Origin of the sequence: Azospirillum sp. A23, from assembly GCF_042938965.1 — a bacterium.
Lineage (GTDB): Bacteria > Pseudomonadota > Alphaproteobacteria > Azospirillales > Azospirillaceae > Azospirillum > Azospirillum melinis.
Window position 1 is genome coordinate 847628 of sequence record NZ_CP170663.1, and the last position, 113058, is coordinate 960685.

Below are 113058 nucleotides of genomic sequence, written 5' to 3' on the forward strand. Positions count from 1 at the left end.
CGGTTGAAAGCTCGCCCACCCTTGCCGGTGCCCGCGCCGACCACCGTTTCGCGGTTCGTCCGGACGAGGTGGAGGCGGCGGTGCGCGCGCTGGCCGCCGAGCTTGGCGCCGGGCCGGCGGAGTGGCGGCAGGGTGCTCCCGGCTGGCTGGCTGCCGTCGCCCGCGACCTGTCCGCCAACCGCGGCGCGGCGCTGGTCCATGCCGGGCCGGCACAGCCGTCTGCCGTCCACGCGCTGGTGCATGCCATCAACGATGCCCTGGGCGCACCCGGACAGACAGTCAGCCGCATCGAGCCGGTTGAAGCCGATCCGGTCGACCATGCCCAATCGCTCGGAGAACTGGCCGCCGATATGGCGGCCGGCGGAGTCGACACGCTGCTGATCCTGGGCGCCAATCCGGCCTTCACCGCGCCCGCCGACCTCGACTTTGCCGGCGCGTTGGAAAAGGTGCCGCTGTCCATTCATCTCGGCGCCGCGGTGGACGAGACAGCCATGCTCTGCACTTGGCATGTGCCGGAGGCGCATGAACTGGAGCGCTGGGGCGATGCGCGGGCCTTCGACGGCACGGTCACCATCCAGCAGCCGCAGGTCCAGCCGCTGTGGGGCGGCTGGTCGCCACAGGAACTGCTGGCGGTCCTCGACGGAGAGACGCGGCCCGACGGTTACGCCATCGTCCGGCAGAGCTGGAGGGAACGCTTCCAAAGCAAGGGCGACGCGGAGGATCTGTGGGCAGAGGCCCTGCGCATGGGCGTGGTGCCGGACAGCGCCGCCGCACCGGTTTCCGTTTCGCTGTTGCCCGGCTTGGCGAACCGCCTGCCCCTGGCGTCGGCACAACCAGATGGCACGCTGACCGCCCTCTTCCGGCCGGATCCGTGGCTGCGCGACGGGCGCACCGCCAATCTCGGCTGGTTGCAGGAACTGCCGCGGCCCTTCACCACCCTGACCTGGGACAACGCCCTGCTGATCGCACCGGCGACCGCGGAGCGGCTGGACCTCAAGAACGAGGATGTGGTGGAGGTGAATACCGCAAACGGTCGGCTTCGGGCGCCGGTCTGGCTGCTTCCCGGCCATGCCCCGGACTGCGTCACCCTGCCCTTCGGCTTCGGGCGCCGGATCGTGGGCCGGGTCGGGCGCGATGTCGGATTCGACGCCTTCCGGCTGCGGACCCTGGGAAATCTGTGGCAATTGCCGGGAGTGGAGCTGCGCAAGACCGGGGAAAGCCACCGCTTGGCCGCCACCCAGCACCACCAGATGATCGACTCCCCCGACGTGGTCCGCCACGCCACGCTGGACGAGTTCCGCCGGGATCCGGGCTTCGCCAAGCGCAAGGAACCGGAACATTCGCTCTATCCGGATTACGAGTATCCGCGGAACGCCTGGGGCATGGCGATCAACCTGAATGCCTGCATCGGCTGCAACGCCTGCACTGCTGCCTGCCAGGGCGAGAACAACATCGCTGTGGTCGGCAAGGAGGAGGTGCTGCGGAACCGCCAGATGCACTGGATCCGCATCGACACCTGGTACGAGGGCGAGGCGGAGGCTCCGGAGCAGACCCTTTTCCAGCCGATGACCTGCATGCATTGCGAGAACGCGCCCTGCGAGGTGGTCTGCCCGGTCGCCGCCACCATGCATGACGCCGACGGGCTGAACGTGATGGTCTACAACCGCTGTGTCGGCACCCGCTTCTGCTCCAACAACTGCCCGTACAAGGTCCGGCGTTTCAACTACTTCAACTATTCCGGCGACGACAACCGGCTGTCGATGTCCTGGAACCCCGACGTCTCGGTCCGGGCCCGCGGCGTCATGGAGAAATGCACCTACTGCATCCAGCGCATCCGCAACGCCCGCATCATCGCAGACCGCGAAAACCGGCCGATCCGCGACGGAGAGGTGAAGACCGCCTGCCAGCAGGCCTGCCCGGCCGAGGCCATCGTCTTCGGCGACCTGAACGACCCCCACAGTGCGGTCAGCCGGCGCAAGGCGAGCCCGCTGGACTATGGCGTTCTGACCGAACTGAACACCCGGCCGCGCACGACCTACGAGGCGCGGCTGCGCAATCCGAATCCCGAGATTGGGGAGGTGTGAGCCGGTGAGCGCATCGCCCGAGACCGAACGGAACCTGACACGGGTGATCGAACCAGGGGTGACCGCCCCGGCGGTGACCGCGCATGTCAGCGACCTCGTGCTGGAGCGCCGCACGCCCCTGTGGTGGTGGGTCGGCTTCGGGGTGTCGTTCGGGCTGTTCGGGCTGTTCCTGGCGGCGATCGGCTGGCTGTTCATCCGCGGCGTCGGCATCTGGGGCATCGACTGGCCCATCGCCTGGGGCTTCGCCATCGGCAACTATGTCTGGTGGGTCGGAATGGCGAGCGGCGGGACGCTGATCTCCGCCCTGTTCTTCCTGACCCGGTCGGAATGGCGCAGCGCCACCAGCCGCATCGCCGAAACCATGACGGTGTTCTGCGTCGTCTGCGCCGGGATCATGCCGGTAATCCATCTCGGGCGCTGGTGGTATTTCTACTGGCTGTTCCCCTATCCCAACACGATGGCGCTGTGGCCGCAGTTCCGCAGCCCGCTGCATTGGGATTTCGTCGCCATCCTAGTCTATGTCGCCGGGTCGCTGCTGTTCTGGTATGTCGGGCTGCTCCCCGATTTCGCCACCCTGCGCGACCGCGCGCGGCGGCGCTGGCAACGGGTGCTGTACGGGTTGCTGGCGCTGGGCTGGCAGGGGTCGTCGGAGCACTGGCGCCAGTTCAGGATGCTGTACGGGCTGTTCGCTGCCTTGATGGCGCCGCTGGTCTGCTCCATCCACAGCATCGTCGGGTTGGATTTTGCCGGCGGTCTGACGCCGGGCTGGCACGAAACCCAGTTCCCGCCTTATTTCGTCTTCGGTGCGGCGCTGTCCGGCTTCGCCGTGGTGCTGATGCTGGTCATTCCGCTGCGCCGGGCGCTGGAACTGACCGGGGTCATCACACAGCGCCACATCGACGTGCTGGCACGGCTGATGCTGACCGCCAGCCTGCTGCTGTCCTACTGCTACCTGATCGAGATCTTCATGCCCTTCTACCGGGGGGAGGAGCGCGAGATCACCGTGGCGATGTCGCTGCTCGGCGGATATTACGCCCCCTGGTACTGGGCGAAGATCGTCCTGAACGGCATCGTCCCACAGATCCTGTGGGTCCAGGCGGTGCGGCTGAACCGGCAGGTGCTGTTCCTCGTGGCGCTGGGCGTGGTGATCGGCATGTGGATCGAGCGCTACGTCATCGTCGTCGGCAGCCTGCACCGGAACCACTCGGAATCGAGCTGGTTCGTCTTCATACCGACGGTCTGGGACTGGGCGACGCTGGCCGGCTCGGTGGGGCTGTTCCTGACCTGCTTCTTCCTGGCGCTGCGCTTCATCCCGATGGTGTCGATGTTCGAGCTACGCGAACTCTTTCGCAAAAAGCAGGCGGAGGGTGAGCGATGAGCGTGCAGCGCGGCACCGGCCACAGCCTGCGTGGCAGGATGGCCGCCTTCGACGACCCGGACGCGATGCTGGACGCCCTGCGCCGTCTGCGGCGGGCGGGGTTCTCCCGGCTGGAGGTCTACAGCCCCTATGCGGTGGAGGGGGTGGACGAGCTGCTGGACCGTAAGCCGCGGGCGCTGCCGCTGATCGTCGTGGCAGCCGGTCTGCTGGGGGCGGTCGGCGGGTTCTTCCTGCAATATTGGGGAATGGTGCTGAGCTATCCGCTGAACATCGGCGGACGGCCGCTGAACAGCTGGCCGGCCTTCGGCCCCAGCACCTTCGAACTGGCGGCGCTGGCCATCCTGCTGGCGGGCTTCCTGGCCTTCTGCAAATTCTGCCGGCTGCCGCGCCTCTACGATCCGATCTTCGATGCGCCGGGGTTCGAACTGGCCTCGCAGGACCGGTTCCTGATCTGGATCGCCGAACGGGAGGGGCGGGACGACAGCGAGCTTTTGCAACGGCTGCTACCAGAGGGCAAGGGCGTGCGGATCGACGTGGTGCCGGCATGAGACGGCTGTCTCCTCTCGTCCTCCTGCTGTTCGGCGTGTCGCTGCTGACGGCCTGCGACAACATGGCGAAGCAGCCGCGTGACAAGACCTGGACGCCGGCCAATGGCAATTCGGCCAACGCCGGACCGGACCGGAAGGTCTGGCCGCCGCAGCCGGCACCGAACGCCATCGCCCGCGAAGACCGCCCCCAGCCGCCGCCGGCGCTGACGGCGGCCCTGCTGGCCCGCGGCAAGGAGCGCTACGAGATCTATTGCACGCCCTGCCATGGCTATCTCGGCGACGGCGACGGCATGATTGTCCGGCGCGGCTTTCCGCAGCCGCCCTCCTTCCATGGCGACGCGCTGCGCAATGCCCCGACCCGGCATTTCTACGAGGTCGCCACCAATGGCTGGGGGGCGATGTATTCCTATGCCGACCGCGTCGGTTCGGACGACCGCTGGGCCATCGCCGCCTATATCCGGGCCTTGCAGACCAGTCAGAACACCGCCGCGGCCGAGTTGCCGGAAACGGTGCGGGGGAGGTTGCGATGAGCCGCCGTCCGCTCATCGCCGCCATGGTCGCGGCATTTATCGGGGCGGCGGTCTGCGCCGTTGGAGCGCTGACCGATCCGCAGGCGGTGTTGCGCGGCTGGCTGGCCTCCTTCGCCTTCTGGATCGGGCTGCCGCTGGGCGCCATGATGATGCTGTTCGCCCATGATCTGACCGGCGGGCGTTGGGGAACCGCTGCCGTGCCGGCGCTGCGGGCGATGGTGGCTTTCCTGCCGCCGATGCTCCTGCTGCTGGTGCCGGTGCTGGCCCTGCTGCCGGAGCTGTATCCCTGGGCGCGGGCGGCCGACGCCACGCATCTGAAGAACCGCTTCTACCTGAACGAACCCTTCTTCTACGGACGGACGGCGGTCTATGCCGTGGTCTGGCTGGGGCTGGCGCTTGTGGCCCAGCTGTGGTCGGGACGGAACCGCAACCAACTGGCGGCGCCCGGGCTGATCCTGCTGGGGCTGACCGTCACCTTTGCATCCTTCGACTGGTTCATGTCGATCGAGCCGGATTGGGGCTCCAGCATCTACGGGATGATGATCGTCGGCGGCCAGCTTCTGGGCGCCCTGGCGCTGGCGACGCTGGCCGCCGTGCTGGGAGGGCGGACGGATGCCGGGCAGCGCCACGACCTGGGCAGCCTGCTGACCGCCGCCATTCTGCTGTGGTTCTACCTGTCCTTCATGCAATTCCTGATCGTCTGGCAGGAGAACCTGCCGCAGGAGATCACGTGGTACGTCGCGCGCCTGTCCGGAGGCTGGGGCTGGGTCGCGACGCTGGGCGCACTGGCGCAAGGGGCTTTGCCCTTCGCAGCCCTGATCTGGTGGCCGGTGAAGCGCAGCCGGGGCGGGTTGGCCGCCGTCTGCCTGCTGCTGCTGGCGGCGCATCTGCTGGAATGCTGGTGGCTGATCCTGCCGGGGCTGGCCGGCGGCTTCACCTGGTATGCCCCTGCAGCTGCGCTGGCGATGGGCGGGGCCTGCATGGCGCTTTGCCTGTGGCGGCGCTCCACCGCTCACGCCGCGCAGCCGGCCGGCCGGTTGGTCGGGGAGGCCGGTCATGGCTAAGGCCACACGCATCGGCCGGTCCGGCATGGCAAGCGCCGCCGCGGCACTGCTGTTCGGATGGCTGCGGCAGGGACGCCGCCGGCCGCCGAAGCGGAAGCCGGAGCGGGACGGCAGCAATCCCGACACGACGTTCGAGACGCGGGACACCCCGCCCTGGCTGTTCCCGGTGCTGGGCGGGTTGGCGGCAGGCCTGATCGTGATGATCGTGGTGTCGCTGCTGCTGATCTTCCCCAACGCAACCAGGGACGAGAACCATGCGCTGACGACGCCGATGCTGGAGCCGCGCCTGCAAACCGATCCCGTCGCCGACCTCAAGCGCTACAAGGCGCAGGCGATGGAACGGCTGACCGGCTATGGCTGGGCCGACCGCGCGCATGGCATCGCCCACATCCCCATCGAGGAGGCCATGCGCCGTGTCGCCGAACGCGGCATCGCCGACTGGCCGGCCGATGCAAGGCGGGAGGCGCAGCGATGACAAGGTTCGCGATGGCTGCCCTGCTATTCCTGCTGTCGGGCCTGACCGCCGACGCGGAGGCCTCTCCCGCCACCCTGCTGCCAGGAAACTTCACCGAGTTCGCTTTCGATCAGCGACCGGGAGCACAACTGCCGCGTGACGTCAGGCTGCGTGACGAGGCTGGTTATGCGGTCACGACCGCCTCCCTGTTCGACAGGGGCAAGCCGCTGGTCCTGGTCTTCGATTATTTCCGCTGCACGACGCTGTGCGGGGTGGTGCTGGGCGATCTGGCGGCGGCGCTGGCGCAGGTGCCGCTGACGCCGGAAAAAGACTACACGGTGATGGCGGTCAGTTTCGATCCCGGCGACAGCCCGGCAGACGCCGCGGCGCTGAAGGCCGGGCATTTCGAACGCGATCCGGCACTGGCCGGCGCCATCCACGCGCTGGTGGGCGATTCCACTGATCGAGGGCGCGAGGTGCGCCGCCTCGCCGATGCCGCCGGCTTCCGCTACCGCCTCGACGAGACGACGGGGCAGTATGTCCACCCGGCGGGCGTCGTGCTGGTGTCGCCGGGAGGGAGGGTCTCCCGCTACATCCTGGGGGTGGGATACGACCCGACCGATCTGCGGCTGGGACTGGTCGATGCCTCCAGGGGAGCGGTCGGATCGGTGGCCGACCATCTGCTGCTGCTCTGCTACGGCTATGACGCTGCGCAGGGCCGCTACACCGCCGAGGTGGGCCGGCTGATCCAGGCGACCGGTGTGCTGTCGGTGCTGGCACTCGGGCTGCTGGTCTGGCGCGCCGCGCGCCGACCGGGACGGGGATGAGGGCGGCGATGGGAAGCCTGCAACTCCTCCCGCCCAGCGCGTCGGCCCATGCCGCGGACATGGACTGGCTGTTCGCCGCCCTGCTGGGGGTCAGCGCCTTCATCCTGCTGTTGGTCTTCGGGCTGATGATCCTGTTCTGCGTCCGCTACCGGAAGGGCAGCAGGGTGGAGCGCGGCAACCGGCTGGGCCGCACCTGGAGGGTCGAGGTCGCCTGGACCGGCCTGACCTTCGCCGCCTTCCTCGTCCTCTATTTCTGGGGAGCGAACCTCTATGTCCGCATCCACAGCCCGCCCAGTGACGCCACCGACATCTATGTCGTCGGCAAGCAGTGGATGTGGAAGATCGAGCATCCCGGCGGTCAGCGCGAGATCGACACACTGCATGTCCAAGTCGGCAGGCCGGTGCGGCTGGTGCTGACCTCCCAGGATGTGATCCACGACTTCGCCATCCCCGCCTTCCGCATCCGCCAGGACGCCGTCCCCGGCCGGTACGAGACGCTGTGGTTCACCCCGACGGAGGTCGGCGAATACCGGCTGTTCTGCGCGGAGTTCTGCGGCACCTGGCACGCGCGGATGGGCGGCACGGTCGTGGTGATGGAGCCGTCCGACTTCCAGCGCTGGCTGGACAGCCAGGATCCCGGACCCAGCCTGGCGCAGGAGGGGGAGGCGCTGTTCCGCAGCTACGGTTGCAGCGGCTGCCATGGCGGCGCCGGCACCGTCCACGCGCCGAAGCTGGAGGGACTGTTCGGCCGCCCGGTGCCGCTGGAGGGCGGGCGCACCGTCATCGCCGACGACCGCTATCTCCGCGATTCGATCCTGATGCCGAAGGCGGAGATCGCCGCCGGCTATCCCCCGGTCATGCCGTCCTTCGCCGGGCAGATCGGCGAGGACGATCTGTTGAAGCTCGTCGCCTACATCAAATCGCTTGCCGACAAAACGGCCGACAGCGCGGAAAGGCCTGCTCCATGACGACCGCAACCGTGACCGGCAAACCGGAAGAACCCGTCGTCGCGACAAAGAACTACCTGACGGAGGGCGGCGTCACGCTGCGCTCCTGGCTGCTGACCAGGGACCACAAGCGGATCGCCATCCTCTACACCCTGTCGATCACCTTCTTCTTCTTCGTCGGGGGGGCGGCGGCGACGCTGATCCGGCTCAATCTGGTGACGCCGCCGGGCATCTTCACGCCGGACATCTACAACCGGCTGTTTACGCTGCATGGCGTGATCATGGTCTGGTTCTTCCTGATCCCGTCGATCCCCAACACCATGGGCAATTTCCTGATCCCGCTGATGATCGGCGCCAAGGATTTGGCCTTTCCGCGCCTGAACCTGCTCAGCTGGTATCTGTATGTCGGTGCCGGTTTCCTGGCGCTGTTCGCCATCCTGATCGGCGGGGTCGATACCGGGTGGACCTTCTACACGCCGTTTTCTTCGCTCTATTCCAACGGCTATGTGGTGCTGGCGCTGGCCGCCGTGCTCGCGGTGGGATTCTCGTCGATCCTGACCGGGCTGAACTTCATCGTCACCACCCACCGCATGCGGGCACCGGGGATGACGTGGTACCGGTTGCCGGTGTTCGTCTGGTCGAACTACGCCACCTCCGTCATCATGGTGCTGGCGACGCCCGTGCTGGCGATCACGCTGATACTGGTGGCGGCGGAACGGCTGCTGAAAGTGGGCATCTTCGACCCGGCGCTGGGCGGCGACCCGCTGCTGTTCCAGCACTTGTTCTGGTTCTACTCCCACCCCGCGGTCTACATCATGATCCTGCCGGGCTTCGGCGTGATCAGCGAGATCGTGCCCTGTTTTGCCCGCAAGCCACTGTTCGGCTACAAGTTCGTGGTGTGGTCGAGCATCGCCATCTCGATCATCGGCTTCTTCGTTTGGGCGCACCACATGTTCGTCGCCGGCATCTCGCTCTATGCCGGGCTGGTCTTCTCTCTGCTCAGCTACGTCATCGCGGTGCCGTCGGCGATCAAGGTGTTCAACTGGACCGCCACGCTGCACAAAGGCTGGATCAGCTTCGACGCCCCCATGCTGTATGCCCTGGGCTTCATCGGGCTGTTCACCATCGGCGGGCTGACCGGGCTGTTCGTCGCCAACCTTGCCTTCGACGTGCATGTCACCGACACCTATTTCGTCGTGGCGCATTTCCACTACATCATGGTCGGCGGCATGGTCAGCGCTTACTTTGGCGGACTGCACTACTGGTGGCCGAAAGTGACCGGGCGGCTTTATCCCGAATGGTGGGCGCGCATCGCGGCATTGCTGATCTTCTTCGGCTTCAACCTGACCTTCTTCCCGCAGTTCATCCTGGGCTATCTGGGGATGGAGCGGCGTTACTATTCCTACCCGCCGGAATTCCAGGCCTGGAACATCTTCTCGTCGGCCGGGGCGTCGGTGCTGGCGGTCGGCTATGCCCTGCCCTTCTTCTATCTCGGCTGGTCGCTGTTCCGCGGCAAGCGGGCGGGCGCCAACCCCTGGGCGGCAACCGGGCTGGAGTGGCAGACTCCCTCCCCTCCCCCAACCAACAATTTCGACCGGACGCCGACCGTCACCCGACCGCCCTACCAGTACCGGCCGGAACCGGAGCCGCAGGATGTCTGACGCAGCGCCCGCTTCCCAAAGCGTTCCCCAGCCGGATCCGCAATACGCGACGGCGGAGCAGCAGGCGGAGGCCGCCAGCTTCGGCATGTGGGTGTTCCTGGCGACGGAGGTCCTGTTCTTCGGCGGCATGCTGCTGGCCTACACATGGCTGCGCGCCAGCCATCCGGACGGCGTGGCGGAAGCCGGACGCCATACCAAGGTCGTCATCGGATCGGTCAACACGCTGGTGTTGCTGACCAGCAGCTTCACCATGGCCTGGGCCGTCCATGCCGCGGAGCAGGGCCGGGGGAAGGCGTTGACCCGGCTGTTGGTTGCCACGGCGCTGCTGGGGCTGCTGTTCCTGGGGCTGAAGGGCTACGAGTACCACGGCGAATGGACCGAGCATCTGGTCCCGGGGCTGAATTTCCATCAGGACGGTCCGCATGCCCGGACCATCGAGCTGTTCTATTTCCTCTATTTCCTGATGACCGGGCTGCACGGCATCCATGTCACCATCGGCGTCGTCCTGATCGCACTGCTGGCAGTGCGGGCACGGCGCGGCGCCTTTTCGGCGCGTTACCACACGCCGGTGGAGGTGACGGGCCTGTACTGGCACTTCGTGGACATCGTCTGGATCTTCCTCTACCCGCTGATCTATCTGGTCGGGCGGAGCGGCCCATGACGACAAGGGCGATGGGACTTCCGCGCGCCTATCTGTTCACCTGGGCGGCGCTGGTGGGGCTGCTGGCGGCGACGCTGGCCCTTGCCTATGTGCCGATGCCGGGTCCGCTGAACCTCGTGCTGGCGCTGGGCATCTCGGCGGCGAAGGCGCTTCTGGTGCTGGCGCTGTTCATGAAGCTGTTCCGCGCCCCGGCGCTGACCCGTGCCGCAGCGGCGGCCGGACTGTTCTGGCTGACGGTCCTGTTCGCTCTGTCGGCCACCGATTATCTGACCCGCAAGGTTGAACCCGCTGGCGACCTGTCGGCACCGACCGGCCGGGAATACCAGCAGGGCGACCGCTGAACGCCTTGCGGGAACAGTCTTGCCGGAACGAGGAGTCAGACGCCATGCACTCGGACGCCACCAGCCGGCTTGTCGATGCCGTGGTCCGCACCCGCCGGATGCTGGAAGCCGCAAGGCGCAACACGGCCGGGCATTTCGGCGAGGGCGACCGCAATCGCCGCAAGCTCGCGGTGCTGACGGACATCCGCGACCTGCACAGCCGCATCATCCGGCCCATCGTCCTGTCCCGGCAGCAAATCGTCCACGATGCCGGCACCGTGTGGTTCCAGGAGGACATCGGTCTCGTCCACGAGATGCCGCGCGCCATCGTGCATTTCACCTCCCTCGACAGCGCCGAGGATGCACCCCGCGCGTACATGACCATCCATGTCGGAGAGGACGGCACGACCTCCGTTTCGGAAAACTTCCTGACGCCGGTGAAGACCACGGACGTGCGGAGCTGCCGGCTGGACGATCTCGACAGCGAAACGGTCGCGCTGATGATCGACCGGTTCCTCGCCAAGACAATGCAGGGGTAGGTGGGGGACCGCACCGGGACGATGGGCTGCCCCGCCTTGTTAAGGCAAAATTGGTTTTCCATAAGCCATGCTTGACTCCTGCACAGATTTTGTGTGCAGTGCAGCATAATTCCCGCTCATGAACCTGGACGGCCGCCCGCCGGATCGAGGCGCCCAACCGAGGTCGCTCCCCCACTCCATCACGGCTGGAGTTGTCATGATCGAGTTGATCTTCGTGGTTTGCCTTGTTTCCAGTCCGGACCGCTGCACCGTCGAACGCCCACAATTCCAGGAGCCGTTCGTCAACGCGATGGCCTGTTCGCGCACCGGCCTGTTCCGGGCCGCCGAATGGGCGGAGCAGCACCCGAAATACACCGTGCGCCGCTGGAAGTGCGAACCGCGCCAGATCTGACCTCACAGGATCCGGCGATACCATCGCATCTCCTCGAAAGAGGCCCACCTCTTTTGAGCCCCCCAAATCCATCCGTATCCATGATTGTTATATATGGCAATCATTGATGATCCATGGGCACAGACCCATGGACAGGGATGGAAGGGGTTTGGGCATGCCTGTTCGCATCGCGTTCATCCTTGCCGCGGCATTGCTGTCGGCTGCTCCGGCAGCCGCCAGCCCGGCCAACGACTACCCCACGGCGGCGCGGGCCGATTACGTGATCGCCTGCATGGCGTCGAACGGGCAGTCGCACATCGTCATGGAGAAATGCGCGTGCAGCATCGACGCCATCGCCGACCGCATCACCTATGACGACTACACCGCCATCGAGACGGTGAAGGTGATGGCCGACCAGCCGGGCGAGCGGGCCGGAATCTTCCGCAGCTCCGGATGGGCCAAGGACCTGATGGACCGTTTCCGCCAGGCCCAGGTTGCCGCTGACCGCCAGTGCTTCTGAGGGAAGGCTACAGCGCCGGATCGCCCTTGGCGGCAGTGGTCGTCAAAGGAACGCTGTGGGTGAAGGTGGCGCCCTTGGTGTCCTGCGCGACCACCTCCAGGCTGCCGCCCCCGGTGGGCAGGAAGCTGAATCTCAGGTTCGGATCCTCGCTGATGGAAATGTCGGTGTCCGCCTCCAGCACCGTCTGGCCGCCGGCGCGGATGACGATCGACTGGATGTAATGGGCGGGGATGTAGGTGCGGCTGACCTGATCGAACTGAAGCCCGCTGCTGTTGGGGTGGCTGACCATGACCTGGGCAGTGGCGGGACTGCCGGGGGACAGCGTTTCCGGAAGCTTCACCTTGATGCGGCCGAGACGCGCCATCGCCTCCTGCGGGTCCTTGACGGCCGGGGCGGAGCAGCCGCCGGCGGCCTTCACGTAGACCGCCGTCATCAGCAAACGGCCGTCCTGCGTCTCGCCCACAGCATGGAGGTTCGTGTATTCGTTGACGCGCACGCGGGTCTCGATTCCGCTGCCGGCACTGGCCGGGCCGAAGCGGAAGGTGGCGGCCAGCGGCACCGGGTTCTTGTCGACCAGAAGGGACAGCGACCTCAGGCGAAGCGACGGCTGCACCTCGATCCGCACCGGGACCAGGGCCGCGTCATGGGCGCGGGCCGGCGCGTCGATGCGAATGAGGGCGCCCGCCTCCTCGACCGGACGGTCCTTGAAATACATGTCGTGCAGAATGTCCCAGCGCGCGGCATCCTCCGCCGCATCGGTGGCGGCAAGACCCGGCGTGGACAGGACGATCAGGAGGCCGGCCAGCAGCCCCATCGGCGGATATCGCATCATCGCTCCCGCTCCTATTCCCATTCCAGTTCGGCGAAGGTCGCCGTGACGTTGCGCGGGTTGTATGCATCGAACAACAGCCAGCGCTCCCGTTCCTCCTCCGCCACATGGGCGACGGCATCCTGGATGCCGCCACCCGCCTTCAGCACCCGGCGCACACCCTCCACCAGCACCGTCAGGTAGCGCCGCTGGGCATCCAGCGCTCCCGGCCAAGCCACGCGGGCCGGCCCATGGCCGGGAACGGCACGCACCGCCGGCACCCGCTCCAGCCGGTCGATCACGCGAAGCCAGCCCATGGCATTGCCGTCGACCGCCGGGACATGGTCGACGAACAGCAGGTCGCCCGTGAACAGCGTTCCCGTCTTGCGGTCGAAGACGGTCAGGTCGTTGTTGGTGTGCGCGGTCGGATAGGCGGTCAACACAAGGATGCGGTTGCCCAGGTCGACCCGCACCTCTTCCGCCACCGGCCGATCCACCCGGACCGGGGCGATCCCGGCCGCCGCTCCGGCACCCAGCTCCTCTGTCAGCCGTTGACGGTAGACCTCCTGGCGGGCGGCCAGCGCGTCGCGCAGGTTGGCATGGCCGGCGATGGGCACGCCGGCGAAGGCGGTGTTGCCGAAGACATGGTCGGGGTGCATGTGGGTGTTGATGACGATGACCGGTTTCCTGTCGGTCCGCGCCGCAATGGCCTCGCGCAGACGCACCCCCAACTCCGGCGTGCCGCCGGTGTCGATGACCGCGGCGAAGCTGTCGCCGACGATGAAGCCCATGTTGGCCGTGTCTCCAGCGTTGTCCGGCGCTGGCTCGGCGATGGCCCCCTGGTGGACGAAGACCCCGGGCGCCACCTCCGTCATGACCAGCGGTTCCGCCGACGCAGGCAGAGCTGCCGTGAGGAGGCATAGCGCAGCGCCGCCGACGTTGAGGCCGATGGTGGTCCTCATGTCCGTGTGCCTTTGCGGTCAGCATCCCGGTCCTCCAGACGATGGGCGAAGAGGCTGGCGACGGTCAGGTCGGCGGAGGTGCCAGGGTTGATGCCCTGCCATTTCAGGCGCGCATCGAAGACGAACAGATGCTCCCGCCGGATGGCAGCCGAGGATACCGCAGCGACCTGCCGGCGTACCTCGCGGGCTTCGGACAGCACGGCCGTGGCGCGATCCTCCCCATGCTTGCGCAGGACATGGCTGTCGGGAAAGGCGGTCAGGAACTCCAGATAAATCGCTTCTGCGAGCGTGACGGCGTCGCTGTCCGGCATCGACCGGGCGCGGGCGACGCCGATGTCGAAGACATCCCGAAAGCCGTCGGCATATTGGGCGGCAATGCGGTCGCGCGACCGGGCCACCACCATGGCGGTGCGCAGATCCACGCTCACCGGGCCGGCGACGTCATGCTCCGCGGCACGACCCAGCCCGCCGGGCGATGCGAGGCGGATCGCCTCGAAGGCTGCCTCGGCATCCTCCACCGTCAGCGTTGCCAGCACGATGGGCAGCCCGTCGCGCAGTGGGCGTGCCCCCGAAACGCCAGCCGCCATTTCGGCAGCGCGGGCCAGCGGGGCGCACAGCAGCAGGATACCCAGGTTGGTGTTGCAGCCAACCACCGAGCGGGTGGCCTGGACCGCCCGCAGGATGCGTTCCCCGACCGGGGCGCCGGTGCGAGCGATCTCCGGTGCCGCGGCCTCCGCCGACAGAAGGAAGTCTTCTACCGTCATGCCATGGCCGGCGGCATGCACATGGACGTTGCCGGGCTTCAGCGCCATCACCTCGGCCCGGCAAACAGCCATGAACAGCTCCGCAGTCGCAGCGCTCATCCACCTGTTCCTGCAAAGGACCGGTCGAGCATGTCCGAAGCAAGATGCCCGCCGTGGAAGCTGCGGCCGCTGTCGAGTGCGGTGACCACCACGCGCGCCGGAGCGAACAGCAGCGGGTCGATGGCGTAGAAGTCCTTGTTCACCGCCGCGAACACCTCGGCGAAAGGGCGGCCGTAATCGCGGGACTCCGTGCTGGGCAGGCGTTTCGCCAGATCGGCGGCGGCATCGTCGGGTCCGGTGACGAACAGCTGGACGGTGCCGCCGAACAGGATGGCGTCGTTGGTCCGCCCCATCGCCTCGACGAAGCCCTTGCCGGGCGGCGGCAACGGGGCGACGCCGATGCCATCGGCGACATGCCCCAGCGGAAAGCCCAATGCGTGCACCTTGTGCATGGCGACTTCCAGCACGCGGGCGACGATCTGCACCGTGCCGGCGAGGCTGGCCGTCGGCGTCAGCACCAGCGTCAGCCGTTCCGCCGCCACCCCGCACCCGGCGGCAATCCGTTCGACCAGCGGCGCCGGCGGGACGGTGCCGCTTTCCAGCACCAGCACCGCATGGTCGCCGCTGTCCGTGTAGCCCAGCTCGTCGAACAGCGGTTCCTTGCCGGCGAGTGCACGGCCGGGACCGGAACCGAGCGCGAAGAAGGAACCCCCCTCGTCTTTGTGCGACAGGCTCCAGCCGGCATATTGGCTGCCAAGGCAGGCCAGCACCGGGTCGGTGCTGTGCACCGCCACCTGGAAGGGCCAGCGGTCCGACCGGGTATCAGCCTGGAGCGTCACCCGGCCGAGACCGCCCATGCACAGTTCGGCGATGCGGCGTCCGGCCTCCAGCCCGCCAGGATGGGCGATCCCGCCATCGACGATGGTGGCGCCGGCCACGCGGTCGATGCCGAGCCGCAACCGCACCGCATCGGCGATCAGAGCGGCGGCGAGCGGAGCGGACAGGGCCGACAGGCTGGGGCGCCCGATCATCGCACGTTGCGTCATCATTTGCCCTTTCCGGCGATGGTCCGCGCCGCGTCCATCGCATCCTGGAAATCGAAGGCGACGGCGGTGCCACCGGTCTGCATCCGCTCCAGCAGATGGTGCTGGACCTTGAACTTGACGTTGCCGATGGCGAGAGCGCCGATGCCGACCGCATTCGGTTGGGCAGGCAAGGGAGCACCGTCGTCCTGCACGCCGACACCGTCCACTCCGGCCGGCGGCACGGCGTTGATGTCGGCGACGACGCGCAGACACTTGGCCGCGCGCAAATCGTCGGCGCTCAGCACGGTCACCCCCGCCTTGCCGCAGGCCAGAACGACCTCCGCCCGCTCCATCAGCGCCGCCTTGCCGCCGGTCGATGTGTCGGCGCAAGACAGCGTGACGCCATAACGCCGGCCGAACTCCTCCGCCTTGCCCTGCACGGCCGACACGCCGCGGTGGCTGACCAGGGTGACGTTGCCGCCGGCCTGAGCGGCGATCAGTCCGGCGATGCCGCCGACGACGCCGGTGGCACCATAGACCTGGACATCCAGACCGGTCAGGCTCTCCACCCCCAGCCGACGCAGTGCGCGCTCGACCGCGGCGACCATGGCGGCGGCTGTGGTGAAGGCGCCCGACGGGTCGGCGAAGACCGAGATCCGGAAGGGCGGGAACATCGCCTTGCACGCCACGTCCAGCATGTCCAGCGCCAGCGCCGCATCGCGCCCGCCGATGAACAGGCCGGTACGCACCGCGTTCTTCGGATCGCGGGAGAACATGGCGTCCTGCGTCAGCGCCTCGACCTGCGCGGTCTCGATGCCGGTGTAGGGCACCACCGTGTCGATGCCGGCATCCACGGCCATGTTGACGTCGAACGGGCTGACATTCGCCAGCGGCGTGATCATGTGCAGCACATAAGGGGCGCCCATGCCTGTCTCCCTCCGGTCAGTCTCCCGGGTCAATCTTCCGGATCACTCTCCGGCTACCCGCCGTATCGCGGGCGTGAAGTCCGCCTCGGCGGACAGGTTCCGCACCGTCGCACCGACATTCCGCCCACGGCAGACCATCACCTCCAGCGGTGAACCGGTCCAGCACGTGCGCATCTCGCCGGCCAGCCGCTCCGCCTGTCGGGCATCGCCGATGACGGCGAATCCGGTCGGTCCCCAGCTGCTCTGGCCGACCCCGGCGATCCCCTGCGCCTCCAGCCAGGCCAGCGCCTCGGCCACCAGGGGGCTGGTGAAGCGGCCGCCCTGGGCGGGCGCGAAATGGTCGCCGACCGTGCGCTGAAGCTCGCCGATGGCCTGTCCGAACCGGTCGACATCGCCCTCGGCCAGCGCCGGCAGGGCGACCATCAGCATCAGCCGGCACAGATGCGCCGCAGCGTCGGGCGGAAAGGGCGGCAACCGGCGGAATGCCTCGGCCTCCGGCGCACCGTGCAGGCCGTGGCCGCCGCGATGGAGCAGGAGCAGGATGCGCCACTCCTCCGGAAACGGCGCCCGCGCGATCACCGGCGGCGCGGCGTCGAGCCCGCCCCGCCCGCCGTCCAGCAGCACCCCGCCCTGCTCGAAGGCCGCCAGCCCGATGCCGGACCGGGCCCCCCGCTCCAGCGCGCGGGCCAGATCGCGGGCAGCCGTGCCGCGCCCCTCCAAGCAAACCAGCGCCGCGGCGACGGCGAGGTCCGTCTGGGTGCCGGAGCCCAGCCCGACATGGGGCGGGATCGCCTCCTCCACCGTCACCGTGACGGCGTCGGGCAATCCGGCTTCGCGCCCAAGCCGTTCGATGCTGCGGCGGACACGCTCGGCCGATGGACCGCTGACGGTCAGCCGGTCGGCGGGCCGGACACGCAGGGCGATGGCCGGGCGGTCGATGGCGATGCCGAGACTGCCGAAGCGGCGCCCCAGCCCACCGTTCAGATCGACGAAGCCGGCATGCAGGCGCGCAGGCGCACGGACCCACACCTCCCCTATCCGATTGCGCTGGTGGCTCATCTGCATTCCCTTTGCGCGGGTCATCGCACAATGTTAGCGTTACGAACAAAATTGTCCGTAGCGCGAACGAGTATCCACGCGCGGTAGCCCGAACGGGGCAAGACATATCCAGGGAGGAAACCGGGCATGAAGCGGATGCTTTGCCTGTCGGGGACCGACCATGCCCAAGAATCGGACTCTCAACGTTGGGACCGATGCTTGGGCGGAACGTGGCGAAGATCGCCAGCGTCCTTGAATTCGGCTTGAATTCTTCGGTCTGACTTCGTTCTTCCCACTCAGGCGATTGGGGGGCCATGACCTTCCACCCCGACACTCTCTGTCCGTTCTGCGGGCTCGGCTGCGGCGACATCGGGATCGACCGGGACCAGTCCGGCATCGCTCCACGGCCGAGCGGCTGCCTGCAGGCCGACCGGCTGTTCCGACGCCCCATGGCGGTGCCGACGGATGCCCGTCTGGGCGGAGCCGCCATTTCCATGGACGATGCCATCGCCGAGGCGGTCCGGCTGCTGGAGGCCAGCCGCGCACCGCTGATCGCCGGACTGGCGGCCGATGTGGAGGGCGTGCTCGCCGCGCTCAGCCTCGCCGAACGCATCGGCGCGACCGTGGATCATGAGCGGTCGGATGCCCTGTTCCGCAATCTGGCGGTCCTGCGCCGCTTCGGCTGGTCGGTGACCACGCTGGCGGAGCTACGCAACCGCTGCGACCTCGTCCTGGTCGTGGGTCCGGACCCGGCCGCGGCCTTTCCACGCCTGTGGGAGCGCTGGGTGGTCCCGGAACCGGCCTTCGTTGCCGGCAATGGCCGGAGCGTCGTCTTCCTGGGCGGGGCACCGCTGCCGGAAACCGTGCGGTGCCTTGGCGCCAGGATCGAAACAAGTGGCCTGGATACCGGCGCTGAGACCGATCTGGCGATGCAGGTCGGCCGGCTGAGGACAGCATTGGCCGGACGTTTGGCGGCGGGCGATCCGATGGCGGCCTTGGCGACCCGGTTGCGTTCCGCCCGCTATGCGGTGGTGGTCTGGGCGGCGGGACTGTTCGAGGGGCCGCAGCCGGACCTGATCGTCGAGGGGCTGGTGCGGCTGATCCGTACGGTGGACGGCACCACCCGCTGCGCCGGCCTTCCCTTGTCCGGGGCCGACAACCTGATCGGCGCCAATCAGGCCTGCGGCTGGCGCACCGGCTTTCCCTTGCGCACCGGTTTCGATGGCGGCGGACCGCTGCACGATCCGGAACGCTTCGACTGGCGCACGCGCCTGCGCGACGCCGACGTGACGCTGTGGATATCCGCCTTCCGTCCGGATGCACCGCCCCTCGCCACCGGCGGCAAAGTCATCATGTTGGCGCCGCCGGAGACGATTGTTGCGCCGGAGCCGGCGCTGTTCATTCCGGTGGGCACCCCGGGCATCGACCATCCCGGCGACGTGTTCCGCGCTGACAGCGTTGTCGCTCTCCATGCCGGCTCCCTGATCGACAGGGGTCTGCCGAGCGTCGCCGGCGTGATCGGCCGGATGCTGGCGGCGCTCGGCCAAAACGCCAAAACCAGGGAGGCCGCCGGATGCTGACGAAGCTTGCCGGCGGGCGGGTGTTCGACCCTGCCAACGGGCGGCATGGCGAGGTCGCCGACCTATGGCTGCGCGACGACCGCATCGCCGCCGATCCGGGGCCGGGCGCCACGCCGGACGCGGTGCATGACGTGACCGGCAAGGTGGTGATGGCCGGGGCCATCGACATCCACAGCCACATCGCCGGCGGCAAGGTGAACCTCGCCCGCCTGCTGATGGGGGAGGAGCACGAAAGACACCGCTTCGCCGGTCATGCCTGCGGCTGCGACAGGATCGGGGGAGGCAGCGGCATCGCCACGCCGTCCACCCACACCACCGGCGCCCGCTATATCGAGATGGGATTCACCGCCGCCTTCGAGCCGGCGATGCTGGGCTCCAACGCCCGGCATGCGCATCTGGAGATGAGCGACATCCCTTATATCGACACCGGCGGCTATCTGGTGCTGGGAAACGACGATTTCCTGCTGGACCTGATCGCCACAAACGCCGGGCAGGCGGCGGTCAACGATTATGTCGCCTGGATGCTGACAGCGACCCAGAGCCTTGCCGTCAAGGTGGTCAATCCCGGCGGCATCAACGCCTTCAAGTTCAACGCCCGCTCGCTCGACCTGGACGAGGCCGGGCCGCATTACGGCGTCACGCCGCGCAGCGTCCTGACGGTGCTGGCCCGTGCGGTCTACGAATTGGGGCTGCCCCACCCGCTGCATGTCCATGGCTGCAATCTGGGGGTTCCCGGCAACGTCGCGACGACGCTCGACACCATCCAGGCGGCGTCGGGACTGCCGATGCACATGACGCACATCCAGTTCCACAGCTACGACACGGCGGGAGACCGCAAATTCTCTTCCGGTGCCGCAGCGCTGGCGGAGGCGGTGAACCGGACGCCGACCCTGTCGGTGGACATCGGGCAGGTGATGTTCGGGCAGACGGTGACGGCATCGGCCGACACCATGGCGCAGCGCCACATGGCACCGCTTGCCCACCCCCGCAAATGGCTGGCGATGGACATCGAATGCGATGCGGGATGCGGCGTGGTTCCCTTCCGCTACCGCGACAAGTCCTATGTCAACGCGCTGCAATGGGCAATCGGGCTGGAGCTTTTCCTGCTGCTCGACGATCCCTGGCGGGTGTTCCTGACCACCGACCACCCCAACGGCGCGCCCTTCACCTTCTATCCGGAGCTGATCCGACTGCTGATGGACCGAGATTACCGGCTGGCGAGGCTGGCCGAAATCCATCCCGACGCGCCGGCCCACACCACGTTGGGCTCCATCACCCGCGAATACACCCTGGCCGAGATCGCCATCATGACCCGCGCGGCGCCGGCCCGCATCCTGGGGCTTGCCGACCGCGGCCACCTGGCGCCCGGTGCTTCGGCCGACGTCACCGTCTACAGCGATTTGCCGGACCGCCGCGCCATGTTCGAACGGCCCGATCTGGTCTTCAAGAGCGGACGGCTGGTGGTGCGCGACGGCGTGCTGGTGGCGATGGCGCAGGGCTGCACCCATGTCGTCCGTCCAGGCTTCGACGATTTGATCGAGCGCCGCATCGCCCGCCATTTCGACGAGCGGCTCGGCCTGCCGATCAAACATTTCCGCATCCAGGACGCGGAGATCCGCCATGGCGCCGGTCCGCAGCTCCATCCCTGCCGGCGGCGGGAGGTGCCGTGATGGCGGAAATGCAGATCAACGGCGTACGCATCGAGGACACCTTTGCCGAGGCGTTTCCGATGACCTACACACGGCTGGTCATCACCGCCGACACGCCCGCCTGGGTGGAGGCGGCGACATCCAGCTTGACCGGTTTCGCCACCTCGGTCATCGGCTGCGGTTGCGAGGCAGCGGTGGAACGGCTGCTGACGCCGGAGGAAACGCCGGACAGCCGGCCCGGTGCCGCGGTGATGATCTTCGGCATGTCCACCGGCGACCTCGCCAAGCTGGTGGTCAACCGGGTCGGGCAGTGCATCATGACCTCGCCGGGGTCGGCCTGCTATGCCGGGCTTCTCCACGGGACCAAGCGCATCCCGCTCGGCGGGGGCTTGCGCTATTTCGGCGACGGGCACCAGATTTCCAAGAAATTCGGCGACCGCCGCTTCTGGCGCCTGCCGGTGATGGATGGCGAGTTCGTCTGCGAGGACAGCGTCGCCGTGGCCAAGGGCATCGGCGGCGGCAATTTCCTGATCCTGGCCGCCAGCCACCGCCAGTGCCTTGCCGCGGCGGAGGCGGCGGTCGCGGCGATCCGGCCCTTGCCCGGAGTCATCCTGCCCTTCCCCGGCGGGGTGGTGCGGTCGGGGTCCAAGGTGGGGTCCAAATACAAGGCGCTGATCGCCTCCACCAACACGCGATTCTGCCCGACCTTGCGGGCGGTCGAACCGGAGACGCTGCTGGCCCCGAACGTCGAAGCGGTGCTGGAACTGGTGCTGGACGGCATCGACGAAGCGGCGATCCGCGCCGGGATGCGGGCCGGCATCGCCGCCGCCGCGACCGGTGGGACGGCGGCCGGCGTGCTGGCGATCACCGCCGGGAATTACGGCGGCAAGTTGGGGCCGCACCATTTCCACCTCCATGAGGTGATGGGCGAGGGGATGAAATGAGCGGCATGACCCTGACCTTCCGCGGCGATGCCGGAACGGCGGTGGACATGTCCGCCCTGCTGCCCGAACGGCTGGCCGGCCTAACGGCCGACGAGGTCGCCGGACTGCCGCTGCCCTGTGGCGATGGTGTGGCGACCGTCGGCGGAATGTTCGAGGTGTCGGCAGGCGATGCGGCCGAGGGGCTGCTGATCCGGCCGGGACAGGCCGTCCTGCACCGGGTCGGTGCCGGCATGGCGTCCGGGCGCATTCTGGTGGAGGGCGACGCCGCAAGCCACGCCGGTGCCGGGATGAGCGGCGGACTGCTGCGCATCGCCGGCAATGCCGGGGATGCCCTGGGCGGCGCCCTGCCCGGCCTGCCGCTGGGGATGCGCGGCGGGCTGATCAGCGTCGGCGGCAATGCCGGTGACCGGGCGGCCGAACGGATGCGGCGCGGCATCATCGTCGTCGACGGGCCGGTCGGCGCCTATGCCGGCGGCTTCATGGTTGCCGGGACACTGGCCGCTGGTGGCGGCTGCGGTCGGCATCCGGGATTCGGCATGCGTCGCGGCACGCTGCTGCTGGGCAGGGCGCAGGACGACGCACCCGGAGGCTTTGCCGACGGCGGCACGCGGGACTGGCTGTTCCTGCACCTGCTGCGGCGCGCCCTGGAGGGAACCGGAAGCTGGTTCGAGCGCGCGGGCACCACCCGCGCCCATCGGTTCATCGGCGACCTTGCGGAGGGAGGGCATGGTGAGATTCTGGCAATGGCCTGAGCGACGATCCCGCTTATCGAAGCCACGGCGGCTGGTTGCCGCCGTCCTGCCATTCCTTGGCCTGCTGGCTCTTGCGCCACCGGCGACCGCTCAGGGGAACGGTTCGCAGGACCCCGGTGCCACAGTGGTGCTGATCGGCTATCTGGCACGCCAGGAGGATCCGCGCACCCCGCTCAGCTTCCTGGAGCCGGTCGCGACCGACGAAGGGCTTCAGGGGGCCCGGCTGGCGCTCGCCGACAACAACACGACCGGCGTCTTCCTGAAACAGAGCTACCGGCTGGTGGAGCAGGTCCTGCCGCAGGACGGCGACATCTCCGCCGGGGTGAAGGCGCTGGCCGACGAGGGGGTGCGCTTCGTCGTCGCCGATCTGCCGGCCGATGCGCTGCTCGCCGCCGCCGACCGGCCGGAAGCCAAGTCAATGGTGCTCTTCAACGCACGCGCCAGCGACGACGCGCTGCGCAACGAGCAATGCCGCGCCAACATCCTGCACACCGCCCCCAGCCGGCGCATGCTGGCCGATGCGCTGGCACAGTATCTCGCCTGGAAGAAATGGCCGAGGTGGAGCCTGCTGACCGGCCGCGACCCTGGCGATGCGCTCTATGCCGAGGCCGTCCGCCGCGCGGCCAAGCGCTTCGGCGGCCGGATCGTCGATGAGAAATCCTGGACCTTCGACACCGGAAACCGGCGCACCGACACCGGCGTCACCACCATCCAGTCGGACATCCCGCTCGCCACCCAGGGGCCGGATTACGACGTGCTGGTCGTGGCCGACGAAGCGGGCGATTTCGGCGACTATCTCGACGGACGCACCTGGTATCCGCGCCCGGTCGCCGGTACCCAGGGACTGACCGCAACGGCTTGGTCACGAGTGAACGAACAGTGGGGCGGCACCCAGCTGCAAAGCCGGTTCGAAAAGCTGGCCGGACGCTGGATGACGCCACGCGACTATGCCGCATGGCTGGCGGTGCGCAGCGTCGGGGAGGCGGCGGCCCGTACCGGCGCCACCGGCTTCGACGGCTTGACCGGCTTTCTGCACAGCCCCGATTTCGAGCTGGCGGGCTTCAAGGGCGAGGCGCTGTCCTTCCGCGCCTGGGACGGGCAGATGCGCCAGCCCATCCTGATCGCCGGACCGCGGATGCTGGTCTCGGTGTCGCCGCAGGAGGGATTCCTGCACCCGGTCACACCTCTCGACACGCTCGGCGACGATGCGCCGGAAAGCAAATGCCGTCTCAACCGATAGGGCGGACCCAACAAGGCGGACCAAACCATGCGATTCCTGCTGTCCTGCACCCTGCTGCTTCTCGCCGGCCCGGTCCTGGTTGCCGAGCCCCTCCTCGCCGAAACCATTTTCGTGTCCAACGAGAAGGACAACCAGATCGCCGTGGTCGACGGCGACAGCCTTCAGATCAAAAACAAGATCAAGGTCGGCCGGCGTCCGCGCGGCATCACGCTGAGCGCCGACGGGACGCAGCTTTACGTGTGCGTCGGCGACGACAACCGCATCGACGTGGTGGACATCGCCAGCGGCAAGATCGTCCACACATTGCCGTCCGGTCCCGACCCGGAACTGTTCGTGCTGTCGCCCGACGGGACGAAACTCTACGTCGCCAACGAGAACGACAACATGGTGACGGTGATCGACGTCGCCGAACGCAAGGCCATCGGCAACATCCAGGTCGGCGTCGAGCCGGAGGGGATGGGGATCAGCCCCGACGGCAAGATTCTGGTCAACACTTCCGAAACCACCAACATGGCGCACTTCATCGACACCGAGAAACACGCCGTCGTCGGCAATGTGCTGGTGGACAGCCGGCCGCGCGTCGCCCGCTTCACCGACGACGGTAAGCAGGTCTGGGTGTCGAGCGAGATCGGCGGCACGGTCAGCGTGATCGACGCGGCAGCCCACAAGGTGATCAAGAAGATCCGGTTCGAGGTCACCGGCGTCCGGCGCGAGGCTATCCAGGCCGTGGGCATCCAGATGACGAAGGACGGCAAGCGCGCCTTCGTGGCGCTGGGCCCGGCAAACCGCATCGCCGAAATCGACACCGGCAGCCTTGAGGTGAAACGCTATTTCCTGGTCGGGCAGCGCGTGTGGAACCTCGCCTTCTCCCCCGACGAGAAGCGGCTCTATACCACCAACGGCATCAGCAACGACCTGTCGGTGATCGACCTGGAGCGCAACAAGGTGATCAAGAGCATTCCGGTCGGCGGCGCGCCCTGGGGCATCGTCGTCAAGCCGTGAGCTGACGGAACCCCTTGCCGGATCGTCCGGTTGATGGGAGTGGCCGGGTGCGTCGGCGAACCGCCGACGATGGCCCGACGCGGCGCGCGGCAGGACCGGACGGTCCTGGACCGCCTCGCCAGGATTGACCATCCCCGGAGACCCACGATGAAACGCTTCACCACCCTGCCCTTGACGGGCCTTGCATTGGCCGCCGGCCTTGCGATTGCCGCGCTGCCGGCTTCGGCGCAATCCGGCGGCAACGCCACCGGCAATTCCACCGACGGCTCCGCCGGCACCAGCACGCAGAACGCCCCGGCCGGCACCACCGGACAATTGCCGCCCGACTCCCTGCCCGGCAAGCGCCAGGGCGCCATCGGCGGCGCTCCGGTCCCGCAGGGCAGCTCCGGCAGTTCCACCGACGGCACCAGCGCCCCGACCGGACAGCTTCCGGGCGGCTCGCTCCAACAGGAAAGGCAGGGCGCGATCGGCGGTTCCCCCGTCACCCAGGGCGGCTCGGGACAATCGACCGGCAAGCAGGACAGCCAGTAACCGGGACCATTTCCGGTTTCCTGACGGACCAGCAACCGCCGCCCTCCCGAAGATGGGGTAGCGCTGCCCGAAAGGCCGCGCCATCCCGGTCCTTATACGGTCAACGGGACGGCGGCGGTTGCGATTTCAAGTTACTCCGGACCTCTTTTGAGAGTTTGTTGGCAAAACAAACTAGATGCCATAATGCCGGCCGTGACCGACGCCATAGCCGCAGCTATCCGGCCATCGATGGTGCTGGAGCGGCCCGAACCGGCGTTTTCCGCATGACATGCGGCGGTCCTCCAATGATTTCAAAATGCATGGGAGAAAGCGGCGATGGGCATGTGGCAGGGGTCATCCCCGAAAATCAATCGTGTGCTGGTGGGCGAATCCTTGGTCGGCGACGGCAACGAGGTCGCCCATATCGACCTGATCATGGGACCGCGCGGCAGTGCGGCGGAAACCGCCTTCTGCAACGCGCTGACCAACAACAAGGACGGCTTCACCAGCCTTCTGGCGGTCATCGCCCCCAACCTGCAATGCAAGCCGTCCACCATCCTGTTCAACAAGGTGACGATCAAAGGGGCGGAACAGGCGGTGCAGATGTTCGGGCCGGCCCAGCATGGCGTCGCCAAGGCGGTCGCCGATTGTGTCGCCGCCGGCACCATCCCGCAGGATGAGATCGACAACATCTTCATCTGCGTCGGCGTCTTTATCCATTGGGAAGCCAAGGACAACGCCAAGATCCAGGACTACAACTACCGCGCCACCAAGGAAGCCATCGAGCGCGCGGTGTCCGGCTATCCGACCCTCAAGGATCTGCTGAACCAGAAGGATTCGGCCAAGCATCCCTTCGCCGCCTGACGCCGGGTCCGGTGGCGTCCTGCCGGATGGCGGTGTCCGGATCACCGTCATGGGGTACGCCACCGGCCGCATCCGGGCCAGCGCGATAGGACCGGATACCGTCCATGCGTCAAACATCTCTTTACCCGCGAATCGAAGAGAACGACACCTCCAACCATCGCCGGAAACTTCATTTATATTTTTAACAAAAGATATTTATTATGAACTCTCCGGCAAATCAGCGGGTGACGCATAGATTTTTTCTAATTCCAATAAGCAAATTCCCCAGAATTCTTGCTGCGCCGCAGCAAATATGGCCTGAATTATCTCAAGACTATCCATTGGGATGATGGTCGACTTGCGGACTCACGGGTACAGTTTCCTAGTGGGCTCCCGTGGCAATGTTGCCTGATCGCCCATTCCAGCGGAGGATGCGGACATGAAGACCTGGCGCAAGCCGAAGATTGTCGAGATTTCGGTCGGCACTGAAATCAACGCCTACGCCTGCGCCGGTTTGTAACCGGCAAAGGCGATCCATTCCTCGAACATCCTTGCACGTCTTCAACTCAGGCCGGCAGCGGCTCGAAATGGACGAAGAACTGCCCAGCATCGTCCGGCGCGCCCACATCGTAGTGCAGCGCGCAGAGCCGCAGCCGGCCGGCATTGCCCAACTCCGGGCCCGACAGCATGGTGTGGAAACTCTCTCCTCCAAGCAGGCGATGCGCAGTGGTGAGGTAAAGCCGTGAAAGGACCCGATCGCGCAGCATGGTGTCGAGCATCCGCGGCCCCGTCAGCAGATAGATGCTGCGCAGCCCCCGGCTGCCGAGTTCGCGGACCAGGGCCCCGCCTTCCACCGACGCGCCGGCACCGGCGACCAGCACCTCATAGCCGGCGCGCCGCCAGTGCGCAATCCGCTTGGGCGGAGCCTCGGCACCGGTGGCGACGATCACGCGCTGACCATGCCTTGCAGGCGAGACCGGCATCGGGAAGTCCAGGCCGGCGCTTGCGATGACCACGGCAGGCTGGGGTGAAAGGCCGTTGTCCACCCGCCACTGCGCCAGATCCCGCGTGGCCGCCTGTGTGCCGATTTGCAGAACGTCGTCCAATCGCCCCGCCGCAAGGTCGCGCAGGTAACCGCCATGGGTGACCAAGCAGTCCGCCTGCGCCTGAAGTTCGAGGAACAGCCGGAAATCGTTGCCGCTGACCAGCCCGGCCGGCAGCCGGCTTTCCCCGGTGGCGGAGTCGCGCAAGGCGATGCGCCCGTCCAGGCTGGCGACGAAGCTGGCATAGACGAACGGCGCGCCGGCACTTCCCTGCTCATGAAGGCGGTGGGCAAGATAGGCGCCGGACAGTGCGATGTCCTCAGGCGCCCCGGGATAGAGGCGCAGCAGACGGGCAGTCATCGCGGTTCCCTCGATGCAACGGCATCGACCCGGCCCAGGAAATCGGCGGCCAGCGCATCGGCAATGTCGGTCTTGTTGACCGATTGAAGGCCCTGCCATGCCGGCATCGAATTGACCTCCAGCACCAGCCAGCGGTCGCCGTCGCCAGGATCGGCGATCAGATCGACACCGGCATAATCCGCCCCCACGGCAGCGGCGGCGCGCACCGCCAGATCGGCGGCGGTGCCGTCCGGGGCCATGGCCTCGCAGCGGGCGCCCTGATGCACATTGGTGATCCAACTGCGGCCATGGCGGATCATGGCGGCCACCGCATGCCCTCCCACGACGAAGACCCGGCAATCGCGCCACTCGCCCTCCCGGCGCGGCGGTACGAAGGATTGAAGGTAATAGACGCCGGCCACCGCCTCGGACTCCGGCACATCGTCTGGGGTGGACAGGCGGCGCAGGCCGCGTCCCTGGGCGCCGAACAGCGGCTTCAGCACGCAGTCCGGCGTGTTCTCCACCACGGCACGCGCCATATCGGCGGATTGAACGGCGACGGAGGGAGGCGTCGGCAGGCCGGACCGGGCCAGCAGGAAACTGGTGGCGCTCTTGTCCACGCAGCGTTCGATGGCCCGGGCGGTGTTGTAGACGGGGACGCCCAGCCGGTCGAGCGCGTGAAGCACTCCCAACCGCAGCGTCACCTGTTCGAAGCTGCCTTGACCGATCACCCTCACGAATGCACCGGATGGCAGGCTGTCGCCAAAGCCCGGCAGCAGAAGATCGGTCAGCGTCCGTCCGACGGCGAAGCCGCAGGCGCTCAACGAAACGCGCCGGCATTCGACACCGCGGCGCGCGAATGCCCGCTCCAGGCGTGCCGCATGCCAATCGGCTCCGTCGGTGAACAAGGCGACTGCGCCGCTCATGCCGCCTCCACCATGGTGGAGAGCCGGCACAGCGTCCGGGCGTACCGGCCGGCAAGGCGCCGGGCCTCCAGCAGGCCGTCTGCATCGGCGAGCACGGTGCAAAGCGGCGCTCCGGTCGGGACATGCGCAGGCGTTTGCGGCCGGTCGGCTGTCCAGCCCGGCCAGCGCAGTCCCTCCGGCAAATGGACCGGAGCCGTGGCGTAGACGATCATGGCGGCGCGGCAGCCGGCAAGCGGTGGCAGTGCGGCCGGCAGTTGCCCGGTGCAGGCCGCCAGATGCAGGCCGAACAGGCTGGGCATCGGCGGACGGTCGAACAGGTCGAGCGTCGCTCCCGGCCGCGGGTTGATCTCCAGCAGGCACCATCCGGCAGACCCAACCAGGAAATCGGCGCTGTTCAGCCCGACCAGCCCCACCGCTTCGGTGATCGTCGCCGCCGCATCGATCATCGCCGCGCCCATCCTTCCGCAAGCCGGCAACGGGCCGACCGCCCCGCCGTAACGGTAGGGCTGGCTGGGTACCGGCGCCACCCATTGCCGGCTGAAGCCCACCGGCAGGATGCGACGGCCGTCGGCCAGGAACAGCAGGGACACCGGACGCCCGTCCATGCGGCGCTGGGCATAATGGCCGGCCGGCAGACGCGTGGAGGCCCGCCGGATGTGGCCGCCACCGCTGGCGCCTGCGCGCTTCACCAGCCAGCCGTCGCCGTTTGGCAGCGACAGCGAGACCTCCGGATGCGGAATGCCGAGACGGGCGAGCAGGGCTGCGAAAGCGAGAGGATCCTTCACCTGCGCCACCGCTTCCGCCCGGTTGCCGATCACCGGCCGGACCCGGGCAAGCGCCGCCAGAAGATCGGGTTGCTCCTCGAGCCCGGCGCCATAGACCAGCGGCAGCCCGCGCAAATCGGGCAAGGCCAGCGCCCGCCGCAATGCGCCGGCGGAAATGCGCAGCCGGCGCGACGGCAGGTTCAGACAGGGGCCGGCCATGGCAGCCGTATCCGCATCGGCGAACAGATCGATGGCGGCGACGCTATGCCCGCCGCGGCAGGCGCTGGCCGCCAGCGCCCGTGCCGACAGCGCAACAACGATGAATTCCGGAACTGCCGTCGGGGCCAAGCTCCACCCCCTCGGAAAAGCATCTTGAACAATCGGTTGCAATGCCAACAATCAGGCGTGAACGCTCTCTTTGCAATGACCCTTCCGAAGCATGGCGACCGCCGCCCACCGGATTTGACTCCGGCATCGAACAGGGTGTGTCCTGGGGAAGACAGGATGTACGAAGCCGCGATCCCTGCAGAGCCTCCGCCGATTCCTGCTATCCATGGCCCTCCCGCCCTGGCGGTGGAGGAGTTGAGCCACAATTTCGGCAAGCGCGTGGCGCTGGATCGCGTGTCCTTCGCCGTGGCGCCCGGCGGCTTCACCATGCTGCTGGGCCTGAACGGGGCGGGAAAGACCACGCTGTTCTCGCTGATCACCCGGCTCTATTCCAACCGGACCGGCGCCATCCGCATCTTCGGCTTCGACCTGCGGCGCCAGCCGACCCGCGCATTGGAGCGGATCGGCGTGGTGTTCCAGCAGCCGACGCTCGACCTCGATCTCACCGTCCGGCAGAACCTGCGCTATCACGGCGGCCTGCATGGAATGTCGCCCTCCGACTGCGAAGCCCGTGCAGCGGACGAACTGGCGCGCATCGGCCTTGCCGACCGCGGCGACGACAAGGTCCGCGCCCTGTCCGGAGGTCAGCGAAGGCGGGTGGAGATCGCCCGTGCGCTGCTGCACCGGCCGAGCCTGTTGCTGCTCGACGAGCCGACGGTCGGTCTGGATGCGGATTCGCGCCGCCATATTCTGACCCATGTCCGCGCGCTGTGCCGGGAGCAGGGGCTGGCGGTCCTGTGGGCCACCCATTTGATGGACGAGGCGACCGACGAGGATTCCGTCGTCGTGCTGCACCAGGGTCGGCTGCGCGCCTCCGGCACGGTGCGGAGGGTCTGCGCCGAGACCGCCACCGCCGCCCTGACCGCCGCCTTCGCCGCCCTGACCACAGGGGAGCGCCGACCATGAGCGCCGCAACCTACTGGTACTGCCTGCGCAGCATCATCGTGCGCGAGGGCCTGCGTTTCCTGCACCAGCGCGAGCGCTTCTTCGCCGCCCTGGTCCGGCCGCTGGTCTGGCTGGCGATCTTCGCCGTCGGCTTCCGGGCCGTGCTGGGCGTGTCGATCATCCCGCCTTACGAAACCTACATCCTCTACGACGAGTATGTGGTTCCGGGGCTGGTCGCGATGATCCAGCTGTTCAACGGCATGCAGAACTCGCTGTCGATGGTCTATGACCGTGAGATGGGCAGCATGCGGACGTTGCTGGTCAGTCCCCTGCCGCGCTGGTACCTCCTGGTCGCCAAGCTGCTGGCGGGTGTCGCGGTGTCGATCGCACAGGTCTATGTGTTTCTCGGCATCGCATGGCTGTGGGGGGTGGAGCCGCCGCCGCTGGGCTATCTCGCGGCCCTGCCGGCGCTGCTGCTCAGCGGGCTGATGCTGGGGGCGCTCGGCCTGCTGCTGTCGTCCTTCGTCCGGCAGCTGGAGAATTTCGCCGGGGTGATGAACTTCGTGATCTTCCCGATGTTCTTCGCCTCCTCCGCCCTCTATCCGCTCTGGCGGATCAGGGAGGGCAGCCCGGCGCTCTATCAGATCGCCGCCTGGAACCCTTTCACCCAGGCGGTGGAACTGATCCGCTTCAGCCTGTATCTCCGAGTCGATGTCGCCGCGCTGCTGTGGGTCACCGGCTGTCTCGCCCTGTTCCTTGGTGCGGCGGTTCTGGCCTACGATCCGGGGCGCGGTTTCTGGGCGCGGCGGGGTGGTCCGGCCGAACAGGCCTGATATCTGGAGCGTCAGCTTCGACATTCGTGATTTTACGGATTAACTCTTTGGTCTCTCCCTACCCGTTATTCCGCCTCTTTCGAAAACTTTCGAACGGTAGCGGAAAATAATCTTCACAGCCTATCTTTATTTGATCAAACTGATTGTCAGTATCGCCAACAGAGTGCGGGGCAGTTTAGAACCCCGCCAACAGTCGTGTCCCGGCTTTTAGGACCGGCACGCCTGCGATGCCAAAACAGTTCGAAATCTGAGCGCCGGTAACCGAACCGCCCGACGTCTCTCAGTTCGACGTCATACGTCCATCGTCGAGGGAGCACGCCCTCTCTGAAGATCGCCTTTTACGGAAGCCGCCGCCTGCCGCCGCACGAGTTTCTGGGACCACGGACGACCGCCGAAAAAACGGGAGGAAACACATGAACCCCTTTGTGCGCTGTCTGCTCGTCACCGCCGCGATCCAGGCGGCCACCGCCGCCATCCCCACTGGCGTTTTCGCCAACGACGACATTCTGAAAAACCAGAAGGACCCGTCCAACTGGGCATTGCAGCTCGGAAATTATGCCGGCCAGCGTTACAGCACGCTCGACCAGATCACCCGCGACAACGTGAAAAACCTGCGACCGGTGTGGCAATTCTCCACCGGCGTGCTTCGCGGCCACGAAGGCGGTCCCATCGTGGTGGGCGACACGATGTACATCTCGACGCCCTTCCCCAACAACGTCTATGCGCTCGATCTCAACGACAACGGCCGCATCAAGTGGAAGTATGAGCCGAGACAGGATTCGTCCGTCATCCCCGTGATGTGCTGCGACACCGTCACCCGCGGTGTGGCGGTCGCCGGCAACAAGCTGTTCCTGGGTCAGGCCGACAACACGCTGGTGGCGCTGGACACCGAAACCGGCAAGGTGCTGTGGTCGGCCAAGAACGGCGACGCCAGCAAGGGCGAGACGCTGACCGCCGCCCCGCTGGTGGTGAAGGACAAGGTCTATGTCGGCATCAGCGGCGGCGAGTTCGGCGTGCGTGGCCATCTGACCGCTTACGACATCAACTCCGGCAAGATGGTGTGGCGGGCCTATTCGACCGGTCCCGACAAGGACGTGATGATCGACCCGCAGAAGACGATGATGCTCGGCAAGCCGATCGGCGAGCCCGACCTCGGCATCAAGACCTGGCCGGCCGACCAGTGGAAGATCGGCGGCGGCACCACCTGGGGCTGGTACACCTACGATCCCGAACTGAACCTGATCTATTACGGCACCGGCAACCCGGGCACCTGGAACCCGGCGCAACGCGCAGTCGACAAGGACCGGGCCAAGAGCGACAACAAATGGTCGATGACCATCTTCGCCCGCGATGCCGACACCGGACAGGCGAAATGGGTGTTCCAGAAGACGCCCTTCGACGAATGGGATTATGACGGCGTCAACGAGAACATCCTGGCCGACGTCACTATCGGCGGGGGCAAGCGCAAGGCGCTGATCAATTTCGACCGCAACGGCTTCGCCTATACCATCGACCGCACCAACGGCGAACTGCTGGTCGCTCAGAAATACGATCCGTCCGTCAACTGGGCGAGCGAGATCGACATGAAGACCGGCCGGCCGAAGGTGAACGATAAGTACAGCACCTTCGCCCAGGGCGAGGATCACAACACCACCGGCGTCTGCCCGGCGGCGCTGGGCTCCAAGGACCAGCAGCCGGCCAGCTACTCGCCCGACAGCGGCCTGATCTATGTGCCGACCAATCACATCTGCATGGATTACGAGCCGTTCAAGGTGGAGTATTCCGCCGGCCAGCCCTATGTCGGTGCGACGCTCAGCATGTATCCGGCGCCTGATTCCCATGGCGGCATGGGCAACTTCATCGCCTGGGATCCGTCCGCCGGCAAGATCGTCTGGTCGAAGCCCGAGCGCTTCGCGGTGTGGAGCGGTGCCCTGTCGACCAAGGGCGGCATCGGCTTCTACGGGACGCTGGAAGGCTATCTGAAGGCGTTCGACCTGAAGGACGGCAAGGACCTGTACAACTTCAAGACCTCGTCCGGCATCATCGGCAACGTCAACACCTACATGCACAAGGGCAAGCAATACATCGCCGTGCTGTCGGGTGTCGGCGGCTGGGCCGGCATCGGGCTGGCCGCCGGTCTGACCGGCGAACAGGAAGGGCTGGGCGCCGTCGGCGCGCACAAGGCGCTGGGCGAATACACCCAGTTGGGCGGCACGCTGACCGTCTTCGCCTTGCCAGACACTCAGTAACGAACAAGCGGGCGCCGGTTCCCAAGGCTGGGGGCCGGCGCCTGCACAATTTCCAGGCTGATGGCGCCTACGCATGAAGGCAGTGGGGAGAGAAAGCAAGATGCCCAAATACCTGATCGGGCTGTGCGCCGCCGTCGGGTTCACCGCAACCGTGACCCTCGGCACCGCATTCGGCCAGCAGGATGCAGCACAGAAACCGGAGCAGAGCCCGACGCCGCCGAACCAGACGCAAACCGCTCAAACTCCGGCTACGCAAAGTCCAACCGCCCAGGCTCCAACCACCCAGGCGCCATCCGGCGGAAACGCCGCGCAGGAGGCGAAGGTCGCCGACCCGGAGGAACTGGTGGACGATCAGGGTGTGCCGCTCTATGCGGTGCGGGACGGCAAGGTGGACCAGGGGACCTACAACGGCTATCGGCGCTATGCCTCGTCCTGCCATGTCTGTCACGGGCCGGACGGGCTCGGTTCGTCCTTCGCGCCGGCGCTGGCCGATTCACTGAAGCGGATGGACTATTGGCAATTCACCGACGTGGTGACCAACGGCCGCAAAAACATGGGCGCCACCGGCGACAAGGTGATGCCGACCTTCGGGTCCGATCCCAACGTGATGCTCAACCTCGCCGACATCTACCGCTATCTGAAGGCGCGTTCGGACGACAAGATCGGCCGCGGACGGCCCGAGCGGTTCAAAGCGCCGTCGTGAGTCCGGCATGACCCGCCGACTCTCCTGTTCCAGGCGTGTCCTGTACCCGGCCGTCGCGCTCTGCGCGGCGGCTGCGTCCATTGGCCAGCATGCCAGTGCGGCAGAGGGCATCCCCACCGAGGTGCTGCGCGTCTGCGCCGATGCCAGCCTGCTTCCCTTCTCCAATGATCGCCGCGAGGGATTCGAGAACCGGATCGCCCAGCTGATCGCCGACGATCTGAAGGTGGCGTTGGCCTTCACATGGTGGCCGCAGACCATCGGCTTCGTCCGCAACACGCTGCGCACCCGTCAATGCGATCTGGTGATGGGCACCGCGGTCGGCGAAGAGCTGATGCAGAACACCAATCCCTATTACCGGTCGACCTATGCGCTGATCTATCGGAAGGATTCCGGAATCACGGCGAAGACGCTGGCGGATCCGTCGCTGCAGGGTGCACGCATCGGCGTCGTCGCACGCACGCCGCCTTCTGCGGTGATGCTGCGCCATGGGTTGATCAACATGGAGCCCTACCAGCTCGACACCGACACGCGCGCCCACCATCCGGCCGAGCAGGCGGTGGAGGACGTGGCGGCGGCACGCACCGATGCCGCCATCGTCTGGGGGCCGATTGCCGGCTATTTCGCCGCCCGGCAGCAGGTGCCGCTGGCAGTCGTGCCGCTGATGGACGAGCCGGGGGCTTCGCCCTTTCAGTACATGATCTCCATGGGCCTCCGTCCGGACGAGCCGGACTGGCGGCACTGGCTGAACGACTTCATCGTCCGCCGTCAGGGCGACATCGACCGCATCCTCGCCGAATACCATGTCCCGCTGGTCAATTCCGACGGAACCATCCGGGCAGAGGTGACGGAACCGGACGATTATCGCATGGCCGATTACCGCTCCCCCACTCCACCCGGCCTGCGTGGTGCCGAAACGGTGGGAGCGGCGGAGGTGGAGCGGTTGGCGGAGGCCGGTGCCGTCCTGATCGACGTGCTGCCGACGCCACCGAAACCTGCGGGTCTGACGGCGGACAGCCGTTGGGTGCCGCCACCGCATCGCAGCCTTCCCGGCGCCCATTGGCTGCCGAATGTCGGCTACGGCGCGCCATCGGACGAACAGGAGGCCTATCTCCGCACCGGCTTGGAGGCCCTGACCGCGGGTGACCGCAAGCGTCCGCTGGTGCTGTTCTGCCAGCCCGACTGCTGGATGAGCTGGAATGCGGCCAAGCGCGCGGTCGCCCTGGGTTATCAGGCGGTCAAATGGTTCCCGGCCGGCACCCAAGGCTGGACGGCCACGGGACACGGGCTGGTCACGGTCGAACCGGAGCCGAACCCCGCATCCTCAAACCCTGCATCGAAGGTTGCGAATTGAGTGCTCCGCTCAGGACAGCAACGCCGTCAGCATCCGGGCGATCTGGCCGAGCCGCTGCTCGATCCGGGCCGGCTGCTCGCACACCGCGGTCTGCGACCGGCGGCGGTCGTCGAGGATGCGGCGGTCCCAGGCAATGGCGTCCTTGATCTCCTTTGCGCGGGCCGCGTCGCCCGATGCGGCGTCGAGGTCGCGCAGGCTGGCGGCGATGCGGTCGCGCAAGGCCCGCTGGTGCTGGGCGTACCGCTCGATGGAGGCGATGGCGGCGGTGCGCTGACGGTCCAGCGTCTGGAAGGTTCCGGCGAACACCAGGGCGAGCCTGCGGTCGTGTTCCTGTTCCGCGCCTTGCTTGACCGGCCCCGCCAGCGCTTCGGCCTGCGGTTCCAGCGTCGCGGGATCGATACTGTCGTCGGCGGCACGCCGGACCAGCGTGGCGACCGCAGGGTCTCGTTGCCACTCGTCCATCAGGCCGTCGAGCGACGGGCCATCCCAGACCGAAGCCGGGGACAAGCTGGGAACAAGGATTTGCTGGCAGGGCCAGTCGGGGTTCTTCGGATCCTGCGCCATGGCAGCGGTGGGCAATCCGGCGCCCACGGCGATGGCCAGAGCCGCGGCGAAGGCGGGTCCGAGGACGGAGGAATATCGTTGCATAGAAGGAATGATGGCCTCGCCAACGATCCGGCGCAATCGGAACCGCTGCGCAAAAGGAGAAGCCCGATGGATCATGTGGGGAGGTGGGCCGCAGCCGCTATCATCGCTGTTGCGATGGTCGCTTTGCCGGCACCGGCACCGGCATCGGCGCGGACGCTGGTGCTGGATCTCGAACTGGAGGACAGCAGCGGCGAAGCCCCATCCGCGGAGCATGCGGAGCGGTTGAAGCGGGTCAGCGCGGAGTTGCGCCATGCCCTCGATGCCAAGGGGTATGACGTGATCGGCGATGCGGCCACCGCCGGACTGGTCCCGCCGGGAACGGCGATCCGGTCCTGCAACGGCTGCGAACGCGACATCGCGCGGGCGGCCGGGGCCGATCTGGTCGTCTTCGGCATCGTCCGCAAGGTCAGCAGCCTGATCCTGTGGATCGGTGTGGTCGTCGAGGATGTCGGCACCGGCCAGGCAGTTACAACGGCGCGCGGCGACATCCGCGGCGACACCGAGATCGCATGGTCGCGCGGCGTCGGCTGGCTGGTCGAGCATCGGCTGGCGGAACATGCGCCGCAAAAGCGGTAAGCGGGCGGCGGGGAGGACCGAGGAATGCCGGACGAATCACAAAGCGGCTACAGCAACATCATGAACGTCCTGCGACCGCCGCCGCCGCGCACGGCGGCCCTGATGCGCCGCTACGATCTGGTGCTGCGCGATTATGTCGGCGATTTCCGCATCGGCGTCTGGGACCATGAGAAGACCCGGACCCAGCGCGTGCGGGTCAGCCTGACCGTCACGGTGGAGGTGCCGAACCGGCCCTTCGTCGACGATCTCGACGCCGTCGTCTCCTACGAATACCTGATCAAGGGCGTCGAAGCCTTCACGCAAAGCCCGCACATCCAACTGCTGGAGGTGCTGGCGGAGAAACTGCTGGCGCTGTGCCTGTCGCCGCCGCAGGCGGTCTTCGCCCGGGTGCAGGTGGAAAAGCTGGAGATCGTCCCGCAGACCGCCGGGGTGGGCGTGGTGCTGACCGGCGCACGGGAGAAAACGTGATGGCCCGCCTCGCCACGCACCGCGCGAAGGAGGAGTCATGACCGGATGGCTGGCAAGCGTCGCCGACGCGGCGGAAATCGCCCTGATCCTGCCGGCAGCACCGGACATCCTCGACCTGAAGGATCCTGGTGCAGGCGCACTGGGCGCCTGGGATGCCGGGGACATCGCCGAGGCGGTGCGGGATCTGGCAAATGTACCGGGACGGCCGAAGCTGAGCGCCACCGTCGGCGACCACCCAATGCGGCCCGATGCCCTGGTGCCGGCAGTGCGCCGGGTCGCCGCAACCGGCGTCGATTTCGTCAAGATCGGCTTCGCGCCTGAGGGAGCGCCCGAAAAATGCATCGACGCGCTCGCGCCGCTGGCTGCAGAGGGGGCGGGCATGATCGCCGTGCTGTTCGCCGATCTGTGGCCCAGCGATCCCTGCTGCCTGCCCATCGACAGGTTCGCCGCCGCCGGCTTTCGCGGGGCGATGCTGGACACCGCCGGCAAGCGTCACGGCCTGCGCCATCATTGGCTGGACGCGCAGTTGGGCGCCTTCGTATCCTGCACACGGGCGCACTGCCTGCTGACCGGGCTGGCCGGGTCGCTGCGGGTTGCAGACATCCCGGCCCTGACCGCCCTGTCGCCCGATTACCTCGGCTTCCGCGGCGCGCTTTGCGGCGGGGAACGCACCGCCGGCATCGACCCGCAAGCGTTGTCGCGGGTCGCCGCCGCCATGGCCGGTTCTACTCCGCCGCTTCGGCCAACTGTGCCTTCTCGATCTTGATCGCGCAGTATTTGAACTCCGGGATCTTGCCGAAGGGATCGAGCTGCGGGTTGGTCAGCACATTCGCCGCCGCTTCCGCGTAGGCGAAGGGGATGAAGACCAGCCCCACCGGCATACGGTCGTCGATGCGCGCCTTCAGGCGGATCGTGCCGCGACGGCTCGACACCAGCATGTAGTCGCCGGTCCTCATCCCGGCGCGGGTGAGGTCATGCGGGGAGACATAGGCCACCGCCTCCGGCTCCACCGCATCCAGCACACTGGACCGGCGAGTCATCGACCCGGTGTGCCAATGCTCCAACTGGCGGCCGGTGGTAAGGACCAGCGGGTAGTCGAGGTCCGGCGTCTCCGCCGGGTTGATCGGCCGCGCCGGCACGAAGCGCCCGCGGCCCGTTTTCGTCGGGAAGCCGTTGCCGAAGACGATGTCGTGGCCGGGCTGGTCCGGACCGTCGACCGGATAGGTGACAGAGCCTTCGCGCTCGACCCGCTCCCAGCTGATGTTGGCGAGCGATGGCATGGCGCCGACCATCTCGGCGAACACCTCCGACACGTGGGTATAGTTCCAGTTCAGTCCCAGCCCGCGCGCCATGTCCTGGATGATCCACAGATCCTGGCGCGCTTCGCCCGGCAGCGGCACCGCCGCACGGCCCATCTGAACCTGACGGTTGGTGTTGATGACGGTGCCGTCCTTCTCCGGCCATGCCGAGGCCGGCAGCACGACGTCGGCGTATTTGGCCGTCTCGGTCAGGAAGATGTCCTGCACCACGAGATGGTCGAGCATCGCCAGCGCTTCGCGGGCGTGGGTCACATCCGGATCGGACATCGCCGGATTCTCGCCCTCGATGTAGAGGCCGTTGATCCGGCCGTCATGGATGGCGTCCATGATCTCGACCACCGTCAGGCCGCGCTTGCCGTCCAGCTTGGTGTCCCAGTAGCTCTCATAAAAGGACTGGACTTCCGGATCCTCGACCGACTTGTAGTCGGGGTAGAACATCGGGATCAGGCCGGCGTCGGACGCGCCCTGGACGTTGTTCTGGCCGCGCAGCGGATGCAGGCCGGTACCGGGGCGGCCGATCTGACCGGTGACCAGCGACAGCGCGATCAGGCAGCGGCTGTTGTCGGTGCCGTGGATGTGCTGCGACACCCCCATGCCCCAGAAGATGATCGACGCCTTGGAGCGCGCGAACAGTCGCGCGACCGTGCGCAGGGTGGCGGCCGGGATGCCGCAGACCTTCTCCATCTCCTCCGGCGGGTAATCCTTGACCGTCTCGGCCAGCGCCTCGAAATCCTCGGTGTTGGCCTGGACATATTGGCGGTCGTACAGCCCCTCCGCGATGATGGTGTGGAGGATGGCGTTCAGCATCGACACGTCGCGGCCCGGCGTGAACTGCAGCATGTGCGTGGCGTGGCGCGCCATGGCGAGACCGCGCGGATCCATGACGATCAGCTTCGCCCCGCGCTCCGCCGCGTTCTTGAAGAAGGTCGCGGCGACGGGATGGTTCTCCGTCGGGTTGGCGCCGATGATGACGATGACCTCGGCATCTTCCGCCGCCATGAATGGGGCCGACACCGCCCCCGACCCGACGCCCTCGATCAGTGCCGCGACCGACGAAGCATGACAGAGCCGCGTGCAGTGATCGACATTGTTGGTGCCGAAGCCGGTGCGGACCAGCTTCTGGAACAGATAGGCCTCCTCGTTCGACCCCTTGGCCGACCCGAAACCGGCCAGCGCGTTGCCGCCGCGCTCGTCCCTGATCTTGCGCAGGCCGCCGGCGGCCACCGACAGCGCCTCGTCCCAGCTCGCTTCGCGGAAATGGGTGAAGGGGTTCATCGGGTCGATGTCGACGTCGTACTTCGACACGCCCTCCTTGCGGATCAGCGGCACGGTCAGACGGTCGCCGTGATGGGCGTAATCGAAGCCGAAGCGGCCCTTCACGCACAGGCGGTTCTGGTTCGACGGACCGTCCTTGCCGTCGACGGCGACGATCTTGTTGTCTTTGATCTTGTAGGTCAGCTGACAGCCGACACCGCAGTATGGGCAGACGGAGTCGACTTCACGGTCGGGGGCGTTGGCGTAAACGCCCTTCTCGTCGACCAGGGTCGCCGGCATCAGCGCACCGGTCGGGCAGGCCTGCACGCACTCGCCGCAGGCGACGCAGGTGGACTGCCCCATCGGGTCGTCGAAATCGAAGACGATCTTTTCCAGATGCCCGCGCGACGCCATGCCGATGACGTCGTTGACCTGCACCTCGCGGCAGGCGCGGACGCACAGGTTGCAGTGGATGCAGGCGTCGAGCTGGACCGCCATCGCGGGATGCGACATGTCATCGGTCTTGGTCGGCCGGTCCACGGCGGGAAAGCGGCTGCCGGCGATCTCGACCTTGTCGGCCCAGTTCCAGAAGGTGGAGTTGGGGTCGTGCGCGCTCTCCCGATCCGGCTGGTCGGCCAGCAGCAGTTCGAAGACCAATTTGCGCGATGCCTTGGCCCGCTCCGACGCGGTGCGCACGGTCATGCCGGGCTTGGGCTTGCGGATGCAGGAGGCGGCGAGCACGCGCTCCCCCTCGATCTCGACCATGCAGGCGCGGCAGTTGCCGTCCGGGCGGTAGCCCGGTTCCGGCCGGTGGCAGAGATGCGGGATCTCGGTGCCGAGCCGGGTCGCGACCTGCCAGATCGTCTCGCCGTTGCGCGCCTCGACCTCGGTGCTGTCCAGGGTGAACGTGATGCCGTTGGACATGTCGGTCTCCTTACCCCTGCGATCCGGTTGCGTCCTGGGCGGCACCCTGGGCCCTGCCCTGGCGCGACACGAAGTCGTCGCGGAAATGCTTCATCACCAGCTTGATCGGATTCATCGCCGCCTGCCCCAGGCCGCAGATCGAGGCATCGCCCATAACTGTGGCGAGGGCCGTCAGCAACTCCTCGTCCCATTCCGGTTCGCCGATCAGGCGCACCGCCTTCTCGGTGCCGACCCGGCAGGGGGTGCATTGGCCGCAGCTTTCATCCTCGAAGAATTTCAGCAGGTTGAGCGCCACGTCGCGCATGTTGTCCTTGTCGGACAGCACGACGACGGCGGCCGAACCGATGAAGGACCCGTGTGCCTCCAGCGTGCCGAAATCGAGCGGAATGTTCGCCATCGACGCCGGCAGGATGCCGCCCGACGGACCGCCGGGCAGATAGCCCTTCAGCGTGTGGCCGTCGGCCATGCCGCCGCAATACTGGTCGATCAGTTCCTGCAGGGTGATGCCGGCCGGGGCCAGCTTGACCCCCGGCTCGTTGACCCGACCGGAGACCGAAAAGGTACGCAGCCCCCTGCGGCCGTTCAGGCCATGGCTGGCGAACCACGCTCCGCCCTTCTCCAGGATCTCGCGGACCCAGAACACCGTCTCGATGTTGTTGATCAGCGTCGGGCGGCCGAACAGGCCGACCACCGATGGGAAGGGCGGCTTGTGCCGGGGCAGCCCGCGCTTGCCCTCGATGCTTTCCAGCATCGCCGACTCCTCGCCGCAGATGTAGGCGCCGGCACCGCGGCGGAGATGGATGCGGGTGTGGCGGGCGAAGCCGGCAACCTCGACCTTCGGGATTTCGCGCAGCAGGATTTCCCGGCATTGCGGGTATTCGTCGCGCAGGTAGATGTAGACGTCGGTCGCCTCGACCGTCCAGGCGCCGATCAGCATCCCTTCCAGGAAGCGATGCGGGTCGCGCTCCAGATGGAAGCGGTCCTTGAAGGTGCCGGGCTCGCCCTCGTCGCCGTTGATCGCCATCATGCGCGGCCCCGGCTCCGCCCGGACATAGCGCCATTTAAGGCCGGTGGGGAAACCGGCGCCGCCCAGGCCGCGGATGCTGGAATCCTCCAGCCCCTTCAGCACGGCATCGACGTCGCGTGCACCGTTCAGGCATTCGGCCAGCATCTTGTAGCCGCCGCCGCGGATGTAGTCGTCGAAGCCCAGATAGTCGGGAATGTCGGGGTGGACATGGCCATGGGCCACGGCGTCGAGCACGCTCTCGACCGTCGCGTTCTCGTGCGGGGCATGGCCGATCGCCACGACGGGGGCATTGTTGCAGCCGCCCATGCAGGGCGCGCGCACGACGCGGACCTCGCACTCGTCGACGCCGGCCTTCAGCGCCTCATGCAGCTGTTCGGCCCCGGCCAGCGCACAGCTCAGGGAGTCGCACACACGGATGGTCAGCTTCGGCGGAGCCGGCTCTCCGTCCATCACGATGTCGAAATGGGCGTAGAAGGACGCCACTTCGAACACCTCGACCATCGCCAGCTTCATCTCCTTCGCCAAGGCGACGAGGTGGCGGGCATGCAGGCAGCCGTAATGGTCCTGAAGCAGGTGGAGATGCTCGATCAGCAGATCCGGCTGACGGGAACGGTCGCCGAGAAGCGCCCGCACCTCGTCAAGGCTGAGGGGATCGACCTGGCGGCCCTTCTGCTGGTCGCGCGTCTTGCGGCGGCCGGAGCCGGGATGGATGCTGCGGGTGGGAACGCCGCCGGGCGGCGTCGCGCTGATGATCGGAGGGAATGCGGTCACGACGGTTCTGGCCTCTGCTGGGTGGTTCGCGCTTCTGGTTGTCGCGATCTCAAGTTCCTGGCGTTTCGTATACCAGATGCCACGTTAACCGATATTTTGCTGAATGTCAGCATTCTAAATCATTCACGGCCTTGGCCGGATGGGAATGTCGGATGGGCTAATGACATACGTCCATTTTGTCCCGGCCGGCAGCCTCAGGCGCGTCCGGAAGATCGATGAGACAGTGAATCGGGGGAGCGCAGCATGGCATCGCTGACCGCATGACGCCCCCAACCGCCGAGCAAGCGGTTGAGGGCGTGACCGGGATGCGGGGCACTGTCGACCAGCGCCGCTTCCGTCAATGCGACGCCATCACCGCCGGCGACCGCCGCTCCATCGCCGCGAATTCCAGTGCCGCGGAGCGGGCGGCCATGCGCTCCAGCGGAAGCGGAACGATCCGCTCCGCGTGCCCTGCCGATCCGAAGGCTTCGAACCGTTCGCGGCAGAGGCTGCGAGCGGCCCTGGTGGCCTCGGCCAGGAACCGGCGCGGGTCGAATTCCTCCGGTCGCGTCATCAACGCGCGACGCAGGCTGCCGCTCATGGCGAGGCGGATGTCGGTGTCGATGTTGACCTTGCGCACACCGTTCCGGATGCCCTCGCGGATTTCCTCCACCGGAACGCCGTAGGTCTCGCGGATGCGACCGCCATGGGTGCGGATGATCTCCAGCCACTCCTGCGGCACGCTGGAGGAGCCGTGCATCACCAGATGGGTGTCGGGGATGCGCTCATGGATGGCGCGGATGCGGTCGACCGCCAGAACCTCGCCATCCGGGCGGCGGCTGAACTTGTAGGCGCCGTGGCTGGTGCCGATGGCGATGGCGAGCGCGTCCACGCCTGTGCGCGCCACGAAATCGGCCGCCTGCTCCGGATCAGTCAGAAGCTGGTCGCGCGACAGCGTGCCGGCGGCGCCGGAACCGTCCTCCTCCCCCGCCTTGCCGGTCTCCAGCGAACCGAGGCAGCCCAGTTCGCCCTCCACCGAAACGCCGACGGCGTGCGCCTGCTCCACCACCTGCCGGGTGACGCGGATGTTGTAGTCGTAACCGGCCGGTGTCTTCATGTCGTCCAGCAGCGAGCCGTCCATCATCACGCTGGTGAAGCCGGAACGGATGGCCTGCTGGCAGACCGCCGGGCTGGCCCCATGGTCCTGATGCAGGCAGACGGGAATATGCGGCCACATCTCCGCCGCCGCCTGGACCATATGGCGCAGGAACGGCTCGCCGGCATATTTGCGCGCTCCGGCCGACGCCTGGAGGATCACCGGGCTCGCGCAATCGTCCGCCGCCTGCATGATCGCCTGGATCTGTTCCATGTTGTTGATGTTGAAGGCCGGCACGCCATAGCCATGCTGGGCCGCATGGTCGAGGAGCTGCCGAAGGGAGATCAGGGCCATCGGGGAGGTCTCCGGTTCAGGACAGGGGGACGCAAAGGCGTTGGGCGCGGTCCGCCACTGCGTCGGCCGTGATGCCGAAATGGCGGTAGAGGTCTGCGGCGGGAGCGGACTCGCCGTAACGGTCGAGGCCCACCACATCGCCGGCGAGCCCGACGGTGGCGCGCCACAGCCCGGTTGCCCCGGCCTCCACCGCCAGCCGGGGAATGCCGTCGGGCAGTACGGCGCGGCGCCATGACGGATCCTGCCGGTCGAACACCTCGCAGCAGGGCATGGAAACGACGCGGGCGGCGATGCCCCGGTTTGCGAGCAGCAGCCGAGCCTCCATGGCGATGGACACCTCCGATCCGGTGGCGATCAGCACCACATCGGGCCGCCCATCGTCGGCCAGCACATAGCCGCCATGGGCCACGTCACGGGCGCGATCAGTGCCGGCACGCCCTGTTCCTTGGGCCGGCAGGCTCTGTCGCGACAACAGCAGCGCGGTCGGCCCGTCCGACCGCTCCACCGCAGCGCGCCAGGCGACGGCGGTCTCCAGGGCATCGCACGGGCGCCAGACGTCCAGGTTCGGGATCAGACGCAGGCTGGCCGCATGCTCGACCGGCTGATGGGTCGGACCGTCTTCGCCCAGGCCGATGCCGTCATGGGTGAAGATATGGACCACGCGCAGTCCCATCAGCGCCGACAGGCGCAGGCCGTTGCGGGCATAGTCGGAAAAGACCAGGAAGGTGCCGCCGAAGGGCAGAAAGCCGCCATGCAGCGCCATGCCGTTCATCACCGCTGCCATCGCGAATTCCCGCACGCCGTAATGAAGGTGGCGCCCGCCGCTCCCCCGCCAGTCGGTGAGGGTGGAGCCGGTCAGGTCCGCCGATCCGCCCAGCAACTCCGGCAGCAGGCCTGCCAGCGCACCGATCGCCTGTTGTGACGCCTTGCGCGTCGCCATCGCCTCCGCCCGCGCGGCGACGGTGCCAATCCAGGCATCGGCCGAACTGGCGAAGCCCTCCGGCAGATCGCCGCGTATCCGCCGCAGGAACTCAGTCGCAGCCTGCGGGTGGGCGTCGGCATAGGCGTCGAACCGGGCCTGCCAGTCGGCCTGTGCCGCCGCACCGCGCCGCCGGGCGTCCCAACCGGCACGCACCTCCTCCGCAATCTCGAAGGGCGGGGCGGTCCATCCGAGCGCGGCCCTGGTCGCGGCAACCTCCGCCGAGCCCAGCGGTGCGCCATGCGCTTCGGCCGAACCGGCCCGGTTGGGGGAGCCGTGGCCGATCACCGTCCTGCAGCAGATCAGCGTCGGCTTGCCGCAGGGGGTCAGCGCCTCGTCGATGGCGGCGTCGAGCGCGTAGGCGTCGTGGCCATCGACCTGCCGGATCACCCGCCAGCCATAGGCCTCGAACCGTTGCGCCGTGTCGTCGGTGAACCAGCCGGCGACGGGACCATCGATGGAAATGCCGTTGTCATCATAGAAGACCACCAGCTTTTCCAAACCCAGCGTGCCGGCCAGAGAGCAGGCCTCGTGGCTGATCCCCTCCATCAGGCAACCGTCGCCGACGAAGCAGAAGGTCCGGTGATCGACGATCCGGTGCCCCGGCCTGTTGAACTCCGCCCCCAGCAGCCGTTCGGCAAGTGCCATGCCGATGGCATTGGCGAGGCCCTGCCCCAGCGGTCCGGTGGTCGTCTCCACCCCCGGCGTCACGCCATATTCCGGATGGCCCGGCGTGCGGGAACCGAGCTGCCGGAAGCGCCGCAGTTCCTCCATCGGCAGGTCGTAGCCGGTCAGATGCAGCAGGGCGTAGAGCAGCATGGAGCCGTGCCCGTTCGACAGCACGAAGCGGTCGCGGTCAGGCCAGCCGGGGTCGGTCGGATTGTGGCGCAGATGGCGCCGCCACAGCGCCTCGGCGATGTCGGCCATCCCCATCGGCATGCCGGGATGGCCGGAATTCGCGGCCTCCACGGCATCGATGGCGAGAATGCGCAATGCGTTCGCCAACAGGCGGCGTCCGGAACCGCGGTCGGGAGTGTTGTCGGACAACTCAGTCGGCGAAACGGCAAGCCGGTCCTGTTCGCGGACCTCAATGGCCGCGGTCATCGATGCGTTCATCGCTGGTATCCTCCCCGATGGGTGTCTTTTCGGCGCCCCGCTCAGAACGCCTTCTTCTTGCGGTCGGCGAGCTGCCAGATCATCGGCGTGAAGATCAGCTGCATCGCCAGCGCCATCTTGTCGCCCGGACAGACGATGGTGTTGGGCCGGGTCATGAAGCTGTCCTTCAGCATCGACAGCAGATAAGGGAAGTCGATGCCCTTCGGCCGGGTGAAGCGGATGACCAGCATGCTCTCGTCGGAGGTCGGAATGTCGCGGGCGATGAAGGGATTGCTGGTGTCCACCGTCGGCACACGCTGGAAATTCACGTCGGTGCTGCTGAATTGCGGGCAGATGTATTTCACGTAATCGGGCATGCGCCGCAGAATGGTGTCGACGATGGCCTCCTCCGAATAGCCGCGCATGTTGCGGTCGCGGTGGATCTTCTGAATCCATTCGAGGTTCACGATGGGAACGACGCCGATCTTCAGGTCGGCATGACGGGCGAGATCGACGCGCTCGGTGCGCACGCAGCCGTGCAGCCCCTCGTAGAACAGCAGGTCGGTGCCGGGTTCGATCTCCTCCCACGGCGTGAAGGTGCCGGGGTCCTGGCCGTAGGGCTCGGCCTCCTTGGCGTCATGCAGATAGCGGCGGAAGCGGCCGCCGCCGGTCTCGCCATAGCTGCGGAACAGATCGTCCAGCTCCTCGAACAGGTTGGCGTCGGGACCGAAATGACTGAAGGTCGAATGGGGCTCCTCCTGCGCTTCGGCGACCTTGGCGCGCATCTCCCGCCGGTCGTAGCGGTGGAAGCTGTCACCCTCGACGATGGCGGCGGCGATGCTCTCCCTGCGGAAGATCTGCTGGAAGGTGCGGGTAACGGTGGTCGTTCCGGCGCCGGAGGAACCGGTGATGACGATGATCGGATGACGGGCCGACATGGTGTGATCTCCCTCAGCCGAGTGCCGCGGTTTCGGAGGCGAGGAACAGCGACCGGCTGCCGAACAGCGGGGCATGGAAGGACAACTCCTCCCCTCGGTCGTAGGCGGCGTGATAGGCGACCAGCCGCTCCACCTCCGCCTTCGATCCCAGAATGACAGGCACGCGCTGGTGCAGGGCCATCGGCTTGATGTCGAGGATGCGCTGCCGCCCGGTGCTGGCCGCCCCGCCCGCCTGCTCCACCAGCATGGCGATGGGGTTGGCCTCGTAGAGAAGGCGCAGCCTGCCCGGCTTGTGGGTCGGTCTGGCGTCGCGCGGATAGAGGAAGACGCCGCCGCGGATCAGGATGCGGTAGACCTCCGCCACCAGGGATGCGATCCAGCGCATGTTGAAATCCGCTTCGCGCGGGCCGGAACTGCCCTTGATGCATTCCTCGACATACATGCGGACCGGCGGCTCCCAGAAACGGGCGTTGGAGCTGTTGATGGCGAACTCGCAGACATGGTCGGGGATGCGCATGTCCGGGTGGGTCAGAGTGTAGGCGCCGATTTCGCGGTCGAGCGTGAAGCCGTGCACGCCCTCGCCGAAGGTGGCGATGATCATGTCGGCCGGACCGTAGAGGGCGAAGCCGGCCGCCACCTGTTGCGTACCGGGCTGCAGGAAATGCTCCACCTCCGGCTCCTCCACGCCATCGGGCGCCTTGAGGATGGAGAAGATGGTACCGACGGTCAGATTGACGTCGACGTTCGACGAGCCGTCCAGCGGATCGAAGGCCAGCAGATAGCGGCCGCGCGGATATTCGCGGGGGATGCGGTAGGGCTCCTCCATCTCCTCCGACGCCATGCCGCAGAGCTTGCCGCCATACTCGCAGGTGCGCAGCATGATCTCGTTGGCGATCAGGTCGAGCGGCTTCTGAGTCTCGCCATGAACGTTGACGCCGGGTTCGGGAGCCGGAACCGCCGGCTGGCCAGCGGACGGAGCCAGCGATCCGCGAGCGGCGGCGCTGGCGATGAACTTGCACGCGGTCTGCACGTCGTTGAGCAGGGCCGTCAGGTCGGTGTCGGCCCCGCCGCGGCGGCGCTGGTCCTCGATGATGAATTTGCTGAAGGTGGTGTGACGGTGCGGCATCGGTTCCCCCTCTCTCGGTGTTATGTGCGGCCGGCTTGCTGCCGGCCTATTGTGTGAAGACTCGGCTTTGGCGGATGTCCTCCTCGGCGATGGTCAGCAGGTCGGCGGCGGCGATGGCGTTGCCGCGCGCTTCGAACAGGCGGTTGGCCTGACGCAGGCGGGCGCGGTCCAGCGCGTTGCGGATGGAGCGGGCGTTGGCGAAGCGCGGCTGGGCCATGCGGCGCAGGATGTAGTCGGCCATCGCCCGTTCAGCCTCCGGCGCCAGGCGGTACTGCATGCCCTCCGTCATCAGCCGGGCGATCTCCAGCAGCTCCTCCGCCTCGTAGTCGGGGAAATCGACATGGTGGGCGATGCGCGACGCCATGCCGGGATTGGAGCGGAAAAAGACCTCCATGCGGTCGCGGTAGCCGGCGAGGATCACCACGAGGTCGTCGCGGTTGTCCTCCATAACCTGAAGCAGGATTTCGATGGCTTCCTGGCCGTAATCGCGTTCGTTCTCAGGCCGGTAGAGGTAATAGGCCTCGTCGATGAACAGCACGCCGCCCATGGCGCGCTTCAGCACCTCCTTCGTCTTGGGTGCCGTGTGGCCGATATACTGGCCGACCAGATCGTCACGGGTGACGCTGACCACATGGTCGCGACGGATGTAGCCCAGCCCATGGAGAAGCCCGGCCATGCGCCGCGCCACACTGGTCTTGCCGGTGCCGGGATTGCCGGTGAAGCACATGTGCAGCGACGGCGGCTCCGCCCGGAGGCCGATGCTGCGGCGGGCGCGTTCCACCAGCAGCAGGGCGGCGATCTCGCGGATGCGGGTCTTCACCGGCTTCAGCCCGACAAGGTCGCGATCCATCCCCGCCAGCATTCCGCCGATGCCGGACTCCCGGTAAAGCGCGTCGAGATCGACGGACAGAGCGTCGGACGGCCGGTCACGGGTCTCCTGGTCGAGAAGGTCGGCGACCCCGCTCATGCCGCCCTCCATTCCGGTTCGGCCATCAGGGCGGCGCACATCCGCCCGACCACGCCGCGATAGCCGCCATCGGCATCCGCCGCGCCGAAGATGGCGGATCCGGCGACGAAGATGTCGGCGCCGGCATCGGCCACTGCGCGGATGTTGTCAGGCTTGATGCCGCCGTCCACCTCCAGCCGTATGTCGCGGCCGGTACGCTCGCGGTGGCGGTCGATCCGGCGGCGGACTTCGGCGATCTTCTCGAACGCGGAGGGGATGAAGGACTGGCCGCCGAAGCCGGGATTGACCGACATGACGAGGATCAGGTCCAGCCGGTCCATCACATGGTCGAGATGGGCCAGAGGCGTGGCCGGGTTCAGCGCCAGTCCGGCGCGGCAACCCTCTTCGCGGATCAGCGCCAGGGTTCGGTCGGGATGGTCCGATGCCTCGGGGTGGATGCTGATGATGTCGGCACCGGCCTTGGCGAACAGCGGCACCAGCGCATCGACCGGACGCACCATCAGATGGATGTCGAGGATGGCACGGGTGTGCGGACGGATGGCGGCGCAGACCAACGGACCGATGGTCAGGTTGGGGACGTAATGATTGTCCATCACGTCGACATGGATGACTTCGCATCCCGCCTCCACCACCCGCTCCACCTCCTCGCCCAGCCGTGCGAAGTCGGCGGAGAGGATCGAAGGAGCAAGCAGATATCCGGACCCAAGCTCACGGTCCATAACGGGTCTCCCCGCCATAGCGCTGCCCGGCGGGTCGGCCGGTGGCATAACTGCGCACCGTGTAGCCGATGCGCCGCCCCGGCCCCTCCGACCGCAACAGCTCGAAACCGGGTTCCTCCGCCGGGCGGTTGATCAGGAACGACATTCGCACCGTCTCGAAGCCGTGCGAACTGTCGAAGGCGAGAACCTTCACATATTGCTCGGGATGCGCGGTGCGGCAGGCGTCGATCTCCATCGTCACGCCCTTGGCGTCGCGCAGGTCGAACATGGGGTTGCCCCACATCGTCCAATAGCTGTTGCGCGGGTGCGGGTCGTCGGTGAACTCCACCGCCACGGCCCAGCCCTGGTCGAGGGCGTATTGCACCTGTTTGGTAATCTCCTCGTCCGTCAAATCCGGCAGGAAGGAGAACTGGCCCTGGGTCAGCCGCATGGGAATCGCTCCTTCACATCGCCGCGGTGGGGGTGGGGACGTAATCAACGCTGTCGGTGGAGGCGTAATCGAAGGTCACGTCCTTCCAGGTGTCGAGCGCCGCACGCAGCGGAGCGCACCAGCGGGCGGCCTCGCGCAGAATTTCCGGCCCCTCGTTCCAGATGTCGCGGCCCTCGTTGCGGGCCTTGACCATCGTTTCCAGAGCGACACGGTTGGCGGTGGCACCGGCCTGAATGCCGTCGGGATGGCCGATGGTGCCGCCGCCGAACTGCAGGATCACGTCCTCGCCCAGATAGGTCAGCAGCTGGTGCATCTGCCCGGCATGGATGCCGCCGGACGCCACCGGCATCATCCGTTTCAGACCAGCCCAGGGCTGGTCGAAGAAAATGCCGTGCTGGAGATTCTGTGGAACATGGGTTTCGCGGCAGGTGTCGTAAATGCCGCGGATGACGTTGGGATCGCCCTCCAGCTTGCCGACGACGGTGCCGGCATGGATGTGGTCGACGCCGGCCATGCGCATCCATTTGGCGATGACGCGGAACGACACGCCGTGGTTCTTCTGCCTTGTGTAGGTGGAATGGCCGGCACGGTGCAGATGCAGGATCATGTCGTTGCGCCGCGCCCATTTCGCCATCGACTGGATCGCGGTATAGCCGATCACCAGATCGATCATGACGATGACGCTGCCCAGTTCTTTGGCAAACTCGGCGCGCTCGTACATGTCCTCCATGGTGGCGGCGGTGACATTCAGGTAGGTACCCTTGATTTCCCCGGTCTCAGCGGTGGCACGGTTCACCCCCTCCATGCAGTAGAGGAAACGGTCGCGCCAGTGCATGAAGGGCTGTGAGTTGATGTTCTCGTCATCCTTGGTGAAATCGAGCCCACCCTTCAGCGCCTCATACACCACGCGGCCATAGTTGCGGCCAGACAGGCCCAGCTTCGGCTTCATGGTGGCGCCCAGCAGCGGGCGGCCGAAATTGTTCAGCCGCTCGCGCTCCACCACGATGCCGGTCGCCGGCCCCTGGAAGGTTTTCAGATAGGCGATGGGGATTCGCATATCCTCGAGCCGCAGCCCCTTCAGAGGCTTGAAGCCGAAGACGTTGCCGATGATCGACGCGGTCAGGTTGGCGATCGACCCTTCCTCGAACAGGTCGAGTTCATAGGCGATGTAGGCGAAATACTGTCCGGGCATGCCGGGCACCGGATCGACACGGAAGGCCTTGGCCCGGTAGCGCTCGCAGTCGGTCAGGCGGTCGGTCCAAACCACGGTCCAGGTGGCGGTGGAACTCTCGCCGGCAACCGCTGCCGCCGCTTCCTCCGGATCGACGCCATCCTGCGGCGTGATGCGGAAGACGGCGAGAATGTCGGTGTCCTTCGGCTCATAGTCCGGCTCCCAGTAGCCCATCTGCCGATATTTCAGCACACCGGGCCGGTAGCGGGCCTTGGGGTCGCTGACGACCGCGTCGCCGGCCTTCTGATCAGGGGGGAGCGTTGTCGATACGTAATTCATCGTCCTCACCTCGTCGGTGACGTTCGGTTCGTTCGACGAAAACGTTAGTCCTACGTACTGTTGAGGAAAATTCAAATATACAGCACAGTATGGATAGGCATCCCTCGTGAATGACGCCAGCCGATGACCATCCAGCACGCCACTCTGCGCCAGCTTCAGATCTTCACCGCCGCCGCCCGCAGCCTGTCCTTCGCCCGCGTGGCGGAACAGTTCGGCCTGACGCCCGGCGCGGTCTCGTTCCAGATCAAGCAGGTGGAGGGCCATTGCGGCTTCCCGCTGTTCGAACGGGTGGGCCGGGGCGTCGTCCTGACGGAAGCGGGGCGCGACCTGCTGGAACACGCGACGCTGATCCTACAGGCGCTTGACAATGCGGACCGGCGGATGCAGGCGCTGAAGGGGGTTACCGGCGGCAACGTCACCATCGGGCTGGTCAGCACCGCCAAATACATCGCCCCGCACATGGTGTCCCGCTTCCAGGCGGAGCGGCCGGGCGTGTCTATCCATCTCCAGGATGGCAACCGGCGCGAAGTGAATGCGATGGTGGCGAAGGGCGAGGTCGATCTTGCCATCATGGGCCGACCTTTGGATGCGGATGAGTTGCTGGCCGAACCGTTCGCCCGCCATCCCAGCATCATCATCTGCGCGCCGGGCCATCCGCTGGCCCAGGCCCCGATACTCCGCCTGTCCGACCTGGCCGACAGCGACTTCATCGCGCGGGAGGAGGGGGCCGGCACGCGGGCGCTCACCGATGCCTATTTCCAGGGCCAGGGCTTCTCCCCGCGCATCGTCATGACATCCAGCAGCAACGAGACGATCAAGCAGGCGGTGATGGCCGGAATCGGTGTCGCCCTGCTGTCCCGCCACACCGTGAATCTGGAGCTGGCACTGGGCATGTTGCGCGAGCTGAGGGTGGAGGGACTGCCGCTGATGCGGTCCTGGTACATCGCCCACCGCCGCAGCCTGCCACTGCTGCCGGTCCATGCACAGTTGCGCAGCTATCTGCTGGAGCGCGGGCAGGCGATCATCGACAGCCTCCATGCCGGCCACCGGGCGCTGGCCCCCGGCACCTGAGTCCTGGCGTCAGGCCAGCACGATGCGCACCCCGGCGGCGGTCAACCGTTCCGACCTTGCAGCGTCCAATCCGTCGTCGCAACACAGGAAATCGAAACTGTCGAGCTTGGCGAAGAAGGCCGGCTTGACCTGATCGAACTTGCTGCTGTCGATGACCAGCGTCCTGGTCACCGCGTTGGCGATGGCCGTCTGCTTGATCTCCACCTCATGGAAGTTCGAGCAGCTGATCCCCAGCGACTCGTGCACGCCGCCGGCCGAGATGAAGGCGGTGTTGATGCCGATGCCGCGCAGCATCTCCAGCGATTCCGGACTGGAGAAGGAGGCGGAGGAGGCGTGGTAAAGGCCGCCCAGCATGACCACGCGTACGCCGGGCTTCTTGCAGACGATCTCCGCAATGTTCATCGCGTAACAGACCACGGTGATCTGGCTGTCGGCCGGGATGCGGCTGGCGAGATGGGTGGTGGTGGTGCCGCAATCGATGAAGACCGTTTCACCCGGCTTCAGCAGGCTTGCCGCCGCCTCGCAGGCGGTGCGCTTCATTTCAATGTGGGCGTCCCGTTCGCGATCCAGGATGTAGCCCATACCCCCTGCGCTCTCCAGCCCGCCGGCGATGTAGCCGCCAAGATAGGCGAAGCGTCCGCCGCAGGACGCGATGTCGCGCCGCACCGTCATTTCCGACACGCCCAGCAGCCGCGCCGCATCCTTCAGCCGAAGATAGCCGCCGGCATCCAGGGCGGACTGCAACCGGTTCAGACGCTCGGCCTTTCTCATCGACATGTCCGCATTCCGCACCGTTTCCGCCCTTGCTGCCCTTGCTGCCCTTGCTGCCCTTGCTGCCCTTGCTGCCCTTGCTGCCCGCGGCCGCACCTTACAATCCAGACGGGTTAATCCCAATGGCGGAAAGCCTTGAGCAGGAGGGCCGTGGTCAAGATCACAATCGCGTGCATTGATCTTGACACAGCGCGCGACAGCGTGAAACTATCCTTTCAGAAAATGTTAGGATGTTAACATCGCAAGACTCTCCCAAAGGGGAATTCTGAAGCGGTGTCGGCATCCCGGCGACAATCGAGGAGAGCTCCAAAGGACAAGGGGCTCCCCGGGAGGACCAAGATGCCGATACCCAGCGTTCCGGCGGAGCCGGCCGGTCTGGCTCCGTTCATCGATCACACCCTGTTGCGCCCCGATGCCCAGCCCGCCGAGGTCGAGCGGCTGTGCGACGAGGCGCGTGCGCACGCCTTCAAGGCGGTCTGCGTCAACCCCGTCTTCATCCCGCTGGTGACAGACCGGCTGGCCGGATCGCCGGTGGCGCCCTGCGCCGTCATCTGTTTCCCCTTCGGCGCCGATCCCACGGCGATCAAGGCGGACGAGGCCGAGTGGGTGGTCCGCCACGGCGCCCGCGAGGTCGACATGGTGATCCCCATCGGCCTGCTGAAAGCCGGACGGACAACCGAGGTCCGCGACGACATCGCCCAGGTCAAGCGGGCCTGCGGCGACGCCCTGCTAAAGGTCATCATCGAGACCAGCCTGCTCACCGACGAGGAGAAGGTGCTGGCCTGCCGCCTGTCGCAGGAGGCCGGGGCCGATTTCGTCAAGACCTCCACCGGCTTCGCCGGGGGCGGCGCCACCGCCGAGGATGTGGCGCTGATGCGCCGCACCGTCGGCGACGGCATGGGCGTCAAGGCGTCGGGCGGCGTGCGGACAACCGAGGATGCCCGCCGCATGATCGCGGCCGGCGCCTCGCGCATCGGTGCCAGCGCCAGCGTGGCGATCATCGGCGGCTGATTCCGCCGGCGGCGCACACGCCATACAGCGTGCCGGTCGGGCGGGAGTTCCGTCCGTCCCACCCGGCACGGCATCATCAAAAACGGAACGCGCAGCGGGTGGCAAACACCCCGGCGTCGGCGGTGGGTCGAGGATTTTTCCCACCGCAGGGCGCTCATCGCCTCTCATGGGAGTCACGCCGACATGAAGAAGTTGCTGTCCTCGCTCATCGTCGCCGCGTCGCTGGTCGCCGGGCCGGCGATGGCCGCCGATCCGGTTCCGACTCCGGATGCCGTCAAGACGCTGAAGTCCGACGCCACCAAGAAGAAATACACCATCGCCACCGTGGTGAAGGTCGACGGCATCGCCTGGTTCGACCGCATGCGCGACGGCGTGAAGCAGTTCGCCAGCGACACCGGCCACGACACCTGGATGGTGGGACCGAGCCAGGCCGACGCGGCGGCGCAGGTCCAGCTGGTCGAGAACCTGATCGCCCAGGGCGTCGACGCCATCGCCATCGTCCCCTTCTCGGTCGAGGCGGTGGAGCCGGTGCTGAAGAAGGCGCGCGACCGCGGCATCGTGGTGATCGCGCATGAGGCGTCGAACATCCAGAACGCCGACTATGTGCTGGAGGCCTTCGACAACTTCGCCTACGGCGCAAAGCTGATGGAAGTGCTGGGCAAGGCGATGGGCGGCGAGGGCAAGTATGTCTGCACCGTCGGCAGCCTAACCTCGAAGTCGCAGAACGAGTGGATCGACGGCGCCGTCGCCTATCAGAAGGAACATTTCCCGAAGATGCAGATGGTGACCAACCGTCTGGAGACCTATGACGACGCCAACACCGACTACAACAAGCTGAAGGAAGTCCTGACGACTTACCCCGACCTGAAGGGGATCGTCGGCGGTCCGATGCCGACCTCGGCCGGAGCCGGCCGGCTGGTGGCGGAACGCGGTCTGAAGAACAAGCTGTTCTTCTCCGGCACGGGTCTGGTCTCGGTGGCCGGCCAGTATCTGACCCAGGGCGACATCCAGTACATCCAGTTCTGGGATCCGGCGGTCGCCGGCTATGCCATGAACATGCTGGCGGTGATGGCGCTGGACGGCAAGAAGGACCAGATCAAGGCCGGCCTGAACCTCGGCCTGCCGGGCTACACCGCCCTGACCACGCCGCAGGGGGCCAAGGCCAACCTGCTGTACGGCCAGGGCTGGGTCGGCGTCACCAAGGAGAACATGGGCTCCTACGACTTCTGACGACCCAAGGGCGGGTGCCGGCGGCCGGGAACGGCGGCCGGCGCCCGCGTCTTTATCCTTTCCTCGAACCGCCGGGCGGAAGACATGTCGGACGGTTTCATCGAACTCCGGAACATCCGGAAGGTGTTTGCCGGCGTCGTGGCGCTGGACGCCATGTCGCTGGTCATCAAGCCCGGCGAGATCCATTGCCTGGCCGGCGAGAACGGGTCGGGCAAATCCACCGTCATCAAGATCATGTCCGGCGTCTACCGGCCGGACGGCGGCGAAATCCTGATCGACGGCAAGCCGATCGCGGCGATGACGCCGATCGAGGCCATCGCCCACGGCGTCCAGGTCATCTACCAGGATTTCTCCCTGTTCGGAAACCTGACCGTCGCCGAGAATCTGGCGATGAACGTCCATCTCGGCGAGAAGCGGCGGCTGATGAACTGGCGGCGCACCCGCGTCATCGCTCGCGAGGCGGTCGACCGGCTGGGCGTGGAGCTGGACCTCGATGCCGAGGTCGCATCGCTGCCGACCGCCGGCAAGCAGCTGGTCGCCATCGCCCGCGCGCTGATGTCGGATGCCCGCCTGATCATCATGGACGAGCCGACCACGGCCTTGACCCGCAAGGAGGTCGAGACGCTGTTCCGCATCGTCCGCGACATCCAGTCGCGCGGCATCGCCATCCTGTTCGTCAGCCACAAGATGCGCGAGATGCTGGAGATCAGCGAACGCATCACCGTGATCCGCAACGGCCGTAAGGTGGCTGAGGGACCGACCGGCGACTTCGACGAGGCGCTGATCACCCGCCACATGACCGGCGGCGACATCCTCAACCAACCCTATGTCTGGACCCCGCCGCCCGGCCCGCCGCCGGTGCCCAGGCTGGAGATCCGCGGCCTGACCGTGCCCGGCAAATGCGAGGATTCTGAGCCTCGCCATCCGGCCGGGCGAGATCGTCGGGCTGTCCGGCCTGCTCGGTTCCGGCCGCACCGATCTGGCGCTGGCCCTGTTCGGCATGGTGCCGCGCTATGAAGGCGAAATCCTGATTGACGGCGCGCCGGTCCGGCTGCGCACGACGCAGGAGGCCATCGCTGCCGGCATCGCCTATGTGCCGGAGGACCGGCTGACCGAAGGGCTGTTCCTGCCGCAGAGCATCAAGCGCAACATGCTCGCCACCTCCTACGAACGGCTGGCGCCCAAGCTGGTGATCGACCGCAGCCAAGCGGAGGAGATGACGCAGGGCATGGTCCGCGCCATGCAGATCGCCACCCCCACCGCCGAGAAGCCGGTGATGCAGCTGTCGGGCGGCAACCAGCAGCGCGTGGTGCTGGCCCGCTGGCTGCTGACCGACGCCCGCGTGCTGATCCTGAACGGCCCGACCGTCGGTGTCGATGTCGGGTCGAAGGCGGAAATCCACGCCAAGATCCGGGAGCTGGCGCAGCATCATGGCCTCGCCGTCCTGATGATCTCCGACGACGTGCTGGAGCTGGTGCAGAACTGCAACCGCATCGTGCTGATGCATCGCGGGCGCTTCATCGAGGATCTGCCCGCCGCCGACGTCACCGAAGAGACGGTCAGCGACCGGCTCAAGACTTTCACCTGAGGGAGGAACCGATGGCCCTGCTCCGCCGGTCGGAAACGGTCATCGCGGGCATCCTGCTGCTCGCCATGGTCCTCATCGGCACGATCAACCCCGCCTTCTGGCAGCTCGACAATTTGTTCAGCCTGATGCGCAGCAACGTCATCATCGGCATCATGGCGATGGGCGTTCTGCTGGTGCTGATCTCCGGCGGCATCGACGTGTCGTTCCCGGCCTTCGCCGTCGCCGCCATGTATCTGACGATCAAGGGCATGCTGGCGCTGGGATACAACGGCGTCGTGCTGCCGCTGCTGGCCGCCACGCTGATGGGGCTGGCGTTCGGCGCGGTGAACGGCTTCTTCGTCTACAAGTTCCGCATGATCCCGCTGATCGTGACGCTGGGTACCAGCGCCATGGTGCGCGGCTTCCTGCTGGGCGTCGTCGGCACCAGCATGATCAACATCAACAAGATGCCGACCGCGCTGATCGACTTCGCCCGCACCGACGTGGTCAGCGTCACCAAGGCCGACGGCACCACCTACGGCCTGACGGCGATGGTGCTGATCTATCTCGGGCTGGCGCTCGCCATGCATCTGGTGCTGCGCTACACCATGATCGGCCGCAGCGCCTACGCGCTGGGCGGCGATCCGGAGGCGGCGCGGCGCGCCGGCTTCGATTTGCGCAAGACAATCTTCTTCATCTACTGCGTCGCCGGCGCCCTGGCCGGTTTCGCCGGGCTGCTGCACAGCGGCATGATCTGGCTGGCCAACCCCCGCGACTTCGTCGGGCTGGAGCTGGACGTCATCGCCGCGGTGGTGCTGGGCGGGGCGTCGATCTTCGGCGGGCGGGGCAGCGTGCTCGGCACCATGCTCGGCGTCTTCATGCTGGTGATGGTCAAGAACAGCCTGATCATCATGCGCGTGGACACCACTTGGCAGCTCGTCGTCGTGGGTTTGATCGTCATCGCCGCGACCGCCCTGTCGGCGTGGCGCGACCGCCGCCGGGCGGCGTGAGGAGGCGGAAACATGAAGACGCAAATGAACATCCGCAGCCTGATCAGCCGCGACAACAACATCGTCCAGCTGCTGGTGATGACGGTGCTGATCTTCGCCGTGATGACGGCGCTCAGCCCGGACAAGTTCCTGCGCTACTACAATTTCGAATCGATCACCTACATCTTCCCCGAGCTGGGGCTGCTCTCCATCGCGATGATGATCGCCATGCTGACCGGAGGCATCGACCTGTCGGTGGTGGGGGTCGCCAATCTGTCGGGCATCCTGGCCGGCGTGCTGTTCCACAAGATGGCCGGCGCCGCCGGCATCGCCGACGCCGGCATCCTGACCGTCCTGCTCGGCGGGGTGATCGCGCTCGGCACCGGGCTGGTGGCGGGGACGGTCAACGGACTGCTGATCACGCGCCTCGGCATCACGCCGATCCTGGCGACGCTGGGGACGGGGCAGGTCTTCACCGGGCTCGCCATCGTGCTGACCGGCGGGCCGGCCATCGTCGGCTTCCCCACCGCCTGGGCCTTCCTCGGCAACGGTAAAATCCTGGGACTGGCGACGCCCTTCGTGTTGTTCGCGGTGATCGCCGTGCTGATCGCCTTCGTGTTGAGCCGCACCGCGCTCGGCATCAACCTGATGCTGATCGGCACCAACCCGAAGGCGGCGCTGTTCGCCGGGCTGAAGCGGGAACGGATGGTGCTGTACAGCTATATGCTGACCGGCGTTCTGGCCTCGGTCGCCGGGATCATTTTGTCGGGGCGGACCAACGCGGCGAAGTCGGATTACGGCACCTCGTACCTGCTGCAGGCGGTGCTGATCGCCGTGCTGGGCGGCACCAACCCGGCGGGAGGGCGCGGTACGGTGCTGGGCATCACCATTGCGGTGGCGGCGCTGATGCTGCTGTCGAGCGGCTTCCAGATACTGCGCTTCTCCAACCACCTGATCGATTTCATCTGGGGAGCGTTCCTTCTGCTGGTCATCGCCATCAACGCCTACAAGAACCGCACCCGCTAGCCGGTTTCCAGACCGGCTTTCGTTAGGGAGGAAATCCCATGAGCGTCCGAACCGCAATCCATTTCCGCAAAAGCTTCTTCGGCGAGGCCGAGCGCCCGGTCGCCGAGGCGCACGGCATGACCGCCAGCCTGTTCCGCTATGACAGCGGGATCGAGGCGGTGCGGCTGTCCAACCGGCGCGGGCATCTGGTGGTGCTGCCCTATTACGGCCAGATGGTGTGGGATGCGGTGTTCGACGGCGTCGACCTGACCATGGCGAACATGTTCGACATGCCGCGCCCAGCCAGCGAGATCGTCGGTACCTATGGCTGCTTCGCCTTCCATTCCGGGCTGCTGCGCAACGGCTGCCCCGGCCCGCAGGACAGCCACCTCCTGCATGGCGAGATGCCTTGCGCCCCGATGGACGATGCCGGGCTGGAAGTGGGGGAGGACGACGAAGGCCCCTACATGGCGGTTACCGGCCGGCGCGAGTATGTGATGGGCTTCGGCGCCCATTACGTCGCCCGGCCGCGGGTGGTGCTGCGCCCCGGCTCCGCCCTGTTCGACATCGCGATGGTGGTGGAGAACCTGTCGGGTGCGGCGATGGACCTGATGTACATGTGCCACGTCAACTTCGCTTTTGCCGAGGGCGCCCGCATCGTCCAGCCCGCCCCCTTCACCCCGGAGGCGACGGCGGTGCGCACGGTGGTGCCGGCCCATGTGCCGCGCAGCCCGGCCTATGACGCGCTGCTGTCCGACCTCGCCCGCGATCCGGCGGTGATGGAGGTGCTGGACGAACCTGGGCGCTACGACCCCGAACAGGTCTTCTACATCCGCGGCCTGCGCACCGACGAGGAGGGCGGCACCGCGGTGATGATGCGGCGGCGCGAGGGCGACGCCTTCCACATCGCCTACAGCACGCGCGAGTTTCCCAAGACGGTGCGCTGGGTGCTGGTCAACAGCGACCAGAAGGTCTGCGCCTTCGCCCTGCCCTCCACCTGCGAGCCGGAGGGCTACAGCGCGGAGAGCGCCAAGGGCAATGTCCAGACGCTGGCGGGCGGCGAGACCCGGCGCTTTTCGGTGCGGCTGGGCTATCTGACCGCCGACGAGGCCGAAGCAGAGGAATGCGCCATCCGGGCGCTGTGAGTTAGGGCGTTGCGAGAGGAGATACCGAAGATGGGCAAGATCGCCGTGGTCGGCAGCAACATGGTCGACCTGATCACCTACACCGCCCGCATGCCCGGCCCCGGCGAGACCATCGAAGCGCCGCGCTTCGAGATGGGCTGCGGCGGCAAGGGCGCCAACCAGGCCATCGCCGCCGCCCGGTTGGGGGCCGAGGTGATGATGGTCACCAAGGTCGGCGACGACATCTTCGCCGACAACACCATCCGCAACTTCGAGGAGTCGGGCATCGACACCCGCCATGTCGAGCGGGTGCTCGGCACCTCCAGCGGCGTCGCCCCCATCTTCGTCGAGCCGTCGGGCGAGAACAGCATCCTGATCATCAAGGGCGCCAACGCCCTGCTGTCGCCGGCCGACATCGACCGCGCGGCGGAGGATCTGAAGGGCTGCGACCTGATCGTCATGCAGCTGGAAGTCCCGCTGGAGACGATCTACCACACCATCGAGTTCGGGGCGCGGCACGGCATCGAGACCCTGCTGAACCCGGCCCCGGCGCCGACCGATCTCGACCCGAAGCGGATCGAGCAGGTCACCTTCCTGGTGCCGAACCAGACCGAGCTGGCGACCATCTCCGGACTGCCGGTGACTTCGGAGGCGGAGGCCGAAACGGCGGCGCGCGCGCTGATCGGGCGCGGCATCCGCACCGTGATCGTCACGCTGGGCGCCCGCGGCGCGCTCCTGGTGACCAAGGGCGAGGAGACCCGGCGGATCGAGCCGGTGCGGGTGACGCCGGTCGACACCACCGGGGCCGGCGATGCCTTCATCGGCAGCTTCGCCCGCTATTATGTCGAGAACCGCGATTTGGACGCGGCGCTGCACATGGCGGTCCGCTATGCCGCCGACAGCATCACCCGGCCGGGCACCCAGAAATCCTACGCCAGCCGCGAGACGTTCGAGGCCTTCTGCGCCAGCCTGTAAGGGTCGGAAAGGGGACATGCCATGACACGCGCCGTGATCGGGGTGGATGTGGGGACCGGCAGCGCCCGCGCCGGCATCTTCGACCTTGCCGGCCGCCGGCTGGCCGCGGCCTCCCGCCCGATCCGGATGTGGAAGCCCGATCCGGAGTGGGCTGAGCAGTCCTCCGACGACATCTGGGCCGCCGTCTGCGCCGCGGTCCGGGAGGCGCTGGAGGCCTGCGCCGAGACGCCGGAGGTGGTCGGCATCGGCTTCGACGCCACCTGTTCGCTGGTGGTGCTGGACGCCGCCGGGCGGCCGGTGACGGTCGATCCGGAGGGCGACGATTCCCGCAACGTCATCGTCTGGATGGACCACCGCGCCATCGACCAGACCGACCGCATCAATGCCGGCGGTCACGAGGTTCTGCGCTATGTCGGCGGCCGGCTGTCGCCGGAGATGCAGACGCCCAAGCTCTTGTGGCTGAAGGAGAGGATGCCGCAAAGCTGGAGCCGGGCCGCCCATTTCTTGGACCTGCCGGATTTCCTGACCTGGCGGGCGACCGGGTCGGCGCGGCGGTCCTTGTGCTCGCTGGTGTGCAAATGGACCTATCTGGGGCATGAGGGACGCTGGGACGACGGCTACCTCCGCGCCATCGGGCTCGGCGATCTGGTCGATGAGGGGCATGCCCGCATCGGCACCGAGGTCGGCGAGGTCGGCAGCGCCGTCACCGGCGGGCTGAGCCTTGAGGCGGCGCGCGAGCTTGGGCTGACGCCGGGCATCGCGGTCGGCACCTCGATGATCGACGCCCATGCCGGCGGGATCGGGGTGATCGGGGTGCCGCTGGAGGCGGCGGGCACCGTCGATTTCGACCGGCGGCTGGCGCTGATCGGCGGCACGTCGAGCTGCCATATGGTGATGAGCCCCGGTGCCGCGCGCTTCATTCCCGGCGTCTGGGGGCCTTACCATTCGGCCATGCTGCCGGGGCTGTGGCTGAACGAGGGCGGGCAGTCGGCGACCGGGGCGCTGATCGACCATGTGGTGCAGGGCCATCCCCGCCATGCCGACCTCGCCGCAGAGGCCCAGCGGCGCGGCACCACGGTCTACCAGCTGCTGAACGAGGAGCTGGCGGATCTTTCGGAGCGCAGCGGTGGGCCGGTGACGATGCTGACCCGCGACCTGCATGTGCTGCCCGACTTCCACGGCAACCGCTCGCCGCGCGCCGACGCCAGTTTGCGCGGCGCGATCAGCGGGCTCCGCCTGTCGGACGGGCTGGAGGATCTGGCGCTGCTCTATCTGGCGACGGTGCAGGCGGTGGCCTATGGCACCCGGCACATCGTCGCGGCGATGAATGACCGCGGCTACGCCATCGACACCATCCTCGCCTGCGGCGGCGGCACCAGGAACCCGGTCTTCCTGGAGGCCCATGCCGACGCCACCGGCTGCACCCTGGTCCTGCCGGAGGAGCCGGAGGCCGTGCTGCTGGGCGCCGCGGTGCTGGGCGCGGTGGCGGGCGGCGCCTTCCCCGACATCGCCGCCGGCATGGCCGGGATGAGCCGCGCCGGCCGCCGCATCATGCCGGCCGAGGGGCCGCTACGGGCCTATCACGACGCCAAATACGCCGTGTTCCTGCGGATGCACGAGGACCAGATGGCCTACCGGACCCTGATGGAGATGGGGATGGAAAAGGCCTGCTAGACCTCACATCATCACGCACTCGCTCACCCCCTCCCGCTCCATCGGCGCCTTCTGCTGCTCGCACAGGTCGCCCGGCAGATCCTCGCCCTGGAGCAGCGGGCAGCGCTCGAACAGCTCGGCCAGCCAGTCGACGAAGACCCGCACCTTCGGCGACAGGTGGCGGTTCTGCGGGTAGACGGCGGAGATCGGCATCCGCGGCGGCCGCCAGTCCGGCAGGATCTCGCGCAGGGCGCCGCTGCGCAGATGCGGCAGCACCATGAAGCGGCCGGGCTGCAGGATGCCCTGCCCTTCCAGCCCGCAGGTGACATAGGCGTCGGCATCGTTGACCGAGATGACGCCCTTCATGGCGATGTCGACCACCTCGTCGTCGCGGCGGAAGCTGAGCTCCAGGTTGCGCCCGGTGCGGTTGCTGAAATAATTCACCGCGATGTGGCGCTCCAGATCCTCGATGGTCCGGGGCACGCCATGCTCGGCGAGATAGGCCGGGCTGGCGCAGGTGACCTGCTGGATGGCGCCGATCCGGCGGGCGAGCAGGCTTGAATCGGCAAGCTCGCCGATGCGGACGACGCAGTCCACCCCCTCCTGCACCAGATCGATGGGCCGGTCGCCCAGCCCCAGCATCAGTTCGATGTCGGGATATTTGGCGTGGAATTCGTGGATCGAAGGAATGATGACCAGCCGGCCGATGGAGCCCGGCATGTCCACCCGCAACCGCCCGCGCGGCGTCTTGCGGGCGCTGGTGAAGGTGGATTCGATCTCGTCGATTTCCGACAGGATGCGGCTGGCGCCCTCCAGATAGGCGGCGCCGTCCAGCGTCAGGTTGAGCTTGCGCGTGGTGCGCTGAAGCAGGCGCACGCCCAGCGCCGCCTCCAGATTCTGGATGGTCGTCGTCACCGAGGCGCGCGGCAGCCCCAGCGTTTCCGCCGCCTTCGAGAAGCTGTTCGCTTCGACCACCCGGATGAAGACGCGCATCGCATGCAGCTTGTCCATACGGACCCCGTCCTTATCAATCGCGGCTCCCGCAAGTTGGGAGAGTGTCCGCCGAACACCGGCGAATAGCAATCGGGCGGTCGCGGATCAAGGTTTCAAGGGGGGTGGTGGGTATGTCGCGGCGGAATGGAACGGCGTGGAACGCTTTCCGGCGGATGTTCCATCTACCGGCGCCCGGAGAACGGGCCGGTACCGCGGCGGGGCACCGGGCCGGGGTTGAGGTTGGGGTAGTCCTCATACTGGTTGACGGTCCAGGGGAAAACGCCCTTCGGCCCCGCCGCCTCCGGCTGGGCGATGACGGCGGCGACCATGGCAGGGCTGGGCGGGCAGCGCTCGCGGATGGCGCCGGGGAGGTCGTCGTCGAGTTCGGGGACGGTGACGGCGGGCGGGTCTTCCGGTCTCGGGGCCGGTCTCGGGGCGGGTTTCGGGGCGGGAGGCTGGTCGGGTCGGGAGTCCTGCCGCTTGGCAGCCGCGCTGTCGAGGCCGGCGAACAGGCCGAGCCGCTCGGCCAGCCAGCGCACGGTGGCGGGATCGCCCGAGGTGACCAGCCGCTCGATCTGTTCGGCCACCAGGATGCGCAGCGAGGGCAGGCGCAGCTCCGCCTCGCGGTTCAGCGCCTGCCGTTCCCACCACACCCTGTGACGGAAATCCTTGGAGCCATAATAGGCCCGCCACAGCGTCGTCCGGCTGCACCCCATGGCGCGGGAGACCTGAAGGAAGCTGTTGCCACGGGCCAGCATGCCGGCGGCCATGATCCATTGCTCTTCATGGAACTGCGATCCAGGGACCAGCGCGCCTTCGGACGGGGTCGGCGGCTCTTCGGCCCAACGGGGAAAATTGTCGTCGGTGAAGCTGCGGGGATCGAGAGGCATGGCATGGCTCCGCAAGTGGGTGGACCAAATGCGGAGAGGGTATGGGACTTTAGTCCTTTGATGGAGAGTTTTTGTGAAAAGCTGGAGGTGGACGCCGGGGAACGGGTGCGCCGCCGCCGTCACCGGCAATTGCCGGGAGAGCGGCGGCGCAGGGGTATCGCCGTCAGTGGAGCGTTGCGCGGTCAGGCTGGGAGGCCGGCCCGGAGGCGGTGCGGGAGACCTCGCGCGCCCGCCCGATGCCGAGCAGCTGGTAGAGGCCGAGCGCGGCGATGGTCGCGGTGCCGATGCCGCCGATGGAGAAGCCGCCGGCGGTGACGGTGAAGTTGCCGGCGCCGAGCACCAGCGTCACGCCGACGGTGATGAGGTTGCGCGGATCGGAGAAATCGACGCGGTTGTCGACCCACAGCCGCACCATCGCTGCGGCGATCAGGCCGAAGACGACGGTCGCCAGCCCGCCCAGAACCGGGGCCGGGATCGTCCGCAGCAGGGCGCCGAACTTGGGCGAGAAGCCCAGCAGGATGGCGGCGACGGCGGCGACGACGAAGATCAGGGTGGAGAAGACGCGGGTGACCGCCATCACGCCCATGTTCTCGACATAGGTGGTGACGCCGGTGCCGCCGCCGCTGCCCGAGACGATGGTGGCGATGCCGTCGCCGATGAAGCCGCGGCCGATGAAGCGGTCGAGGTTGCGCCCGGTCATGGCGCCGATGGCCTTGATGTGGCCGAGATTCTCGGCGACGAGGATGAAGGCGATGGGGGCGACCAGCGCCATCGCGCCGGCATCGAAGGTCGGCGTGCGGAAGGCCGGCATGCCGAACCAGGGGGCTGCGTCCAGCTCGGCGAAGCTGACCGGCGGCAGCAGGCCTATGCCGTTGGCCAGCACGAGATAGAAGACATAGCCGGCGGCGATGCCGACAAGGATCGACACCCGGCGGATGGCGAGCGGGGCGTAAACCGCGATGACGGCGGTGGCGAGCAGCGTGAACAGGGCGACGAGGATGTGCGGCCCTGTCCCCTCGATGCCCTTGACCGCGACCGGCGACAGGTTGAGGCCGATGGCCGCACCGACCGCGCCGGTGACCGCCGGCGGCATCAGCCGCTCGATCCAGTTGGTGCTGGTGTAGCTCACCAGCAGGCCGATGAGGACATAGACGACACCGGCCGCGATGATACCGCCGAGCGCCGGCCCGATGTTCGGGTTCGGCCCCTGGCCGCTGTAGCCGGTGACCGCGATCACCACGGCGATGAAGGAGAAGGAGGATCCGAGATAGCTCGGCACCCGACCGGCGGTGAGCACGAGGAACAGCAGGGTGCCGATGCCGGAGAACAGCACCGCGAGGTTCGGATCGAACCCCATCAGCAGCGGCCCGAGGATGGTCGAGCCGGACATGGCGACGAGATGCTGGACGCCGAGCGTCAGGGTCGAGCCCCAGGGAAGCCGCTCGTCCGGCTGGACGACGGGGCCGGTCGCGAGCGGCCAGCGCGGGAAGAAATCTGCCATAGAGGGTTTGTCCGAAGAGGGGGTGGAACGGCGCTGTTGCCGGTGGAAAAACGTCGCCCGCTTTTTGGCGCTTGCACAGGCTTTGCGCCACATTTTTGTGCGGAATTGGCGTGGATACGAAAGAGCGAACCTTCGATTTCCGCTGGGTGTCGGAGCCGGACGGGGCTGTGCAGCGAAATCCACGAGCGGGTGGCGACTTTTCATCGGCCCCCCCATGGAAGGCGACCGATCCGAATCCCGAGGGCGAGTAGCAACGGATACTGTTGGCGAATTCGACGGCCAGACCAGATGTCGGCCTGAGCTGAGCTGAAAACCTGTGTCTGCGGCGGAATTGCCCGCATGTCGAGACCGGTTGGATCGCGCGTTCGGAATTTGCCGACCTGACGTCTCGAAAAACTGTAGCGAGTTCGGCGTTCTGATGATTCCCTTGTTTTTGAAGGCGGGGGGGGCGGAAGCATGGCCGGTCAAGCAGGGCTGTTCGATCTTCAGGATCGCTATGCAGAGTTGAGCAAGAGCGGCGATCCGCTGGAGCGTCTTTTGTCGGTGGTGGACTTCGAGGTTTTCCGTCCGACGCTGGACGCGGCCTTGGGGCGCAAGGATCGTTCCCGGGGCGGTCGGCCGCCGCTGGACGCGGTGATGATGTTCAAGATCCTGGTACTCCAGGCGCTGTACGGGCTGTCGCCCGCTTCGACGCGGAGCTGAAGGAGCGCGGCTACTTCGCGCTGGGCGGCCAGATCGTCGACGCCTCCATCGTGGAAGCGCCCAGGCAGCGGCTGACCTGGGAGGAGAAGCAGCAAATTCGTGACGGTGAAGACCCGCCCTGGCCACCGGCCAAGGCGCGCCAGAAGGACACGCAGGCACGCTGGACGGTGAAGCGGGGGCGGGTCAAGGCGAAGCCGGGACCGGCGCTCGACGGTTCGGAGGCGCGCATGGTGGAGGGGCTTCTGATCCCGGCGTTCGGCTACAAGTCGCACATCAACATCGACCGCCGGTTCCGCCTGATCCGGCGCATTGCCGTTACCGACGCCGCGCGGCACGACGGTGCGCAGTTGCCGGGCCTGCACAACCCGGAGGCCTTGCGACAGCCGGGTGTGGGCGGACAGCGCCTATCACTCGAAGGCCAACGAAGCGGCCATCGCGGCGGCGAACCGCCGCAGCATGGTGCATTTCCGCAAGCCGAAGGGGCAGCCGATGCCGGGGTCGCACCAACGCGCCAACCGCGCCCGCTCGGCGGTGCGATCCGCCGTCGAGCATGTCTTCGCCGACCAGAAGCAGCGCATGGCGCTGTTCATCCGCACCATCGGCCTTGGGCGCGCCACGGTGAAGATCGGCATCACCAACCTCGACTACAATTTCCGACGCCTGATCTGGCTTGAGGGGAGTACTGTGCCCATAGCGCCGAAACCCTCGCATATTTCCACATTTCCAGCCAAAATCAGGACATCATCCCCCGAAGAGCCCTGGTTTCCTACCGGCGTGACCCTCGCGGCAGCCTCAACAGGCGCTCGAAGCCGGTTTATCGAGGTGCTCCACCGCATGCCCCCGCCAAAGCCGTTTTTTGCGGATGAAGGATCGCGAAACGCTTACGGATGGGGCTCACCCGGCGGAGAGTTCCGATCTACCCGATACGCTGGACTGCCGCGACCGTCGCACTTCGCGTATTCTTGATGCGCCGCAGACAGTGGCAAAGGCACAGGCCATGACGTACCAGGCGGGGGAGATCGGATTTTCGGTGATGCTGATCAGCCAAGTGACGATGAACTGGGCGAAGCCACCGAAGATCGATACGCCTACGCTGTAGATGATCGACAGGCCCGAGGCGCGGACCCGGGACGGAAAGCTCTCCAACAGCAGAAGCAGACAGGCCCCCGCCCCAATCGCATTCACGGCGATCAGCAGCCCGACCACCGCCAGCGCCGCCGGAACACTGGCGGCGTGGGACAACACCCAGAAGGCGGGATAGGTGAGCAGCGCGCTCGCCAGCGCGGTCCATATGACGAAGGGACGGCGTCGGCCCAGGCGGTCCGACAGAAGCCCGGCCAGGGGAGCCACCGCCAGCATGGTCGCCCCGGCGGCGCAGCCCGTCAGGAATGCGGTCTGAGGCGGCAGCCCGACCACCCGGATCAGGTAGGTCGGCATGTAGAAAATGTTCACGTAAGTGGAGGCGGTGCCGCCCATGATCATCAGAACGCCGATCAGCAGCGTCGTCCGATGAAAGGACAGCAACTCCGCCACAACGGCCTTGCCGCCGGGTTCGTGTCGCGCGGTTTCCGGCAGCAGGCGGCGCAGATGGAGCCCCACCGGAACGATCAGCAGCCCTGCCAAAAAAGGAAGGCGCCAGCCCCACGAGTCCAGCGCGTCGGCCGACAGGTGGGTCGACAGCAGATAGCCGCTGAGCGCGCCCAGCAGCGCGGCCGCCCCCTGGCTGGCCATTTGCCAGCTGACCCGCAGGCCACGGCCGGCGGGGTGGCCCAACTCCATCAGCATGGTCGTCGCCACGCCGATCTCGCCGCCGGCCGAGAAGCCCTGCAGGATGCGGCCGATGACGATGATGGCGGGTGCCGCCGCGCCGATCTGCGCATAGGTCGGGCAAAGCCCGATCAGAAGAGTGCCCAGCGCCATCATGGCGATGGTCAGCACCAGCGCGGGCTTTCGCCCGACCCGGTCGGCGTAGTCGCCGATGACGATCCCGCCCAGCGGCCGGACGACGAAGCCGACACCGAAGGTCAGCAGCGCCAGCAGGAGCGGACCGAAGGCCGATTGTACCGGGAAGAACAGTTTGCCGATGGTCAGGGCGAAAAAGCTGTAGATGGTGAAGTCGTAAAGCTCAACCGCGTTGCCGATCGACAGCGCCAGGATGGTGGCAGGAGGCGATGGTACGGACCGACCGCCGCTGGCGAAATTCGACGATGCCATGGCCCTTCCCCTCTTTCCGCTGCCCGGAGCGCACCACGGCGTCCATAAGGACCGGATCAATTAGATTTTCCAAAAACAATGGCCCGGCAATTCCGGCATATCGAATGGAGAGGACTGCGTCTCTTTTTACGGCAGAACCGCAAATCAAGACACAAAACATCCAATACCATCGTCCTGGACATGCCGATTGATTCTCTGGGGAATATTGATAATACCTAGAGATAGCTTTGAAAAGTGCTTCAATCCGGTAGCCATTGAAAGCACCGGCGTTCCACGGCGCCGATCAGCCGAACCATTGACGCACTGACATAAGGACTTGAACGATGCGATCCGAAGATGCCACGCGCCGCAGCTTCATCGTCGGCACCGCGGTCGCCGGGGCCGCCGGGGTCGCCATCGCGACGACGGTCGCCCCAAGCATCGCAGCCGCGGCCGAACGCCAGCCCGCCGGCAACGGCTCTGTCCATCAAAGGGAAGGGAAACGGACGATGACCAACGGCAAGACCGAAGACGGGTTCGTCACCGCCAAGGACGGCGCCTCGATATATTACAAGGATTGGGGACCGCGCGACGCCCAGACCGTCATGTTCCACCATGGCTGGCCGCTCAGCGCCGACGACTGGGACGCCCAGATGCTGTTCTTCCTGAACCACGGCTACCGTGTCGTCGCCCATGACCGGCGCGGCCATGGCCGCTCGACCCAGACGGCGACCGGCAACGAGATGAACACCTACGCCGACGACGTGCTGGCGGTGGTTGCCGGGCTGGGGCTGAAGAACGTCTTCCATGTCGGCCATTCGACCGGCGGCGGCGAGGTCGCGCGCTATCTGGGCCGTCACGGCACCTCGCGCGCCGGCAAGGCGGCGCTGCTGGGCGCCGTTCCCCCGATCATGGTCAAGACCGAGGCCAATCCCGGCGGCCTGCCGCTGGAGGTGTTCGACGGCTTCCGCGCAGCGCTCGCCGCCAACCGCGCCCAGTTCTTCCGCGACATCCCCTCCGGCCCCTTCTACGGCTTCAACCGGGACGGCGCCAAGGTCTCGCAGGGCGTCATCGACAACTGGTGGCGGCAGGGCATGATGGGCGGGACCAAGGCCCATTACGACTGCATCAAGGCCTTCTCCGAGACCGACTTCACCGAGGATTTGAAGAAGATCGACATTCCGGTCCTGGTGATGCACGGCGACGACGACCAGATCGTGCCGATCGCCGATTCCGCGCTGCTGTCGTCCAAGCTGCTGCCGAAGGGCACCCTGAAGGTCTACAAGGGCTTTCCGCACGGCATGGCGACCACCCATGCGGAGACGATCAACGCCGACCTGCTGGCCTTCTTCAAGGCCTGAGAATGACCTGCCCCAGCAGGGCCGCACCCGGCGCTGCGGGGGTCAACCTATACGCAGGTGTGAATGGCGCATCCTGCTCCAACTGTTGAAATGAACCGGCCGCAACGGAGGTTGTTGACGGGCCGGGCCGCGGCTGGAGTGCGATGTTGTGCTGAGTGTTCCCACCATCTGTGTCGTCGACGATGATGAAGGCATCCGGGAGAGCTTGGACAACTTCCTGCGGTCCGTCGGATTGCAGGTTCGCACCTTCCCCTCGGCGGAGGAGTTCATCGCCTACGACGGCGAGGCGGACTGCCTGATCACCGATCTCAACCTGACAGGCATGGACGGGCTCAGCCTGCAGATGGTGTTGCTGCAGCAGGGCCGCAGCCACCCCGTCATCGTGATGACCGCCTTCGCCACGCCTGCTGCCCGCAGTCGCTCGCTGGCGCAGGGTGTCACCGCCTTTCTGACCAAGCCGCTCGACCCGGAAAAGCTGCTCGTCCTCATCGAAGACGCCCTTGAAACCGAACGAGACCGCACCCCATGACCGCCCAGCCTCGCCGCAGTGACACCACCGTCGGGAGATACGACTTCGCCGGCTTTGCCGCGGAGGAGCGGTCCGGCTACGATGGACGGGCCGGTCGGAGGGGACGGCAGACGGGCATGACGGAGAGTTCCATGGCGGATGGCGGCACCCCTGCCCTGGTCTGCATCATCGATGACGATGCCGACGTGCGATGTGCGGTGGAGAGTCTGCTCCGCTCCGTCGATTACAGGGTAATGGCCTTCGCCTCGGCGGAGGAGTTTCTGGCTTGCGACGAGGCCGCCAGCGCCGCCTGTCTCATGCTGGACGTCTATCTGGACGGTGCCGATGGGCTGGAGGTCCAGCAGGCGCTGCACGACCGGTCCATCGCCGTGCCGGTGGTGCTGATGACCGGCCAGGGCGACATCCCGATGACGGTGCGCGGCATGAAGGCCGGCGCCGTGAACTTCCTGTCCAAGCCCTTCGCCGAACCGGATCTGCTGCAGGCCGTCGCGGAGGCGGTGGATTTGGACGGCCGCCGCCGCGCCGAACGCGGGCAGGAAGACACGGTGCGTGGGCTCTACGCCAAGCTCACCCCGCGCGAGCGCGATGTCATGGCCCTGGTCACCGCCGGGCTTATGAACAAGCAGGTCGCGGCGAAGCTGGAGCTGAGCGAGGTCACGGTGAAGATCCACCGCGGCAACCTGATGCGCAAGATGTATGCACAGTCGCTGGCCGACCTCGTCCGCATGGCCGAAATCCTGGGCGTGCGAGAACGGACGGTCACCCGCTACAGCACGGCCGGCTGAGCCGCCGCCTCCCCCGCGGCCGACGCCACCGGCAGCGAGAAGGACAGGGCGGCACCTTGGCGGCTGTCGTTGGCCGCCCACAGCCGGCCGCCATGCTCCTCCACGATGGTCTTGCAGATCGACAGACCCAACCCCATCCCCTCCCGCTTGGTGGAGAAGAAGGGTTCGAAGATCCGCGGCAGCACATCGCCCGGAATGCCGGGGCCGCTGTCGGCGATGGTGAAGGTCACGGCATCCGGCCCGTCGGGCGCGGCGGCGATGGCGATGCGGCGCTCCGGCGACTTCGCCGCCTGCATGGCCTGGATCGCGTTGTAGGCGATGTTGACGATCACCTGCTGGATTTGCGTGCGGTCGCCGACGATGGCCGGCAGATCCGGCGGGACATCGACGGAGATCCTCGTCTTCTGACGATAGGCTTCATGCTCCACCAGAGTGACCGCATCGGCGATGCAGTCTTGCGGTTTCATCGCTTCGGTGACGAGTTCGCTGCGCCGCGCGAAGGAGCGCATCTTGCCGACGATCCGCACGGCATGCCGGGTGCTGGCGGTGATGCGGTTCAGGCTGGTCGCCACCTCGTCCAAATTCGGGATCTCGCGCGAAAGCCAGCGCGTCGCCGCCGCGGCATGGCTGGCGATGGAAACCAGCGGCTGCGACACCTCATGCGTCAACGACGCCGCCAATTCTCCCACCAGCGACAGCCGCCCAGCATGGCTGAGGTCGGCCTGGGCCGCCATCAGCGCCTCCTGCACGCGCTTCAGTTCGCTCACGTCGACGGCAAAGAAATAGAGGCGGCTGTAGGCCTGCGGATCGGCCGGTCCCGCCGGCAGGCTCGCCCGCCACAGGATGGGAACGACGCGCCCGTCCTTGGTGTGCAGGACGCGTTCGCCCTGGCAGACCGTTTCGCCGCGCACCATCGCCTTGAACACCTGGGCGTTGCTGGCCGGATTGGCCGGCAATCTCACCCGCGATTCCCGCAGGAAAGTCTCCTTGTCCCGGAAACCCAGCAAATCGAGCGCGGAACGGTTGGCATCGAGAATGCGGTGGAACCGCCGCACGTCGAAGAAGAACTGCGGGTTGTCCTCCAGGAAGCGGTCGAAATCCGTCACCCCGCCGGCGATCACCTCGTCGACGGAACGCTTCACCCCCGACCAGTCTTCGCACAGGATCGAGATGGGCGAGATCTCGAACAGGTCGGTATGCCGAAGGTCCATCGCTCGCAACCTTTCCCCGTTACCGTACACGTCAATGGTCTGCCGCGGTCGCCCATTCTCGGCCATCTATAGGGAACTCTTGGGAAGACCGCAAATTTGTCCCGATTGGCGGCCTCGGGCAGTTTCCGGTCATTAGCGCCCGATCAGTTCGCCGCCCTTAATACCTAGGGATGGATACGAGACCGGCGGCCAGCGGGCAAGAATAGGCCTCAGCAGAATCCCCCGAACCAACTCCTCCACGGAGACCGCCATGACCACCCTTCATGTCAATGGCCGCGCCTATCAGGTGGCGGTCGAGGACGACACGCCGCTGCTTTGGGTCCTTCGCGACACGCTGGGGTTGACCGGGACGAAATACGGCTGCGGCATCGCGCAATGCGGCGCCTGCACCGTGATGATCGACGGCACCGCCACCCGCTCCTGCCAGGTGCCGGTGGACAGCGTCGGCAACGCCGACATCCGCACCATCGACGCCATCGAGGAGGACCCCGTCGGCCGCAAGGTGGTGGAGGCTTGGGTCGCCGGACAGGTGCCGCAATGCGGCTATTGCCAGTCCGGGCAGGTGATGGCGGCGACCGCCCTGCTGAAGCAGACGCCCAACCCGAGCGACGGCGACATCGCCGACGCGATGACCAACCTGTGCCGCTGCGGAACCTACAACCGCATCGCCGCCGCCATCCGCCAGGCCGCCGGCTGAGAGGAGCACGCATCATGGACCGCCTGCTCACCGCAGCCCCGATCAAACTCAAAGACCCCCTCGAACTCCAGATCGAGGCGCAATCCGCCGTTGCGCTGATGAAGGCGGAGGGCGTTTCCAACCTGTCGCGCCGCGCCTTCCTCGGCTTCGGTGCCAGCGCGCTCGTGCTGGGCGCCCTGCTGCCGTCGATGCCGGTGCGGGCACAAACCGCCGCCGCCGCGGTCAAGCCGGGCACCCGCATCCCGGCCTTTCTGGTCATCGGCAAGGACAATGCCGTCACCCTGCTCAGCCCCTTCGTGGAGGGCGGCCAGGGCATCAACACCGGCCTTGCCCAGATCGTCGGCGAGGAACTGGACGTCAACCCCAGCCGCTTCACCGTCGAATGCGCCCCGCCGGGACCGGACTACGCCGTCATCAACGGCCTGCGGATGACCGGCGGCAGCTTCTCCACCCGGTCCAGCTACCCGCTGATGCGCCGGTTGGGCGCCACCGCCCGCGACATGATGATCCGCGCAGCATCCGCGAAGCTGAAGGTCAAGCCGGAAAGCCTGAAGACGGAGGACGGCTTCGTCATCCATCCGGCCAGCGGCAAGCGGCTGTCCTACGGCGAGTTGGCCCCCGTGGCGCTCGCCCTGCCGCCGCGCGACGATGTGGCCCTGCGCGACCCGGCCAAATTCCGCTACATCCGTCAGCCGGTGGCGCGGCTGGACGTGCGGGCGAAATCGACCGGCAAGGCCGTCTACGCCATCGACCAGAAGCTGGAGGGCATGCTCTACGCCGCGGTCCAGCATGCGCCGAACCAGGGCACCGTCGTGCAGGCCATCGCCAACGAGGCCGCAGTGGCGGCGATGCCCGGCGTTCATTCCGTCCACAAGTTGACGGGGGCCGTGGCGGTCGCCGCCGACAGCTGGTGGCGCGCCCGCAAGGCGGTGGAAACGCTGTCGGTGAGCTGGTCGGTTCCGGCCGCATCCGGGCTCGACACGGTGGCCGCCGACTATTCATCGGACGGGCTGCTGGCCGCGCTGAAATCCTCCACCGAAGCAGGGCTTCCGGCAGAAGCCGAAGGCGACATGGCCGCGGCCTTCGCCAAGGCCGCCAAGGTGATCGAGGCGGAGTATGACGCCCCCTATCTGGCCCACGGACAGTTGGAACCGCCGTCCTCCATGGCGCGGTTCAACCCGGACGGCACGCTGGAACTGTGGGCGCCCAACCAGATGCCGGAGCTGTTCCAGTCGGTGGCGGCCCAGGCCGCCGGGCTGGCGCCGGAGAAGGTCATCCTGCATTCGCCGATGCTGGGTGGCTTCTTCGGCCGGCATTTCCTCTATGGCAGCGCCAACCCCTTCCTGCAGGCGATCCAGCTGGCGAAGGCCACCGGCCGCCCGGTGAAGGTGCTGTGGTCGCGCGAGGAGGAGTTCCGCATGGACGCCCTCCGTCCGCTCAGCTTCAGCCGCTTCCGCGCCGCCCTCGGCGCCGACGGACGCCCCACCGCGATCCAGGCGCGCACGGTCGGCGAAGGGCCGCTCGGCCGCTGGTTCGGCGCGGTGTTCAAGGACCCGGTCGACAGCTCGGCTGTGGAAGGCATCACGGAAAAGCCCTACGCCATCCCCAACCGGCGGATGGAGTACGTCAAGTTCCCCCATCCCGTGACCATCGCCTTCTGGCGCTCCGTCGGCCATTCGATGAACGATTTCTTCTATGAAGGCTTCCTGGACGAGATCGCCGATGCCGGCGGCCAGGATCCCTTCGCCCTGCGGATGGAACTGCTGAAGGGCAAGCCGCGCCATGCCAAGCTGCTGGAGACCGTGGCGGCGATGTCCGGCGGCTGGAAACGCGGTCCCTACGAGGTGGACGGCACCCGCCGCGCCCGCGGCGTCTCGATGGCATCCCCTTTCGGGTCGGAGACGGCAACCATCGCCGAGGTGTCGGTCCAGGGCGGCGAAACGCAGGTTCACAATGTCTGGGTCGCCTTCGATCCCGGCAGCATCGTCAACCCGGCCATCGTGAGGTCGCAGATCGAATCCGCCGTGGCGCTCGGCCTGTCGGCCACACTGTTCGAGGAGCTGGTCTACAAGGGCGGCTTGCGCCAGTCCCACAATTTTGACGAGTACCCGATCCTGTCCCGCCGCTCCATGCCCGCGGTCCATGTGGAGATCGTGGAGAGCGGCGCCCCGATGGGCGGCGTCGGGGAACCGGGCCTGCCCGGCGTTCCGCCGGCGGTGGTCAATGCGGTGGCGGCCCTGACCGGCCAGCGCATCCGCAGCCTTCCGCTGGCGAAGAACAAGATCGGGGTCTGAGGACGCCCCTGCCCCGCTGCGCGTGAATGTCCGGAAATGCGGTTTCCATGACATTCACGCCATCGGGCATCCGTCCTAAACTTCGGGCATCCGCCATTTCCGGCCGTCTGTTTTTTGCAAGGCGTGAGACCATTTGTCCGTGCCTGCCTCTTGTGCCGTCCGGAATGGCCCCGCACAGGAATCCTTCCATGGCCACCACCGCACTTCAGTCCAGGGCGCCGCTCTATTGGCTGGCGCTCGGGTCCTTCGCCGTCGGAACCGAGAGTTTCATGATCGCGGCGATCCTGCCGGACATCGCCGCCGATCTGTCGGTCAGCGAACAGGCGGCGGGCCAGCTGGTGTCCGTTTTCGCGCTGACCTATGCCGCCAGTTCGCCGTTGCTGACCGTCCTGACCGCGGCCGTCAGCCGGCGCCTTCTGCTGACCGCCACCATGCTGGCCTTCGTCGCCGCCAATATCGTGGCGGCGGTCGCCGGCAGCTATGGCGGACTGATGGCGGCGCGGGTCCTGCTCGCCATGGCGGCGGGGCTGTTCGTGCCCAACGCCAATGCGCTGGCCGGCATACTGGTGCCGCCGTCGGAGCGCGGCCGCGCCCTGTCCATCGTCACCAGCGGTCTCAGCCTCGCCATCGTGTTCGGTGTGCCGCTGGGCGCCGTCGTCGGCCACACGCTGGGCTGGCGCATGACCTTCGGCGGCGTCGCCGTGCTGTCGGTCGTGGCGGCGGCCGGGCTGCTGGTCGGGTTGCCGCGGGCCATCGGGTCCGCCGCTCCGGTGGTCGGACTGCGCGAACGGTTGGGGGCACTCGCAAATCCGGCGGTGCGCCGGCCGCTGGCCGTCACCACCCTGTGGGCGATGGGTCCCTTCACCGTCTACCCCTACATCGCCTCCTACCTGCAACGCGTGACGGGGCTGGAGGGTGGCGCCGTCGGCTTCGCCCTGTTCGCCTGGGGGCTGTCGGCCTTCATCGGGCTGGCGGTGGGCGGACGGCTGACCGACCGGCTCGGCGGCGCCCGGATCGTGGCCCTGACCCTGCCGCTGGTCGTGCTGGCGTTGGCGAGCCTGTCGCTGACGGCGGAGTTGCTGCCGCCCGCACTGGCTCTGATCCCCGCCTTCGTCGGCATCATGCTCTGGGGCTTTTCCGCCTGGGCCTTCTATCCCGGCCAGCAGGCCCGGCTGATCGGCATCACCGGGCCGAAGCACGCGCCGATCATCCTGTCGGTCAACGCCTCCTTCCATTATTTCGGCTTTTCGGTAGGGGCGGCGCTGGGTTCGCTGGTGCTGAGCGTCGGCAGCGTTCGGGAACTCGGCTGGGTCGGCGCGCTCTGCGTCACGCTGGCCTGCCTGCTGGAGTTCGCCCCGGCCAAGGCGCCGCGGATGGCAGACGCTCCCGCGGAATGAAATCACCGCAATAGGAAAGGGCCGCCGGATGAAAGTCCGGCGGCCCTTCTTTGCTTCCTACTCGATCAAACCGGAATGGGGTTCTCGGCGATGTAACTGTTGAAGCCCATGACCAGGGCATGTTCGTTCGGGCCGGCATTGTCGCGCATCGGGCGTGCGCTCTCGACGATAGCCTCCTCGGCATCGGTGCCCAGGGCCGCCATAGTCTGTTCGATGAAGGCGTCCAGCGGCATGGCGCGCGGATCGTCACCCTTCTTGATCAGGTCGGTGTTGACCCAGGGCGGCGCGATTTCCTGCACGGTGACGCTGGTGTCGCGCAGCATGAAGCGCTGGGACAGCGTATAGCTGTGCAGCGCCGCCTTGCTGGCGGAATAGACCGCTGTCGTCGCCAGCGGCGTGTAGGCGAGCACCGAGGTGTTGTTGACGATCACCGACCGCGGCTGCGCCTTCAGATGCTCGATCAGCGCCGAGGTCATGCGGATGGGGCCGAGCAGGTTGGTGGTGATGATCGACTGGGCCTGCGTGTCGTCGATCGGGCCGGAGGCATCGTCGAACGGCATGATGCCGGCATTGTTGATCAGGACGTTCAGCGTCGGGTTCTCGGCGACCAGCCGTTCGGCGGCGGCCTGGATGCTGATCGGGTCGGTGATGTCCAGTTCGATGCCCTTCATGCCGGGATTGGCGGCGGTCACCTGATCCAGCAGGGCCTTGCGCCGGCCGGCGATGATGACTTGGTTGCCCAGCTTGTGGAAAGCCTCGGCCAGCCCGCGGCCGATGCCGGAGGTGGAGCCGGTGATGAAGATGGTGTTTCCGGTGAGTTGCATGGTGTGATGTCCGTTGAGGTTTGAAAATGGGCAAGCAGGGGCGCCGGGTAAAGTGAAGTCATCCCCGCATCAGCGCCGTGTCCGATGATGTGAAAAGCTACCGCACCCGAAATATTCCGGGAGCCATATCTAGGTATTAAACGAGGGCACGACTGTCCGAGGACGAGCCAAAGTCTATTCCAGCGCCGAAACCCGGCTGCTTTCGACGGAGCGGCGCACCACCTGCGGCGGCTGTCCATAGGCACGCAGGAAGGCGCGGCGCATGCGCTCGCGGTCGGCGAAACCGGTTTCGCGGGCGATGACGTCCATCGGATGGCGCCCCTCCTCCATCATCACGCGCGCCGCCTCCAGCCGCAGATGCTCGACCGCCTTGGCCGGGGTCTGGCCGGTCTCCTGGCGGAACAGGCGGCTGAACTGGCGCGGGCTGAGATTCGCCGCCTCCGCCAGTTCCTCCACCGACAGCTCGTTCCTGAGGTTTTCCTTGGCGTGGACCAGCGCCCGCTTCACCCGGTCGGACCGCGGTTCCAGATCCAGCAGGGCGGAGAACTGCGACTGTCCGCCGGGCCGGCGCAGATAGACCACCAGTTTGCGCGCCACCGCCTTGGCGACTTCAGAGCCGAAATCATCCTCGACCAGCGCCATGGCAAGGTCGAGACCGGCGGTCATCCCGGCGGACGTCCAGACATTGCCGTCCACGCTGAAGATGCGGTCCTCCTCCACCTTCACTGCGGGATAGAGGCGCTGGAGGTTGCGGGCATGGCTCCAATGGGTGGTGGCGCGGCGCCCGTCGAGAAGGCCGGCCTCCGCCAGCACATAGGCCCCGGTGCAGATGCCGGCGACCCGGCGCGACGTCCCCGCCGCCTCGCGCAGATAAGCCAGCAGGCCGGGGGTGGACGGCTTGACCCGCAGCGAGCCGATGGTGACGGTGGTGTCGAAGAAGCCGTCGCCGAAGGGCTGGGTTTCGACGGCAAAGCCCAGAGAATTGCGCACCGGCCCACCCTGTTCAGACAGGACATGGACCTGATAAGCCGGCCGGCCGAGCACGAGGTTCGCCATCTCGAACGCCGACAGCGCAGCCATTCCCATCACCTGGAAATCGTCGAACACCACGAAACCGATGGTGAGCATGTTCCGCCCTGCCTCTCCAGCCTCAGCTCTTCAACCTTGTCTCGCCCTCATACCGCAAGCCTGTGGATGCGGTGGCGATGCTCAGACTATGCGGGCTCGCGATTGGCTGAAACGTCAAAGATGCCACGATTCCAGCCATCGCAGCCGCATTCCTCGGCGAAGAGGCCACAGCCATCGAACGGGTCGGGCGAGGCGCCCGGAACGGCGTCCCAAAGATGGGTGCATCGTTCTATATCGCACCTCCGGCTGTACGTAGGGTGTCCCACCCACCGGTACCCGCGACAGCGGGACCGGAACCCGCAAGGAGATACGACCATGATGCTCAACTGGAACGAATACCGTCAGCAGGTCCTCACCGGTGTCGGCGAGATCGCGAAGCTCAGCCCCGACACGGTGAAGGGCTATGCCGGGCTCAGCGGCGCCGGGCAGAAGAAGGATCTCCTGGGCGCCAAGGTGCGGGAACTGATCGCGCTGGCGGTCGCCGTCAGCATCCGTTGCGACGGCTGTATCGCCGTCCATACCGAAGCGGCGATCAAACATGGCGCCACCCAGGAGGAGATCGCCGAGGCGCTGGGCGTCGCCATCGCCCTGAACGCCGGAGCGGCGCTGGTCTATTCCACCCGCGTGATGGACGCCTACGCCGCGCACGGCTGAACCGAAGGCGGCGGAGACAGGCCATCGGGCCGCCGCCGCCCTCCTGCCGCCCAGTTACTTGTGCCGGGCTTCCTGCGCCGGAAAATTCCGTCACCGTTCTTCAGGAACCCCATCGATCCGATGCTTGTGCCGCCACAGCCGGGGCGCTTCACCGGCAACGCGGCGGAAGATGCGCGAGAAATGCGACTGGTCCGAGAAGCCGCAGTCGAGCGCGATCTGCGACAAGGGTGTGGTGGTGGTTTTCAACAGTTCCTTCGCCCGCTCCACCCGCCGGCGCACGATGTAGGCATGCGGCGGGCAGCCGAAGCTGTCCTTGAAGGCTTGACAGAAATAGCCGCAACTGAGCTTCGCCGCCGCCGCCAGATCCCGGTTGCGGATGGAACCGGCGAGATGGGCGTCGATGTAGGCGGTCACCCGCCGCACCTGCCAGGCCGCAAGCCCGGCCTTCGCCAGTTCGGTTTTCGCCAGTTCGGCTTTCCGGTCGCCATCGTCCGGCGCGTCACGATCATGACGATGCTCACCGCCGACGCGCTGCAACCGGGCCAGGGCCAGCGACAGGCAATGCTCCACCGACTGCCGATCCGGCGCCAGCATGTCGTTCGCCACCCGCAACAGCCAATCGGCCGCAGCCGTCAGCCTGTCGCCGTCATCCCGCACTTGGCCGATGGACGCCGGGGCTGCCAACGTCGGTGGAATGCGCAACGTCCCGGAAGCAGCCATTTCCATGTCGATCTCCTGCTCAGGTCACCTTGACGGCGACAGTGCCGGAGGCCCGGATGTGCAGGAACCTATACTCAGGTATCGATAGCCGGACGGATGGGGCCCGGATTGCCTGCCAGCAGGTCGAAGGCGTCTACAGCCGGCCCAGAAGTGCCGCGGCTTCCCGGAGATCGGGGGTATCGTGCCCCTCGGCGAAGGTGCCATAGATGGACGAAAGGGCGGACGCGGCATCCTGTCGACGTCCCGTCTCCATGGACCGCCTGACCATGCTCATCGCCGTCCGCAGACTCCAGGACCGGGCCCCTTGTGCGCCGGCGATCTCAATCGATTGCTGCAGCAGCCTCTCCGCCGTTTCCGGTCCGCCTGCGTTTTCCGACTTCAGGCGGAGCAGTTCGGCCGTCGCCCAGCTGGTCGGGCCGTCGCTCGCTTCATCCAGGATGGCCGGCGGGATCAGACGCGGAGCGACGGTCGCGAGCATCCGGATGCGTTTGTTCCGGTACACCTCGGCGAACCGCGAGGACCGGCGGAGCGCCGCGAGTTGGTCGTCCCGTGCCTGCCGTGCCTCCAGCGCCAGCTGATAACACAGCCCATAGGTGCGCCAGACGAACAAGGAGCCTTCGTTGGTCTTTTCGACCAGCAGGTTGGCATACCGCTCTGTCAAATCGTAGTCGCCGCACCAGAAGGCCACCGGGCAGGCACCCAGCGACAAGGCGAAGCACAGGGAGAGCGCATGACCGGACGCCAGCGCCTGCTCCACCGCCTCAAGCATCGCCTCCCGCGCCCGGTCCGGGTGCCCCTGGATCCAGGACAGGCGCGCCATATGGGTGTGGGAGACGATCCGCTGTTCGAACTGGTAGCCCCGCAGGCTCGATCCGGTGGTCGGGGCCGGTGCACTCAGGCACCGCTCGGCGAAATCGCGTGCACGGTCGAATTCGCCCACGGTGAGGAGGCCGAGGGTCATCATGCGCTGATACATGGACTCCGCGCCCGGATCGACGGGCGTTCCCAGGAGTTGGCCGAAGCGCTCCGCCGCCTCCAGCGCTTCATGGTCCTTCTCAAGGGCCAGATAGTAGAGCCACAACCCCCAAAGGGCCCGGCGCTGGTATCCGACGTTGCCAAGCTGCTGCGAAAGCTCAAGTCCGCGCAGGAGCACGGCCTTGACCTCCGGTGCCGGGCCGAGCGAATTCCACAGTGCCGGGCCCAGATGCGCGGTGATCGACATTTCCGACTGCAAGTCCGGTTCCGGTTGTCGCCGGACCGACTGCAGCACCGTCTCGGCGTGCCGGCGGAACTCATCGGTCAGCGACAGCTGGAACCACATCGGGGCCGACGCGACGGTCAGGTCGACGGCGGTCGCCAAATCGCCGGCAGGCGACAGCGCCCATTCCAGCGCGCTGCGCACATCGTCCACCCGGGTCCCGTACACGACGTTCCAGGCCACCGTGTTCGTCGACTGCGACCCGGCCAGCATCCGGCAGAGATGCCGCGCCAGATTGCGGCAGACCACGTCAGCCTCGCCGCTTTCCTGAAGCCGTTCCGCCGCATATTGGCGCGTGGTTTCGAGCAGGCGGAACTGCACGCTCTGCTGCCGGTGCTCGACGGAGAGCAGCGACTTCTTCGACAGCTCCGATATGCCCTCGACGACATCCTCCTCCGAAATCGCGCCGAAGGCAGCGACGCCGATTGCGAGGTCGCCGGTGAATGCCCCGCGGATGACGGAAAGCCGGCGCAGGACAGTGCGTTCGCGCTCGTCCAGCAGGCGGTGGCTCCACTCCAGCGTGGCCCGAAGGGTCTGGTGACGGGGCAGTGCTGTGCGACGGCCGCCGCGCAGAACGTCGAAGGCCCGGTCCAGGCTCGCCGCCAGACCATGGATTCCCAGCAGGGGCACCCGGGCCGCCGCCAGTTCCAGCGCGAGCGGAACTCCGTCCAGGTGGCGGCAAAGCTCCGCCGCGACCGGCGCGTCCGCGTCCGACAGGCGGAACATGCTGTCCCCGGACGACACCCGTTCGACGAACAGCTCCACCGCCGGGTAGGTCAGCGCCTGGTGGGCGGTCAACGTGCTTTCCTGCCCCGGCGGAACCGACAAGGGCGGCAGGCGGTAAACCCACTCGCCCTGCGCGCGCAGGATCTCGCGGCTGGTTACCAGGATGTCGATGTCGAGAGCAGTGGCCAGGATGCCTTCGACGACGATGGCGACCTCTTCGATCAGATGCTCGCAGTTGTCGAGGATCAGCAGGGCATCCAATCCCCTGACCGCCCCGAGGAAACCGTCCAGGGCACCCTTGCCGCCACCGGGCAGCTTCATCACCTGGGCGATGGTGGCGCACACCAGCCTCGGGTCCGACAGCGTGCTCAGATCCACGAAATGGACGCCGTCCCGGTGGCTGCTCGCTGAAACCTGCGCCACTTCGATGGCGACGCTCGTCTTCCCGATTCCACCGACGCCGGTGATGGTGACAAAGCTCTTCTCCGCCAACTTCCGCACGATGTCGTCGATCGTCTCGTCGCGCCCGATCAGCCGGTCGATGTTGCGGGGCAAAAGGATCGCAAGCTCCGCAGGCGGTGCGGACGGATGCGCGACAGCCCCCTCCGCGGCCTCCTGCGAGATGGGCGTCCGGATGGTCCCGACGAACCGGTAGCCCATTGCCGGGATGTTTTCGATATAGTCCGTGCCAAGGTCGTTCTTGCCCAACAGCTTCCGCAAGGAGCCGATGTGAACGCGGATGTTCGCCTCTTCGACGAACAGCCCCGGCCAGACGCGGGCCATGATGTCGCGGTTGCTGACGACCGCTCCGGCCTGCTCCAGGAGCAGGGCGAGAATGGCCAGGGGCCGGCTTCCCACCTTGACGGCAACACCGTTCTTCAGCAGCCCGCGCATCGGGGAAAAGCGGAAGGGTCCGAAGGTGACCTCGTTCTGCTCCATGGCGGGGCCGGTCACGGACGGCAGTCGGGAAACCACGGACGGGTGGGAAACGGACGTGTCAGCCAAGGGTCGCGTCCACCATCCCGGCAACGGGAAAGCGGTGACACGACCTCCGGCGCGGCTCGGTCCTTTTCAGGTCATTGAAAGCAAAAGAAAGCGTCATTTCCTATCGCTAAGCATACATAAGACTTCGCCATGATACGTATGCTTTGCCATAGGTCAACGCATCAAAACGGAGCATGGCGTGGTGCAGCGGGACGCTTCCGCACCGGCTCTCACCGATCGTCGGCCCCGTCCTCCACCATGCCGGCTTCGACCCCGATGGCGTCGGCCCAGCGGCTTCTCACCAGCTCCACCGCGCGCCGCCGGGTGAAAGCACCGGACACGATGATCGCGGAGGGAAAGGCTGCGCGAATGCGGGCGGCGGCACTGCGATCCTCGTAGGGGAGATGGCCGAGCGGGGCCCCATCCGCATCGGTGCGGACGAGGTGTACGAAGGGAAGCTCCTGCCCGGCCAACGCCGTCAGAAGCATGGTGAACAACGTGACGGGGTCCGAATCCGACATGCCGCGGAATTGGCCGAATGGCGACAGGCGGACACCGACCCGCTCCGCCGTCCAGACGCCGGTTACCGCATCGACAAGTTCGCAGAGGAAGTTCAACCGGTTTTGGATGGAGCCGCCATAGCGGTCCGTGCGCCGGTTCACCCCGTCCTGAAGGAACTGGTCGGGAAGCGAACCGTCCGCCGCGTCGAGTTCCACGCCATCGAAGCCGAGGTTCCTGGCCTGCTCGGCCGCACGGCGGAAATCCGCAACGACCTCGTCGATGCCGGTGCCGTGCAGGGTGTCGGCCCGGACAGGGGCGTATCCCGGGTGGCACAACCGCGCCACCACCTTGGCTTTCCTGGCATGGGCCAGGCTGATCGCCGCAGCCCAAGCCGCAGCCACCCCGGGCGTATCGAACCCATCCAGAACGGGGGCGGACGCCGCCGTTGCGGAAACCGGCACGGGGGGCGTTATGACCAGCCCACCGGGCGAGACATTCCGGACGCAGGCGCCGTAATCGGCCGCAGGGCAGCGCTCGCCGATCCGCCTGTGAACGGTCGCCGCCGATATGACGACGCGATGGGCGAGATCGAGCGCACCGATGTTTATCGGGAGAAACAGCTTTTCCATTCCGGTACCTTCCACCGGATCAAAACCGCATCGCAGCGCGGCCGGACGCTGGAGCTTCAATCACGCCGAACACGGGCCAACCGAACCCAGGCCAACCGAACTCCGCCATGCAACGCTCAGCCATGCAACGCTCAGCCATGCCGGACCCGGACCTGCCTGTCATTTTGCACCGTCCTCAACCCCGGGGCCGAGCGGAAGGCGGAGACCGGAGCCGCATTGGCGCGCTTGGGAAGCGTCGGCGGGGTGGACGCCGCGCGCACGGACGCCACCAACTCGACGATGCGGTGCGCCATGTCGTCGGCACGGTCCATCTCAGCCTCGATCAGCCGGGACATCTTCTCCGCATCGGGGCAGGCGGCACCATTGCGCTCCATCCAGCGCCGCCGGGCGTCCGACGCCAGCCGGATGGAGGTGACGGCGTTGACGAGGGTCCTGACATAGGAAACGTAGGTGTTGATCTCCAATTCGCCGAATGCGTGCGGCCGCATCGCGAGGACTTCGGGCCATTGTTGGTGCGGCGACATCGACGACACACCATCGTCACGGGCGGAAAGGTGAGCCATGGCCCCTGCTCCTGTCTGGGTTGTTCTGAGGAGAGTGTGGCCGGGCGGCGGACCGTAAGCGAGTAAAGCCTTGTAAAGGCCAATGCCCCTTTACGCGCACCGGCGCCATGGTCCCCATTCTTCCGAAGGGGCTTGGCAATCAGGCCGAAGCTCCGCAATATTCTTTTGTATGCAAGCGCCACCGGAATTCCGTCGGACACACGGCAGGCCCGTTGCCTTTGATTTGATTGATGGAACCGACCATGACGGTAAATCGACGGACTGTGCTGGCTGCCACTGCGGCGGGCATGTTCCTCGCCTCGGTAAGGCCATTGGGAGCACAGGCCCAGGACGCCCTGTCCATCGTGTTGCCCAACCAGTTCATTCTCGCCTTCATCGATGTCCTGTTCACGCAGGCCGCCGGATATTTCGAACGGGAAGGGCTGCTGGTCGGTATCGAGGAAGGCCGCGGCTCCTCGATGGCGTTGCAGCAAGTTTTGGGCGGAAACGCAACGATCGCCCGCATCGGGGCGGTCGATCACATCAGGGCGAGCGGGCAGTCGGCCGGCCGTGATCTTGTCGCCATCGGTACGGTACAGCAGACCTCTCCCTGGTTCGTGGTGAGCTTGCAGGACAAGCCGGTGACCGGGACGCAGGATATGGCGAACCGGATTATCGGCATCCAATCGGTCGGCGGCACCACGGAAACGCTGCTCGACATCATGCTGGCTGCCCGCGGCGTGGACCGCGCCGGTGTCCAGCGGGTGGTCGTGGGCAATTCGCCGGCCGGGGTCGATCTGATCCGCCAGGGCCGGATCGACGCCTATCTCGTAACTGCCAGCATTGCGGTCGCATTGCAGAAGAGCGGCCAGCCCGTTCACCTATGGAACACGGACGCGGTCGCCCCGACGCCGGGCTTCTGCTACTCCGGCAAACGCGACGTGATCGAGCGGCATCAGCCGGTGATCCAGCGCTACCTTCGCGCCGTCCGCACCGCGCTGCTCGACCTGATCGACGGCAAGATCACCATCGCCGATGCACTGAAGGCCCTGGAGCGCTACGATATGGCCGAGGCCCGGAAGCAGGATCTCGCCGCCGCCATCTACAAGGAGAACATCGCCTTCCTGCTGGCGGACGGTCGGGAAAACCTTCTGCGCAACGTGCCGGAGCGCTGGCGAAGCGCCTACGACCTCATGGTTTCCTGCGGGTTCGCACCGCCGCACCTGAAGCACGAGGATCTTTACACCAACCGGTTCATCGACGCGCTGTGACCTGGATCGGCGGTGCCCGCAGCAACAGCGCCGGCAGTGGCAGCGGCGAGCGGCCGGCCCTGATCACGTTGACGGATGTCGGCAAGAGCTTCGAAGTCGGTGGCGGAACGGCGTCGGCGCTCCTGCCCAGCAGCCTGTCAATCGCCGACGGCGAGTTCGTCGTGTTTCTCGGACCGTCGGGATGCGGCAAGACCACACTGCTGCGCATGATCAGCGGACTGCTTGAGCCGACCTTAGGGACCATCGACATTGCCGGAAGCCCCCTGTGGGACAGGGGTCGCTGCCGGAAGGAGCTCCGGTCCCGTCTGGGGCTTGTTTTCCAGGAATCGTCCCTGCTCCCCTGGCTGACGGTGGAAAAGAATGTGCGGCTGCCGCTGGACCTGCGTGGGCGGCTGCCTCGCGCGGAGCGGCTGTCCAGCGCACGGGCGATGCTGGCGCTGGTCGGTGCCGCCGACATCGGCGCACGGATGCCCCAGGAGATTTCCGGCGGCATGCGCCAGCGGGTGGCCATTGCGCGGGCGCTGTCCTACGATCCCGATGTGCTGCTGATGGACGAGCCCTTCGCAGCACTCGACGCGATCTCCCGCGAGGCCTTGAACCTGGAGCTTCAGGCACTCTGGCTCGCGACGGGCAAGACCATCGTCCTGGTGACGCATTCAATGGCGGAGGCGGCCTTTCTGGCCGACCGGATCGTCCTGTTCTCGCCGGGACCGGGACGCATAGACAGCGTGATCGACGTGCCCTTTCCCAGGCCGCGCACCCGCGATCTCACCTATTCGCCGGAATTCCAGCGGATGGTGCGCGACCTGCACGAACGATTGGCCGGACTGATGGGGCAACGATGAAAAAGGTCCGGTTGCGCGATGCGGCGTGGCTGCCATGGCTGGTCACGCCGTGCCTAGTGGCGGCCGGGCTGATCGCCTGGCACGGATTCGTCACCGCCTCGGGTGTCTCCCCTTTCATCCTGCCCGCCCCCAGGCCGGTGCTGGAGGAGTGGGTGGCGCTGCTGTTCAGCCGGCGGGCCTGGAGCCACACGGCCATGACCTTCGCCGGCTCCATGGCCGGCTTCCTCCTGGCGACCGTCCTGGGTGTGGCCGCAGGCATCCTGCTCTCGCTGTCGCCGACGCTGGAGCGCTTGGCGAAACCCTTCATAGTCGCTTTCCAGGTTCTTCCGAAGGTGGCGCTGATCCCGCTGTTCGTGGTGTGGATGGGATTCGGCCTGGGCCCGAAGATCCTCACCTCCGCCATCCTGCCCTTCTACCCGATCATGATGAACACGCTGCTCGGCATCCGGTCGGTGCCGGAAGGGTTGCGCGACGTGATGGCCTCCTTCGACGCCAGCCGCCTCCAGTTGCTCCGCCGCCTGGAGCTTCCCTATGCCCTGCCCTTCATCGTCACCGGCCTGGAAGTTGGAATCGTCCTGGCTCTCGTCGGCACCGTGGTGGCGGAGTTCATATCGGGAAGCTCCGGGCTGGGATACCTGCTGGTCAGCCGGATCAATTCCTTTGAGACGGCACAGATGTTCGCCATCGTTCTGCAGCTCTGTTTGCTGGGGCTCGTGCTCTACGCTGGGGTCGCAGGGCTCCGCCGGCTGCTGGTGCCGCGCATCACCCCGTTTCGTCCTTGAATGGGGTCGCAACCGCATCCTGTGTGCCACCTCCTGTTGCGATGACACCACCAGCAGGCGCAGGACGGTCGATCTGAACCGCACCGAGTTTCCCGGAGACCGGATTGTTTGGGTTATGCCGCCATGCCAACGTCCTCGGTTTGGGCATGATAGCGCGCTTCAGCCTCGGAGAGAGGAATCTTGCCGATGAGTTCCAGGAGGTGCCGGCGGTTGAACGAGTCCATCCATTCCAAGGTGATCCGCCATGGCTCTCGTTGGCGGATCACCTCGAACGGCACCGTCAACTTGTTGACCACCCAGTTGCCGGGGCGGGCCGTGCGGCGTATGGGACGGCATGACGACGTGCCCCGATCCCCGTTGCGCCGGCTACCGCCATCCCGCCGAGATGGCAGAGGCAGCGCTTCAAAGGCCCCGCCCAGGTCCAGCGCTTCCTGGCCATTCACGACCCGATCGCCAACCTCTTCCATCTCCGCCGCAACCACTGCCCCAACGCCGACTATCGGAAGGCCCGCGCCCAGGCATTTCAGGTCTGGGCCGAGGCCGCCGCCGCGCCGCTGGCGGCATAAGCGGCAGACCCCCACCATCCACCGAATACCCGCCCGGCCCGGCCACCGACAAGGTGACGGTGCCTGGTCACCTGCACCGACGCTTCGGTGGGCCGGTGCGGAAGAACGGCGGCAGAAGAAGGAAGAGGCTGCGTCCGCGAGAGCAGCGCCAGGATGGACGGCGCCTCGCGGGGATCGTCGTCCCAGGCGCAGGGGGCGGCGGCGAGCCCGATGGCCGCCGTCAGCGCAAGAAGGACACGCATGGTGCTGTCTCCTACAGTATGGGTGTGATAATCATTATGATCGTAATTACGTCGCCACCCCGCACCGGCCGCCTGGACCAGTGGGTGCCGCGATGGTGATCAGGACAACCGATTTTCCGGTGACGACATGAGCCGCAAGACCGCCAGCACTCCCGCCGCCACCGACACGCCGGCCGCCAGGTCGCAAACCGCCCGGCTGGCGGATTTCATGTGCTTCACGATCTATTCGGCCAACCTCGCCTATTCGCGGGCTTACAAGCCGGTGCTGGAGCAGCTTGGCGTCACCTATCCCCAGTACATCACCATCATCGCCCTGTGGGAGGAGGATCGGCAGACCGTCAAGAGCCTCAGCGAGAAGCTGTTCCTGGAGCCCAGCACCATGACACCGATGCTGCAGCGGCTGGAGGCCATGGGCTATGTCACGCGGGCACGTGACGACGAGGACGAACGCAGCGTCCGCGTTTCCCTGACCGAGGCCGGCCGGCAGCTTCGCGAGAAGGGCCTGGGCTTCGGCGAGTTGACGGTGAAGGCTTCCGGACTTCCGCCCGACGAGTTCCGCGCCCTCCAGAGAGCGGTCGCCCGGCTGCGCGACAACCTTCGGCAAGCCAGCAAGTAAAACAGATGGATGCGGAGGTCCGGGGCCATGCCGGCTTCTCCTCAACCGAAGGTGAAGGCGTAGGCGTCGATTCCGGGGTCGAGAAAGCGAACCTCAAACGTTCGCTCCCGCACCGCGCCCGCCTGCCGCACCAGCTGGTAGAGTCTGGTTTCCGAAACGGTGCCGTAGCCCTCGGCGTCCGTGTCCGTTCCGTGATCCGGCCCGGGCGCCATGCCGTCGATCGTGACCTGGAAGCGGACCGGCTTGCCGTCCTGCGCGGGACCGAGGATGAGGTGCAGGTCGCGGGCCCGGAAGCGGTAGACGATCGCCCCGCCCGCCCGGTTCAGCCGCGCCTGCTCGGACCCGACCGTCCAGTTGCCCGAAAGCCCCCAGTGGTTCAGCCGTAGCGCGCCGACGGTGTAGTCCTGCGGCCGGTCGATGCCGTCCCGCTCCGGCGACGCAAAGTTCGCAGCCTGCCGATAACCGACATAGGTTTCGCCGGAGCGGACTTCACCGAGGTCGGCGGGTGCCTGGGCGCCCTGCCCCGCCGGGTTGACCAGCCCGCCCTCGCCGCCTTGGCCCCCGGCAGCCCGGCCTCCGGCTGCCTCCGCCAGCAAGTCCTGGATGACCCGTTCGGTCTGCTCATACCCGCCCTCGCCGAACTGGTGATGACGGATCCGGCCCGTGGCGTCGGCGATATAGAAGGCCGGCCAATAGCTGTTGCCGAATGCCCGCCAGATGCGGAAGTCGTTGTCGATCGCCACCGGGTAGGTGATGGCGAAATCCCCCAACGCCTTCTGCACGTTCCCGATGCGCTTTTCGAAGGCGAACTCCGGGGCATGGACACCGACCACCACCAACCCCTGGTCCCGGTACTTTTCCGCCCATGCCCGCAGGTACGGCAGCGTGCGGATACAGTTGATGCAGGAGTAGGTCCAGAAATCGATCAGCACGACCTTTCCACGCAGCTCCTCCGTGGTGAGCGGCTTTGAGTTCAGCCAGTCCGTCGCACCGTCCAGGGAGGGAAGAACACCCTCGACCGGCAGGCTGCTGCGGTAGACCCGCCGGGCATCAGTAAGCACCAGCGCCGTCCCGGATGTCTCCGGCTCAGCCGACGTAGCGGGAGAGGCAGGGGCGAACTGGTCGATCAGCGACTGTTCGACGCCGGACGTTCCGGCATAGGACAGGCGGGCCAGCAACCCGGTGTCGAGCCCCAGGGCGATGACGCCGACGCCGGCGAGGACGGCGATGCCGAGTCCCTGGCGGAGACGCTCCCCGATGCCGAGCGACCGCTTCATCGCCGCCAGCAGCCGGCCGCCGGCAAGGACGGCGAGCGCCAAGGAAGTCGCGGCACCCGCCGCATAGGCCGCCAGCAACAGCGTGGTTTGCAGGCTGGCGCCGTGAAGCGCCGCACCGGTGAGGACCAGCCCGAGGATCGGCCCGGCGCACGGTGTCCAGAGCAGGCCGGTGGCGACGCCCAGCAGAAGCGATCCGGCGACACCGGCCCGACCGGACAGCCGGTTGCCAGCGGCGACCAGCGGACGGCTGAGCATCGCCGCGGCGCGGGGCGACAGGAGCGTCCATCCAAACACGGCCATCAGCGCGATGGCGGCGGCCCGCCCGGCACCATTGGCTTCCACCGCCCAACCTCCGCCGACGGCGGACAGCGTGGCGACCCCGGCGAAGCTGGCCACCATGCCGAACAGCATCGGCAGGACGCTGCGGAACAGCGGCTGCCCCGTCCGGGAAAAGACGAAGGGCACGACCGGCAGGATGCAGGGGCTGACGATGGTCAGGGCGCCCGCCAGGAAGGAGACGAGAAAGAGGATCATGGCTGAACCCTTTCGACAGGCCGGGCACCGGTTGACGCCCGGCCCGGCAAATCAGTGGGAGACCGCCTCGGCCGCCTCGACGATCAGGGCGGCGACGGCCTCGGGCTTGGCGGCGTAGACGGCATGGCTGGCCTCGACCGACCGGACATGGCTGCCGGCCCGGCGGGCCATTTCCAGTTCCAGCTCGGGGTTGATCGAGCGGTCGGCGGTCGCCACCAGCGCCCAGCTCGGCTTCGATTTCCATGCCGGGTCTCCGGCCGGCGTCGTGAAGGCGGCCTTGGCCGCGAACACCTGGGAGCGGGCGAGGAAAGCCGCGTCGGCCGGCGGAAGGTCGGCGGCGAAGGCCCCGGCGAAGGCCGGCGGGTCGAGATAGAGATAGCCGTCGGCGGTGGCCTTGACGGCACCCGGCGCGGCACCGGCCACCGGCTTGCTCTCGGCCAGTTTGGCGAGGCTCTCACCCGTGTCGGGCTCAAAGGCGGCGACATAGACCAGGGCTGCGACATGGCTGTCGTTCCCGGCCTCGCTGATCACCATCCCGCCATAGCTGTGGCCGACGAGGACGGTCGGGCCCGGCTGAAGCGAAAGGACACGGCGGGTGGCCGCGACATCGTCGCCGAGCGAGGTCAGCGGCTGCTGGACGATCGACACGGCATAGCCTTTGGCGGTCAGGATGTCGGAAACCTTGCGCCAGCCTGAGCCATCGGCGAAGGCGCCATGCACGATGACCACGGACTTCACCGGAGCGGCGGCGGCCGGCGACCAGGGAACAGCCAGCGACAAAGCCAGACCGAACAGGGCAGCCGGAAATTTGCACGGAAGCATGGAGGCATCCCCTCATGTTGTTTGCGTCATAATTATTATTTTGATAAATATATCCCTGGAAGACAGGCTGTCCAGATGGAACAATGCGGATGCCGGCTTGCGGCAGGGGGATTTTTGTACCGGCATGTATCGGCCGACGGGGCGGATACAGACCGACACAAACCGCCGGACGCAGGCAGCGCTCTGCCCGTCATAAGACCGCCGAACAGCATCGGGGTTCGACCGAATGGATCACATCGACCACGTCCTGATCGTCGACGACGACCGGGACATCAGGGAATTGGTGTCCGGCTATCTGAAGAGGAACGGCCTGCGCGTGACCCTCGCCGCGGACGGACGGCAGATGCGGTCGTTCCTGGAACGCGACCGGGTGGACCTCATCGTGCTCGACATCATGATGCCGGGCGACGACGGGCTGGTGCTGTGCCGGGAGCTTCGTGCCGGACGGCATGCCGCGACGCCGGTCCTGATGCTGACCGCGCGCAACGACGAGATGGACCGCATCCTCGGCCTGGAGATGGGGGCCGACGACTATCTGGTGAAGCCGTTCGCCGCGCGCGAGCTGCTGGCCCGCATCAAGGCGATCCTGCGCCGGGCGCGCATGCTGCCGCCCAATCTTCAGATCAGCGAGGCCGGGCAGCTACTGAGCTTCGGCAACTGGCGGCTCGACACGGTCGCCCGCCATCTGCTCGATCAGGACGGCACCGCCGTGGCGCTGAGCGGTGCCGAATACCGGCTGCTGCGCGTCTTCCTCGACCATCCGCAACGGGTGCTGTCGCGCGACCAGCTCCTCAACCTGACGCAGGGGCGCGAGGCGGAGCTGTTCGAACGGTCGATCGACCTGCTGGTCAGCCGGCTCCGGCAGCGGCTGCGCGACGACGCGCGCGAGCCCAGCCACATCAAGACGGTCCGCAACGAAGGCTATGTGCTGGCGATGCCGGTGGAGATCACGAGAGCACGGCCATGAGGGGCAAGGCGATGACAGGTGCAATCCGCCGGTTCCAACACTTCCTGCATCCACCGCGCACCCTGCGCTGGCGGCTGTTCCTCATTCTCCTGACCGGGCTCGTCCTGGCGCACGGACTGTCCTTCGGGGCGCTGGTCCTGGAGCGCACCAGCGCCGCCAAGGCGATGATGCTCGGCACGCTGGAGCAGGATGTGGCGACCTCGGTCGCCCTGCTCGACCGCCTGCCGCCGGAGGAGCGCGGCCGTTGGCTGGCGGTGCTGGAGCGGCGCACCTACCGCTACGAGCTTGGCCCCGGCCTGCCGGGCGTGCCGGACCTGGGCAGCCGCGGTGCGGAGATCGCCCGCGCCATCAACGGCGGTGCCGGCCCCGGCTTCCCGGTGGTGGTCGAAACCATTCCGGGTGGCCGCCCGCATCTCCAGGCCCATGTCACGCTTCGCGACGGCTCACCGGTGACGATCGACGTGACACCGGCGCTCATGCCGCTCGCCGCCTGGCTCCCCCTCCTGCTGGCCGCCCAGCTCATGCTACTGGTCCTCTGCACCTGGCTTGCCGTGCGCCAGGCGATCCGCCCGCTGGCGCGCTTCGCCAAGGCCGCCGAGACGCTCGATCCCGGCGGCACGGCGGCACGGCTGGCGGAGGACGGCCCGAGCGAGGTTGTTCATGCCGCGACCGCCTTCAACGCCATGCGCGACAGGATCGCCCATTATCTGGAAGAGCGCGTGCGGATCCTCGCCGCCATCTCCCACGACCTCCAGACACCGATCACCCGCATGGCTCTGCGGGTCGAGATGGCGGAGGACAGCCCGGAGAAGGAGCGGTTGCTCCGCGATCTGTCGCAGATCGAACGGCTGGTCCGCGAAGGGGTGGCCTATGCGCGCAGCGTCCATGGCGATGTCGAAACTCCGGCGCGCATCGATGTCGGATCCTTCGTCGAGAGCCTCGCTTTCGACTATCAGGACATGGGCAAGCCGGTGACCGTCCTCGGGCTCCCCGGTGCGGTCCTGACCACCCGGCCGCACGCGCTGCGCCGCATCCTGACCAACCTGATCGACAATGCCCTGAAATTTGCCGGAGAGGCCGAGATCACGGTGACCCGGGACGGTGCAGGCCGGATCGGCATTGCTGTCCGCGATAGCGGCCCCGGCATTCCGGAGCATCAGCTCACCGCTGTCCTCCAGCCCTTCTACCGGCTGGAACAGTCCCGCAACCGCGATTCCGGAGGAACCGGCCTGGGACTGGCCATCGCTCACCAGCTGGCGCTGGCGATCGGCGGGTCTCTGACGCTGCGGAACCGGCAAGCCGGCGGCCTCTGTGCCGAGGTGACGCTCGGCTGACGGGGGGGGGTTAGCTGCTTCCAAAAGCAGTGGTGAAGACCGCCCAGCGCTCCTCGAACAGCCGCAAGAGGGACGGTCCGCCCGCTGCCGCCCCGTCGCCAAGCCCCTCGTCGCCAAGCCCCTCGTCGCCAAGCCGGATCCGGTTGTTGACGCCCTCCAGCAGGTCGATCAGGATCCCGCAGACCGAAGCCGGATCGCCCGACCGCAATTCGCCCGCCTCTTGCGCGGTGGAAACGAACCCGACCAGAGGCTCCAGCGCATCGCGCGACCAGGAGGCCAGCCGCTCCCGAAGAACCGGCGAAACCGCAGCCTCGGCGCTGACGGAAAGATAGAAGGCGGCATAGTCGCGCGACGACCCAATCTCGACATAGTGGAACGCGGCACGGCGCAACGCGCCGAGCGCTCCCTCTCCCTTCCCGTCGGCGGCGGACAACAGGGAGTCGCGGAACCGCCCGACATCGCGCCCGACCACAGCTTCGAGAAGAGCGGCCTTGTTGGGGTAACGGCGGTAAAGCGTGTGCTTGGACACGCCGAGTTCGCTGGCAATCTCTTCCAAACCGCTGTTGGCGACGCCCTTGCGGCAGAAGACGGCCCGTGCGCCGTCCAGGATGCGCGCATCGATGGCCGCGGCCTGTTCTCTGGTCGGTCGTCCCCCTGGCTTGCGCCCGCCGGTGTCCACCTTCATGTCCCTTCCGCTCTCCATCCGCCAGCAAAACAGCACAGGTCCGTTGCGTTTTCCATCGCCATCTGGTATCAGCACGATTGCGTGCAGATATTCTAAAATCAACAAGGGGCGACGCATGGCCTCCATCTCGCTGTCCCGGATCGGTTGGGCGACGCCTGACGGCCACAGCGTTCTGACCGGTGTCGACCTGAATTTCGGGCAAGAGCGCACCGGCCTCGTCGGGCGGAACGGCGTCGGCAAATCGACCCTGCTAAAACTCATCACCGGAGAGCTTCAGCCGATCGCCGGCACCGTCCGGGTCACCGGCACGCTCGGCCTGCTGAAACAGGCGGTCCGACCCAGCGAACGGGAAACGGTGGCCGATCTGTTCGGCATGACCGGGGCGCTCGCCCTCCTGCGCCGCGCCGAGGCCGGGGCGGCAAGCGTGGAGGAACTGACGGACGCCGACTGGACACTGGCGGAGCGCATCGCCACCGCCCTGGCCCGCGTCGGGCTCGATGCCAGTCCCGATACCCGGCTGGCCGAACTTTCGGGCGGCCAGCGGACACGCGCCAGCCTTGCCGCGGCGGTCTTCGCCGCACCGGATTTCCTGCTGCTCGACGAGCCGACCAACAACCTCGACCGCTCAGGCCGTGAGGCGGTGATCGCCCTCCTCGCCGGCTGGCGGGCCGGAGCGATCGTGGTCAGCCACGACCGCGAGCTTCTCGACCGGATGGACGCCATCGTCGAACTGACCTCGCTGGGTGCCGCGCGCTATGGCGGCAACTGGACGCATTATCGCGCACGCAAGGCGACGGAACTGGAAGCCACACAGCAGGATCTGGCCCACGCGGAAAAGCAGGCGGCAGAGGTCCAGCGCAAGGCTCAACGCGCGGCGGAGCGGCAGGACCGGCACGATGGGGCCGGGTCACGGAAGGCGGCGCAAGGCGACATGCCCCGCATCCTGCTGGGCGCGCGCAAGAGCAATGCCGAGGCAAGCCGGGGTGCCGGCACAAGACTGGCCGACCGCCAGCGGGCGGAGGCCCAGGCCGCGGTCGACTCGGCACGATCCCGCATCGAGATCCTGCAGGACCTCTCGGTGGCGCTGCCGCCCACCGGGCTACCGGCCAACAGGACTGTCCTGCGGCTGGATGACGTCACCGCCGGCCATGATCCGGACCATCCGATCATCCGTGACCTATCCTTCACCATGGAGGGGCCGGAACGGGTCGCCATCGTCGGACCGAACGGATCGGGCAAGACGACGCTGCTGACGCTGATCGCCGGTGGGCTCGCCCCGATGCGGGGGACGGTGTCGGTCGCCGTCGACTTCGCCATGTTGGACCAGCGCGTCGGCATCCTCGATCCCGCCGCGTCGATCCTCGACAACTTCAAGCGCCTCAATCCCGGCGCAAGCGACAATGCCTGCCGGGCTGCACTCGCCCGCTTCCTGTTCCGGGCGGAGGCGGCGTTGCAACAGGTCGGGACGCTGAGCGGCGGACAGATGCTGCGCGCCGGCCTCGCCTGTGTGCTGGGCGGACCGCGGCCGCCGGCGCTGCTGATCCTCGATGAGCCGACCAACCATCTGGACGTCGAATCGGTCGAAGCCATGGAGGCAGGGCTGAGATCCTATGACGGCGCCATCCTGCTGGTCAGCCATGACGAGATCTTCATGACCAACATCGGCATCGGCCGGCGGCTGAGCCTCGGCTCAGCGGAAGGCGACGCCCCATAGCCTCCGCCGGCATGACCGATCCGGGACAGGGCCGGGACAGGGCCGGGACAGGGTCGGGACGATCTCACCTCCATCGGGACTTTGTATCCGACTGTATCCGATGGGCCGAACGGTACAGACGCTTTCACCATGCCCCATGGCCGGACATGCGGGGGATACATCGGCATTTCATGCTGCGGCCACGGATGAACACAGTTCGGGAGAGATAAATGGTACGGAAACTGGAGACGGAGACCACCGGCACGACCCCGGTCGATTATGGACGCCGCCACTTCATCGGCACGGCGACCCTTGCAGCCGCGGCGGCCGGCCTCGGGCTGGGAATGGGGCGGGCGCAGGCAGCGGAACCGCCCGCAGCCAGACCGATGACGGGCTCTTCCGCGCCCACGGGGTTTAAATCCTTGAAGCAGATCGATGCCGGACCGCTCAACATCGGCTACGCCGAGGATGGTCCCGCCGACGGGCCGGTGGTCCTCCTCCTGCACGGCTGGCCCTACGACATCCACAGCTATGTGGAGGTGGCCCCCATCCTGGCGGCGGCCGGCTACCGCGTCATCGTTCCCCATCTGCGCGGTTACGGCACGACGCGCTTCCTGTCCGCCGCAACGCCGCGCAACGGCCAGCAGGCGGCCATCGCCGCCGACATGATCGCCCTGATGGATGCGCTGAAAATTCAGAGCACGATACTTGCCGGCTATGATTGGGGCGCCAGGACGGCAAACATCATGGCCGCACTCTGGCCGGAACGCTGCAAGGGCATGGTTTCGGTGAGCGGCTATCTGATCGGCAGTCAGGACCTCAACCGGGCGCCGCTGCCTCCCAAGGCGGAGTTGCAATGGTGGTATCAGTATTACTTTGCTACCGATCGCGGCCGGGCCGGCTACGCGAAGTATACGCACGACTTCGCCCGGCTCATCTGGCAACTCGCCTCTCCCAACTGGGCCTTCGACGACGCCACGTTCGAACGGTCCGCGGTTTCCCTCGACAATCCGGACCATGTCGACATCAGCATCCATAACTACCGCTGGCGGCTCGGCCTTGCGGAGGGGGAAGCACAGTATGATGCGCTTGAACGGGCGCTGGCGGCCTTCCCGACCATCAAGGTTCCGACGATCACCATGGAAGGCGACGCCAATGGCGCGCCGCACCCGGAACCGGCCATGTACCGTGCGAAGTTCACCGGCCGGTACGAGCATCGGCTGATCACCGGCGGCATCGGTCACAACCTGCCGCAGGAGGCGCCGAAGGCCTTCGCCCAGGCCGTGTTGGACGTCGGCAAAGCCTGACGGTTCTGTTGCAAAGTCTGACGTTGGTCGCGGAGAACCGCGGCATCGGCACTGTCGGGTGGCGATCCCGAACAGGCCGACGATGAAGGTCGCTTGGACCGGCATGTCGTTGGCGGGAATGGCGGCGACCTGCCCTTTGCGCACCATGGCCAGGATCTCGTAGCCGGCGATCGTCCGGCGTGCGGTGTGGAAGCTTTTGAACCCGAGCCCCGGCCGCACCAGCCGTTTGATCCGCCGGTGATCCTGTTCAACGTTATTATTCAGGTATTTCACTTGGCGCAGCTTGGCAAAGCGCCGCAGCTCGCCAGCCTTCTTCCTCGTCTTGGTCGCACTCGGGTAAGCCGTGTTCTTGTCCACGGTGAGGGTGCGCGGGTTCACGGCGTGCGCTTGCTTCAGCGCCTTGCGGAAGAAGCGCCGCGTTTTACCCGATCTCTGGCCCGTCGGAAACGCTGCAACAGAACCGAACCGGCGGCAGCCCCGGTCCATTGGAATCCGGACTGCCGCCGATCGACGTTGGTGAACCGGGGCGGGTTTTCCGGAGGAAGCCCTCCGCGGCCGTCCTCTCTTCAGTGGCTGATCATCCACGGCCTTGCCGTCGGAAACCCCTTCGCCCCGTCGGGGGAGCGCAGCACCGACCGCCCCTTTCCGCCGCTTCCGCAGCCGCAGCCGGGACCATGCTTATGCTTCGGCCCGACCTCCGACAGCAGGCTCGGCCGGTCGGCGCTGCGTTCGTTGGTGGCGTGCGCCGTTCGCGTCGCGGCGGAGACGGTGGAGAAGGCCGGCGTCCTGCGGATCACCCGCCGCGACGGCACCTCGCAATAGGGGCAAGGCTGCGGCAAGCTGCATTCCGCCATCGGCCGCATCTCGGTGAAGTCGCCGCAGGTCGGGCACTCGTAGTCGTACATCGGCATGGCGCCGCCTCCCCTTGCTTGGTTACACGCGGTCCGGCGCGATGGGCATGTCGACGTCGCCGCTGATGAACTTGGTCGGGCCGTCGGCGTTGGGGCTGATGTCGAAGTCGAAGATCTGCGTCGGCAGGAACAGGGTGGCGCAGGCGTTGGGCACGTCGACCACGCCGCTGATGTGGCCCTGCACCGGGGCGGTGCCGAGGATCGAATAGGCCTGGGCGCCGGAATAGCCGAATTTCTTCAGGTATTCGATGGCGTTCAGGCAGGCCTGACGGTAGGCGACATGGACGTCCAGGTAATGCTGCTCGCCCGCCTCGTCGACCGAGATGCCCTCGAAGATCAGGTAATCGTTGTAGGTCGGGACGATGGGGCTCGGCTTGAAGATCGGGTTCCTGATGCCGTACTTCGCCATGCCGTCCTTGATCAGGTTCACCTTCAGGTGCGCCCAGCCCGCCATCTCGATGGCGCCGCAGAAGGTGATCTCGCCGTCGCCCTGGCTGAAATGCAGGTCGCCCATCGACAGGCCGGCGCCCTTCACATAGACCGGGAAATAGATGCGCGAGCCGCGCGACAGATCCTTGATGTCGCAGTTGCCGCCATGCTCGCGCGGCGGCACGGTGCGGGCGCCCTCAGCCGCCGCCTTGTCGCGGGCGTCGCCCTTCAGCCGGCCCATATGGGCGGTCGGCGCATAGGGCGGGTTGGCGAGGCCGGGGACGCGGGTCGGGTTGGTGTCGATCAGCGCCTGCTCGCGCTTGTTCCATTTGGCCAGCAGGTCGTGCGACGGCAGGCAGCCGATCAGGCCGGGATGGATCAGCCCGGCGAAACGGACGCCGGGGATGTGGCGCGACTTGGTGAACATGCCCTCGAAGTCCCAGATCGACTTCTGGGCCAGCGGGAAATGCTCGGTCAGGAAGCCGCCGCCGTTCTGCTTGGAGAAGAAGCCGTTGAAGCCCCACTGCTGCTGCGGGAAGGCGCCGATGTCCAGCAGGTCGACCACAAGCAGGTCGCCCGGCTCCGCCCCCTCGACCCCGACCGGGCCGGACAGGAAATGGACCTGGCTGAGGTCGACGTCGCGCACGTCGGCGGCATCGTCGTCGTTTTTGATCTGGCCACCGGTCCAGTCGTAGCATTCCAGGATGAAGTCGTCGCCCGGCTTCACCGTCACCGCCATCGGGATGTCCGGATGCCAGCGGTTGTGGATCATGTCGTTCTCGTAGGGAGACTGCGACAGGTCGGCCTTGATCAGGGTGTCAGCCATGGTTTGCTCTTCCTTATCGATGGACTGATGGGTGACGGGGAAAGGCGGGAGGACGCGGAGTGCGGAACTCAGGCCGCCAGTTCCCGGAAGCCGTCCGGGAAGGGGTTCGGCTCGATCAGGTCCCGCGTCTCGAAGACCAGCTCGAACTGGCCGTCGCGCCGGGCGCGGCCGATGCGGGTCCGGGTCCACAGGTGATGGTTCTCGTGGATGCGCAGGGGACCGGCCGGCGCTCCGGCGAACTCGATGCCGGGCGAGGCGGCGACGACGCGCGCCACGTCGAAGCTGCCGGCCTTCTCCACCGCCAGCTTCCACAGCCAGGGGCCGAGATAAGCGTTGTGGGTGACGTCGCCGATGACGCTGTCCGCTCCCCACATCGCCTTGAAGGCGGCGACGAAGGCGCGGTTGGCCGGCAACTCCAGGCTCTGGAAATATTTGGCGCAGGTGAAGGCCCCGGCGATGTTCTCGCCGCCGATGCCCATCATCTCGTCCTCGGTGACGCTGTTGGTCATCAGGATTTGGCGGTCCAGCTCGATCCCGGCCGCCTTCAGCTGCTTGTAGAAGGCGACGTTGGAGCCGCCGACGACGATGGCGTAGATCACGTCGGGCTTGTCCGCCCGGATCCGCGCGACGATGGTCTCGAAGCGGGTGTCGCCGAGTTCGGCATACTCCTCGCCGACGACGCGGCAGCCCTTGGCCTCGATGTGGCGGCGGGCGATGGCGTTGGAAACGCGCGGCCAGATATAGTCCGACCCGATCAGGAAGAAGCTCTTCGCCCCCTTCTCGCGCATCACCCAGTCCAGCCCGGCCAGGATCTGCTGCGTCGCCTCCTGCCCGGTGTAGATGACGTGTTTCGACTGCTCCAGCCCCTCGTAGAAGGTCGGGTAGTAGAGCAGGCCGCCGCGCTTCTCCAGCATCGGCAGCACCTCCTTGCGCGAGGCGGAGGTCCAGCAGCCGAAGATCGCCGCCACCTTGTCGGTCCCGAGCAGCTTGTCGGCGCGGGCGGCGAAGATCGGCCAGTCGCTGGCGCCGTCCTCCTGCACGATCTCGATCCGCCGGCCCAGCACGCCGCCGGCCTCGTTGATCTGCTGGATCGCCAGCATCTCCGCCTGGATCGACCCGCCCTCGCTCAGCGCCATGGTGCCGGTGACGGAATGCAGGATGCCGACCTTCACCGCCTCGTCGGTGACGGCGATGCCGCTCTTGTTCACCACGGCGGTGGCCGGTGCGCCGGGCGCCAGCCCCTGCGTGCGCCGCACCGTGGCCGCCGCCATCCGCCCGGCGACCGAGGCGCGGCGGCGCAGCGCCGATTGCAGGCTGACCTCCGCCAGGAAATTGTTGACCTCGCGGCTCAGCTCGTCGGCATGGCCGGCGACCTGGGAGGCGACACCCAGCACCTGCCCGGCCGCCGCGCCGGTGTCGGACGCCGCGTCCGAGACGCCGGCGATGTTGGACGCCACGCTTTCGGTGCCGCGCGCCGCCTCCTGCACGTTGCGGGCGATCTCGCCGGTGGCCGCCCCCTGCTGTTCGACCGCGGCGGCGATGGCGGCGGCGATCTCGTTGATCTCGGCGATGGTGCCGGCGATGGAGCGGATGGCGGCCACCGCCTCGGCCGTCGCCGACTGGATGGCGCCGACCTGGGTGGCGATGTCCTCGGTCGCCCTGGCGGTCTGGTTGGCCAGCGTCTTGACCTCGCTGGCGACGACGGCGAAGCCCTTGCCGGCCTCCCCCGCCCGCGCCGCCTCGATGGTGGCGTTCAGCGCCAGCAGGTTGGTCTGGCCGGCGATGCCCTGGATCAGCCCGATCACCTGCCCGATCCGCCCGGCGCTGTCGGCCAGGCTCTGCACCACCGTGTCGGTGCGGCGGGTGTCGGCGACCGCCTTGCCGGCGATGGCGGCCGAGGAGGCGACCTGCCGGCCGATCTCCTGGATCGAGGCCGACAGTTCCTCCGTCGCCGTCGCCACGGTCTGGACGTTCATCGACGCCTGGGCCGAGGATTGCGACATCGCCGCCGACAGCCGGTTGCTGCGCCCGGCGGTCTCGCTCATCGCCGTGGCGGTGCCGGTCATCTCGGCGGCGGCCGACGAGACGGTCTGCACCAGCCGGCCGACCTTGCTCTCGAAGGCGCGGGTCAGCGCCTCCAGCCGGGCGGCGCGCTCCTCGGTCGCCTTGCGTTCGGCCTCGCGCTCCGCTTCCCGCGCGTCGCGCAGCTCCGCGGCGGCGGCGATGCGGTCGAGCGCGTCGGCAAGCTCCCGCACCGGGTCGCCGCCCGCGCCACCACCTGTGCCACCGCCCGAACCGGACAGTGCCGCGGCGCGGGTGCCGAGCGGACCGAGTGCTGCGTCCCGGCGGTGCGCGAAGGCGGCGGCGGCGGCGGCCAGCGCCGCGGAAACGACGAGGCCGGCGGTCGCCACGCCGGTCGAACCGGTCAGCGGCGCCGCCATGGCGGACAGCAGGGCGACCACGGCACAGGCGGTGGATGCGGACTTCGCAGGAGTCATGGCGCTTCCCTCTGCGGTGGAGAGGCGGGATGCGGAAAGACGGAGGGACGGCAACCTGTCGGGCGGTCAGACCGACAGCAGCCGCGCGACCTTCGCCTCGTCGATGCGGTCGCGGCTGTCCTCGTGGACGATCTCGCCGTTCTCGATCACCAGCACCCGGTCGGCGATGTCGAGTGCGAAGCTCAGCACCTGCTCCGACACGACGATGCTCAGACCCTTCTCGTCGCGGATGCGGCGCAGGGTGCGGGCCATCTCGCGGATGATCGACGGCTGGATGCCCTCCGTCGGCTCGTCCAGCAGCAGGACCTTCGGCTTGGTCGCCAGGGCACGGGCAATGGCGAGCTGCTGCTGCTGGCCGCCCGACAGGTTGCCGCCGCGGCGGCCCTTCATCTCCAGCAGCACCGGGAACAGCTCGTACAGATCGCCCGGCACGCTGCGCCCGCCATGGACGGTCAGGCCCGTCTCGATGTTCTCCTGCACGGTCATCGCCGGGAAGATCATGCGGCCCTGCGGGACATAGGCGACGCCCTTCGCCACCCGCTCGTAGCTCTTGAGGGCGGTGATCTCGGTCCCGGCGATGCGGACGGCGCCGGAGCGCGCCGGCACGATCCCCATCAGCGACTTCATCAGCGTCGTCTTGCCCATGCCGTTGCGGCCCATGACGGCGACGATCTCGCCCGGCGCCACCGTGAAGTCCAGCCCGTGCAGAACCTCGCTCTCGCCGTAGGACACGCGCAGTTGATTGACGGACAGCATGTCGGTTCCTCCGGTCAATGGCCCAAATGACTCTGGCCCGAATGAATCAATGGCCGAGATAGACTTCGACGACCTTGGGGTCGTTCTTCACACGCTCCATGCTGCCTTCCGACAGGATCTTTCCCTGGTGCAGCACGGTGACGCGGTGGGCGATGTCCTCGACGAACTTCATGTCGTGCTCGATCACCAGCACCGACCGGTTCTGGATGATGCGGTTCAGCAGCTCGGCGGTCTTCTTGCGCTCGTTGACGCTCATGCCGGCGACCGGCTCGTCCAGCATCAGCAGCTCGGGGTCCTGGATCAGCAGCATGCCGATCTCCAGCCACTGCTTCTGGCCGTGGCTGAGATATTCGGCGCGCTGGTCGAGATGGTCGGCCAGGAAGATCATCTCGGCGATCTCCGCCACCCGCTCGCGCACCGCGGCGTCGCGCTTGAAGGCCAGCGCGCCGAACACGCTGCGGCCGCGGGGGTAGGAGATCTCCAGATTCTCGAACACCGTCAGGTCGTCGTAGATCGACGGGTTCTGGAACTTGCGCCCGACCCCGGCGGTGACGATCTGGTGCTCCTTCATCGCCGTCAGTTCCCGGTTGCGGAACTTGATGGAGCCGCCGGACGCCTTCGTCCGTCCGCAGATCAGGTCGAGCACCGTGGTCTTGCCGGCGCCGTTCGGGCCGATGATGACGTGGATTTCGTTGCTGTCGACGTAGAAGGACAGGTCGTTGACCGCCTTGAAGCCGTCGAAGGAGACGGTCAGCCCTTCGACCGCCAGCAGGTAATCGGTGGGGTTCGCCATGGGATCCGTCCCTCCTCAGTCGGCGGCGGTGTGCGGCGGGATGATCGGCGCGCCGGCATCGGCACCAGCGGCGGCATCAGCCCGTCCGGCCACCGGCCGGCGCAGCCGCGGGGCGATGAACTGCTGGTAGAGCCCGGCCAGCCCGTTGGGGAACACCATCACCACGCCGATGAACAGCGCGCCCATGGCGAACAGCCACAGCTCCGGGAAGCTTTCCGACAGCATCGTCTTGGCCCAGTTGACCAGCAGCGTGCCGTAGACCGCGCCCAGCAGCGACAGCCGGCCGCCGACCGCACAGTAGATGACCATCTCGATGGAGGGCACGATGCCGACGAAGGACGGCGACATGAAGCCGACCTGGAGCGTGAACATCGCGCCCCCCACCGCCGACAGCGCCGCCGCGAAGCAGAAGACGAAGATCTTGAAGTTGGCGACGTCGTAGCCGGAGAAGCGGACCCGGTCCTCCTTGTCGCGCAGCGCCACCAGGATGCGGCCCAGCTTGGAGCGGCGGACGTAGAGGCACAGCAGGATGCAGCCGATCAGCAAGGCGGCGTTGACGAAGTACAGCACCAGCTTCGCCTCGTCGGTGCGGATGTCCCAGCCCTTCAGCGTGCGGAGATCGGTGATGCCGTTGATGCCGCCGGTGTAGCCCTGCTGGCCGACGATCAGGATGGTCAGGATGGCGGCGAAGGCCTGGGTGATGATGGCGAAATAGACGCCGCCGACCCGCCGCTTGAACATCGCCAGCCCGACGATGAAGGCCAGCAGCGCCGGGACCGCCACCACCGCGACCGTCGCGAAGGTCAGGCTGTGGAACGGCTCCCAGAACCAGGGCAGCGCCTTCAGCTGGTTCCAGTCCATGAAGTCGGGGATGCCGGGGGTGGACTGGATCTTGGTCGCCTCGGGGCTGGAGGCCTCCAGCTTCAGGAACATCGCCATGCAATAGCCGCCGATGCCGAAGAAGATGCCCTGCCCCAGCGACAGGATGCCGGCGCTGCCCCAGCACAGCACGAGGCCGAGCGCCACGAAGGCGTAGGTCAGGTATTTGCCGACCATGTTCAGCCGGAAGATGTCGAGCCCCAGCGGCAGGACGACGATCAGCAGGGCGGCCAGCAGCAGGATGCCCGCGATGTCGCCGTCCATGCGGCCGAAGAGGCGGCCCCGGGGAAGACTGTTTGGGGTGCGCGTCATGGGATTGGCTCCTCAGCGGCGGACTTTGAGGACGAACAGGCCTTGCGGGCGCAGCATCAGGATCACGACGACGGTCAGCAGGGTCAGAACCTTGGCGGTCGAACCGCTGAGGAAGAACTCCATCGTCGACTGCGCCTGGCTGATGGTGAAGGCCGACGCGATGGTGCCGATCAGGCTCTGAGCGCCGCCGAACACCACCACCAGGAAGGTGTCGACGATGTAGAGCTGGCCCGAGGTCGGCCCGGTGGAGCCCACCATGGTGAAGGCGCTGCCCGCCACCCCGGCGATGCCGCAGCCGAGCCCGAAGGTGTAGCGGTCGACCTTCTCGGTGTTGATGCCGACGGCGCCGGCCATCACCCGGTTCTGCATCACCGCCCGCACGCCCTGGCCCCAGCGCGAGCGGAACATCACGGCATAGATCACGACGGTGATGGTCATGGTCAGGCCCATGACGAACAGGCCGTTGATCGGCACCTCGATGGTGTCGGTGACGGCGACGGAGCCCATCAGCCAGTCGGGCAGCACCACGCCGACCTCGCGCGCGCCGAAGACGGAGCGGAAGATCTGCTGGAGGATCAGGCTCAATCCCCAGGTCGCCAGCAGCGTGTCGAGCGGGCGGCGGTAGAGGAAGCGGATCATCGCCCACTCCACCAGCATCCCCAGCGCCCCGCTGGCGAGGAAGGCCAGCGCCATGGCGATGAAGAAATAGGCCGGGAACAGCGCCGGCGCGGTGCTGGAGATGAAGTTGGAGCAGAGATAGGTCACGTAGGCGCCGAGGATCATGAACTCCCCGTGCGCCATGTTGATGACGCCCATCTGCCCGAAGATGATGGCGAGGCCCAGCGCCATCAGCACGAAAACGGAAAACAGGATGAGCCCCGCGAATCCCTGCATGGCAAAGATCGACCCGAGCTCGGCCAGGCTGTAGCCCTCGAACATGATGGGAACTCCCGTCAGAGAGGCCCCCGCTCCGGCCCGCCGCCGCTGGATGCGGAAGCGGGCGGAGCCGGGGCAGGTCCTGCCCCGCCGCCGCTTACTGGTAGCCCTTGGGGAAGGGGTTCGGCTCGATCAGGTCGGCGGTTTCGAAGACGACGTCGAACTGGCCGTCGGTGCGGGCGCGGCCGACGCGCGTCTTGCTCCACAAATGATGGTTCTCGTGGACGCGGACATAGCCTTCCGGCGCGCCGGTGAACTCGATGCCGGCCGAGGCGGCGGCGATCTTGTCGATGTCGAAGCTCTTGGCCTTCTCCGCCGTCAGCTTCCACAGCCAGGGGCCGAGATAGCCCGCCTGGGTGACATCGCCGATCACGCTCTCGCCGCCCCACATCTTCTTGAAGGCGGCGACGAACTTCTCGTTGTTGGGGTTCTTCAGCGACTGGAAATACTTCATGCAGGCATAGGCGCCGGCGATGTTCTCGCCGCCGATGCCCAGCATCTCGTCCTCGGTGACGGAGATGGTCATCAGCGTCTGCTTGTTCAGGTCGATGCCGGCCGCCTTCAGCTGCTTGTAGAAGGCGACGTTCGACCCGCCGACGACCGAGGCGTAGATCACGTCCGGCTTGGTCAGCTTGATCTTGTTGATGACCGAGTTGAACTGGGTGTGGCCGAGCGGGAAATACTCCTCGCCGACCACCTTCTGCCCATGCATCTCGATGTGCTTGCGGGCGATCTTGTTGGAGGTGCGCGGCCAGATATAGTCGGAGCCGATCAGGAAGAAGGTCTTCGCCCCCTTCTCCTTCGTCACCCAGTCGAGCCCGGCCAGGATCTGCTGGGTGGCTTCCTGCCCGGTGTAGATGACGTTCTTCGACTGCTCCAGCCCCTCGTAGAAGGTCGGGTAATAGAGCATGCCGTTATACTGCTCGAACACCGGCAGCACCGCCTTGCGCGAGGCCGACGTCCAGCAGCCGAACACCGCCGCCACCTTGTCCTCGACCAGCAGCTTGCGCGCCTTCTCGGCGAAGGTCGGCCAGTCGCTGGCGCCGTCCTCCTGGATCACCTCGATCTTGCGGCCCAGCACGCCGCCCATCTCGTTGATCTGGGCGATGGCCAGCTTCTCGGCCTGCACCGAACCGGTCTCGGAGATCGCCATGGTGCCGGTGGTGGAATGCAGGATGCCGACCTTCACCGTGCTGTCGGTGACGGCCAGCTTCGTCGTGTTGACGGCGTCGGTCGGCAGCGCTTGGGCCAGCGCGCCACGCGGCAGCAGGCCGATGGCCGGCAGCGCCGCCATGCCGAGGAGGAGCTTGCGGCGGAGCGGCGAAGGCAGGCCGCCGGTGAGCTTGTCCGCATCGATCTTGTCCGAGGACATGAAACCTCCTGATGTTGGCCGTTGTCGCCCTGCAAAGACCGTCCGCAACCGGGGGACGGCTGTTTTGAAAGGCGCTTTTTTTCGGGGGGAGTTGGCGGAACCATCCGCGACAGGACAGCCCGATGGTTGGCCGAACGGTGCGGTGCAGCAATACGTGGATTTGCGTATAGGGGTGGCGGGCGGCAAATCGTTATAAAATCGCGGCAGTCCGAATTCGATCCGGCGCTCGCAACCACCCAAAAGCGAGTGATGCCTCCGTGTCTTCTCGCAGACTATACCGTTTCTCAGCCTTTTTTGTTCGGTATCTTTATTTCTGACAGACTGGCGCAACCGCGGGCTTTACTATAAGACCGGCGAACAAGAGGAAAAGTAGAACAATCTGTACCGCAAACTGATTTCAGGGGGGCGAATGGGGCCGATGGCGGGGCGCCAGAGGGTGATCGCGGTCCGGCGGACCTACAACAGGTGGGTCGCCAACCAGACGCTGGAGGATTACGCGCTGCGCTTCACCGCGCGGAAGGCGCGGCGCTGGTCTCCGCTGCGCGTCGCCAACACCGCGCTCGGCTCGATCTCCTTCCTGGCGCTGGAGGCCATCGGCGGGGCGGTCACGCTGAATTACGGCTTCACCAACGCGCTCCTCGCCATCCTGACCGCCGCCGCCCTGATCTTCGCCAGCGCGCTGCCGATCAGCTATTACGCCAGCCGCTATGGCGTGGACATGGATCTGCTGACGCGCGGCGCCGGCTTCGGCTATATCGGCTCCACCATCACGTCGCTGATCTACGCCTCCTTCACCTTCATCTTCTTCGCCATCGAGGCGGCGATCATGGCGACGGCGCTGGAGATGGCGTTCGGCCTGCCGCTGGCCGCCGGCTACGTCGTCAGCTCGCTGCTGGTGATCCCGCTGGTCGCCTACGGCTTCACCGTCATCAGCCGCCTCCAGCTCTGGACCCAGCCGCTGTGGCTGGCGCTGCACGCCCTCCCCTTCCTGTTCATCGCCGTCCAGGACGGCGAGGCCTTCGCCGCCTGGACCCGCTTCCCCGGCCGGGCGTCGGATGCGGGCGCCGGCGGAGGCTTCGACCCGATGCTGTTCGGCGCCGCGGCGTCGGTGGTGTTCTCGCTGCTGGCGCAGATCGGCGAGCAGGTCGACTTCATCCGTTTCCTGCCCTACGACCCCGACGCAAAGGGCCGCAAGAGGCTGTACTGGTGGACGGCGCTGGTGGCGGCCGGGCCGGGCTGGATCGTCATCGGCACGATCAAGCTTCTGCTGGGCTCCTTCCTTGTGGTGCTGGCCTTGCAGAACGCCGTGCCGCTGGAGCTGGCGGCGGAGCCGACGCGGATGTATCTCGTCGCCTTCCAGTATGTGACGCCGTCGCCGCAGCTGGCGCTGGGCCTCACCGGCCTGTTCGTCGTGCTGTCGCAGCTGAAGATCAACGTCACCAACACCTATGCCGGCTCCATCGCCTGGTCGAACTTCTTCTCGCGCCTGACCCACAGCCACCCCGGCCGGGTGGTGTGGGTGGTGTTCAACGTCGTCATCGGCCTGATGCTGATGGAGCTGGGCATCTACAAGACGCTGGAGCCGGTGCTCGGGCTCTATTCCAGCGTCGCCGCCTCCTGGATCGGCGCGCTGGTCGCCGATCTGGTGGTGAACAAGCCGCTCGGCCTCAGCCCGCGCCATGTCGAGTTCAAGCGCGCCCATCTCTACGACATCAACCCGGTCGGCGTCGGCGCCATGCTGCTGGCGACGGTGCTGTCGATGCTGGCCTTCCTGGGCGGGCTGGGGACGACCCTGAAGGTCTGCGCGCCCTTCCTCGCCTTCGCCGCCGCCTTCCTCGCCGCCCCCGCCATCGCCTGGGCGACCCGCGGCCGCTACTACATCGCCCGCCGCCCCTTCGAGGACTGGAACGGCGAGGAGGCGATCCGCTGCCGCATCTGCCAGCACGCCTTCGAGCCCGACGACATGGCCTTCTGCCCGGTCTATGCCGGGGCGATCTGCTCGCTCTGCTGTTCGCTGGACGCCCGCTGCGGCGACGGCTGCAAGAAGGACGCGCGGCTGGGGGTGCAACTGCGCCACGCGCTCGACGCCATCCTGCCGCCGCGGGCCGCCACGGCGCTGAAGGCCCGGCTCGGCCATTATCTCGGCGTCCTGCTGATGCTGGCGCTCGCCATCGGCGCCGTGCTGTCGCTGGTCTATGTCGAGGTCGCGTCGGTCAACGCCGAGGCGCAGGCGCTGATCCGCAGCACGCTGTGGAAGGTCTTCTTCATCCTGATGATCGTGGCCGGCGTCGCCACCTGGCTGTTCGTGCTGGCGCGGGAAAGCCGCAAGGTGGCGCAGGAGGAGACGCACAGGCAGACCGACCTGCTGATGCGCGAGATCGAGGCGCACGAGCGCACCGACGCCCAGCTTCAGAAGGCGAAGGAGGCGGCGGAGGCGGCGAACCTGGCCAAGAGCCGCTATCTGGTCGGCATCGGCCATGAGTTCCGCACGCCCTTGAGCGCCATCTTCGGCTATTCGCAGATGCTGGAGCGCGATCCGGCCATGCCGCCGCACCGGGTGGATGCGGTGCGCGTCATCCGCCGCAGCGCCGAGCATCTGTCCGGACTGCTCGACGGGCTGCTCGACGTGTCGAAGATCGAGAGCGGCCGGTTGCAGCTGAACCGGGCGGAGGTGCGCTTCGGCGACCTGCTCGACCAGCTCGTCGGCATGTTCCACCTCCAGGCGGAGGCCAAGGGCATCGCCTTCCGCTTCGAGGCGCCGGAGGATCTGCCGCCGGTGGTCTTCACCGACGAGGGCCGCATCCGCCAGATCCTGATCAACCTGCTGTCCAACGCCATCAAGTTCACCGACAGCGGCGCCGTCTGCCTGCGCGTGCGCCACCGCAGCCAGATCGCCGAGTTCGAGGTCGAGGACACCGGTCCCGGCATCGCCGCGGCCGATCTGGAGCGCATCTTCCAGCCCTTCGAGCGCGGCTCGGCCGCCAACCCGATGGTGCCCGGCATGGGGCTCGGCCTGACCATCACCAAGCTGCTGACCCAGGTGATGGGCGGCGAGATCACCGTGACCAGCACGCCCGGCGCCGGCAGCCTGTTCCGGGTGCGGCTGATGATGTCGGCGGCGATGCTGTCGACCGCCTCGTCCCAGCCCGATCTTCCGATCCGCGGCTATCGCGGAGCGCGCCTGACCGTGCTGGTCACCGACGACGACCTCGCCCACCGCAACCTGCTGGCCGATCTGCTGGCCGAGCTTGGCTTCACCGTCTTCAAGGCGACAGACGGTCCGACCTGCCTCGCCATGGCGGAGCTGCACCGGCCGGACATCCTGCTGCTCGACATCTCGATGCCCGGCATGAACGGGCTGGAGGTGGCGAGGCGCCTGCGTGCCTCCGGCCAGGACGACACCACCATCGTCCTGGTGTCGGCCGACACGCGGGAGGACCGTCCCGCCACGGGCGAGGGGGCCGGGACCGGCGCCGATGGGGGCCAGCCGCATGACGGCTTCGTCGCCAAGCCGGTCTCCATTCCGAAGCTGCTCGCCTGCATCGGCCGGCTGCGCGGCATCGACTGGGAGTACGAAACGCCGGCCGGCGCGGACGACGGCCCGGCGGACTTCGCCGCGTCCGAACTGCCGCCGCAGCACCACATCGCCGAATTGATCCATCTGGGCCGCATCGGCTATGTCCGCGGCATGCAGGCGAAGCTGGCCGAGATCGCCGCCGCCCATCCGGAGCTGGAGCGCTTCGTCGGCCGCATGCGGACGCTCGTCAGCAATTACGACCTGAACCAGTATATGGCCGCGCTGGAGGCGGTGTACCGCGATGACAGCCATGACGATGCCAGCCATGACGATGAAATCCGTAACCAGACCGCGTGACGTCGTCCTCGTCGTCGACGATTCGCCCGAAGCCCTCAGCTTCCTGACCGACGCGCTGGAGGAGGCCGGGGTGACCGTGCTGGTGGCGCTGGACGGCCGCAAGGCGCTGGCCCTGCTGGAGCAGGTGACCCCCGACGTGATCCTGATGGACGCCATCATGCCGGGGCTGGACGGCTTCGAGACCTGCCGCCAGCTGAAGCGCAGCAGCCAGGTCGCCCATGTCCCCGTCATCTTCATGACCGGACTCACCGAAACGGAGCACATCCTGAAGGGCTTCGCCGCCGGCGGGGTCGATTACGTCACCAAGCCGATCGTCGCCGAAACGCTGATCGCCCGCATGTACGCCCATCTCGCCAACGCCCGTGTGGCCCAGAGCACGCGGGCGGCGCTGGACGTCACCGGCCGCACCCTGCTGGCCGCCAACCACCGGGGCGAGGTGTTGTGGTGCACGCCGCAGACCACCCGCATGCTGGAGGCCGCCTTCGGCACCTCCTCCGCCGACGGCCAAGCCACCGGCGTCTCGCTGCCGGAGGAGGCGCGCCGCTGGCTGGCCGACCGTCAGGCCGGCGGCGCCGGGCGCAAGCCGGACAGCGTGGTGATCGCCACCCTTGCCGACGGCCGCCGCCTGCGCCTCAGCCCGGTCGGCCAGACCGGCCCCGACGAGATCCTGCTGCAACTGGCCGAGGAGTCCGGTGCCGGCGAGGGCGGGCTGCTGAAGGACAAGCTGTCGCTGACCCCGCGCGAGGCGGAGGTGCTGATGTGGGTCGCCAACGGCAAGCCGAACCGCGACATCGCCGAAATCCTCGGTCTCAGCCCGCGCACGGTCGACAAGCATCTGGAGCAGATCTATGCAAAGCTCGGCGTCGAGAACCGGGCCGCCGCCGCCGCCATGGCGGTGCGGGCGCTGAACGGGCGTTAGCTGGACGGCCCGCGACGCTGGGTTCCAGATCCCGGTTGGAAGCGACGCAGGC

General features: G+C 67.1%; 100 protein-coding genes and 5 pseudogenes (1 of these 105 running past the window's edge). 58 read left to right on the plus strand and 47 right to left on the minus strand.

The window, feature by feature from the left end:
- The 14 genes from ABNQ40_RS03615 to ABNQ40_RS03680 form a co-directional block, all read left to right on the plus strand.
- Positions 1-2084: the 3' portion of a 4Fe-4S dicluster domain-containing protein gene (locus ABNQ40_RS03615; RefSeq protein WP_391345555.1), read on the plus strand. It extends 505 nt beyond the left edge of the window; only the last 2084 of its 2589 coding nucleotides appear in the window; its start codon lies beyond the left edge, outside the window; the stop codon is at positions 2082-2084.
- Positions 2085-2088: 4 nt separating this feature from the next.
- Complete coding sequence (nrfD, locus tag ABNQ40_RS03620) at positions 2089-3462, plus strand: NrfD/PsrC family molybdoenzyme membrane anchor subunit (protein WP_247879475.1); 1374 nt, start codon at positions 2089-2091, stop codon at positions 3460-3462.
- Positions 3459-4010: a DUF3341 domain-containing protein gene (locus ABNQ40_RS03625; RefSeq protein ID WP_109047369.1), complete on the plus strand. Its 552-nt coding sequence runs from the start codon at positions 3459-3461 to the stop codon at positions 4008-4010. Before nrfD ends, ABNQ40_RS03625 begins: the two co-directional genes overlap by 4 nt.
- Complete coding sequence (locus tag ABNQ40_RS03630) at positions 4007-4540, plus strand: cytochrome c (protein WP_109047368.1); 534 nt, start codon at positions 4007-4009, stop codon at positions 4538-4540. The genes ABNQ40_RS03625 and ABNQ40_RS03630 overlap by 4 nt, the downstream gene beginning before the upstream one ends.
- Positions 4537-5604: a hypothetical protein gene (locus ABNQ40_RS03635; protein WP_109047367.1), complete on the plus strand. Its 1068-nt coding sequence runs from the start codon at positions 4537-4539 to the stop codon at positions 5602-5604. Before ABNQ40_RS03630 ends, ABNQ40_RS03635 begins: the two co-directional genes overlap by 4 nt.
- Complete coding sequence (locus ABNQ40_RS03640; RefSeq protein ID WP_109047366.1) at positions 5597-6079, plus strand: hypothetical protein; 483 nt, start codon at positions 5597-5599, stop codon at positions 6077-6079. Before ABNQ40_RS03635 ends, ABNQ40_RS03640 begins: the two co-directional genes overlap by 8 nt.
- Positions 6076-6885: an SCO family protein gene (locus ABNQ40_RS03645; RefSeq protein ID WP_146255383.1), complete on the plus strand. Its 810-nt coding sequence runs from the start codon at positions 6076-6078 to the stop codon at positions 6883-6885. The genes ABNQ40_RS03640 and ABNQ40_RS03645 overlap by 4 nt, the downstream gene beginning before the upstream one ends.
- 8 nt (positions 6886-6893) lie before the next feature.
- The gene (coxB, locus tag ABNQ40_RS03650) at positions 6894-7853 is read left to right on the plus strand and encodes a cytochrome c oxidase subunit II (protein ID WP_109047364.1); all 960 of its coding nucleotides are present in this window, start codon (positions 6894-6896) and stop codon (positions 7851-7853) included.
- Positions 7850-9493: a cytochrome c oxidase subunit I gene (ctaD, locus tag ABNQ40_RS03655; RefSeq protein WP_109047363.1), complete on the plus strand. Its 1644-nt coding sequence runs from the start codon at positions 7850-7852 to the stop codon at positions 9491-9493. The genes coxB and ctaD overlap by 4 nt, the downstream gene beginning before the upstream one ends.
- Positions 9486-10154, plus strand: coding sequence for a cytochrome c oxidase subunit 3 family protein (locus tag ABNQ40_RS03660; protein WP_109047362.1), 669 nt, complete (start codon positions 9486-9488; stop codon positions 10152-10154). Before ctaD ends, ABNQ40_RS03660 begins: the two co-directional genes overlap by 8 nt.
- The gene (locus tag ABNQ40_RS03665; protein ID WP_109047361.1) at positions 10151-10495 is read left to right on the plus strand and encodes a cytochrome C oxidase subunit IV family protein; all 345 of its coding nucleotides are present in this window, start codon (positions 10151-10153) and stop codon (positions 10493-10495) included. The genes ABNQ40_RS03660 and ABNQ40_RS03665 overlap by 4 nt, the downstream gene beginning before the upstream one ends.
- 44 nt (positions 10496-10539) lie before the next feature.
- Positions 10540-11013 (plus strand): hypothetical protein, encoded by a 474-nt coding sequence (locus tag ABNQ40_RS03670; RefSeq protein WP_109047360.1) that lies wholly within the window; start codon positions 10540-10542, stop codon positions 11011-11013.
- A 196-nt stretch (positions 11014-11209) separates the two neighbouring features.
- Entirely contained in the window at positions 11210-11404 is a 195-nt protein-coding gene (locus tag ABNQ40_RS03675) for a hypothetical protein (RefSeq protein WP_098736911.1), read from the plus strand.
- Positions 11405-11558: 154 nt separating this feature from the next.
- Positions 11559-11903 carry a hypothetical protein gene (locus ABNQ40_RS03680; protein WP_109047359.1) on the plus strand — a complete coding sequence of 115 codons (345 nt, stop codon included), beginning with the start codon at positions 11559-11561 and terminating at the stop codon, positions 11901-11903.
- 7 nt (positions 11904-11910) lie between these two features.
- Here the strand turns inward: ABNQ40_RS03680 and ABNQ40_RS03685 are convergent, their stop codons facing one another.
- From ABNQ40_RS03685 to ABNQ40_RS03710, 6 genes are read right to left on the minus strand one after another with little or no spacing between them, the layout of a single operon-like run.
- Positions 11911-12735, minus strand: coding sequence for a quinoprotein dehydrogenase-associated SoxYZ-like carrier (locus ABNQ40_RS03685; RefSeq protein WP_109047358.1), 825 nt, complete (start codon positions 12733-12735; stop codon positions 11911-11913).
- 11 nt (positions 12736-12746) lie between these two features.
- Positions 12747-13673, minus strand: a complete 927-nt coding sequence (locus ABNQ40_RS03690) for a quinoprotein relay system zinc metallohydrolase 2 (protein WP_247879474.1) — start codon at positions 13671-13673, stop codon at positions 12747-12749.
- Entirely contained in the window at positions 13670-14536 is an 867-nt protein-coding gene (locus tag ABNQ40_RS03695) for a triphosphoribosyl-dephospho-CoA synthase (RefSeq protein WP_109047357.1), read from the minus strand. The genes ABNQ40_RS03690 and ABNQ40_RS03695 overlap by 4 nt, the downstream gene beginning before the upstream one ends.
- Entirely contained in the window at positions 14533-15522 is a 990-nt protein-coding gene (mch, locus tag ABNQ40_RS03700) for a methenyltetrahydromethanopterin cyclohydrolase (RefSeq protein ID WP_109490642.1), read from the minus strand. The genes ABNQ40_RS03695 and mch overlap by 4 nt, the downstream gene beginning before the upstream one ends.
- Entirely contained in the window at positions 15522-16427 is a 906-nt protein-coding gene (locus ABNQ40_RS03705; protein WP_109047356.1) for an NAD(P)-dependent methylenetetrahydromethanopterin dehydrogenase, read from the minus strand. The genes mch and ABNQ40_RS03705 overlap by 1 nt, the downstream gene beginning before the upstream one ends.
- Before the next feature lie 42 nt (positions 16428-16469).
- Entirely contained in the window at positions 16470-17486 is a 1017-nt protein-coding gene (locus tag ABNQ40_RS03710) for a beta-ribofuranosylaminobenzene 5'-phosphate synthase family protein (RefSeq protein WP_109490641.1), read from the minus strand.
- Between the two features lie 293 nt (positions 17487-17779).
- On the opposite strand from ABNQ40_RS03710, the gene ABNQ40_RS03715 reads away from it, so the two are divergent.
- From ABNQ40_RS03715 to pqqA, 9 genes are all read left to right on the plus strand, one after another.
- Positions 17780-19045 carry a formylmethanofuran dehydrogenase gene (locus ABNQ40_RS03715; protein ID WP_109047355.1) on the plus strand — a complete coding sequence of 422 codons (1266 nt, stop codon included), beginning with the start codon at positions 17780-17782 and terminating at the stop codon, positions 19043-19045.
- Positions 19039-20715 (plus strand): formylmethanofuran dehydrogenase subunit A, encoded by a 1677-nt coding sequence (locus ABNQ40_RS03720; RefSeq protein ID WP_109047354.1) that lies wholly within the window; start codon positions 19039-19041, stop codon positions 20713-20715. Before ABNQ40_RS03715 ends, ABNQ40_RS03720 begins: the two co-directional genes overlap by 7 nt.
- Positions 20715-21638 carry a formylmethanofuran--tetrahydromethanopterin N-formyltransferase gene (gene fhcD, locus ABNQ40_RS03725; RefSeq protein ID WP_199235210.1) on the plus strand — a complete coding sequence of 308 codons (924 nt, stop codon included), beginning with the start codon at positions 20715-20717 and terminating at the stop codon, positions 21636-21638. The genes ABNQ40_RS03720 and fhcD overlap by 1 nt, the downstream gene beginning before the upstream one ends.
- Positions 21635-22390, plus strand: coding sequence for a formylmethanofuran dehydrogenase subunit C (locus ABNQ40_RS03730; protein WP_109047353.1), 756 nt, complete (start codon positions 21635-21637; stop codon positions 22388-22390). Before fhcD ends, ABNQ40_RS03730 begins: the two co-directional genes overlap by 4 nt.
- 127 nt (positions 22391-22517) lie before the next feature.
- The gene (locus ABNQ40_RS03735; RefSeq protein WP_247879472.1) at positions 22518-23630 is read left to right on the plus strand and encodes an ABC transporter substrate-binding protein; all 1113 of its coding nucleotides are present in this window, start codon (positions 22518-22520) and stop codon (positions 23628-23630) included.
- A gap of 27 nt (positions 23631-23657) precedes the next feature.
- A complete protein-coding gene (locus ABNQ40_RS03740) occupies positions 23658-24632 on the plus strand; it encodes a PQQ-dependent catabolism-associated beta-propeller protein (RefSeq protein WP_109047351.1) in 975 nt (324 codons plus the stop codon).
- Between the two features lie 147 nt (positions 24633-24779).
- Positions 24780-25163 carry a hypothetical protein gene (locus tag ABNQ40_RS03745; protein ID WP_109047350.1) on the plus strand — a complete coding sequence of 128 codons (384 nt, stop codon included), beginning with the start codon at positions 24780-24782 and terminating at the stop codon, positions 25161-25163.
- 315 nt (positions 25164-25478) lie between these two features.
- Positions 25479-26006 carry a formaldehyde-activating enzyme gene (gene fae, locus ABNQ40_RS03750; protein WP_280177216.1) on the plus strand — a complete coding sequence of 176 codons (528 nt, stop codon included), beginning with the start codon at positions 25479-25481 and terminating at the stop codon, positions 26004-26006.
- 418 nt (positions 26007-26424) lie between these two features.
- Positions 26425-26505 carry a pyrroloquinoline quinone precursor peptide PqqA gene (pqqA, locus tag ABNQ40_RS03755; RefSeq protein ID WP_098736899.1) on the plus strand — a complete coding sequence of 27 codons (81 nt, stop codon included), beginning with the start codon at positions 26425-26427 and terminating at the stop codon, positions 26503-26505.
- Positions 26506-26551: 46 nt separating this feature from the next.
- Here pqqA and ABNQ40_RS03760 read toward each other — a convergent pair whose 3' ends face one another.
- From ABNQ40_RS03760 to ABNQ40_RS03770, 3 genes are read right to left on the minus strand one after another with little or no spacing between them, the layout of a single operon-like run.
- The gene (locus ABNQ40_RS03760) at positions 26552-27388 is read right to left on the minus strand and encodes a dihydrofolate reductase family protein (protein ID WP_109047349.1); all 837 of its coding nucleotides are present in this window, start codon (positions 27386-27388) and stop codon (positions 26552-26554) included.
- Entirely contained in the window at positions 27385-28293 is a 909-nt protein-coding gene (locus ABNQ40_RS03765; protein WP_109047348.1) for a RimK family alpha-L-glutamate ligase, read from the minus strand. The genes ABNQ40_RS03760 and ABNQ40_RS03765 overlap by 4 nt, the downstream gene beginning before the upstream one ends.
- Complete coding sequence (locus ABNQ40_RS03770) at positions 28290-29405, minus strand: ATP-grasp domain-containing protein (protein WP_247879471.1); 1116 nt, start codon at positions 29403-29405, stop codon at positions 28290-28292. Before ABNQ40_RS03770 ends, ABNQ40_RS03765 begins: the two co-directional genes overlap by 4 nt.
- A gap of 156 nt (positions 29406-29561) precedes the next feature.
- On the opposite strand from ABNQ40_RS03770, the gene ABNQ40_RS03775 reads away from it, so the two are divergent.
- From ABNQ40_RS03775 to ABNQ40_RS03795, 5 genes are all read left to right on the plus strand, one after another.
- A complete protein-coding gene (locus tag ABNQ40_RS03775) occupies positions 29562-30350 on the plus strand; it encodes an ABC transporter ATP-binding protein (RefSeq protein ID WP_109047347.1) in 789 nt (262 codons plus the stop codon).
- Positions 30347-31162, plus strand: coding sequence for an ABC transporter permease (locus ABNQ40_RS03780; RefSeq protein ID WP_109047346.1), 816 nt, complete (start codon positions 30347-30349; stop codon positions 31160-31162). Before ABNQ40_RS03775 ends, ABNQ40_RS03780 begins: the two co-directional genes overlap by 4 nt.
- A 413-nt stretch (positions 31163-31575) precedes the next feature.
- Positions 31576-33411: a methanol/ethanol family PQQ-dependent dehydrogenase gene (locus ABNQ40_RS03785; RefSeq protein WP_109047345.1), complete on the plus strand. Its 1836-nt coding sequence runs from the start codon at positions 31576-31578 to the stop codon at positions 33409-33411.
- 100 nt (positions 33412-33511) lie between these two features.
- Positions 33512-34114, plus strand: a complete 603-nt coding sequence (locus ABNQ40_RS03790; RefSeq protein WP_244592470.1) for a c-type cytochrome — start codon at positions 33512-33514, stop codon at positions 34112-34114.
- 7 nt (positions 34115-34121) lie between these two features.
- Entirely contained in the window at positions 34122-35465 is a 1344-nt protein-coding gene (locus ABNQ40_RS03795; protein WP_109047344.1) for a quinoprotein dehydrogenase-associated putative ABC transporter substrate-binding protein, read from the plus strand.
- Between the two features lie 9 nt (positions 35466-35474).
- On the opposite strand, the gene ABNQ40_RS03800 is transcribed toward ABNQ40_RS03795, so the two are convergent.
- On the minus strand, positions 35475-36113 hold the full coding sequence (locus ABNQ40_RS03800; RefSeq protein ID WP_247879470.1) for a hypothetical protein: 639 nt from the start codon (positions 36111-36113) through the stop codon (positions 35475-35477).
- A gap of 66 nt (positions 36114-36179) precedes the next feature.
- On the opposite strand from ABNQ40_RS03800, the gene ABNQ40_RS03805 reads away from it, so the two are divergent.
- From ABNQ40_RS03805 to ABNQ40_RS03815, 3 genes are read left to right on the plus strand one after another with little or no spacing between them, the layout of a single operon-like run.
- Positions 36180-36689 (plus strand): DUF3280 domain-containing protein, encoded by a 510-nt coding sequence (locus ABNQ40_RS03805; RefSeq protein WP_109047343.1) that lies wholly within the window; start codon positions 36180-36182, stop codon positions 36687-36689.
- Positions 36690-36713: 24 nt separating this feature from the next.
- Positions 36714-37157: a dihydroneopterin aldolase gene (locus ABNQ40_RS03810; protein ID WP_109047342.1), complete on the plus strand. Its 444-nt coding sequence runs from the start codon at positions 36714-36716 to the stop codon at positions 37155-37157.
- A gap of 37 nt (positions 37158-37194) precedes the next feature.
- Positions 37195-37923: a (5-formylfuran-3-yl)methyl phosphate synthase gene (locus ABNQ40_RS03815; RefSeq protein ID WP_109047341.1), complete on the plus strand. Its 729-nt coding sequence runs from the start codon at positions 37195-37197 to the stop codon at positions 37921-37923.
- Here the strand turns inward: ABNQ40_RS03815 and fdhF are convergent.
- The 10 genes from fdhF to ABNQ40_RS03865 all read right to left on the minus strand — a co-directional run bounded on the left by fdhF (position 37883) and on the right by ABNQ40_RS03865 (position 51645).
- Positions 37883-40654 carry a formate dehydrogenase subunit alpha gene (fdhF, locus tag ABNQ40_RS03820; protein WP_109047340.1) on the minus strand — a complete coding sequence of 924 codons (2772 nt, stop codon included), beginning with the start codon at positions 40652-40654 and terminating at the stop codon, positions 37883-37885. The two genes, ABNQ40_RS03815 and fdhF, sit on opposite strands and share 41 nt — an antisense overlap.
- A 10-nt stretch (positions 40655-40664) precedes the next feature.
- Complete coding sequence (locus tag ABNQ40_RS03825) at positions 40665-42431, minus strand: NAD(P)H-dependent oxidoreductase subunit E (protein ID WP_109490637.1); 1767 nt, start codon at positions 42429-42431, stop codon at positions 40665-40667.
- 358 nt (positions 42432-42789) lie between these two features.
- Entirely contained in the window at positions 42790-43881 is a 1092-nt protein-coding gene (fba, locus tag ABNQ40_RS03830) for a class II fructose-bisphosphate aldolase (RefSeq protein WP_109047339.1), read from the minus strand.
- Positions 43882-43897: 16 nt separating this feature from the next.
- Positions 43898-45976, minus strand: a complete 2079-nt coding sequence (gene tkt, locus ABNQ40_RS03835) for a transketolase (protein WP_199235209.1) — start codon at positions 45974-45976, stop codon at positions 43898-43900.
- Positions 45977-46017: 41 nt separating this feature from the next.
- Complete coding sequence (locus ABNQ40_RS03840) at positions 46018-46893, minus strand: phosphoribulokinase (protein WP_109047338.1); 876 nt, start codon at positions 46891-46893, stop codon at positions 46018-46020.
- 13 nt (positions 46894-46906) lie between these two features.
- On the minus strand, positions 46907-48019 hold the full coding sequence (locus ABNQ40_RS03845; protein ID WP_109047337.1) for a class 1 fructose-bisphosphatase: 1113 nt from the start codon (positions 48017-48019) through the stop codon (positions 46907-46909).
- 46 nt (positions 48020-48065) lie between these two features.
- The gene (cbbX, locus tag ABNQ40_RS03850; protein ID WP_109490635.1) at positions 48066-48986 is read right to left on the minus strand and encodes a CbbX protein; all 921 of its coding nucleotides are present in this window, start codon (positions 48984-48986) and stop codon (positions 48066-48068) included.
- Positions 48983-49705, minus strand: coding sequence for a ribulose-phosphate 3-epimerase (gene rpe, locus ABNQ40_RS03855; protein WP_109047336.1), 723 nt, complete (start codon positions 49703-49705; stop codon positions 48983-48985). The genes cbbX and rpe overlap by 4 nt, the downstream gene beginning before the upstream one ends.
- The gene (locus ABNQ40_RS03860) at positions 49695-50135 is read right to left on the minus strand and encodes a ribulose bisphosphate carboxylase small subunit (RefSeq protein ID WP_109047335.1); all 441 of its coding nucleotides are present in this window, start codon (positions 50133-50135) and stop codon (positions 49695-49697) included. Before ABNQ40_RS03860 ends, rpe begins: the two co-directional genes overlap by 11 nt.
- A gap of 13 nt (positions 50136-50148) precedes the next feature.
- The gene (locus tag ABNQ40_RS03865) at positions 50149-51645 is read right to left on the minus strand and encodes a form I ribulose bisphosphate carboxylase large subunit (RefSeq protein ID WP_109047334.1); all 1497 of its coding nucleotides are present in this window, start codon (positions 51643-51645) and stop codon (positions 50149-50151) included.
- Between the two features lie 123 nt (positions 51646-51768).
- Between ABNQ40_RS03865 and ABNQ40_RS03870 the strand changes: the two genes are divergently transcribed.
- Positions 51769-52716 (plus strand): LysR family transcriptional regulator, encoded by a 948-nt coding sequence (locus ABNQ40_RS03870; RefSeq protein ID WP_109047333.1) that lies wholly within the window; start codon positions 51769-51771, stop codon positions 52714-52716.
- A gap of 9 nt (positions 52717-52725) precedes the next feature.
- Here ABNQ40_RS03870 and ABNQ40_RS03875 read toward each other — a convergent pair whose 3' ends face one another.
- Complete coding sequence (locus tag ABNQ40_RS03875) at positions 52726-53493, minus strand: DeoR/GlpR family DNA-binding transcription regulator (protein ID WP_109047332.1); 768 nt, start codon at positions 53491-53493, stop codon at positions 52726-52728.
- Positions 53494-53826: 333 nt separating this feature from the next.
- Between ABNQ40_RS03875 and deoC the strand changes: the two genes are divergently transcribed.
- The 8 genes and pseudogenes from deoC (at position 53827) to ABNQ40_RS03915 (ending at position 63062) form a co-directional block, all read left to right on the plus strand.
- On the plus strand, positions 53827-54498 hold the full coding sequence (deoC, locus tag ABNQ40_RS03880; protein WP_109047331.1) for a deoxyribose-phosphate aldolase: 672 nt from the start codon (positions 53827-53829) through the stop codon (positions 54496-54498).
- Between the two features lie 183 nt (positions 54499-54681).
- Positions 54682-55728: an autoinducer 2 ABC transporter substrate-binding protein gene (locus ABNQ40_RS03885; protein WP_109047330.1), complete on the plus strand. Its 1047-nt coding sequence runs from the start codon at positions 54682-54684 to the stop codon at positions 55726-55728.
- An 84-nt stretch (positions 55729-55812) separates the two neighbouring features.
- Positions 55813-57316, plus strand: a pseudogene (locus ABNQ40_RS03890) (sugar ABC transporter ATP-binding protein).
- Positions 57317-57327: 11 nt separating this feature from the next.
- Positions 57328-58305 carry an ABC transporter permease gene (locus tag ABNQ40_RS03895; RefSeq protein ID WP_012977088.1) on the plus strand — a complete coding sequence of 326 codons (978 nt, stop codon included), beginning with the start codon at positions 57328-57330 and terminating at the stop codon, positions 58303-58305.
- 12 nt (positions 58306-58317) lie between these two features.
- Positions 58318-59310, plus strand: a complete 993-nt coding sequence (locus tag ABNQ40_RS03900) for an ABC transporter permease (protein ID WP_109047328.1) — start codon at positions 58318-58320, stop codon at positions 59308-59310.
- A 38-nt stretch (positions 59311-59348) separates the two neighbouring features.
- A complete protein-coding gene (locus ABNQ40_RS03905) occupies positions 59349-60434 on the plus strand; it encodes an aldose 1-epimerase family protein (RefSeq protein ID WP_109047327.1) in 1086 nt (361 codons plus the stop codon).
- A 30-nt stretch (positions 60435-60464) separates the two neighbouring features.
- Positions 60465-61388, plus strand: a complete 924-nt coding sequence (gene rbsK / locus ABNQ40_RS03910; RefSeq protein ID WP_109047326.1) for a ribokinase — start codon at positions 60465-60467, stop codon at positions 61386-61388.
- Positions 61389-61409: 21 nt separating this feature from the next.
- Positions 61410-63062 carry an FGGY-family carbohydrate kinase gene (locus ABNQ40_RS03915; RefSeq protein WP_109047325.1) on the plus strand — a complete coding sequence of 551 codons (1653 nt, stop codon included), beginning with the start codon at positions 61410-61412 and terminating at the stop codon, positions 63060-63062.
- 3 nt (positions 63063-63065) lie between these two features.
- On the opposite strand, the gene ABNQ40_RS03920 is transcribed toward ABNQ40_RS03915, so the two are convergent.
- The 3 genes from ABNQ40_RS03920 to ABNQ40_RS03930 form a co-directional block, all read right to left on the minus strand.
- Complete coding sequence (locus ABNQ40_RS03920; RefSeq protein WP_109047324.1) at positions 63066-64052, minus strand: LysR family transcriptional regulator; 987 nt, start codon at positions 64050-64052, stop codon at positions 63066-63068.
- Positions 64053-64216: 164 nt separating this feature from the next.
- The gene (locus ABNQ40_RS03925; RefSeq protein ID WP_109047323.1) at positions 64217-64924 is read right to left on the minus strand and encodes a hypothetical protein; all 708 of its coding nucleotides are present in this window, start codon (positions 64922-64924) and stop codon (positions 64217-64219) included.
- Between the two features lie 163 nt (positions 64925-65087).
- On the minus strand, positions 65088-66425 hold the full coding sequence (locus tag ABNQ40_RS03930) for a solute carrier family 23 protein (protein WP_109047322.1): 1338 nt from the start codon (positions 66423-66425) through the stop codon (positions 65088-65090).
- A gap of 456 nt (positions 66426-66881) precedes the next feature.
- On the opposite strand from ABNQ40_RS03930, the pseudogene ABNQ40_RS03935 reads away from it, so the two are divergent.
- A pseudogene (locus ABNQ40_RS03935) lies at positions 66882-67808 on the plus strand (transposase); the annotation flags it as partial.
- A 213-nt stretch (positions 67809-68021) separates the two neighbouring features.
- Here the strand turns inward: ABNQ40_RS03935 and ABNQ40_RS03940 are convergent.
- The gene (locus ABNQ40_RS03940) at positions 68022-69341 is read right to left on the minus strand and encodes an MFS transporter (RefSeq protein ID WP_391345575.1); all 1320 of its coding nucleotides are present in this window, start codon (positions 69339-69341) and stop codon (positions 68022-68024) included.
- 488 nt (positions 69342-69829) lie between these two features.
- Between ABNQ40_RS03940 and ABNQ40_RS03945 the strand changes: the two genes are divergently transcribed.
- The 3 genes from ABNQ40_RS03945 to ABNQ40_RS03955 all read left to right on the plus strand — a co-directional run bounded on the left by ABNQ40_RS03945 (position 69830) and on the right by ABNQ40_RS03955 (position 71995).
- Positions 69830-70681, plus strand: a complete 852-nt coding sequence (locus tag ABNQ40_RS03945; protein ID WP_391345721.1) for an alpha/beta fold hydrolase — start codon at positions 69830-69832, stop codon at positions 70679-70681.
- Positions 70682-70829: 148 nt separating this feature from the next.
- A complete protein-coding gene (locus ABNQ40_RS03950; protein WP_109050784.1) occupies positions 70830-71210 on the plus strand; it encodes a response regulator transcription factor in 381 nt (126 codons plus the stop codon).
- A 116-nt stretch (positions 71211-71326) separates the two neighbouring features.
- On the plus strand, positions 71327-71995 hold the full coding sequence (locus ABNQ40_RS03955; RefSeq protein ID WP_109050785.1) for a response regulator: 669 nt from the start codon (positions 71327-71329) through the stop codon (positions 71993-71995).
- On the opposite strand, the gene ABNQ40_RS03960 is transcribed toward ABNQ40_RS03955, so the two are convergent.
- Positions 71977-73206 carry a sensor histidine kinase gene (locus ABNQ40_RS03960; RefSeq protein ID WP_109050786.1) on the minus strand — a complete coding sequence of 410 codons (1230 nt, stop codon included), beginning with the start codon at positions 73204-73206 and terminating at the stop codon, positions 71977-71979. The two genes, ABNQ40_RS03955 and ABNQ40_RS03960, sit on opposite strands and share 19 nt — an antisense overlap.
- 250 nt (positions 73207-73456) lie before the next feature.
- Between ABNQ40_RS03960 and ABNQ40_RS03965 the strand changes: the two genes are divergently transcribed.
- From ABNQ40_RS03965 to ABNQ40_RS03975, 3 genes are all read left to right on the plus strand, one after another.
- Positions 73457-73903: a (2Fe-2S)-binding protein gene (locus ABNQ40_RS03965; RefSeq protein ID WP_109050787.1), complete on the plus strand. Its 447-nt coding sequence runs from the start codon at positions 73457-73459 to the stop codon at positions 73901-73903.
- 98 nt (positions 73904-74001) lie between these two features.
- The gene (locus ABNQ40_RS03970) at positions 74002-76197 is read left to right on the plus strand and encodes a xanthine dehydrogenase family protein molybdopterin-binding subunit (protein WP_109491054.1); all 2196 of its coding nucleotides are present in this window, start codon (positions 74002-74004) and stop codon (positions 76195-76197) included.
- A gap of 188 nt (positions 76198-76385) precedes the next feature.
- Positions 76386-77594 carry an MFS transporter gene (locus ABNQ40_RS03975; protein ID WP_109050788.1) on the plus strand — a complete coding sequence of 403 codons (1209 nt, stop codon included), beginning with the start codon at positions 76386-76388 and terminating at the stop codon, positions 77592-77594.
- 65 nt (positions 77595-77659) lie between these two features.
- Here the strand turns inward: ABNQ40_RS03975 and ABNQ40_RS03980 are convergent, their stop codons facing one another.
- Both ABNQ40_RS03980 and ABNQ40_RS03985 read right to left on the minus strand, forming a co-directional pair.
- Positions 77660-78418, minus strand: coding sequence for an SDR family oxidoreductase (locus ABNQ40_RS03980; protein WP_109050789.1), 759 nt, complete (start codon positions 78416-78418; stop codon positions 77660-77662).
- A gap of 174 nt (positions 78419-78592) precedes the next feature.
- Complete coding sequence (locus tag ABNQ40_RS03985) at positions 78593-79546, minus strand: GlxA family transcriptional regulator (RefSeq protein ID WP_109050790.1); 954 nt, start codon at positions 79544-79546, stop codon at positions 78593-78595.
- 318 nt (positions 79547-79864) lie between these two features.
- Between ABNQ40_RS03985 and ABNQ40_RS03990 the strand changes: the two genes are divergently transcribed.
- Positions 79865-80200, plus strand: a complete 336-nt coding sequence (locus ABNQ40_RS03990) for a carboxymuconolactone decarboxylase family protein (RefSeq protein ID WP_109491055.1) — start codon at positions 79865-79867, stop codon at positions 80198-80200.
- Between the two features lie 90 nt (positions 80201-80290).
- Here the strand turns inward: ABNQ40_RS03990 and ABNQ40_RS03995 are convergent, their stop codons facing one another.
- From ABNQ40_RS03995 to ABNQ40_RS04010, 4 genes are all read right to left on the minus strand, one after another.
- Positions 80291-80926 carry an AraC family transcriptional regulator gene (locus tag ABNQ40_RS03995; RefSeq protein ID WP_109050791.1) on the minus strand — a complete coding sequence of 212 codons (636 nt, stop codon included), beginning with the start codon at positions 80924-80926 and terminating at the stop codon, positions 80291-80293.
- A gap of 127 nt (positions 80927-81053) precedes the next feature.
- Positions 81054-83798 (minus strand): winged helix-turn-helix domain-containing protein, encoded by a 2745-nt coding sequence (locus tag ABNQ40_RS04000; RefSeq protein ID WP_391345578.1) that lies wholly within the window; start codon positions 83796-83798, stop codon positions 81054-81056.
- A gap of 320 nt (positions 83799-84118) precedes the next feature.
- Entirely contained in the window at positions 84119-85018 is a 900-nt protein-coding gene (locus tag ABNQ40_RS04005; RefSeq protein ID WP_109050793.1) for a hypothetical protein, read from the minus strand.
- 131 nt (positions 85019-85149) lie between these two features.
- Positions 85150-85581, minus strand: a complete 432-nt coding sequence (locus tag ABNQ40_RS04010; RefSeq protein ID WP_146255507.1) for a hypothetical protein — start codon at positions 85579-85581, stop codon at positions 85150-85152.
- 230 nt (positions 85582-85811) lie between these two features.
- Here ABNQ40_RS04010 and ABNQ40_RS04015 point away from each other — a divergent pair, with 230 nt between their 5' ends.
- Genes ABNQ40_RS04015 through ABNQ40_RS04025 form a run of 3 tightly spaced genes read left to right on the plus strand, consistent with a single transcriptional unit; the run spans position 85812 to position 88458 of the window.
- Positions 85812-86831: an ABC transporter substrate-binding protein gene (locus tag ABNQ40_RS04015; RefSeq protein ID WP_109050795.1), complete on the plus strand. Its 1020-nt coding sequence runs from the start codon at positions 85812-85814 to the stop codon at positions 86829-86831.
- The gene (locus tag ABNQ40_RS04020) at positions 86828-87676 is read left to right on the plus strand and encodes an ABC transporter ATP-binding protein (RefSeq protein WP_199235369.1); all 849 of its coding nucleotides are present in this window, start codon (positions 86828-86830) and stop codon (positions 87674-87676) included. Before ABNQ40_RS04015 ends, ABNQ40_RS04020 begins: the two co-directional genes overlap by 4 nt.
- Entirely contained in the window at positions 87673-88458 is a 786-nt protein-coding gene (locus ABNQ40_RS04025; protein WP_109050796.1) for an ABC transporter permease, read from the plus strand. The genes ABNQ40_RS04020 and ABNQ40_RS04025 overlap by 4 nt, the downstream gene beginning before the upstream one ends.
- Positions 88459-88571: 113 nt before the next feature.
- On the opposite strand, the pseudogene ABNQ40_RS04030 reads toward ABNQ40_RS04025, so the two are convergent.
- A pseudogene (locus ABNQ40_RS04030) lies at positions 88572-88727 on the minus strand (IS3 family transposase); the annotation flags it as partial.
- A 254-nt stretch (positions 88728-88981) separates the two neighbouring features.
- Positions 88982-89266: a hypothetical protein gene (locus ABNQ40_RS04035; RefSeq protein WP_109050797.1), complete on the minus strand. Its 285-nt coding sequence runs from the start codon at positions 89264-89266 to the stop codon at positions 88982-88984.
- Between the two features lie 127 nt (positions 89267-89393).
- On the opposite strand from ABNQ40_RS04035, the gene ABNQ40_RS04040 reads away from it, so the two are divergent.
- Positions 89394-89882, plus strand: a complete 489-nt coding sequence (locus tag ABNQ40_RS04040; protein WP_109050798.1) for a MarR family winged helix-turn-helix transcriptional regulator — start codon at positions 89394-89396, stop codon at positions 89880-89882.
- A gap of 41 nt (positions 89883-89923) precedes the next feature.
- Here the strand turns inward: ABNQ40_RS04040 and ABNQ40_RS04045 are convergent, their stop codons facing one another.
- Together ABNQ40_RS04045 and ABNQ40_RS04050 are read right to left on the minus strand one after the other, a co-directional pair.
- On the minus strand, positions 89924-91693 hold the full coding sequence (locus ABNQ40_RS04045) for a cytochrome c biogenesis protein DipZ (RefSeq protein ID WP_109050799.1): 1770 nt from the start codon (positions 91691-91693) through the stop codon (positions 89924-89926).
- 51 nt (positions 91694-91744) lie between these two features.
- On the minus strand, positions 91745-92515 hold the full coding sequence (locus tag ABNQ40_RS04050) for an alpha/beta fold hydrolase (RefSeq protein ID WP_109050800.1): 771 nt from the start codon (positions 92513-92515) through the stop codon (positions 91745-91747).
- 226 nt (positions 92516-92741) lie between these two features.
- Here ABNQ40_RS04050 and ABNQ40_RS04055 point away from each other — a divergent pair, with 226 nt between their 5' ends.
- Both ABNQ40_RS04055 and ABNQ40_RS04060 read left to right on the plus strand, forming a co-directional pair.
- Entirely contained in the window at positions 92742-93482 is a 741-nt protein-coding gene (locus ABNQ40_RS04055; RefSeq protein ID WP_109050801.1) for a response regulator, read from the plus strand.
- Positions 93483-93493: 11 nt separating this feature from the next.
- Positions 93494-94816 carry a HAMP domain-containing sensor histidine kinase gene (locus ABNQ40_RS04060; RefSeq protein WP_109491057.1) on the plus strand — a complete coding sequence of 441 codons (1323 nt, stop codon included), beginning with the start codon at positions 93494-93496 and terminating at the stop codon, positions 94814-94816.
- Between the two features lie 10 nt (positions 94817-94826).
- On the opposite strand, the gene ABNQ40_RS04065 is transcribed toward ABNQ40_RS04060, so the two are convergent.
- Complete coding sequence (locus tag ABNQ40_RS04065; RefSeq protein ID WP_391345723.1) at positions 94827-95501, minus strand: TetR/AcrR family transcriptional regulator; 675 nt, start codon at positions 95499-95501, stop codon at positions 94827-94829.
- Positions 95502-95616: 115 nt separating this feature from the next.
- On the opposite strand from ABNQ40_RS04065, the gene ABNQ40_RS04070 reads away from it, so the two are divergent.
- Together ABNQ40_RS04070 and ABNQ40_RS04075 are read left to right on the plus strand one after the other, a co-directional pair.
- Entirely contained in the window at positions 95617-97215 is a 1599-nt protein-coding gene (locus ABNQ40_RS04070; protein ID WP_109050803.1) for an ABC-F family ATP-binding cassette domain-containing protein, read from the plus strand.
- Positions 97216-97424: 209 nt separating this feature from the next.
- A complete protein-coding gene (locus ABNQ40_RS04075; protein ID WP_109050804.1) occupies positions 97425-98501 on the plus strand; it encodes an alpha/beta fold hydrolase in 1077 nt (358 codons plus the stop codon).
- Positions 98502-98642: 141 nt separating this feature from the next.
- On the opposite strand, the pseudogene ABNQ40_RS04080 reads toward ABNQ40_RS04075, so the two are convergent.
- From ABNQ40_RS04080 to urtA (ABNQ40_RS04125), 10 genes and pseudogenes are all read right to left on the minus strand, one after another.
- Positions 98643-98987, minus strand: a pseudogene (locus ABNQ40_RS04080) (DDE-type integrase/transposase/recombinase); the annotation flags it as partial.
- Positions 98988-99067: 80 nt separating this feature from the next.
- A complete protein-coding gene (locus ABNQ40_RS04085) occupies positions 99068-99412 on the minus strand; it encodes an FmdB family zinc ribbon protein (RefSeq protein ID WP_109050805.1) in 345 nt (114 codons plus the stop codon).
- A gap of 22 nt (positions 99413-99434) precedes the next feature.
- The gene (gene fmdA, locus ABNQ40_RS04090; protein ID WP_109050806.1) at positions 99435-100667 is read right to left on the minus strand and encodes a formamidase; all 1233 of its coding nucleotides are present in this window, start codon (positions 100665-100667) and stop codon (positions 99435-99437) included.
- 68 nt (positions 100668-100735) lie between these two features.
- Positions 100736-101938, minus strand: coding sequence for an urea ABC transporter substrate-binding protein (gene urtA / locus ABNQ40_RS04095; protein WP_199235573.1), 1203 nt, complete (start codon positions 101936-101938; stop codon positions 100736-100738).
- A gap of 159 nt (positions 101939-102097) precedes the next feature.
- Positions 102098-103165, minus strand: a pseudogene (locus ABNQ40_RS04100) (methyl-accepting chemotaxis protein); the annotation flags it as partial.
- Positions 103166-103231: 66 nt separating this feature from the next.
- Positions 103232-103921 carry an urea ABC transporter ATP-binding subunit UrtE gene (gene urtE, locus ABNQ40_RS04105; RefSeq protein ID WP_109050808.1) on the minus strand — a complete coding sequence of 230 codons (690 nt, stop codon included), beginning with the start codon at positions 103919-103921 and terminating at the stop codon, positions 103232-103234.
- 46 nt (positions 103922-103967) lie between these two features.
- On the minus strand, positions 103968-104714 hold the full coding sequence (gene urtD / locus ABNQ40_RS04110; protein WP_109050809.1) for an urea ABC transporter ATP-binding protein UrtD: 747 nt from the start codon (positions 104712-104714) through the stop codon (positions 103968-103970).
- A gap of 15 nt (positions 104715-104729) precedes the next feature.
- Positions 104730-105857 carry an urea ABC transporter permease subunit UrtC gene (urtC, locus tag ABNQ40_RS04115; protein ID WP_109491058.1) on the minus strand — a complete coding sequence of 376 codons (1128 nt, stop codon included), beginning with the start codon at positions 105855-105857 and terminating at the stop codon, positions 104730-104732.
- 60 nt (positions 105858-105917) lie between these two features.
- Positions 105918-106844, minus strand: coding sequence for an urea ABC transporter permease subunit UrtB (urtB, locus tag ABNQ40_RS04120; protein WP_109050810.1), 927 nt, complete (start codon positions 106842-106844; stop codon positions 105918-105920).
- A 94-nt stretch (positions 106845-106938) separates the two neighbouring features.
- Positions 106939-108213 (minus strand): urea ABC transporter substrate-binding protein, encoded by a 1275-nt coding sequence (gene urtA / locus ABNQ40_RS04125; RefSeq protein WP_109050811.1) that lies wholly within the window; start codon positions 108211-108213, stop codon positions 106939-106941.
- Between the two features lie 418 nt (positions 108214-108631).
- On the opposite strand from urtA (ABNQ40_RS04125), the gene ABNQ40_RS04130 reads away from it, so the two are divergent.
- Together ABNQ40_RS04130 and ABNQ40_RS04135 are read left to right on the plus strand one after the other, a co-directional pair.
- Entirely contained in the window at positions 108632-112087 is a 3456-nt protein-coding gene (locus ABNQ40_RS04130) for an ATP-binding protein (RefSeq protein ID WP_109050812.1), read from the plus strand.
- Positions 112056-113006 (plus strand): response regulator transcription factor, encoded by a 951-nt coding sequence (locus ABNQ40_RS04135; RefSeq protein WP_247879905.1) that lies wholly within the window; start codon positions 112056-112058, stop codon positions 113004-113006. Before ABNQ40_RS04130 ends, ABNQ40_RS04135 begins: the two co-directional genes overlap by 32 nt.
- Positions 113007-113058: the final 52 nt, after the last annotated feature.

Bases quoted from the DNA above. Each gene is read 5' to 3' on its own strand.
- mch (WP_109490642.1), bottom strand. From the start codon at position 15,522: ATGACGCAACGTGCGATGATCGGGCGCCCCAGCCTGTCGGCCCTGTCC.
- ABNQ40_RS03635 (WP_109047367.1), top strand. From the start codon at position 4,537: ATGAGCCGCCGTCCGCTCATCGCCGCCATGGTCGCGGCATTTATCGGG.
- ABNQ40_RS04045 (WP_109050799.1), bottom strand. From the start codon at position 91,693: ATGATCCTCTTTCTCGTCTCCTTCCTGGCGGGCGCCCTGACCATCGTC.
- ABNQ40_RS04035 (WP_109050797.1), bottom strand. From the start codon at position 89,266: ATGCGTGTCCTTCTTGCGCTGACGGCGGCCATCGGGCTCGCCGCCGCC.
- ABNQ40_RS03765 (WP_109047348.1), bottom strand. From the start codon at position 28,293: ATGAGCGGCGCAGTCGCCTTGTTCACCGACGGAGCCGATTGGCATGCG.
- ABNQ40_RS03670 (WP_109047360.1), top strand. From the start codon at position 10,540: ATGCACTCGGACGCCACCAGCCGGCTTGTCGATGCCGTGGTCCGCACC.
- ABNQ40_RS03675 (WP_098736911.1), top strand. From the start codon at position 11,210: ATGATCGAGTTGATCTTCGTGGTTTGCCTTGTTTCCAGTCCGGACCGC.
- ABNQ40_RS03715 (WP_109047355.1), top strand. From the start codon at position 17,780: ATGACCTTCCACCCCGACACTCTCTGTCCGTTCTGCGGGCTCGGCTGC.
- ABNQ40_RS04010 (WP_146255507.1), bottom strand. From the start codon at position 85,581: ATGGCTCACCTTTCCGCCCGTGACGATGGTGTGTCGTCGATGTCGCCG.
- ABNQ40_RS03905 (WP_109047327.1), top strand. From the start codon at position 59,349: ATGAGCGTCCGAACCGCAATCCATTTCCGCAAAAGCTTCTTCGGCGAG.
- ABNQ40_RS03915 (WP_109047325.1), top strand. From the start codon at position 61,410: ATGACACGCGCCGTGATCGGGGTGGATGTGGGGACCGGCAGCGCCCGC.
- fmdA (WP_109050806.1), bottom strand. From the start codon at position 100,667: ATGGCTGACACCCTGATCAAGGCCGACCTGTCGCAGTCTCCCTACGAG.
- ABNQ40_RS03720 (WP_109047354.1), top strand. From the start codon at position 19,039: ATGCTGACGAAGCTTGCCGGCGGGCGGGTGTTCGACCCTGCCAACGGG.
- ABNQ40_RS03875 (WP_109047332.1), bottom strand. From the start codon at position 53,493: ATGTCGATGAGAAAGGCCGAGCGTCTGAACCGGTTGCAGTCCGCCCTG.
- deoC (WP_109047331.1), top strand. From the start codon at position 53,827: ATGCCGATACCCAGCGTTCCGGCGGAGCCGGCCGGTCTGGCTCCGTTC.
- ABNQ40_RS03895 (WP_012977088.1), top strand. From the start codon at position 57,328: ATGGCCCTGCTCCGCCGGTCGGAAACGGTCATCGCGGGCATCCTGCTG.
- ABNQ40_RS03840 (WP_109047338.1), bottom strand. From the start codon at position 46,893: ATGTCGGCCCGTCATCCGATCATCGTCATCACCGGTTCCTCCGGCGCC.
- ABNQ40_RS03945 (WP_391345721.1), top strand. From the start codon at position 69,830: ATGACCAACGGCAAGACCGAAGACGGGTTCGTCACCGCCAAGGACGGC.
- ABNQ40_RS03965 (WP_109050787.1), top strand. From the start codon at position 73,457: ATGACCACCCTTCATGTCAATGGCCGCGCCTATCAGGTGGCGGTCGAG.
- fba (WP_109047339.1), bottom strand. From the start codon at position 43,881: ATGGCCCTGATCTCCCTTCGGCAGCTCCTCGACCATGCGGCCCAGCAT.
- ABNQ40_RS03760 (WP_109047349.1), bottom strand. From the start codon at position 27,388: ATGACTGCCCGTCTGCTGCGCCTCTATCCCGGGGCGCCTGAGGACATC.
- ABNQ40_RS04015 (WP_109050795.1), top strand. From the start codon at position 85,812: ATGGAACCGACCATGACGGTAAATCGACGGACTGTGCTGGCTGCCACT.
- ABNQ40_RS04085 (WP_109050805.1), bottom strand. From the start codon at position 99,412: ATGCCGATGTACGACTACGAGTGCCCGACCTGCGGCGACTTCACCGAG.
- ABNQ40_RS03815 (WP_109047341.1), top strand. From the start codon at position 37,195: ATGACCGGATGGCTGGCAAGCGTCGCCGACGCGGCGGAAATCGCCCTG.
- ABNQ40_RS03625 (WP_109047369.1), top strand. From the start codon at position 3,459: ATGAGCGTGCAGCGCGGCACCGGCCACAGCCTGCGTGGCAGGATGGCC.
- ABNQ40_RS03885 (WP_109047330.1), top strand. From the start codon at position 54,682: ATGAAGAAGTTGCTGTCCTCGCTCATCGTCGCCGCGTCGCTGGTCGCC.
- ABNQ40_RS03860 (WP_109047335.1), bottom strand. From the start codon at position 50,135: ATGCGGCTGACCCAGGGCCAGTTCTCCTTCCTGCCGGATTTGACGGAC.
- ABNQ40_RS03805 (WP_109047343.1), top strand. From the start codon at position 36,180: ATGGATCATGTGGGGAGGTGGGCCGCAGCCGCTATCATCGCTGTTGCG.
- ABNQ40_RS03800 (WP_247879470.1), bottom strand. From the start codon at position 36,113: ATGCAACGATATTCCTCCGTCCTCGGACCCGCCTTCGCCGCGGCTCTG.
- ABNQ40_RS04130 (WP_109050812.1), top strand. From the start codon at position 108,632: ATGGCGGGGCGCCAGAGGGTGATCGCGGTCCGGCGGACCTACAACAGG.
- ABNQ40_RS03985 (WP_109050790.1), bottom strand. From the start codon at position 79,546: ATGCTCACCATCGGTTTCGTGGTGTTCGACGATTTCCAGGTGATGGGA.
- ABNQ40_RS04070 (WP_109050803.1), top strand. From the start codon at position 95,617: ATGGCCTCCATCTCGCTGTCCCGGATCGGTTGGGCGACGCCTGACGGC.
- ABNQ40_RS03775 (WP_109047347.1), top strand. From the start codon at position 29,562: ATGTACGAAGCCGCGATCCCTGCAGAGCCTCCGCCGATTCCTGCTATC.
- ABNQ40_RS03960 (WP_109050786.1), bottom strand. From the start codon at position 73,206: ATGGACCTTCGGCATACCGACCTGTTCGAGATCTCGCCCATCTCGATC.
- ABNQ40_RS04055 (WP_109050801.1), top strand. From the start codon at position 92,742: ATGGATCACATCGACCACGTCCTGATCGTCGACGACGACCGGGACATC.
- ABNQ40_RS04050 (WP_109050800.1), bottom strand. From the start codon at position 92,515: ATGCTTCCGTGCAAATTTCCGGCTGCCCTGTTCGGTCTGGCTTTGTCG.
- coxB (WP_109047364.1), top strand. From the start codon at position 6,894: ATGGGAAGCCTGCAACTCCTCCCGCCCAGCGCGTCGGCCCATGCCGCG.
- ABNQ40_RS03920 (WP_109047324.1), bottom strand. From the start codon at position 64,052: ATGGACAAGCTGCATGCGATGCGCGTCTTCATCCGGGTGGTCGAAGCG.
- ABNQ40_RS03730 (WP_109047353.1), top strand. From the start codon at position 21,635: ATGAGCGGCATGACCCTGACCTTCCGCGGCGATGCCGGAACGGCGGTG.
- ABNQ40_RS03660 (WP_109047362.1), top strand. From the start codon at position 9,486: ATGTCTGACGCAGCGCCCGCTTCCCAAAGCGTTCCCCAGCCGGATCCG.
- ABNQ40_RS03865 (WP_109047334.1), bottom strand. From the start codon at position 51,645: ATGAATTACGTATCGACAACGCTCCCCCCTGATCAGAAGGCCGGCGAC.
- pqqA (WP_098736899.1), top strand. From the start codon at position 26,425: ATGAAGACCTGGCGCAAGCCGAAGATTGTCGAGATTTCGGTCGGCACT.
- ABNQ40_RS03710 (WP_109490641.1), bottom strand. From the start codon at position 17,486: ATGAGCCACCAGCGCAATCGGATAGGGGAGGTGTGGGTCCGTGCGCCT.
- ABNQ40_RS04065 (WP_391345723.1), bottom strand. From the start codon at position 95,501: ATGAAGGTGGACACCGGCGGGCGCAAGCCAGGGGGACGACCGACCAGA.
- ABNQ40_RS03705 (WP_109047356.1), bottom strand. From the start codon at position 16,427: ATGGGCGCCCCTTATGTGCTGCACATGATCACGCCGCTGGCGAATGTC.
- ABNQ40_RS03795 (WP_109047344.1), top strand. From the start codon at position 34,122: ATGACCCGCCGACTCTCCTGTTCCAGGCGTGTCCTGTACCCGGCCGTC.
- ABNQ40_RS04005 (WP_109050793.1), bottom strand. From the start codon at position 85,018: ATGGAAAAGCTGTTTCTCCCGATAAACATCGGTGCGCTCGATCTCGCC.
- ABNQ40_RS04075 (WP_109050804.1), top strand. From the start codon at position 97,425: ATGGTACGGAAACTGGAGACGGAGACCACCGGCACGACCCCGGTCGAT.
- ABNQ40_RS03745 (WP_109047350.1), top strand. From the start codon at position 24,780: ATGAAACGCTTCACCACCCTGCCCTTGACGGGCCTTGCATTGGCCGCC.
- cbbX (WP_109490635.1), bottom strand. From the start codon at position 48,986: ATGAGCGGGGTCGCCGACCTTCTCGACCAGGAGACCCGTGACCGGCCG.
- ABNQ40_RS04040 (WP_109050798.1), top strand. From the start codon at position 89,394: ATGAGCCGCAAGACCGCCAGCACTCCCGCCGCCACCGACACGCCGGCC.
- ABNQ40_RS04060 (WP_109491057.1), top strand. From the start codon at position 93,494: ATGACAGGTGCAATCCGCCGGTTCCAACACTTCCTGCATCCACCGCGC.
- ABNQ40_RS03785 (WP_109047345.1), top strand. From the start codon at position 31,576: ATGAACCCCTTTGTGCGCTGTCTGCTCGTCACCGCCGCGATCCAGGCG.
- urtD (WP_109050809.1), bottom strand. From the start codon at position 104,714: ATGGCGAACCCCACCGATTACCTGCTGGCGGTCGAAGGGCTGACCGTC.
- fhcD (WP_199235210.1), top strand. From the start codon at position 20,715: ATGGCGGAAATGCAGATCAACGGCGTACGCATCGAGGACACCTTTGCC.
- ABNQ40_RS03870 (WP_109047333.1), top strand. From the start codon at position 51,769: ATGACCATCCAGCACGCCACTCTGCGCCAGCTTCAGATCTTCACCGCC.
- ABNQ40_RS03900 (WP_109047328.1), top strand. From the start codon at position 58,318: ATGAAGACGCAAATGAACATCCGCAGCCTGATCAGCCGCGACAACAAC.
- ctaD (WP_109047363.1), top strand. From the start codon at position 7,850: ATGACGACCGCAACCGTGACCGGCAAACCGGAAGAACCCGTCGTCGCG.
- rbsK (WP_109047326.1), top strand. From the start codon at position 60,465: ATGGGCAAGATCGCCGTGGTCGGCAGCAACATGGTCGACCTGATCACC.
- ABNQ40_RS03990 (WP_109491055.1), top strand. From the start codon at position 79,865: ATGCTCAACTGGAACGAATACCGTCAGCAGGTCCTCACCGGTGTCGGC.
- ABNQ40_RS03690 (WP_247879474.1), bottom strand. From the start codon at position 13,673: ATGAGGACCACCATCGGCCTCAACGTCGGCGGCGCTGCGCTATGCCTC.
- ABNQ40_RS03810 (WP_109047342.1), top strand. From the start codon at position 36,714: ATGCCGGACGAATCACAAAGCGGCTACAGCAACATCATGAACGTCCTG.
- ABNQ40_RS03940 (WP_391345575.1), bottom strand. From the start codon at position 69,341: ATGGCATCGTCGAATTTCGCCAGCGGCGGTCGGTCCGTACCATCGCCT.
- ABNQ40_RS03790 (WP_244592470.1), top strand. From the start codon at position 33,512: ATGCCCAAATACCTGATCGGGCTGTGCGCCGCCGTCGGGTTCACCGCA.
- ABNQ40_RS03680 (WP_109047359.1), top strand. From the start codon at position 11,559: ATGCCTGTTCGCATCGCGTTCATCCTTGCCGCGGCATTGCTGTCGGCT.
- ABNQ40_RS03930 (WP_109047322.1), bottom strand. From the start codon at position 66,425: ATGGCAGATTTCTTCCCGCGCTGGCCGCTCGCGACCGGCCCCGTCGTC.
- ABNQ40_RS03640 (WP_109047366.1), top strand. From the start codon at position 5,597: ATGGCTAAGGCCACACGCATCGGCCGGTCCGGCATGGCAAGCGCCGCC.
- urtA (WP_199235573.1), bottom strand. From the start codon at position 101,938: ATGGCGGCGGCCACGGTGCGGCGCACGCAGGGGCTGGCGCCCGGCGCA.
- fae (WP_280177216.1), top strand. From the start codon at position 25,479: ATGGGCATGTGGCAGGGGTCATCCCCGAAAATCAATCGTGTGCTGGTG.
- ABNQ40_RS04000 (WP_391345578.1), bottom strand. From the start codon at position 83,798: ATGCGCGGGCTGCTGAAGAACGGTGTTGCCGTCAAGGTGGGAAGCCGG.
- ABNQ40_RS03780 (WP_109047346.1), top strand. From the start codon at position 30,347: ATGAGCGCCGCAACCTACTGGTACTGCCTGCGCAGCATCATCGTGCGC.
- ABNQ40_RS03695 (WP_109047357.1), bottom strand. From the start codon at position 14,536: ATGAGCGCTGCGACTGCGGAGCTGTTCATGGCTGTTTGCCGGGCCGAG.
- urtC (WP_109491058.1), bottom strand. From the start codon at position 105,857: ATGGACGGCGACATCGCGGGCATCCTGCTGCTGGCCGCCCTGCTGATC.
- ABNQ40_RS03685 (WP_109047358.1), bottom strand. From the start codon at position 12,735: ATGATGCGATATCCGCCGATGGGGCTGCTGGCCGGCCTCCTGATCGTC.
- urtB (WP_109050810.1), bottom strand. From the start codon at position 106,844: ATGTTCGAGGGCTACAGCCTGGCCGAGCTCGGGTCGATCTTTGCCATG.
- urtA (WP_109050811.1), bottom strand. From the start codon at position 108,213: ATGTCCTCGGACAAGATCGATGCGGACAAGCTCACCGGCGGCCTGCCT.
- ABNQ40_RS03665 (WP_109047361.1), top strand. From the start codon at position 10,151: ATGACGACAAGGGCGATGGGACTTCCGCGCGCCTATCTGTTCACCTGG.
- ABNQ40_RS03645 (WP_146255383.1), top strand. From the start codon at position 6,076: ATGACAAGGTTCGCGATGGCTGCCCTGCTATTCCTGCTGTCGGGCCTG.
- ABNQ40_RS03980 (WP_109050789.1), bottom strand. From the start codon at position 78,418: ATGCAACTCACCGGAAACACCATCTTCATCACCGGCTCCACCTCCGGC.
- ABNQ40_RS03970 (WP_109491054.1), top strand. From the start codon at position 74,002: ATGAAGGCGGAGGGCGTTTCCAACCTGTCGCGCCGCGCCTTCCTCGGC.
- ABNQ40_RS04135 (WP_247879905.1), top strand. From the start codon at position 112,056: ATGACGATGAAATCCGTAACCAGACCGCGTGACGTCGTCCTCGTCGTC.
- tkt (WP_199235209.1), bottom strand. From the start codon at position 45,976: ATGAACGCATCGATGACCGCGGCCATTGAGGTCCGCGAACAGGACCGG.
- urtE (WP_109050808.1), bottom strand. From the start codon at position 103,921: ATGCTGTCCGTCAATCAACTGCGCGTGTCCTACGGCGAGAGCGAGGTT.
- ABNQ40_RS03955 (WP_109050785.1), top strand. From the start codon at position 71,327: ATGACGGAGAGTTCCATGGCGGATGGCGGCACCCCTGCCCTGGTCTGC.
- ABNQ40_RS03975 (WP_109050788.1), top strand. From the start codon at position 76,386: ATGGCCACCACCGCACTTCAGTCCAGGGCGCCGCTCTATTGGCTGGCG.
- ABNQ40_RS03845 (WP_109047337.1), bottom strand. From the start codon at position 48,019: ATGCCGCACCGTCACACCACCTTCAGCAAATTCATCATCGAGGACCAG.
- ABNQ40_RS03995 (WP_109050791.1), bottom strand. From the start codon at position 80,926: ATGGAAATGGCTGCTTCCGGGACGTTGCGCATTCCACCGACGTTGGCA.
- ABNQ40_RS03630 (WP_109047368.1), top strand. From the start codon at position 4,007: ATGAGACGGCTGTCTCCTCTCGTCCTCCTGCTGTTCGGCGTGTCGCTG.
- rpe (WP_109047336.1), bottom strand. From the start codon at position 49,705: ATGGACCGTGAGCTTGGGTCCGGATATCTGCTTGCTCCTTCGATCCTC.
- ABNQ40_RS03740 (WP_109047351.1), top strand. From the start codon at position 23,658: ATGCGATTCCTGCTGTCCTGCACCCTGCTGCTTCTCGCCGGCCCGGTC.
- fdhF (WP_109047340.1), bottom strand. From the start codon at position 40,654: ATGTCCAACGGCATCACGTTCACCCTGGACAGCACCGAGGTCGAGGCG.
- ABNQ40_RS03925 (WP_109047323.1), bottom strand. From the start codon at position 64,924: ATGCCTCTCGATCCCCGCAGCTTCACCGACGACAATTTTCCCCGTTGG.
- ABNQ40_RS04025 (WP_109050796.1), top strand. From the start codon at position 87,673: ATGAAAAAGGTCCGGTTGCGCGATGCGGCGTGGCTGCCATGGCTGGTC.